Origin of the sequence: Rhodanobacter sp. T12-5 (assembly GCF_008329435.1) — a bacterium.
Lineage (GTDB): Bacteria > Pseudomonadota > Gammaproteobacteria > Xanthomonadales > Rhodanobacteraceae > Rhodanobacter.
Genome location: NZ_NPKN01000009.1, coordinates 1 through 112,699, shown reverse-complemented (window position 1 = coordinate 112,699; position 112,699 = coordinate 1). Strand labels below are relative to the sequence as shown.

Annotated in this window: 109 protein-coding genes and 1 tRNA gene (1 of these 110 cut by a window edge); 50 read left to right on the top strand and 60 right to left on the bottom strand. The window is 64.1% G+C overall.

Annotated elements, in window-relative coordinates; all coding sequences use genetic code 11:
* Window positions 1-60, top strand: the end of a protein-coding gene (locus CIW53_RS16300; protein WP_149365776.1) for a TonB-dependent receptor. Its footprint begins 2,007 nt before the window's first position; 60 of the gene's 2,067 nt are visible here — the last part of the coding sequence; its start codon lies beyond the left edge, outside the window; its stop codon occupies window positions 58-60.
* 59 nt (window positions 61-119) lie between these two features.
* On the opposite strand, the gene CIW53_RS17735 is transcribed toward CIW53_RS16300, so the two are convergent.
* The 5 genes from CIW53_RS17735 to CIW53_RS16280 form a co-directional block, all read right to left on the bottom strand.
* Window positions 120-263, bottom strand: a complete 144-nt coding sequence (locus tag CIW53_RS17735; RefSeq protein WP_172969707.1) for a hypothetical protein — start codon at window positions 261-263, stop codon at window positions 120-122.
* 50 nt (window positions 264-313) lie between these two features.
* Complete coding sequence (locus CIW53_RS16295; RefSeq protein ID WP_149365775.1) at window positions 314-1,681, bottom strand: amidohydrolase family protein; 1,368 nt, start codon at window positions 1,679-1,681, stop codon at window positions 314-316.
* The gene (locus tag CIW53_RS16290; protein WP_149365774.1) at window positions 1,678-3,117 is read right to left on the bottom strand and encodes an amidohydrolase; all 1,440 of its coding nucleotides are present in this window, start codon (window positions 3,115-3,117) and stop codon (window positions 1,678-1,680) included. The genes CIW53_RS16295 and CIW53_RS16290 overlap by 4 nt, the downstream gene beginning before the upstream one ends.
* Before the next feature lie 267 nt (window positions 3,118-3,384).
* Entirely contained in the window at window positions 3,385-3,681 is a 297-nt protein-coding gene (locus tag CIW53_RS16285) for a BrnA antitoxin family protein (protein ID WP_242451950.1), read from the bottom strand.
* The gene (locus CIW53_RS16280) at window positions 3,665-3,955 is read right to left on the bottom strand and encodes a BrnT family toxin (RefSeq protein WP_197736684.1); all 291 of its coding nucleotides are present in this window, start codon (window positions 3,953-3,955) and stop codon (window positions 3,665-3,667) included. The genes CIW53_RS16285 and CIW53_RS16280 overlap by 17 nt, the downstream gene beginning before the upstream one ends.
* 510 nt (window positions 3,956-4,465) lie before the next feature.
* Between CIW53_RS16280 and CIW53_RS17730 the strand changes: the two genes are divergently transcribed.
* Both CIW53_RS17730 and CIW53_RS17725 read left to right on the top strand, forming a co-directional pair.
* Entirely contained in the window at window positions 4,466-4,726 is a 261-nt protein-coding gene (locus CIW53_RS17730) for a hypothetical protein (RefSeq protein WP_172969706.1), read from the top strand.
* Window positions 4,723-4,899 carry a hypothetical protein gene (locus CIW53_RS17725; RefSeq protein ID WP_172969705.1) on the top strand — a complete coding sequence of 59 codons (177 nt, stop codon included), beginning with the start codon at window positions 4,723-4,725 and terminating at the stop codon, window positions 4,897-4,899. Before CIW53_RS17730 ends, CIW53_RS17725 begins: the two co-directional genes overlap by 4 nt.
* 3 nt (window positions 4,900-4,902) lie before the next feature.
* On the opposite strand, the gene CIW53_RS16275 is transcribed toward CIW53_RS17725, so the two are convergent.
* Window positions 4,903-5,559, bottom strand: coding sequence for a hypothetical protein (locus tag CIW53_RS16275; protein WP_149365772.1), 657 nt, complete (start codon window positions 5,557-5,559; stop codon window positions 4,903-4,905).
* Window positions 5,556-5,852 carry a superinfection immunity protein gene (locus CIW53_RS16270; protein ID WP_149365771.1) on the bottom strand — a complete coding sequence of 99 codons (297 nt, stop codon included), beginning with the start codon at window positions 5,850-5,852 and terminating at the stop codon, window positions 5,556-5,558. Before CIW53_RS16270 ends, CIW53_RS16275 begins: the two co-directional genes overlap by 4 nt.
* Before the next feature lie 219 nt (window positions 5,853-6,071).
* Here CIW53_RS16270 and CIW53_RS16265 point away from each other — a divergent pair, with 219 nt between their 5' ends.
* Together CIW53_RS16265 and CIW53_RS16260 are read left to right on the top strand one after the other, a co-directional pair.
* On the top strand, window positions 6,072-6,311 hold the full coding sequence (locus CIW53_RS16265) for a hypothetical protein (protein WP_149365770.1): 240 nt from the start codon (window positions 6,072-6,074) through the stop codon (window positions 6,309-6,311).
* A complete protein-coding gene (locus tag CIW53_RS16260) occupies window positions 6,308-6,499 on the top strand; it encodes a DUF3606 domain-containing protein (RefSeq protein WP_172969704.1) in 192 nt (63 codons plus the stop codon). Before CIW53_RS16265 ends, CIW53_RS16260 begins: the two co-directional genes overlap by 4 nt.
* 253 nt (window positions 6,500-6,752) lie before the next feature.
* Here the strand turns inward: CIW53_RS16260 and CIW53_RS16255 are convergent.
* From CIW53_RS16255 to ald, 9 genes are all read right to left on the bottom strand, one after another.
* A tRNA-Ser gene (locus CIW53_RS16255) sits at window positions 6,753-6,842 on the bottom strand.
* Window positions 6,843-6,881: 39 nt separating this feature from the next.
* Complete coding sequence (locus CIW53_RS16250) at window positions 6,882-7,265, bottom strand: LrgA (protein WP_149365768.1); 384 nt, start codon at window positions 7,263-7,265, stop codon at window positions 6,882-6,884.
* Entirely contained in the window at window positions 7,262-8,542 is a 1,281-nt protein-coding gene (serS, locus tag CIW53_RS16245) for a serine--tRNA ligase (protein WP_149365767.1), read from the bottom strand. The genes CIW53_RS16250 and serS overlap by 4 nt, the downstream gene beginning before the upstream one ends.
* A 107-nt stretch (window positions 8,543-8,649) precedes the next feature.
* Complete coding sequence (locus CIW53_RS16240) at window positions 8,650-9,228, bottom strand: hypothetical protein (RefSeq protein ID WP_149365766.1); 579 nt, start codon at window positions 9,226-9,228, stop codon at window positions 8,650-8,652.
* Window positions 9,229-9,353: 125 nt separating this feature from the next.
* A complete protein-coding gene (locus CIW53_RS16235) occupies window positions 9,354-10,691 on the bottom strand; it encodes a replication-associated recombination protein A (protein ID WP_172969712.1) in 1,338 nt (445 codons plus the stop codon).
* Between the two features lie 205 nt (window positions 10,692-10,896).
* Window positions 10,897-11,595 (bottom strand): YoaK family protein, encoded by a 699-nt coding sequence (locus tag CIW53_RS16230; RefSeq protein WP_149365765.1) that lies wholly within the window; start codon window positions 11,593-11,595, stop codon window positions 10,897-10,899.
* A gap of 7 nt (window positions 11,596-11,602) precedes the next feature.
* Window positions 11,603-12,268 (bottom strand): outer membrane lipoprotein chaperone LolA, encoded by a 666-nt coding sequence (gene lolA / locus CIW53_RS16225; RefSeq protein ID WP_149365764.1) that lies wholly within the window; start codon window positions 12,266-12,268, stop codon window positions 11,603-11,605.
* 143 nt (window positions 12,269-12,411) lie between these two features.
* A complete protein-coding gene (locus CIW53_RS16220) occupies window positions 12,412-14,685 on the bottom strand; it encodes a DNA translocase FtsK (RefSeq protein ID WP_242451956.1) in 2,274 nt (757 codons plus the stop codon).
* 84 nt (window positions 14,686-14,769) lie between these two features.
* Window positions 14,770-15,834 carry an alanine dehydrogenase gene (ald, locus tag CIW53_RS16215; RefSeq protein ID WP_149365763.1) on the bottom strand — a complete coding sequence of 355 codons (1,065 nt, stop codon included), beginning with the start codon at window positions 15,832-15,834 and terminating at the stop codon, window positions 14,770-14,772.
* A 219-nt stretch (window positions 15,835-16,053) separates the two neighbouring features.
* On the opposite strand from ald, the gene trxB reads away from it, so the two are divergent.
* From trxB to aat, 3 genes are all read left to right on the top strand, one after another.
* Entirely contained in the window at window positions 16,054-17,016 is a 963-nt protein-coding gene (gene trxB, locus CIW53_RS16210; protein WP_149365762.1) for a thioredoxin-disulfide reductase, read from the top strand.
* A 113-nt stretch (window positions 17,017-17,129) separates the two neighbouring features.
* Window positions 17,130-18,302: a peptidogalycan biosysnthesis protein gene (locus CIW53_RS16200; RefSeq protein ID WP_149365760.1), complete on the top strand. Its 1,173-nt coding sequence runs from the start codon at window positions 17,130-17,132 to the stop codon at window positions 18,300-18,302.
* On the top strand, window positions 18,299-19,027 hold the full coding sequence (gene aat / locus CIW53_RS16195; protein ID WP_149365759.1) for a leucyl/phenylalanyl-tRNA--protein transferase: 729 nt from the start codon (window positions 18,299-18,301) through the stop codon (window positions 19,025-19,027). Before CIW53_RS16200 ends, aat begins: the two co-directional genes overlap by 4 nt.
* Here the strand turns inward: aat and CIW53_RS16190 are convergent.
* Window positions 19,006-19,854 carry an HD domain-containing phosphohydrolase gene (locus CIW53_RS16190; RefSeq protein ID WP_242451949.1) on the bottom strand — a complete coding sequence of 283 codons (849 nt, stop codon included), beginning with the start codon at window positions 19,852-19,854 and terminating at the stop codon, window positions 19,006-19,008. The two genes, aat and CIW53_RS16190, sit on opposite strands and share 22 nt — an antisense overlap.
* Window positions 19,855-19,958: 104 nt before the next feature.
* A complete protein-coding gene (ispG, locus tag CIW53_RS16185) occupies window positions 19,959-21,218 on the bottom strand; it encodes a flavodoxin-dependent (E)-4-hydroxy-3-methylbut-2-enyl-diphosphate synthase (protein ID WP_149365757.1) in 1,260 nt (419 codons plus the stop codon).
* 352 nt (window positions 21,219-21,570) lie between these two features.
* Between ispG and ccoN the strand changes: the two genes are divergently transcribed.
* Genes ccoN through ccoS form a run of 7 tightly spaced genes read left to right on the top strand, consistent with a single transcriptional unit; the run spans window position 21,571 to window position 27,501 of the window.
* On the top strand, window positions 21,571-23,037 hold the full coding sequence (ccoN, locus tag CIW53_RS16180) for a cytochrome-c oxidase, cbb3-type subunit I (RefSeq protein ID WP_149365855.1): 1,467 nt from the start codon (window positions 21,571-21,573) through the stop codon (window positions 23,035-23,037).
* A gap of 9 nt (window positions 23,038-23,046) precedes the next feature.
* The gene (gene ccoO / locus CIW53_RS16175; RefSeq protein WP_149365756.1) at window positions 23,047-23,706 is read left to right on the top strand and encodes a cytochrome-c oxidase, cbb3-type subunit II; all 660 of its coding nucleotides are present in this window, start codon (window positions 23,047-23,049) and stop codon (window positions 23,704-23,706) included.
* On the top strand, window positions 23,703-23,894 hold the full coding sequence (locus CIW53_RS16170; RefSeq protein WP_242451948.1) for a cbb3-type cytochrome c oxidase subunit 3: 192 nt from the start codon (window positions 23,703-23,705) through the stop codon (window positions 23,892-23,894). The genes ccoO and CIW53_RS16170 overlap by 4 nt, the downstream gene beginning before the upstream one ends.
* A complete protein-coding gene (gene ccoP, locus CIW53_RS16165; protein ID WP_149365755.1) occupies window positions 23,891-24,799 on the top strand; it encodes a cytochrome-c oxidase, cbb3-type subunit III in 909 nt (302 codons plus the stop codon). Before CIW53_RS16170 ends, ccoP begins: the two co-directional genes overlap by 4 nt.
* Window positions 24,783-25,013 (top strand): hypothetical protein, encoded by a 231-nt coding sequence (locus CIW53_RS16160; protein ID WP_149365754.1) that lies wholly within the window; start codon window positions 24,783-24,785, stop codon window positions 25,011-25,013. Before ccoP ends, CIW53_RS16160 begins: the two co-directional genes overlap by 17 nt.
* On the top strand, window positions 25,010-27,262 hold the full coding sequence (locus tag CIW53_RS16155) for a heavy metal translocating P-type ATPase (RefSeq protein WP_149365753.1): 2,253 nt from the start codon (window positions 25,010-25,012) through the stop codon (window positions 27,260-27,262). The genes CIW53_RS16160 and CIW53_RS16155 overlap by 4 nt, the downstream gene beginning before the upstream one ends.
* On the top strand, window positions 27,259-27,501 hold the full coding sequence (ccoS, locus tag CIW53_RS16150; RefSeq protein ID WP_149365752.1) for a cbb3-type cytochrome oxidase assembly protein CcoS: 243 nt from the start codon (window positions 27,259-27,261) through the stop codon (window positions 27,499-27,501). The genes CIW53_RS16155 and ccoS overlap by 4 nt, the downstream gene beginning before the upstream one ends.
* A gap of 120 nt (window positions 27,502-27,621) precedes the next feature.
* On the opposite strand, the gene CIW53_RS16145 is transcribed toward ccoS, so the two are convergent.
* Together CIW53_RS16145 and CIW53_RS16140 are read right to left on the bottom strand one after the other, a co-directional pair.
* Complete coding sequence (locus CIW53_RS16145) at window positions 27,622-29,565, bottom strand: acetyl-CoA hydrolase/transferase C-terminal domain-containing protein (RefSeq protein WP_242451947.1); 1,944 nt, start codon at window positions 29,563-29,565, stop codon at window positions 27,622-27,624.
* A gap of 151 nt (window positions 29,566-29,716) precedes the next feature.
* Window positions 29,717-30,196, bottom strand: coding sequence for an Lrp/AsnC family transcriptional regulator (locus CIW53_RS16140; RefSeq protein WP_149365853.1), 480 nt, complete (start codon window positions 30,194-30,196; stop codon window positions 29,717-29,719).
* Window positions 30,197-30,317: 121 nt separating this feature from the next.
* Between CIW53_RS16140 and CIW53_RS16135 the strand changes: the two genes are divergently transcribed.
* From CIW53_RS16135 to CIW53_RS16125, 3 genes are read left to right on the top strand one after another with little or no spacing between them, the layout of a single operon-like run.
* Window positions 30,318-31,271, top strand: a complete 954-nt coding sequence (locus tag CIW53_RS16135; protein WP_149365750.1) for a pyridoxal-phosphate dependent enzyme — start codon at window positions 30,318-30,320, stop codon at window positions 31,269-31,271.
* A gap of 31 nt (window positions 31,272-31,302) precedes the next feature.
* Window positions 31,303-31,932: a glutathione S-transferase family protein gene (locus CIW53_RS16130; protein WP_149365749.1), complete on the top strand. Its 630-nt coding sequence runs from the start codon at window positions 31,303-31,305 to the stop codon at window positions 31,930-31,932.
* A 35-nt stretch (window positions 31,933-31,967) separates the two neighbouring features.
* Window positions 31,968-32,171, top strand: a complete 204-nt coding sequence (locus CIW53_RS16125; RefSeq protein ID WP_149365748.1) for a hypothetical protein — start codon at window positions 31,968-31,970, stop codon at window positions 32,169-32,171.
* Between the two features lie 166 nt (window positions 32,172-32,337).
* Here the strand turns inward: CIW53_RS16125 and CIW53_RS16120 are convergent, their stop codons facing one another.
* The 10 genes from CIW53_RS16120 to CIW53_RS16080 all read right to left on the bottom strand — a co-directional run bounded on the left by CIW53_RS16120 (window position 32,338) and on the right by CIW53_RS16080 (window position 43,674).
* The gene (locus tag CIW53_RS16120; RefSeq protein ID WP_149365747.1) at window positions 32,338-32,610 is read right to left on the bottom strand and encodes a hypothetical protein; all 273 of its coding nucleotides are present in this window, start codon (window positions 32,608-32,610) and stop codon (window positions 32,338-32,340) included.
* A gap of 149 nt (window positions 32,611-32,759) precedes the next feature.
* Complete coding sequence (locus CIW53_RS16115; RefSeq protein WP_149365746.1) at window positions 32,760-35,870, bottom strand: DEAD/DEAH box helicase family protein; 3,111 nt, start codon at window positions 35,868-35,870, stop codon at window positions 32,760-32,762.
* Window positions 35,867-37,039, bottom strand: coding sequence for a Fic family protein (locus CIW53_RS16110; RefSeq protein WP_149365745.1), 1,173 nt, complete (start codon window positions 37,037-37,039; stop codon window positions 35,867-35,869). Before CIW53_RS16110 ends, CIW53_RS16115 begins: the two co-directional genes overlap by 4 nt.
* A 246-nt stretch (window positions 37,040-37,285) precedes the next feature.
* Window positions 37,286-38,173 (bottom strand): GIY-YIG nuclease family protein, encoded by an 888-nt coding sequence (locus CIW53_RS16105; protein ID WP_149365744.1) that lies wholly within the window; start codon window positions 38,171-38,173, stop codon window positions 37,286-37,288.
* Between the two features lie 62 nt (window positions 38,174-38,235).
* Window positions 38,236-38,691 (bottom strand): hypothetical protein, encoded by a 456-nt coding sequence (locus CIW53_RS16100; protein WP_149365743.1) that lies wholly within the window; start codon window positions 38,689-38,691, stop codon window positions 38,236-38,238.
* Complete coding sequence (locus CIW53_RS16095) at window positions 38,688-40,028, bottom strand: restriction endonuclease subunit S (RefSeq protein ID WP_172969703.1); 1,341 nt, start codon at window positions 40,026-40,028, stop codon at window positions 38,688-38,690. The genes CIW53_RS16100 and CIW53_RS16095 overlap by 4 nt, the downstream gene beginning before the upstream one ends.
* Entirely contained in the window at window positions 40,025-40,927 is a 903-nt protein-coding gene (locus CIW53_RS16090; protein WP_149365741.1) for an Abi family protein, read from the bottom strand. The genes CIW53_RS16095 and CIW53_RS16090 overlap by 4 nt, the downstream gene beginning before the upstream one ends.
* The gene (locus CIW53_RS17720) at window positions 40,924-41,064 is read right to left on the bottom strand and encodes a hypothetical protein (protein ID WP_172969702.1); all 141 of its coding nucleotides are present in this window, start codon (window positions 41,062-41,064) and stop codon (window positions 40,924-40,926) included. The genes CIW53_RS16090 and CIW53_RS17720 overlap by 4 nt, the downstream gene beginning before the upstream one ends.
* On the bottom strand, window positions 41,061-42,902 hold the full coding sequence (locus CIW53_RS16085) for a class I SAM-dependent DNA methyltransferase (protein ID WP_149365740.1): 1,842 nt from the start codon (window positions 42,900-42,902) through the stop codon (window positions 41,061-41,063). Before CIW53_RS16085 ends, CIW53_RS17720 begins: the two co-directional genes overlap by 4 nt.
* A 148-nt stretch (window positions 42,903-43,050) precedes the next feature.
* A complete protein-coding gene (locus CIW53_RS16080; protein ID WP_149365739.1) occupies window positions 43,051-43,674 on the bottom strand; it encodes an HD domain-containing protein in 624 nt (207 codons plus the stop codon).
* Between the two features lie 283 nt (window positions 43,675-43,957).
* Between CIW53_RS16080 and CIW53_RS16075 the strand changes: the two genes are divergently transcribed.
* On the top strand, window positions 43,958-44,587 hold the full coding sequence (locus CIW53_RS16075; RefSeq protein WP_149365738.1) for a helix-turn-helix domain-containing protein: 630 nt from the start codon (window positions 43,958-43,960) through the stop codon (window positions 44,585-44,587).
* Window positions 44,526-44,978, top strand: a complete 453-nt coding sequence (locus CIW53_RS16070; RefSeq protein ID WP_149365737.1) for a DNA-binding protein — start codon at window positions 44,526-44,528, stop codon at window positions 44,976-44,978. The genes CIW53_RS16075 and CIW53_RS16070 overlap by 62 nt, the downstream gene beginning before the upstream one ends.
* A 50-nt stretch (window positions 44,979-45,028) precedes the next feature.
* Here CIW53_RS16070 and CIW53_RS16065 read toward each other — a convergent pair whose 3' ends face one another.
* The 7 genes from CIW53_RS16065 to miaA all read right to left on the bottom strand — a co-directional run bounded on the left by CIW53_RS16065 (window position 45,029) and on the right by miaA (window position 51,621).
* Window positions 45,029-46,321, bottom strand: coding sequence for an adenylosuccinate synthase (locus CIW53_RS16065; protein ID WP_149365736.1), 1,293 nt, complete (start codon window positions 46,319-46,321; stop codon window positions 45,029-45,031).
* A gap of 62 nt (window positions 46,322-46,383) precedes the next feature.
* Window positions 46,384-46,566, bottom strand: coding sequence for a DUF2065 domain-containing protein (locus CIW53_RS16060; RefSeq protein ID WP_149365735.1), 183 nt, complete (start codon window positions 46,564-46,566; stop codon window positions 46,384-46,386).
* A gap of 160 nt (window positions 46,567-46,726) precedes the next feature.
* Window positions 46,727-47,593 (bottom strand): protease modulator HflC, encoded by an 867-nt coding sequence (gene hflC / locus CIW53_RS16055; RefSeq protein ID WP_149365852.1) that lies wholly within the window; start codon window positions 47,591-47,593, stop codon window positions 46,727-46,729.
* Window positions 47,593-48,672 carry an FtsH protease activity modulator HflK gene (hflK, locus tag CIW53_RS16050; protein ID WP_149365734.1) on the bottom strand — a complete coding sequence of 360 codons (1,080 nt, stop codon included), beginning with the start codon at window positions 48,670-48,672 and terminating at the stop codon, window positions 47,593-47,595. The genes hflC and hflK overlap by 1 nt, the downstream gene beginning before the upstream one ends.
* 168 nt (window positions 48,673-48,840) lie before the next feature.
* Window positions 48,841-50,142 carry a ribosome rescue GTPase HflX gene (gene hflX / locus CIW53_RS16045; RefSeq protein ID WP_149365733.1) on the bottom strand — a complete coding sequence of 434 codons (1,302 nt, stop codon included), beginning with the start codon at window positions 50,140-50,142 and terminating at the stop codon, window positions 48,841-48,843.
* A 59-nt stretch (window positions 50,143-50,201) separates the two neighbouring features.
* Window positions 50,202-50,498 (bottom strand): RNA chaperone Hfq, encoded by a 297-nt coding sequence (gene hfq, locus CIW53_RS16040; RefSeq protein WP_149365732.1) that lies wholly within the window; start codon window positions 50,496-50,498, stop codon window positions 50,202-50,204.
* 157 nt (window positions 50,499-50,655) lie between these two features.
* Window positions 50,656-51,621, bottom strand: a complete 966-nt coding sequence (gene miaA / locus CIW53_RS16035; protein ID WP_149365731.1) for a tRNA (adenosine(37)-N6)-dimethylallyltransferase MiaA — start codon at window positions 51,619-51,621, stop codon at window positions 50,656-50,658.
* Between the two features lie 108 nt (window positions 51,622-51,729).
* Here miaA and tdh point away from each other — a divergent pair, with 108 nt between their 5' ends.
* Together tdh and CIW53_RS16025 are read left to right on the top strand one after the other, a co-directional pair.
* Window positions 51,730-52,764, top strand: coding sequence for an L-threonine 3-dehydrogenase (gene tdh, locus CIW53_RS16030; RefSeq protein WP_172969701.1), 1,035 nt, complete (start codon window positions 51,730-51,732; stop codon window positions 52,762-52,764).
* Between the two features lie 289 nt (window positions 52,765-53,053).
* A complete protein-coding gene (locus CIW53_RS16025) occupies window positions 53,054-53,455 on the top strand; it encodes a response regulator (RefSeq protein WP_172969700.1) in 402 nt (133 codons plus the stop codon).
* A 128-nt stretch (window positions 53,456-53,583) separates the two neighbouring features.
* On the opposite strand, the gene CIW53_RS16020 is transcribed toward CIW53_RS16025, so the two are convergent.
* The 3 genes from CIW53_RS16020 to CIW53_RS16010 are packed head-to-tail and all read right to left on the bottom strand — an operon-like array spanning window position 53,584 to window position 54,499.
* Window positions 53,584-53,847, bottom strand: coding sequence for a DUF5985 family protein (locus CIW53_RS16020; RefSeq protein WP_149365729.1), 264 nt, complete (start codon window positions 53,845-53,847; stop codon window positions 53,584-53,586).
* A gap of 3 nt (window positions 53,848-53,850) precedes the next feature.
* Window positions 53,851-54,126, bottom strand: coding sequence for a DUF5985 family protein (locus CIW53_RS16015; RefSeq protein ID WP_197736682.1), 276 nt, complete (start codon window positions 54,124-54,126; stop codon window positions 53,851-53,853).
* Window position 54,127: 1 nt separating this feature from the next.
* Window positions 54,128-54,499 (bottom strand): hypothetical protein, encoded by a 372-nt coding sequence (locus tag CIW53_RS16010; RefSeq protein ID WP_149365728.1) that lies wholly within the window; start codon window positions 54,497-54,499, stop codon window positions 54,128-54,130.
* 548 nt (window positions 54,500-55,047) lie between these two features.
* Here CIW53_RS16010 and CIW53_RS16005 point away from each other — a divergent pair.
* The 3 genes from CIW53_RS16005 (at window position 55,048) to kbl (ending at window position 63,297) form a co-directional block, all read left to right on the top strand.
* Window positions 55,048-59,886, top strand: coding sequence for a HAMP domain-containing protein (locus CIW53_RS16005; RefSeq protein ID WP_149365727.1), 4,839 nt, complete (start codon window positions 55,048-55,050; stop codon window positions 59,884-59,886).
* A gap of 2 nt (window positions 59,887-59,888) precedes the next feature.
* Window positions 59,889-61,991 (top strand): response regulator, encoded by a 2,103-nt coding sequence (locus CIW53_RS16000; protein ID WP_172969699.1) that lies wholly within the window; start codon window positions 59,889-59,891, stop codon window positions 61,989-61,991.
* Between the two features lie 106 nt (window positions 61,992-62,097).
* Window positions 62,098-63,297: a glycine C-acetyltransferase gene (gene kbl, locus CIW53_RS15995; protein ID WP_149365725.1), complete on the top strand. Its 1,200-nt coding sequence runs from the start codon at window positions 62,098-62,100 to the stop codon at window positions 63,295-63,297.
* A gap of 44 nt (window positions 63,298-63,341) precedes the next feature.
* On the opposite strand, the gene CIW53_RS15990 is transcribed toward kbl, so the two are convergent.
* From CIW53_RS15990 to CIW53_RS15980, 3 genes are all read right to left on the bottom strand, one after another.
* Window positions 63,342-64,112, bottom strand: coding sequence for a pseudouridine synthase (locus CIW53_RS15990; protein ID WP_149365724.1), 771 nt, complete (start codon window positions 64,110-64,112; stop codon window positions 63,342-63,344).
* Between the two features lie 134 nt (window positions 64,113-64,246).
* A complete protein-coding gene (locus tag CIW53_RS15985; RefSeq protein WP_149365723.1) occupies window positions 64,247-65,395 on the bottom strand; it encodes an OmpA family protein in 1,149 nt (382 codons plus the stop codon).
* 306 nt (window positions 65,396-65,701) lie between these two features.
* Complete coding sequence (locus tag CIW53_RS15980; RefSeq protein ID WP_149365722.1) at window positions 65,702-67,153, bottom strand: bifunctional 2-methylcitrate dehydratase/aconitate hydratase; 1,452 nt, start codon at window positions 67,151-67,153, stop codon at window positions 65,702-65,704.
* A 277-nt stretch (window positions 67,154-67,430) separates the two neighbouring features.
* On the opposite strand from CIW53_RS15980, the gene CIW53_RS15975 reads away from it, so the two are divergent.
* The 3 genes from CIW53_RS15975 to CIW53_RS15965 all read left to right on the top strand — a co-directional run bounded on the left by CIW53_RS15975 (window position 67,431) and on the right by CIW53_RS15965 (window position 68,980).
* A complete protein-coding gene (locus tag CIW53_RS15975; RefSeq protein WP_149365721.1) occupies window positions 67,431-68,111 on the top strand; it encodes a TerC family protein in 681 nt (226 codons plus the stop codon).
* A 63-nt stretch (window positions 68,112-68,174) separates the two neighbouring features.
* Complete coding sequence (locus tag CIW53_RS15970) at window positions 68,175-68,771, top strand: DUF2975 domain-containing protein (protein WP_149365720.1); 597 nt, start codon at window positions 68,175-68,177, stop codon at window positions 68,769-68,771.
* A complete protein-coding gene (locus CIW53_RS15965; RefSeq protein ID WP_149365719.1) occupies window positions 68,771-68,980 on the top strand; it encodes a helix-turn-helix transcriptional regulator in 210 nt (69 codons plus the stop codon). The genes CIW53_RS15970 and CIW53_RS15965 overlap by 1 nt, the downstream gene beginning before the upstream one ends.
* Window positions 68,981-69,136: 156 nt before the next feature.
* On the opposite strand, the gene prpC is transcribed toward CIW53_RS15965, so the two are convergent.
* On the bottom strand, window positions 69,137-70,282 hold the full coding sequence (prpC, locus tag CIW53_RS15960) for a 2-methylcitrate synthase (protein WP_149365718.1): 1,146 nt from the start codon (window positions 70,280-70,282) through the stop codon (window positions 69,137-69,139).
* 73 nt (window positions 70,283-70,355) lie between these two features.
* Window positions 70,356-71,240: a methylisocitrate lyase gene (gene prpB / locus CIW53_RS15955; protein WP_149365717.1), complete on the bottom strand. Its 885-nt coding sequence runs from the start codon at window positions 71,238-71,240 to the stop codon at window positions 70,356-70,358.
* A gap of 152 nt (window positions 71,241-71,392) precedes the next feature.
* On the opposite strand from prpB, the gene CIW53_RS15950 reads away from it, so the two are divergent.
* From CIW53_RS15950 to ahpF, 3 genes are all read left to right on the top strand, one after another.
* Window positions 71,393-72,709 (top strand): dicarboxylate/amino acid:cation symporter, encoded by a 1,317-nt coding sequence (locus tag CIW53_RS15950; protein WP_149365716.1) that lies wholly within the window; start codon window positions 71,393-71,395, stop codon window positions 72,707-72,709.
* Window positions 72,710-72,874: 165 nt separating this feature from the next.
* A complete protein-coding gene (gene ahpC, locus CIW53_RS15945; RefSeq protein ID WP_149365715.1) occupies window positions 72,875-73,438 on the top strand; it encodes an alkyl hydroperoxide reductase subunit C in 564 nt (187 codons plus the stop codon).
* A gap of 133 nt (window positions 73,439-73,571) precedes the next feature.
* On the top strand, window positions 73,572-75,167 hold the full coding sequence (gene ahpF / locus CIW53_RS15940) for an alkyl hydroperoxide reductase subunit F (protein WP_149365714.1): 1,596 nt from the start codon (window positions 73,572-73,574) through the stop codon (window positions 75,165-75,167).
* A gap of 123 nt (window positions 75,168-75,290) precedes the next feature.
* Here ahpF and CIW53_RS15935 read toward each other — a convergent pair whose 3' ends face one another.
* Together CIW53_RS15935 and CIW53_RS15930 are read right to left on the bottom strand one after the other, a co-directional pair.
* Window positions 75,291-76,277 carry a malate dehydrogenase gene (locus CIW53_RS15935; protein WP_149365713.1) on the bottom strand — a complete coding sequence of 329 codons (987 nt, stop codon included), beginning with the start codon at window positions 76,275-76,277 and terminating at the stop codon, window positions 75,291-75,293.
* Window positions 76,278-76,388: 111 nt separating this feature from the next.
* Entirely contained in the window at window positions 76,389-77,588 is a 1,200-nt protein-coding gene (locus CIW53_RS15930) for a pyridoxal phosphate-dependent aminotransferase (RefSeq protein ID WP_149365712.1), read from the bottom strand.
* Between the two features lie 168 nt (window positions 77,589-77,756).
* Here CIW53_RS15930 and CIW53_RS15925 point away from each other — a divergent pair, with 168 nt between their 5' ends.
* Complete coding sequence (locus CIW53_RS15925) at window positions 77,757-78,011, top strand: GlsB/YeaQ/YmgE family stress response membrane protein (RefSeq protein WP_149365711.1); 255 nt, start codon at window positions 77,757-77,759, stop codon at window positions 78,009-78,011.
* A gap of 152 nt (window positions 78,012-78,163) precedes the next feature.
* On the opposite strand, the gene CIW53_RS15920 is transcribed toward CIW53_RS15925, so the two are convergent.
* Both CIW53_RS15920 and CIW53_RS15915 read right to left on the bottom strand, forming a co-directional pair.
* Window positions 78,164-78,673: a peptidylprolyl isomerase gene (locus CIW53_RS15920; RefSeq protein ID WP_149365710.1), complete on the bottom strand. Its 510-nt coding sequence runs from the start codon at window positions 78,671-78,673 to the stop codon at window positions 78,164-78,166.
* Window positions 78,674-78,878: 205 nt separating this feature from the next.
* Window positions 78,879-80,672 carry a 3-hydroxybutyrate oligomer hydrolase family protein gene (locus CIW53_RS15915; RefSeq protein ID WP_149365849.1) on the bottom strand — a complete coding sequence of 598 codons (1,794 nt, stop codon included), beginning with the start codon at window positions 80,670-80,672 and terminating at the stop codon, window positions 78,879-78,881.
* Between the two features lie 126 nt (window positions 80,673-80,798).
* On the opposite strand from CIW53_RS15915, the gene CIW53_RS15910 reads away from it, so the two are divergent.
* Window positions 80,799-80,984: a hypothetical protein gene (locus tag CIW53_RS15910; protein ID WP_149365709.1), complete on the top strand. Its 186-nt coding sequence runs from the start codon at window positions 80,799-80,801 to the stop codon at window positions 80,982-80,984.
* A 269-nt stretch (window positions 80,985-81,253) separates the two neighbouring features.
* Entirely contained in the window at window positions 81,254-83,080 is a 1,827-nt protein-coding gene (gene typA, locus CIW53_RS15905) for a translational GTPase TypA (RefSeq protein WP_149365708.1), read from the top strand.
* 259 nt (window positions 83,081-83,339) lie between these two features.
* Here the strand turns inward: typA and CIW53_RS17715 are convergent, their stop codons facing one another.
* From CIW53_RS17715 to CIW53_RS15890, 4 genes are all read right to left on the bottom strand, one after another.
* The gene (locus CIW53_RS17715; RefSeq protein WP_172969698.1) at window positions 83,340-83,480 is read right to left on the bottom strand and encodes a hypothetical protein; all 141 of its coding nucleotides are present in this window, start codon (window positions 83,478-83,480) and stop codon (window positions 83,340-83,342) included.
* A gap of 395 nt (window positions 83,481-83,875) precedes the next feature.
* Window positions 83,876-84,847, bottom strand: a complete 972-nt coding sequence (locus CIW53_RS15900) for a hypothetical protein (RefSeq protein WP_149365707.1) — start codon at window positions 84,845-84,847, stop codon at window positions 83,876-83,878.
* On the bottom strand, window positions 84,844-85,635 hold the full coding sequence (locus CIW53_RS15895) for a DUF3944 domain-containing protein (RefSeq protein ID WP_149365706.1): 792 nt from the start codon (window positions 85,633-85,635) through the stop codon (window positions 84,844-84,846). Before CIW53_RS15895 ends, CIW53_RS15900 begins: the two co-directional genes overlap by 4 nt.
* A 69-nt stretch (window positions 85,636-85,704) precedes the next feature.
* A complete protein-coding gene (locus tag CIW53_RS15890) occupies window positions 85,705-86,574 on the bottom strand; it encodes a WYL domain-containing protein (protein ID WP_242451945.1) in 870 nt (289 codons plus the stop codon).
* Between the two features lie 257 nt (window positions 86,575-86,831).
* On the opposite strand from CIW53_RS15890, the gene CIW53_RS15885 reads away from it, so the two are divergent.
* On the top strand, window positions 86,832-87,059 hold the full coding sequence (locus tag CIW53_RS15885) for a hypothetical protein (RefSeq protein ID WP_149365704.1): 228 nt from the start codon (window positions 86,832-86,834) through the stop codon (window positions 87,057-87,059).
* 7 nt (window positions 87,060-87,066) lie between these two features.
* Here the strand turns inward: CIW53_RS15885 and CIW53_RS15880 are convergent, their stop codons facing one another.
* The gene (locus tag CIW53_RS15880) at window positions 87,067-88,005 is read right to left on the bottom strand and encodes a LysR family transcriptional regulator (RefSeq protein ID WP_149365703.1); all 939 of its coding nucleotides are present in this window, start codon (window positions 88,003-88,005) and stop codon (window positions 87,067-87,069) included.
* 260 nt (window positions 88,006-88,265) lie between these two features.
* Between CIW53_RS15880 and acnA the strand changes: the two genes are divergently transcribed.
* Window positions 88,266-91,007: an aconitate hydratase AcnA gene (gene acnA, locus CIW53_RS15875; RefSeq protein WP_149365702.1), complete on the top strand. Its 2,742-nt coding sequence runs from the start codon at window positions 88,266-88,268 to the stop codon at window positions 91,005-91,007.
* A gap of 98 nt (window positions 91,008-91,105) precedes the next feature.
* Here acnA and CIW53_RS15870 read toward each other — a convergent pair whose 3' ends face one another.
* On the bottom strand, window positions 91,106-91,534 hold the full coding sequence (locus CIW53_RS15870; RefSeq protein WP_242451944.1) for a hypothetical protein: 429 nt from the start codon (window positions 91,532-91,534) through the stop codon (window positions 91,106-91,108).
* Between the two features lie 159 nt (window positions 91,535-91,693).
* On the opposite strand from CIW53_RS15870, the gene CIW53_RS15865 reads away from it, so the two are divergent.
* Window positions 91,694-93,373 carry an AMP-binding protein gene (locus CIW53_RS15865; protein ID WP_149365700.1) on the top strand — a complete coding sequence of 560 codons (1,680 nt, stop codon included), beginning with the start codon at window positions 91,694-91,696 and terminating at the stop codon, window positions 93,371-93,373.
* Between the two features lie 68 nt (window positions 93,374-93,441).
* On the opposite strand, the gene CIW53_RS15860 is transcribed toward CIW53_RS15865, so the two are convergent.
* Window positions 93,442-93,804: a PilZ domain-containing protein gene (locus tag CIW53_RS15860; protein ID WP_149365699.1), complete on the bottom strand. Its 363-nt coding sequence runs from the start codon at window positions 93,802-93,804 to the stop codon at window positions 93,442-93,444.
* Window positions 93,805-94,777: 973 nt separating this feature from the next.
* Here CIW53_RS15860 and CIW53_RS15855 point away from each other — a divergent pair.
* The 4 genes from CIW53_RS15855 to arsC are packed head-to-tail and all read left to right on the top strand — an operon-like array spanning window position 94,778 to window position 98,506.
* Entirely contained in the window at window positions 94,778-95,629 is an 852-nt protein-coding gene (locus tag CIW53_RS15855) for a ScpA family protein (RefSeq protein ID WP_242451954.1), read from the top strand.
* 36 nt (window positions 95,630-95,665) lie between these two features.
* Window positions 95,666-96,529 carry an SMC-Scp complex subunit ScpB gene (gene scpB / locus CIW53_RS15850; protein WP_149365697.1) on the top strand — a complete coding sequence of 288 codons (864 nt, stop codon included), beginning with the start codon at window positions 95,666-95,668 and terminating at the stop codon, window positions 96,527-96,529.
* The gene (locus CIW53_RS15845; RefSeq protein ID WP_149365696.1) at window positions 96,526-98,124 is read left to right on the top strand and encodes a pseudouridine synthase; all 1,599 of its coding nucleotides are present in this window, start codon (window positions 96,526-96,528) and stop codon (window positions 98,122-98,124) included. Before scpB ends, CIW53_RS15845 begins: the two co-directional genes overlap by 4 nt.
* Window positions 98,125-98,161: 37 nt before the next feature.
* On the top strand, window positions 98,162-98,506 hold the full coding sequence (gene arsC / locus CIW53_RS15840) for an arsenate reductase (glutaredoxin) (RefSeq protein WP_149365695.1): 345 nt from the start codon (window positions 98,162-98,164) through the stop codon (window positions 98,504-98,506).
* A gap of 101 nt (window positions 98,507-98,607) precedes the next feature.
* Here the strand turns inward: arsC and CIW53_RS15835 are convergent, their stop codons facing one another.
* The 3 genes from CIW53_RS15835 to CIW53_RS15825 all read right to left on the bottom strand — a co-directional run bounded on the left by CIW53_RS15835 (window position 98,608) and on the right by CIW53_RS15825 (window position 101,589).
* Window positions 98,608-99,408, bottom strand: a complete 801-nt coding sequence (locus CIW53_RS15835) for an amidohydrolase (protein ID WP_149365694.1) — start codon at window positions 99,406-99,408, stop codon at window positions 98,608-98,610.
* 2 nt (window positions 99,409-99,410) lie between these two features.
* Window positions 99,411-100,550, bottom strand: a complete 1,140-nt coding sequence (locus tag CIW53_RS15830; RefSeq protein WP_149365693.1) for a pyridoxal phosphate-dependent aminotransferase — start codon at window positions 100,548-100,550, stop codon at window positions 99,411-99,413.
* A 64-nt stretch (window positions 100,551-100,614) separates the two neighbouring features.
* Window positions 100,615-101,589, bottom strand: a complete 975-nt coding sequence (locus tag CIW53_RS15825) for a LysR substrate-binding domain-containing protein (RefSeq protein WP_149365692.1) — start codon at window positions 101,587-101,589, stop codon at window positions 100,615-100,617.
* 113 nt (window positions 101,590-101,702) lie between these two features.
* On the opposite strand from CIW53_RS15825, the gene CIW53_RS15820 reads away from it, so the two are divergent.
* The 7 genes from CIW53_RS15820 (at window position 101,703) to CIW53_RS15790 (ending at window position 107,764) form a co-directional block, all read left to right on the top strand.
* Window positions 101,703-102,287 carry an FMN-dependent NADH-azoreductase gene (locus CIW53_RS15820; RefSeq protein ID WP_149365691.1) on the top strand — a complete coding sequence of 195 codons (585 nt, stop codon included), beginning with the start codon at window positions 101,703-101,705 and terminating at the stop codon, window positions 102,285-102,287.
* A 135-nt stretch (window positions 102,288-102,422) separates the two neighbouring features.
* Entirely contained in the window at window positions 102,423-104,090 is a 1,668-nt protein-coding gene (locus tag CIW53_RS15815; RefSeq protein WP_149365690.1) for an amidohydrolase, read from the top strand.
* A 386-nt stretch (window positions 104,091-104,476) separates the two neighbouring features.
* Window positions 104,477-104,815 (top strand): hypothetical protein, encoded by a 339-nt coding sequence (locus CIW53_RS15810; RefSeq protein ID WP_149365689.1) that lies wholly within the window; start codon window positions 104,477-104,479, stop codon window positions 104,813-104,815.
* A gap of 3 nt (window positions 104,816-104,818) precedes the next feature.
* A complete protein-coding gene (locus tag CIW53_RS15805; protein WP_149365688.1) occupies window positions 104,819-105,193 on the top strand; it encodes a GntR family transcriptional regulator in 375 nt (124 codons plus the stop codon).
* A complete protein-coding gene (locus CIW53_RS15800) occupies window positions 105,190-106,047 on the top strand; it encodes an ABC transporter ATP-binding protein (protein WP_149365687.1) in 858 nt (285 codons plus the stop codon). Before CIW53_RS15805 ends, CIW53_RS15800 begins: the two co-directional genes overlap by 4 nt.
* A complete protein-coding gene (locus CIW53_RS15795; protein WP_149365686.1) occupies window positions 106,044-107,024 on the top strand; it encodes an ABC-2 transporter permease in 981 nt (326 codons plus the stop codon). Before CIW53_RS15800 ends, CIW53_RS15795 begins: the two co-directional genes overlap by 4 nt.
* A gap of 29 nt (window positions 107,025-107,053) precedes the next feature.
* Window positions 107,054-107,764, top strand: a complete 711-nt coding sequence (locus CIW53_RS15790) for a hypothetical protein (protein WP_149365685.1) — start codon at window positions 107,054-107,056, stop codon at window positions 107,762-107,764.
* A 367-nt stretch (window positions 107,765-108,131) separates the two neighbouring features.
* Here the strand turns inward: CIW53_RS15790 and CIW53_RS15785 are convergent, their stop codons facing one another.
* Window positions 108,132-109,520: a class II fumarate hydratase gene (locus CIW53_RS15785; RefSeq protein WP_149365684.1), complete on the bottom strand. Its 1,389-nt coding sequence runs from the start codon at window positions 109,518-109,520 to the stop codon at window positions 108,132-108,134.
* A gap of 254 nt (window positions 109,521-109,774) precedes the next feature.
* On the opposite strand from CIW53_RS15785, the gene purB reads away from it, so the two are divergent.
* Both purB and CIW53_RS15775 read left to right on the top strand, forming a co-directional pair.
* Complete coding sequence (gene purB, locus CIW53_RS15780; protein ID WP_149365683.1) at window positions 109,775-111,142, top strand: adenylosuccinate lyase; 1,368 nt, start codon at window positions 109,775-109,777, stop codon at window positions 111,140-111,142.
* Window positions 111,143-111,847: 705 nt separating this feature from the next.
* Window positions 111,848-112,093 carry a hypothetical protein gene (locus CIW53_RS15775; RefSeq protein WP_149365682.1) on the top strand — a complete coding sequence of 82 codons (246 nt, stop codon included), beginning with the start codon at window positions 111,848-111,850 and terminating at the stop codon, window positions 112,091-112,093.
* Window positions 112,094-112,699: the final 606 nt, after the last annotated feature.

Here is a 112,699-nt window from a genome sequence, read left to right as displayed (position 1 = left end):
TATTTCGAACCCGGCCCGGGCCGCGCACTCTACATCGGTTGCCGCCTGACCTTTCGCTGATCGTTATCTCGGCAGCAACAGGTGTTGCCGGCTCAACAGGTCGGCCAGCGAAAGTGCGATCACACGAAGAAGATCAGCACCGGCAGCGCCTTGACCGCGGCGATGCCGGCCACCTCGCTGAAGGCACCCAGCGGAATCAGTGCACTGCCGGCGCTCAAACCCGGCAGTACAAGCCCGTCGACGACCATGGGGCGAGACGGCATCTACGACGTCGGGCGCCGTCGCCGCTGGCGACGGCGCCCGCGGCACATCCTTACTGCGCCTTCGGCAAGATGTAACCCGGCGGCACGGCCTGCTTCTCCTGCATCGCCTGCATGTAGCGGTCGCGCAGCATGGTCTGGCGGCTGACCATGGGGATCTTGCGACCGGCAATGAAGACCTGGTCGGCGAAGCTGGACAGTTCCAGCGGGTCGGCGCTCCAGATCACCACGTCGGCCAGCTTGCCCTGCTCCAGCGTGCCCACGTCCTTGTCCATGCCGTAGATCCGTGCCGGGTTGAGCATCAGCGCCTTCAGCGCATCGAGCCACGGCAGGCCGTTGGCGACGGCGTTGCCGGCGGCCTGGGTGACGTTGCGGGCGTTGTGGGTGTCACCGGTGGCGAAGGCGATCGTCACGCCGGCTTTCTGCAGGCGCGCAGCGTTTTCCAGCGTCGAGCCCAGCGTCTCGAAGTGAGCCGGCAGGTCTTCCAGCGGATTGAGCAGCACTGGCACGTGGGCGGCGGCCAGCTTGTCGGCGACCATCCAGGCCTCGGCACCGCCGGAGACGATCAGGCGCAGGTTGAAGTCGGCAGCCAGCCGCAGCGCGGCCTCGATGTCGCTGGCGCGCTCGACGTGGACCACCAACGGCTCCTTGCCCAACAACACCGGACCCAGCGCCTCCAGGTCCAGCCGCGTCAGCGCGTATTTGCGGCGCTGGTTGCTGGCGTAGGCGCGGGTGTTGTCGGCGTAGTCTTTGGCATCCTGCAGCGCCTCGCGCAAGGCCAGCAGCGCGGACGCGCGCGAGCCGCCGGCCTGCTCCGCGCCGGTTTCGCCCAGCGCGGCAAACATCGCCGCGGGATCGCGGTGGATGAAGCCCTCGGTGGAACCCAGGTCGATGATGGCGCCGCGGCCGGCGATGATGTGCTTGTCGCCGTCGGTGGGCGACACCATGGCGCGGGTGACGCCGGCGATGCGGTTGACCGGAATCAATACCGAGCGCGGGTTGATCGCGTCGGCCACGTCGAAGGCAGCGCTGAAGCGCGAGTCGCCGGCCGAGGCATCGCGGGTTTCCTTGACCGCGCCCACTTCGACGATGCCGAACTGGCTTTCCGGATCGAAGATGCCGGGCGTGACGATCTTGCCGCTGGCGTCGATGCGCTCGGCGCCCGCGGGAATGTCGACGTTGGCGCCGACCGCGGCGATCCGGCCGTCCTTGAGCAGCACCGTGCCGTGCTCGATCTTGCCGGCGGCGCCCAGTGTGTACACGGTGCCGCCGGTGATGGCGTAGACCTTGCCGTCGCCGGCAACATGGTTGTCCGCACTCGCCGCGGAACGGGTGGCGCCGGCATCGGCGCGGTCCGCCGAACGATCGGCGGGGCTGCAGGCGACGCAAAGCATCGCGAGGATCATGACCAGGTATTTCATCGGGCGCCCTCCCCTGCATCGACATCCGCAGCATGCGGGTCGACGAAACTGCCGAGCATGAAGTCGGAGGTCGATTGCCGCTCCGGATCGGCGCGGTCGAACACCACGGCACCGTCGAGGAACACCTTCTCGGTACGCGCATAGACGCTGAGCGGGTCGGCGCTCCAGATCACCACGTCGGCATCCTTGCCCGGTTCCAGCGAGCCGATGCGATTGTCCAGGCCGAGCGCCTTGGCGGGATTGAGCGTCATCCACATCACCGCGTGCGCCTCGCTGATGTCGAGCCCGGCGCGCCGGCCCGCCGCCAGCGCCTTGCCCACCTCCTGGTTGAGGCGCTGGATGCCGTTCTCGTCGTCCGAATGGATCATCGCGCAGGCACCGCCGGCGTCGGTCATCGCGATGTTGGCGCGGATACCGTCCCACGCTTCCATCTTGAAGCCCCACCAGTCGGCCCACATCGCCGCACAGGTGTCGGTTTTCGCCAGCAGATGCGGAATCTTGTAGGCCTCGACGGCGTGATGGAACGCCGCGATCTTGAAGCCGAACTCGTGCGCGACGTCGAGCAAGGCGGCCATCTCGTCGGCGCGGTAGCAATGCATCTGCACGCGGATCCTGCCGTCGAGCACTTCGGCCAGGGTTTCCTTGCCCAGGTCGCGCTTGGGCGGCGGGCCGGCCTCGGCGGCCCCCTTGGCCTTGACCTTGGCTTCCCACGCCTTCCACTCGCGGTCGTAGGCCTGGGCATCGGCGAATGCCTGCCGGTAGCCGGCGACATCGCCCATCAACGTCGATGGAAACTGGTGGCGGCTGCCGTACACCCGCATCGGGTTCTCGCCGCAAGCCATCTTCAGTCCGTACGGCGCATCCGGAAACTTCATCGCCTGCACGGTGGTGGCCGGCACGTTCTTCAGCACCACACCGCGACCGCCGATCAGGTTGCCGGAACCGGGCAGGATCTCCAGCGTGGTCACGCCGCCGGCGCGCGCGGTGTTGAAACCCGGATCCTGCGGCCAGACCGAATTTTCCGCCATCACCTGCGGCGTGGTCGGATTGGTCATCTCGTTGCCGTTCGCGGTGGCTTCCACCGCCGGCGACGGATAGACGCCCAAATGCGAATGCACGTCGATGAGGCCGGGCGTGACATATTTGCCCTTCGCGTCGATGACCACGGCGCCGGCAGGTGCCTCGACCTGCTTGCCGACCGCCGCGATCTTGCCGTCGCGCAGCAACACCGAGCCATCGTCGATGCGTTCGCCGGTGCCGGTGTAGATCGTCGCGTGCTGGATCAGCGTGGTCTGCGCAGGCAGCGCCTGGTAGGTGGACGGAAAGGCGTCCGGCGGGAATTCGGCCGGCGGCGGGGCCGCAGCGTTCGCGACAGCCCCTGCAGACACCACCAGCAAAACCGCGAGCGTCACCGCGCGCAAGTGTGACGATTTCATCTTCGCTCCCAAGTTGGCCCCATACATGCCTGCCCTGGCTGCGATCTACGGCGTGTCCGTTGCCGCGACCGGCAAACCGTACATGGAAGCGTCGGCAAAGTCTTGCTTGCGGAAACGAGGGCTGTGTGCAGATCGAGCGTGGCGAGGTCGACAGAATGTGCCGGCGCCCTGGCTGTATCCAATAGTCGTCACGCAGGCCATCGCGCCTTACGAGTTGGAGAGAGGCGAACCAAAATTGTCCCTGACACCTTTTTTGGTGCGGTTGATTCAGCGCTGGCCTGGTGTGTGGGCCGCCACGAAACTGCGCAGCACATCGTTGATCCGCGTCTGGTAGCCCTTGCCGCCACCCTTGAAGTAATCGAGCACATCCTGGTCGATCCGCAAGGTCACCTGCGCCTTCGGCTCGCTTCGCTCCGGACGATGCCTTGCCCAGAACTCGGCCGACATCGCGGCAATGTCGCTGTAGTCGATGCCGCCGTCCGGCTTGTCTGCCACCGCCTGCAGGCGCTTGCGCTGCGCAGCGGTCAACGGCGTGGGATGTTTCGGATCAAGCTTCATTTTCATGGTAGTACGCTCGTTCGCCGGCATTGGCCTTGCGGGCCGAGATGATGCGGATGATGTCTCCACCAGCACCGCGCAAAGTGTAGGCAACGACCAGCAAGACCGGCCCTGCCCAGCCCAACGTCAACCATCGGACCTCACCGTAGTCCTCGCGGTCATCGACCATGTCGACACGTCCGCCATCCAGAAACACATGGGCCGCATCTTCAAAGGCGACGCCATGCTTGCGCAAATTTGAAGCCGCCTTGGCGTCGTCCCACTCGAAGTCCATATCCATGGATTCCAGATTCCGTAGCTACGAACTGTAGTTACATGGAGTGCGACTGTCAAAGTGGCATTCGCACACCGGCTACCCATTGCCTGGATGGTTCGGTCACTGCCGTGTTGTCGGCGGCCCAGGAATCCTGCCCATCGCGCCGCCGCGAAAAAGCGCAAGTGACTCTGAAGACTCATGTCGCCGCCGCCCGTTTAGCCTCTGATGCTGCCATTCGGATCAAGGATTCCGGGAAAAGTCACTGCGACTTAACTTCCCCCGTTCCGCTTTTGGGGGCGGCCGAACGCAGAACAGAGAAATTCACGGACGCGGAAGCCGAGCAAGTAGATCGGGCAGCTAAGCGTCTGGCGGCAGCCTTTGGTTACGGCACGTCGTGGCAGTCTGCGCCGCTTCAGATACCGGAAGCGGACGGCTTGCGCATGAAGTCGGCGACCCTGCCTGTTGCGCATCGTGGACAAGTCACCGAACAAGCGGCACGAACCATCGGCGGTTGTCGGCATGTAAGGCGGCAGCATGCCTGGGCGATCCACGGCGGCATCCATAACTGCCGACCTGATAAGTATTGCCGACAAATCCGAGAAGTTGGGATGCGCAGACGGTCTATCTGTGGCACGTCAGACCCTTATGGACGTGGCGAAGTTGAACGGTCTTGTTGTGGAGAAATCCGAAGTTTTCATCCGCTCTCCGGAAGAGAGGGCTGCGCGTCTTGCTGAGCTGAAGCTAGAACGCGAGCGGATCGCGGCAGTGATCGTTGTCAGGAGGAGGCCATCATGAACCTCAAGAACCGAGTGCGCACGCTGGAGCGCGAGATCTCGCCACCGGAGGTGCTGCGTGTGGTGTACGTCGCGGATGGCGTCGACAAGGCCGCTGAGCACGATCGCCAGCGCCAACAGGAACACTATCGCGGACCGCTGGCTGTCCTGGATGAGACTGACCGACAACCATGAAGCTTAGGCACCGCTTTTTTCCTCGAATTCCTTCCTGCACCAATCCATGAATATCCGTACGTTAGCTGCGGCGACGGTCGCAGTCCTATGTCCTATGAAATCCGAAGCAGCCTCGAACCTCACGCTGTCGGGATTTGGATCGCTGTCGGCAGCAAAGTACATGTCGGTGGCTGCACGCGTGCTACCCATCACCAATTCAGCAGCGCCTATGCCTACCGCTAGGCGTTCTCCAATATACGCAGGCAAATATGTTGCGTCGTCGACATTGAAGAAGCGAACAGATTCAGCGATCTGATTGCACGCTGCATTCAAAGCAGCGGCGCTGTCCGTGACTGCAGTAGATGCCGAGCCGGGAAGAATCGCTGAGAATACGGCGCCCTGTTTAGTCACCAAATCCAACGCAATCATCAATCCACTGCACGGTGTGAAGAGGTGCGATGCGACAATTCGCGCACGCGCGGCAACCCGCCTATCGCGACGACGTCCCTCTCGGGTGGAAATGCCGACCGCAACCACTGCTGCGGACGCGCTACCGATTGCGCCGGCTGCTGTCCAGAATACCGAGCCATTGATGGCACACACAGCTGGCCAGTGCGCGATCAGTAAGACCACCACCGCGGCGGTAATGACTCCGGCGAAGAACGCAACAGTCGTTTTCATGTTGTTGGCGTGACTTCTGAACCGCAGTGCTTGCACTTGATCGCGGCAGGCCGGATCTCTTCATCGCAATATGGGCAGGTGTAGACCTTCGCGCCAGCAGCCACTTTACGGTTCTCGCCCGAACAAGCCCATACCAACGCTACGACCCGGCCGACCAGACTCCAGCCAAGAAGCAGATCGAGTATGAAGATGGCGGTTGTGTTCGGGTTCCCTCGATTGCTCGCAACGAACGCCGGGAGGAAATAGAAAAACAGCCCGACAACAAGCATCAGAAGTAACAAAGCAACGTCCATGAATTCCCCCTATTTGCTCGCATGTCCCCTGACATGCGAAGGCAATATAACAATCATCCACTGACATGGCATCGGCATTCGCCTACACGCTTGCTCACCTTGCGCTGGCTCACACCCCAGTGCCATGCCGGCAATCTAGATCCTGCCCCGCGAGTCAGGCCAGACTGCCCTCTATCAGCGCTGACCGATGACCGGGGCGACTTCCTTTGGGTGCCGCGCATGATCGTCTATACCGTGAAGCAGAATGAAAGCGGGCTATGGTGCATTCGCACTATGAGCGCCACGATCGCGGATGGCCTGCAGCTCGGCGCTGCTATCAGGCAGGCGCGGGACGCCGATCGAACAGGGCATATGGAGTCCGGCCTTGTCACGAGGGTGGAAATGCACAGCGCTGACGTGATCGTGCCGCTGGCCCATTACCAGGCGGCACAAGACACGTGGACGGGCGCCATAGCGTGAGTGCGAGCGAGCGGATCAATATCCGCGACAGTCTGAGCCGTGCGCACTGGTGCGGCTGCTTCAGCTGCAGCGATCAGGATCTGATCGAGGCGGTGCGCGCGACTCGAAGCACCGAGGTCGGCGTGGTCGAGATCTACCTCGCCACCAGATGCGCGCTGGAATCGTTCGAGCCGGCGAGAGCGTCATAGGCAGGCTGTGAGCAGCCTTCCGTTCCGGGTACAGCGCAAAGACGGCGAATGAACAAGGCGCCTGACTGTTGACTAATGCTGACATTCGCGCAGCAGTCAACAGGGGACAGGCGTCTCTAAAATAGACGGCAATAGATAGCCGAGCTGTCGCACAGTGCGAACACCTGCCATTGCGGACCCGCAGGGAACTTACAAGGGAACAAAATACATCGCCCACAAAAAGGCCCTATATTCAGGGACTTAGTTGCGTATCTGGCGGAGAGAGTGGGATTCGAACCCACGGTAGGCTTACACCTACGGCAGTTTTCAAGACTGCTGCCTTAAACCGCTCGGCCATCTCTCCAGACTTGTTCGCGATCCTTCTGCGAGGGACGCAATCCTATCAGGAACGTGGCGACAAGGAACCGTTGCCGCTCTTCTTCGACAACGCCACCAGACACCCCACCAGGATCGCCACCGGGATCAGCGCGCCCAGCAGCGGCAGCAACAATACCGGTTGGCGAACGACCATCGGCACGAGTTGCGTGGCGCTGGCGAAGGCGATGATCCACAGGCGCCAGCGGCGGTGGTGGCGGGCGAACCAGAAGCTGCCGATGACGAGCAGCAGCGCGATGATGGAAAGCACCAGGTCGATCTTCGGCATTTGCCACACGCCGTCGAAGCCCAGTCGCGTGCCGATCACCGAAGCCAGCACCGTGAGCAGGAAGTAGCTGGTGTAGAACTCGACCTTGTCCCAGGTGCCGCGGGCGGCTGCCGACGTGTTCATGCGATGCGGTCCAGTCCGGCCATGTACGGGCGCAGCACTTCGGGCACGTTGATCGAGCCGTCGGCGTTCTGGTTGTTTTCCATCACCGCGATCAGGGTGCGGCCGATGGCGAGGCCGGAGCCGTTCAAGGTGTGCACGAGTTCGGGCTTGCCGGTGTCGGGGTTGCGCACGCGGGCCTGCAGGCGGCGGGCCTGGAAGTCTTCGCAGTTGGAGCAGCTGGAGATTTCGCGGTAGGTCTGCTGGCTGGGCAGCCACACTTCGAGGTCGTAGGTCTTGACGGCGGTGAAGCCCATGTCGCCGCCGCACAGCAGCACCTTGCGGTATGGCAGGCCGAGCTTCTTCAGCACGTTTTCGGCGTGGCCGACCATTTCCTCCAGTTGCGCATGCGAGTCGCCGGCGCGGGCGATCTGTACCATCTCGACTTTCTCGAACTGATGCTGGCGGATCATGCCGCGGGTGTCGCGGCCGTAGCTGCCGGCCTCGGCGCGGAAGCACAGCGAGTGCGCGGTCATGCGCAGCGGCAGCGCGTCGGTGTCCTGGATGGTGTCGCGCACCAGGTTGGTCAACGTCACTTCGGCGGTGGGGATCAGGTAGCGTTTCGATTCGCCGACTTCGGTGGCGAACAGGTCGTCTTCGAATTTCGGCAGCTGGCCGGTGCCCTGCACGCTGTCGGCGTTGACGATCACCGGCAGGTTGCATTCGAGGTAACCATGCTCGCCGGTGTGCAGGTCGAGCATGAACTGGCCGATCGCACGATGCAGGTGCGCGAGCTGGCCGCGCAGCACGGTGAAGCGTGCGCCGGACAGCTTGGCGCCGGCGTCGCCGTCGAGCCAGCCGTGGCGTTCGCCGAGTTCGACGTGGTCTTTCACCGCGAAATCGAAGCTGCGCGGATTGCCCCAGCGGCTCACCTCGACGTTGTCGTTTTCATCCTTGCCGAGCGGCACCGACTCGTGCGGGATGTTCGGGATGCCCAGTGCGATGTCGGCGAGCTTCGCCTGCACGTCCGCGAGCGCCTGCTCGTTGGCCTTGAGCTTGTCGCCCAGGCCCGCGACCTCGGCCATCAGCGCAGCGACGTCCTCGCCCTTTGCCTTGGCCTGGCCGATCGACTTCGAGCGCGTGTTGCGCAGGTTCTGCAGTTCCTGCGTTTCCATCGCCAACTGCTTGCGCGTGCTCTCCAGCGCTTCGACGGTGGACACGTCCAGATCGAAGTTGCGGGTCTTCTTGAGTCGCGCGGCGGTTTCGGCGAGGTGCGAACGCAGCAGTGCGGGATCCAGCATGATCGAGGTCCAGATGAAGGCTTGAACCGCGAATTATCGCTGCCGGGTGGCAATTGCCGCAATGAATACCGGGTGGCGTTACATCGCCACCCGGCTTGCCGACACGCTCAGCTGGCCAGCTTGCGCTCGCTGCGGCCCAGCCACCAGGCCATCGCGGCACCGGCGATCAGCCAGCCGATGAGCTGTTCGGCCAGCGCGGCGAGCGTGAAATCGAGCGGGAAACGGTACCAGTTCCAGTACGGCAGGGTGGTGCCGAGCCAGGCGAATACGGCCGCTGCCGCCGCCACGGCGAGGCGGCGCCGAAAACCGAGGCCTGCCAGCCCCATCACGAACGCCAGCGCCAAACCGCCCAACGTATCCGATGCCCATTGCCGCCCGATCTGCGGCCCCATCCGGGTCATGTCGGTGCCTTGCGGCTGGTAGACCACGAAGGCATACGGCGAGCGTACGGCCTTGATCGAATAGGTCCGTACCTCGGCCGCGTCGCCCATTTTCTTCGGATCCAGCGCGGGCAACAGGTATACGCCGGGCTCCCCGCCCAGGCCTTGCTGCAGGCCGCTGAGCGCGATGTTTTCGTTGGTTGGCAGGCGCAGGCCAACCTCGCCCAGGCCCAGCGCCATGTGCGCCACCACGCCCCACACGAACATCAGGATGCCGCCGATAAGACCCGCCACGAGTACGCGCATGCTTCACCCTCCCCGGTTGATGGGATGAAATCTAGGCTCGGGATCGCAGCGGCGGCAAGGGAGCGCGCAGCACGGCGGGACTGCGGTCATTGGCATCGCGGAAAACATCGCCCGCGAGCGGGCTCCTACGGCTTGCGCGCCTTTTCGCGGGCGGCACGCAGCGCCAGCAGCTTCTCGCGCAGTTGCAGTTCCAGTCCGCGCTCGACCGGCTCGTAGAACACGCTGCCGGCCAGTTCGTCGGGCAGGCATTGCTGATCGAGGGCGATGCCGCCTTCGGCGTCGTGGTCGTACTGGTAGCCCTTGCCGTAGCCGAGGCCTTTCATGAGCTTGGTCGGCGCGTTGCGCAGGTGCATCGGCACTTCCAGCGTGCCGCCTTCGCGGATCGCGGCACGGGCCTTGTTGTAGGCCATGTAGGCGGCGTTGCTCTTCGGCGCGATCGCCAGCCAGATCGCCAGCTGTGCCAGGCCCAGTTCGCCTTCGGGGCTGCCGAGGCGTTCGTAGGTGTCCCACGCGTCCAGCGCCATCCGCCAGGCGCGCGGCTCGGCCAGGCCGACATCCTCCACCGCCATGCGGGTCATGCGCCGGGCCAGGTACAGCGGATCGACGCCGCCGTCGAGCATGCGGCAAAGCCAATACACCGCCGCGTCGGGGTCGGACGAGCGTACCGACTTGTGCAACGCCGAGATCTGGTCGTAGAACTGCTCGCCCTGCTTGTCGAACCGGCGGGTACGGTCGGCCAGAACCTGAGTCAATGTCGCTTCGTCGATACGCTTGTCTTCAGCGAGTTCGGCGGCGATTTCCAGCAGGGTCAACGCGCGGCGCACGTCGCCGTCGGCTGCCTGGGCGATCGAGTCCAGCGATTCATCGGAGACCTGCAGCTGCAGCTCGCCCAGGCCGCGTTCGCTGTCGATCAGCGCGCGCTTCAGTGCGGCGATGATGTCGGCGGTGGAGACCGGCTCCAGCACGTGCACGCGGCAGCGCGACAGCAGTGCGGAGTTCAGCTCGAACGACGGGTTCTCGGTAGTGGCGCCGATGAAGATGATCACGCCGCGCTCGATGTGCGGCAGGAACGCATCCTGCTGGGTCTTGTTGAAGCGGTGCACCTCGTCGACGAACAGTACGGTGCGTCGCCCTTGCGCGAAGTTCACCTCGGCCTCGGCCAGTGCCTTGCGCACGTCCGGCAGGCCGGAGAGTACGGCGGAAATGGCGCGGAAATCGGCGTCGGCATAACGTGCCACCAGAAGCGCCAAGGTGGTCTTGCCGCAGCCAGGCGGGCCCCACAGCACCATCGAGTGGATCTTGCCGGCTTCCAGCGCGCGGCGCAGCGCCTTGTCCGGCCCGACCAGGCGCTGCTGGCCGACGATCTCGTCGAGGCTGCGCGGGCGCATGCGCTCGGCCAGAGGCTTGAGCGCGTCGGGTTCGGCGAACAGGCCGGGGGTGGATGGTGAGGCGGGACGAGGCATCCGGGCATGATAAGCCATGCCTGCCGGTGCATTGGTCATGGCGCGATGCCGGTGGGGTGCTGCACTGTGCTGCGCGCCGGGACAGCGTCGCGGCTGAAGCCGCTCCCACAAGAGCGGGTCGGCACGTTTCGACTGCTGTGCTTCAATTTTCCCGCGCGCAAGAGAGTGACAAAAGCGCAGGCGGGCCGACGGGATTTACCCTCACTCAGCCTGCGTCGACATCCCCTGTAGCCCCCCATCCCGCCTTGTACTGGCAATACAGCCCGTAGCCCACGCCGCACAACCCGGTAAGCACGGCCGGAATCAGCAGGGTGCGTTCGCCCAGCACGCCGAACAGCAGAGCGCCGACGGCGCTGCCGAGGGTGAAGGTCGTCACCACCAGCACGCATACGCGGATGCGCAGGGTATCCACCTCGAGCCCGCGCAGCCGCTGGCCGATGTAGATGCCCAGGTCGGTGAACATGCCGGAGACATGGGTGGTGCGGAACACCATGCCGCTGTAAGTGCTGGCCATGCCGTTCTGCAACCCCGCGCCCATCGCTGCCAGGTACAGGCCGACCGGACTGCCGGCGTCGAGCAGCGGTACCGCGGCGAACAGCAGCAACGATTCCAGTATCAGTGCCAGTCCGTAGCGGCGTCCGAGTTTCAGCGTGCTCTGCTGCACGATCATGCCGCTGAGAATCGCACCGATCAGGAAGGCGCCGATCGAGAGCCCCCAGTGCCACGCCTCGCCGCCGTCGCCGGTGCCGAATGCCACGCCGAGCAGGCTGGTGGATCCGGTCAGGTTGGTGATCGACTGGTGGCGGAAGCCCATGTAGCCGGCCGCGTTGACGATGCCGGCGATGAAGGCGAGCACGCCGCCGCCGATCCACGCCCACCGCGGCAGCTGACGCAGTACAGGCATGACCGGATCAGTCCTTGAGTGGCTGGGTGGTGATCACCGGCGCGTCGCCGATCACGTCGGCGCCCTTCGGCGGCACGAAATTGAAAGTGTCCGGCGGAATCGGTGCGTTGCGCTGCCAGTCGGAGAAACGGATGTCGGTGGTGGAACCGAGCTGGTCGCGAAACGTCATCCGTGCCAGGCCGTTCGCGTCGAAGCCGAGGTCCGCGTAATCGAACTGCGGATCCTTTGCCGTAGAGGTGAGCCTCAACCAGACCAGGCCATCCCGCTCACCCCGTTCGGCAACCTTGAAGTTCTTGTCCAGTTGCTTGACGTCAGTCAGCACGGTGAGCGGGCTATGCGCCTCCTCGCTGCTCTGGATGCGCACGGTGACCTGTTCGAGTTCCGGGTCGTACATCCATACCCGGCTGCCGTCGGCCACGATGACCTGCTTGTACGGCGTCAGCGTGTCCCAGCGAAACTGTCGCGGCGACTGCATCGCCAGCGTGCCGGAACTGTTCTTGCCGGCCTTGCCGTTGATGTCGACCAGCGACTGCGTGAAATGCCCGGTCAGCGAATGCAGGCCGGTGGCGAACGCATCCAGCCGTGCACGCGCCGGACCGGTGGCAGCCTGCGCCACGGCACTCAGCGAGAACATCAGCACAACGGCGGACATGGCGAGCATGAAGCGTTTCATCGGATTCCCTGGAAACGTGGCGATGCGGTGAATTGTGAAGCGTGCAGGCTTAACCGAATGGTAGGAGCGACTTCAGTAGCGATGCTCTTCGGTGACAAGGCCAGGAGCATCGCGACTGAAGTCGCTCCCGCAAGGGCTGGCGCTCAATTCTTCGGTGGCGGCGGCGCCAGCACTTCGCGGTTGCCGTTGTGCTGCGGGGCGCTGACCACGCCGTCCTGCTCCATCTGCTCGACCAGCCGTGCGGCGCGGTTGTAGCCGATGCGCAGGTGCCGCTGCACGCCGGAAATCGAGGCGCGCCGGGTCTGCGTGACGATCGCCACCGCCTTGTCGTACAGCTGGGTGTCGGCGTCGCCGCCCTCTTCGCCTTCCTGCGGCAGGCCCGAATCGTTGATGAACTTGCCGTCGCTGGTGGCCTGCACTTCCTCCAGCACGCCTTCGATGTATTGCGGCGCACCTTGCGATTTCAGCCAGGCGACCACGTGGTGCACCTCGTGGTCGTCGACGAAGGCGCCGTGCACGCGTTCCGGCGTGGCGGTGCCCGGCGGCAGGTACAGCATGTCGCCGTGGCCGAGCAGGGTCTCGGCGCCCGACTGGTCGAGAATCGTGCGCGAGTCGATCTTGCTGGAGACCTGGAACGCGATGCGGGTGGGGATGTTGGCCTTGATCAGGCCGGTGATCACGTCCACCGACGGGCGCTGGGTGGCCAGGATCAGGTGCACGCCGGCGGCGCGCGCCTTCTGCGCCAGGCGGGCGATCAGCTCCTCCACCTTCTTGCCGACGATCATCATCATGTCGGCGAATTCGTCGATGATCACCACGATGTACGGCAGCGGCTCCAGCGGCTCGGCGGCGAGGTTCGGCATATCCGGGTTCGGCCGGAACAGCGGGTCCAGCATCGGCTGGCCGGCATTCTCGGCGTCCTTCACCTTCTTGTTGAAGCCGGCCAGATTGCGCACGCCGACGGCGGCCATCAGCTTGTAGCGGCGCTCCATCTCGGCCACGCACCAGCGCAGCGCGTTGGCGGCCTCCTTCATGTCGGTGACCACCGGCGCCAGCAGGTGCGGGATGCCCTCGTACACCGAGAGCTCCAGCATCTTCGGGTCGATCATGATCATCCGCACGTCTTTCGGGCTGGCCTTGTACAAGAGGCTCAGCACCATCGCGTTGACCGCCACGGATTTGCCCGAACCGGTGGTGCCGGCCACCAGCAGATGCGGCATCTTGCCCAGGTCGACCACCACCGGCTTGCCGCCGATGTCCTTGCCCAGCGCCAGCGCCAGCGGCGATTTCAGCTGGTCGTACTTGTCCGAACGCAGGATCTCGGAGAGATACACGATCTGCTTGTGGGTATTGGGGATCTCCAGCCCGATCACGTTCTTGCCGGGGATCACGTCGACCACGCGCACGCTGACCACCGACAGGCCACGCGCGATGTCCTTGTCCAGGCTGGATACCTGGGAGCCGCGGATGCCCGGCGCCGGCTCCATCTCGAAGCGGGTGATCACCGGGCCCGGATAGGCGCCGACCACCTTCACGTCGATCTTGAAATCCTTCAGCTTGAACTCGACCTGGCGCGAGAGCACCTCGAGGGTTTCCTCGGAATAGCCCGGCCCCTGCGGCGGAGCCTCGTCCAACAGCGACAGCGGCGGCAGTTCGCCCGGAGCGGCAGCGCCGGTGAACAGCGGAATCTGGGTTTCCAGCTTGGCCCGCTCGCTCTTGGTCACCGGCGCGGGGGCGGCCTCGATGCGCACCGGTTCGCGCTTGGCCTGCCGCACCGCATCGGCCTTCTTGACCACCTCACGCTCGGTGCGTGCCTGCCGCGCGGCCAATGCCTGGGGTGCCCGGCGCAGCTTGCCGCGGAGCCAGTCGACCAGCTTGAGCACGCCCTGCCCGGTCCAGTCTGCCAGCTTGAACCACGACAGGCCCGTGGCCAGCGTCACCGCGATCAGAAACAGCGCCAGCAGCAGCAGCGGCGCGCCCTTGTCGCCGAACGCGCTGAGCAAGGCGTCGCCGACCCACACGCCGATGATGCCACCCACGCCCTGCGGCAAGACCGGCTCGTCGTGGAAATTGAGGTAGAGCAGTGCCGGCCCGGTAATGAAGAAGAACACGAAGCCGATCAGCCGCAGCGCCGGCTCCCACGGGTGCACCACCCGTTCGTCGCCGCGCTGGCGCAGCACCTGCACGCCCAGCAACAGCAGCAGCAGCGGGAAGCAGTAGGCGACCAGGCCGAAGATCCAGCGCAGCAGGTCGGCGACGTAGGCGCCGACGGTGCCGCCGAAATTGTGCGCATGCTCCAGCTGGCCGGCGTTCGTCCAGCTGGGATCATGCGGGTTGTAGCTGAACAGGCACACCAGCAGATACAGCGCCAGCGGCAGCAGCAGCAGGGCGCCGGCTTCACGCAGCCGGCGCTTCAGCTCCTCGCTGAGGCCTTCCCTCGGTTGTTGTCTTGCATTTGCGCTGCGCGCCACCTTGGGTGCCCCCTTTTTGACTGCCAAGGGTCAGAGCATACCTTGCAGAGCGGGATGCACCAGCTTGCCGCCGTCGACGTTGATGCCGACCTTCAGCGGTTCGAACTCGCGCCACTCGTTGCCGGCGGCCAGGCGCTGCACGTACGGCAGGATCGCGGCGGAGATCGCCAGCGACGAGGTCTGCGGCACCGCGCCGGGCATGTTGGTCACGCAGAAGTGGGTGACGCCATGCACGTCGTAGGTCGGTTCCTTCCAGGTGGTGGGCTTCGAGGTCTCGAAGCAGCCGCCCTGGTCGATCGCGATATCCACCAGCACGCTGCCCGGCTCCATGGTCTTCACCATCGCCTCGGTGACCACGCGCGGCGCCTTGGCGCTGGGTACCAGCACCGCACCCACCACGATGTCGGCATCGCGTACTTCCTCGGCCACCGAGGACTCGTAGGCGTACAGCGCGGTGACGTTCGGACCCATCGTCATCATCTCGGCCAGGCGGTCCTGGCGCTTGTCGAACACCACCACGTTGGCGCCGGCGGCAGCTGCCAGCGCAGCAGCCGCACCACCGGCAGCGCCGGCGCCCAGCACCACCACCTTGCCGCGCGGGGTGGAAGCCATGCCGCCGAGCAGCTTGCCCTTGCCGCCCTGCGGGCGATGCAGCAGCGTGGTGCCGATCTGGGTGGCGATGCGGCCGGCGATCACCGACATCGGCAGCAACAGCGGCAGCGCGCCGTTCTCTTCCACCGACTCGAACGCCACGCCGGTCAGGCCGATGTCGAGCAGGCTCTTCGTCAGTTCGGGTTCGGCCGCCAGATGCAGGTAGCAGAACAGCAGGTGGTGCTTCTTCAGCAGCGCCAGGTCGCCGGCGACCGGCTCCTTCACCTTGACGATCAACTCACCGGCCTCGTACAGCGCGGCGGCGTCGGGCACGATCTTGATGCCCTCCTTGATGTAGGCCTCGTCGGCAAAGCCGCTCTTCAGGCCGGCGCCGGACTGGATGAACACTTCGTGGCCACGGCGCACCAGATCGGCGGCAGCGGCGGGAACGAGGGCAACACGACCTTCGAGGGTCTTGGTTTCGGAGGGGATACCGATACGCATGGAAAAAGAATCCTGTGGGAGCACGTTGTGGATCCATCGCGCTGACGCTGCGGTGGTGTCGGTGAATCTGTCGCCTACCTTGAATCGGCCGTGGGTATTCCCCATCCTTGCGGGGTCACGCAACCCGCCTCGCTCGCTGGCCTCGCTTGAGGAAACCGTGCCGGGGGCTGCAGCGAATGAAGTGTCAGGCCATCGGTAAACCCAAGGATTATACCAACCATGAGCACCACCAAACACAGTCGCCTGCTGATCCTCGGCTCCGGCCCCGCCGGCTACACCGCCGCGGTGTATGCGGCCCGCGCCAACCTCAAGCCGACCATGATCACCGGCCTGCAGCAGGGTGGCCAGCTGATGACCACCACCGATGTCGACAACTGGCCGGGCGACGTCGAAGGCCTGCAGGGTCCGGCGCTGATGCAGCGCATGGCCGAGCATGCCGAGCGCTTCCACACCGAGATGATCTTCGACCACATCCACACGGTGGACCTGAAGCAGCGCCCGTTCCGGCTCAAGGGCGACTCCGGCGAATACACCGCCGACGCGCTGATCGTCACCACCGGCGCCACCGCCAAATACCTCGGCATCGCCAGCGAGGAGAAGTACAAGGGCAAGGGCGTCTCGGCCTGCGCCACCTGCGATGGCTTCTTCTTCCGCGACCAGGACGTGGTGGTGATCGGCGGCGGCAACACCGCGGTCGAGGAGGCGCTGTACCTGGCCAACATCGGCCGCAAGGTCTACCTGGTGCACCGCCGCGACAAGCTGCGCGCCGAAAAGATCATGCAGGACAAGCTCTTCGAGAAGGCCGCCGCCGGCAAGATCGAGCTGGTCTGGAACCACACCATCGACGAAGTGCTGGGCGACGACACCGGCGTCACCGGCGTGCGCGTGAAGGACGTCAACTCCGGCGTCACCCGCGACATCGAGGCCACCGGCTTCTTCGTGGCGATCGGCCACACGCCGAACACCGGCATCTTCGAAGGTCAGCTCGACATGCACGACGGCTACATCAAGATCCACAGCGGCCAGCACGGCATGGCCACGATGACCTCGGTGCCCGGCGTGTTCGCCGCCGGCGACGTGGCCGATCATGTTTATCGTCAGGCCGTCACGTCGGCCGGCTTCGGCTGCATGGCCGCGCTGGACGCCGAACGCTGGCTCGATCAGCAGACCCCGGCCGGCTGATGTTGTAGGAGCCCGCTCGCGGGCGATGCTTTTTGCTCTGAATCTCCCTATTCAGCATCAGAACAATAGCATCGCCCGCGAGCGGGCTCCTACACAGCCAGGCCACGCCCGCCATGCACATCCGCTTCCACGCCGCGATCGCCGAACTGCCTGCCGCGGAATGGGACGCCCTGCGCGCTGACGCCAACCCGTTCGTCTCGCACGCGTTCCTGCACGCGCTGGAGCAAAGCGGCTGCATCCGGCCCGACTGGGGCTGGCAGGCTCATCACCTGGGCCTGTACCAGGACGGCCGCCTGCTCGCCGCCGCACCGCTGTACCTGAAGGGCAACTCGCACGGCGAGTTCGTGTTCGACTGGAGCTGGGCCAGCGCGTGGGAGCGTGCCGGCGGCGATTACTATCCGAAACTTCTCAACGCCGTCCCCTACTCGCCCGTGCCCGGCCCGCGCCTGCTCGCCGGCAATGACGAACGCACGCTGCTCCTGCAGCGCGCGCTGGTCGAAGCCATGCAAGGCGAAGCGGAACGAATGGGACTGTCCTCGGTGCATGCCAATTTCCTGCAGGCCGCCGAGCTGGCCGCGTTCGACGGCAGCGATCACGCCTGGCTGGCCCGCTCTGACGTGCAGTTCCACTGGCACAACCACGGCTATCGCCACTTCCCGGATTTCCTCGCCGCGCTCAACCACAAGAAGCGCAAGAACATCTTGCGCGAACGCCGACAGGTCGCGGCCAGCGGCCTGGCCATCGAGTGGCGTGGCGGCGACACGCTCGATCGCGACGAATGGCGGCAACTGCATGCGCTGTACGAAACCACGTTCGACATGAAGGGCAACCACGCGGCGCTGACTGCGGCGTTTTTCCTGCGACTCGGCGAGCTCGGTCGGACCGCACAGGTCGCGCTGGCGCGCCAAGGTGAAACCATCGTGGCGATGGCGCTGTTCGTGCAAGGCAGCGACGTGTTGTACGGCCGCTACTGGGGCGCTTCGGTGGATGTGCCGGGCTTGCATTTCGAGTTGTGCTACTACCGCGGCATCGAGCATGCGATCGCGCACAAGCTCGCGCGTTTCGAACCCGGCGCGCAGGGCGAACACAAGCTGGCACGCGGCTTCCTGCCGGTGCGCACCCATTCGCGGCATTACCTCGCGAACCCCGATTTTCGTGCCGCCGTGGCAGCAGCACTGGCCGGCGAACGGCCGGCGGTCGATGCTTATGCCGCCGAACTGCAGAGCCACAGCCCTTATGCCGACCGCGGCCACCGCGACGCCGACACCGTCACCGACCAACGATGATTCGCCTCCCGCTACTGGATGCTGCCGCCTGGGATCGTTTCCCCGATCCGCGCAATGCGCTGACCGAGCCGAACGGCCTGCTGGCATTTGGCGGAGACTTGTCGCCTTCGCGGCTGCTCGCCGCCTACCGTCTCGGCATCTTTCCATGGTTCGGCGAAGGCGAGCCGATCCTGTGGTGGTCACCTGATCCGCGCTGCGTGTTCCGCACCGACACGGCACGGATCAACCGCAGCCTGCGCCGCCAGCTTGCCGGCAAGCATTGGCGCGTGACCGTCGACCACGCGTTCGACGCCGTCATCCGCGCCTGCGCTGCACCGCGCGATGTCGATTCGGGCACCTGGCTGGTGCCGGCGATGATCGAGGCGTACATCCATCTGCATCGGCAAGGTCACGCGCACAGCGTGGAAGTGTGGGATGACGAACGGCTGATCGGCGGCATCTACGGCGTCGCGGTCGGCCGGCTGTTCTGTGGCGAGTCGATGTTCAGCGCCGAAAGCGGCGGTTCGAAGGTCGCCCTGGTCGTCCTTGCCCAGTTGCTGCACGGCCTCGGCTTTCCGCTGATCGACACCCAGGTGGCGAACCCCCACACCTTGCAACTGGGCGCGACCGAAATACCGCGCGACCGATTTCTGCAGGAGGTCGGTCGACTCACCCGATTACCCGGGCGGATCGGCAACTGGGCCGAACTCACGCCGCAGCTGGTTCAACCTTGCGTGGGTAGCTGAGCGTATGCGGGTCCCGCGACCTGCGGCGTTTGGCCGATCGCCTTCAGCTCGTCGTAGTGTTGCAGGAACAGGTTCACCAGGTCCGGATCGAGCTGGCTGCCGGCGACGCTGCGCAGATAATCCAGCACGTCCGCTTCCGGCCACGCCGGCTTGTAGACACGCACCGTGATCAATGCATCCCAGACATCGACCACGCTGAATATGCGCGCGGCCAGGGGAATCTCCTCGCCCCGCAAGCCCTGCGGATAACCGGTACCGTCCCAGCGCTCGTGATGGCTGTAGGGGATATCACTCGCCTCGCGCAGAAAATCGACCTGCTGCAGGAGCTCGTTGCCGATGTCGGGATGCCGGCGCATGATCGCCATCTCCTCATCGTCGAGCTTGCCGGGCTTGATCAACACGGCATCCGGCAAGGCCAGTTTGCCGATGTCGTGCAACAGGGCACCGAACCCGAGGTTGCGCAAAGCCTTCCCGTTCACACCAGCCAGGCGGGCCAGCCCGACGGCCATGCGCATCACGCGGTCGGAATGGTCGCCGGTTTCCTTGTGCCGTATATCCATCGCCGACACCAGCACGCGCAGGGTCTGCGTGTGTCCGTGCAGGAGCATCTGGTTGGCGGCCTTCAACCGGCGCAGGTCGCGACCGATCATCCAGTACAGCAACGCGCCGGTGGCCAGCACGAACAGGCCACCCTTGACGCTCTGCAGGAAGGTGAGCTGGGCGACGTTTTGCACCAGCACGTCCAACGCACGGTCGGAAAACCATATCCAGAGTGCGGACAGTACGACATAGACGAGTACGGTTCGGAACTGGGGGTTGGTCCTCAAGACACGGCTCCGCTGATCCTGCTTTGCAGCGGCCATTCATCGCACGTTTCCGGCACCGTGTCGATCATGTGGAGGCCCCACTGCGCAAGTTTGTGACGCAGCTGTCAGCTGGCCCGCGCCGCGTACGTGCGCGCCACGTAATTGTCGAGGATATCCACGAATTCGTTGGCTATATTGTCGCCGCGCAGGGTCATCGCCTTCTCGCCATCGATGAACACCGGCGCTGCTGGCGCCTCGCCGTTGCCGGGCAGCGAAATGCCGATGTTGGCGTGCTTGGATTCGCCCGGGCCGTTGACGATGCAACCCATCACCGCCAGGGTGAGGTTCTCCACGCCGTCGTACTTCACCCGCCACAGCGGCATCTGTTCGCGCACGTGCTCCTGCACGGTCTTGGCCAGCTCCTGGAAGAACTCGCTGGTGGTGCGGCCACAACCGGGACATGCGGTGACCAGTGGTGTGAACGAGCGCAGCCCCATGGTCTGCAGCAGCTCCTGCGCCACGATCACCTCGCCGGTGCGGGACGCGCCGGGTTCTGGCGTGAGCGAGATGCGGATGGTGTCGCCGATGCCTTCCTGCAGCAGCACCGCCAGCGCGGCGCTGGACGCGGTGATGCCCTTGGAACCCATGCCGGCTTCGGTGAGGCCCAGGTGCAGCGCGTACTCGCAGCGCGTGGCGATGTCGCGGTACACCGCGATCAGTTCCTGCACGCCGGAGACCTTGCACGACAGGATGATGCGGTCGCGCGCCAGCCCGATCTTCTCGGCCAGCGCGGCCGAGTCCAGCGCCGAGCGGATCAACGCCTCGCGCGCCACGTGCGAAGCGTCCCACGGATCGGCGCGCTTCGCGTTTTCGTCCATCAGCGCGGTGACCATGCCCTGATCCAGCGAACCCCAGTTCGCACCGATGCGCACTGGCTTGTCGTAGCGCAGCGCCTTCTCGATGATCGACGCGAACTGGCTTTCGTGCTTCTTGCCGAAGCCGACGTTGCCGGGGTTGATGCGGTACTTCGCCAGCGCCTCGGCGCAGGCCGGCTCGCGTTCCAGCAACAGGTGGCCGTTGTAGTGGAAGTCGCCGATGATCGGCACGTCCACGCCCATCATCGCCAGCCGCTCGGCGATGCGCGGGACAGCGGCGGCGGCCGCTGGCGTGTTGACCGTGATACGCACCAGTTCGGAACCGGCGCGGGCCAGCTCGGCGATCTGTTTGGCGGTGCTGGCCGGGTCCTCGGTGTCGGTGTTGGTCATCGACTGGACCACGACCGGCGCACCGCCGCCGACCTTCACCTTGCCGATCTGGACTGACACGCTGGGGCGACGCAATGCCGGCTCGGCCGGGCGTGGTTTCTGTGTAGCAAGCTCACTCATGGAATCAACCGGAAGACAGGCCGCGATGGTTCGCGGCGATGGCGTCAAGGATACCTGATCGGAGCTGCCGTCCTGTGACAAATCGGCGCACACTGGCGGCTGAAAAGCGGGTCCGGCAAGTCCTCTCCCACGAGGCTTTCCGCAGCCGCCGACCGCATATCCGCAGGCGCTGCACCGCTGTCACCTCACCCGGCGATGCAGCGCACCCTTGCAGGCTGACTGGGGGACCGCCCTGGTCACGCGACAAACCCGCGTCGCGCACACCGGACGGATTGCCGCAGCGGCTTGATCGAGGTCATGGCAGGGCCGCATGCTTCACCGGAAAATTGCAGTAATGAGCCAGGGAATCCGCATGCCGAATACCGAACACTACAACGACAAGGTGGTGCGCCAGTTCCTGCTGGCTGCCGCGGTGTGGGGCATCGTAGGCATGTCGGTCGGCGTGTATGCCGCCGCCGAGCTGATGTGGCCGGCGCTGAACTTCGACATCCCCTGGCTGACGTTCAGCCGGATCCGCCCGGACCACACCTTCGGGGTGATCTTCGCGTTCGGCGGATCGGCCCTGATGGGCACCTGCTACTACATCGTGCAGCGCACCGGCCACGCCCGGCTGGCGCTGGGCCGGCTGGCCGGCTTCACGTTCTGGGGGTGGCAACTGGTGATCGTGCTGTCGATGATCACGATGCCGCTGGGCATCACCCAGAGCAAGGAATACGCCGAGCCGGAATGGTTCATCGACATTCTGATCGCGATCGTCTGGGTGAGTTTCGGCGTGGTCTTTTTCGCCAGCCTGGCGCGCCGCCGGATCAAGCACATCTACGTGGCGAACTGGTACTACGGCGCGTTCATCATCGCCGTGGGCCTGTTGCACATCGTCAACAACCTGGCGCTGCCGGTGTCGATGTGGAAGTCGTATCCGATCTACTCCGGCGTGGTCGATGCGATGGTGCAGTGGTGGTACGGCCACAACGCGGTGGCGTTCTTCCTCACCGCCGGCTTCCTCGGCATGATGTATTACTTCGTGCCGCGCCAGGCGCAGCAACCGCTGTGGAGCTACCGCTTCTCGATCGTCAATTTCTGGGCGCTGATCTCGGTCTACATGTGGGCCGGCGCGCACCACCTGATGTACACCGCCCTGCCCGACTGGGTGCAGTCGGTAGGCATGGCGTTCTCGCTGGTGCTGCTGATGCCGAGCCTGGGTTCGGCAGCGAACGGCCTGCTCACTTTCAATGGCTCGTGGTGGCGGCTGAAAACCGACCCCGCCGCGAAGTTCATGGTGATGTCGCTGGTGTTCTACGCCGCCGCCACTTTCGAAGGCTCGATGATGGCGGTGAAGACGGTGAACTCGCTGTCGCACTACACCGACTGGACCATCGCCCACGTGCATTCCGGTTCCCTGGGCTGGGTCGCGATGATCACCATCGGCTCGCTCTACGCGATGGCCCCACGCGCGCTGGGCCGCCCGGAGATGCATTCGCGCAAGGCGATGGAGCTGCACTTCTGGCTGCACATCATGGGCACGTTGCTGTACGTGGGCTCGATGTGGACCGCCGGTGTCACCGAAGGCCTGATGTGGCGCGCCACCAATCCTGACGGTGCACTTACCTACGGCTTCCTGGACAGCCTGATCGCGATCAGGCCGATGTACCTGATCCGCTGGAGCGGCGGCGTGCTGATCCTGTCCGGCATGTGGGTGATGGCGTGGAACCTCTGGTACACCGCCGCCGATGCGCGGGCACGGCTGATCAAGCCGATCCCGGTGCCGATCCCCGAGCCGGTGCCGCACCAGGTACCCGCCCCGCTGCCCGCGGCCGGTTGAGGAGGACCCATGGCTTACAAACATTTCGAAGCGATCGAGAAACATGCCGGCCTGCTCGGCATCCTGATCGCGATCATGGTGTCGCTGGGCGGCCTGGCCGAGATCACGCCGCTGTTCATGGAGGCGCATTCGGTGAAGGCACCGCCAGGCGTGCATCCATACGACCCGCTGCGGCTGATCGGCAAGGACGTCTATGTGGCCAACGGCTGCTACCTGTGCCACTCCCAGATGATCCGCGCGTTGCGTTTCGAGACCGAGCGCTACGGCCACTTCTCCACCGCGGCCGAGTCGGTCTACGACCGTCCGTTCCAGTGGGGCTCCAAGCGCACCGGACCGGATCTGGCGCGGGTCGGCGGCAAGTATTCGGACGACTGGCAACGCATGCACCTGATGAATCCGCGCAGCGTGGTGCCGCAATCGAACATGCCCGGCTATCCGTGGCTGGCGAACAACAAGATCGATGCCGCCGACGTGCAGGCGCGCATGCGCACCTTGCGCCGACTCGGCGATCCGTACAGCGATGCCGACATCGCCGCGGCACCCGCCGCGGTCGAGGGAAAGACCGAAATGGATGCGTTGATCGCCTACCTGCAGGGGCTTGGCATCAAGAACGAACCCGCGACGGCCAAGGCAGCCGCTGCCCCGGCCAGCGACGGAGCGGCGCCATGATCGCCCTGATGATGGTCAGTCCGATCTGGGGCCATGTCGTCGGCGTATTCACCGTGTTGACCATGGCGAGCTTCATCGGCATCTGGATCTGGGCCTGGCGCAAGCATCACAAGTCCAGCTTCGATCGCCTGGCGCGTTTGCCGCTGGAAGACGATGTCGATGCCATCGCGAAGGAGGACCGCCCATGAGCAGCGGCTGGTCGTTGTGGGTGATGTTTCTGGTGGTGCTGAACATGGGCATCACGTTCTTCCTGTTCCTGTGGGGTCCGCGCGCGAAAATCCCGACCCTGCCCGACGGCACCAGCGGCCACGTATGGGCGCATGGCGTGCTGCGCGAAGGCGTGCGGCGGCTGCCGCGCTGGTGGATACTGTTCTCGGCCAGCATGTTCGTCTCCGCGTTTGCCTACCTGTATCTGTTCCCCGGTTTCGGCAACCACAAGGGCGCGCTCGGCTGGACCGCGCATGGCGAACTGGCACGCAACGTGGCCGCCAACGAAGCGAAGCTCGCCCCGCTGATGGAGCGCTTCAAGCTGTATCCGGTCGAACAGCTCGCCAACGATCCGGACGCGCTGCAGATGGGCAAGGTGCTGTTCGAGGACAACTGCGCCGCCTGCCATCAGCGCAGCGCCACCGGCAACATCGCCTTGGGTTCACCCAACCTTACCGATGCCGACTGGCTCTACGGCGGCAGCGGCGACGACATCACCCACTCGATCCATGACGGTCGCGCGGGCGTGATGCCGCCATGGGCCAGCCTCGGCGAGGACAACGTGAAGAACCTGGCGCAGTACGTGCTGAGCCTGTCCGGCGCCCCGCACGATGCGGCGAAGGCGGCCGCGGCCAAACCACTGTTCGCCACCTGCGCCGCCTGCCACGGTACCGAGGGCAAGGGCAATCCCGCGCTGGGCGCGCCCAACCTCACCGATCACGTGTGGCTGCACGGTGGCAGCGTGGCCAACATCGAGAAGACCACCCACGACGGTCGCCAGGGCCACATGCCGGCGTGGAGTCCGCGCTTGAGCGACGACCAGATCCACGTGGTCGCCGCCTACGTCTATCACCTGTCGCACGACGCCGATGCCGGCCACCGCTGACCCCGCTGCGCGCCGCCATGCGGCGTGGTACCGCCAGCCGGTGCTGTGGCTGGGGATCGCCATCTTCGTGGCCTCGCTGGCCGGTTGTGTGTGGATGATCGTGCTCGGCATGCATCACGGCGACACGCCGCTGGAAACCTCGCCCACCGTTTTCGGCGTGCCGGTCAGCGCGCACAGCAGTCCGCGGCCGCCGCCCTCCGGTCCCACACGGTGAACGCGCACGCGGCGTGGGCTCAGCCGCAACTCGCCGCGCAGGTGCTGCAGCCGCGCCGCGATGGCTGCAGCGAAATCGCGCTGCGCGTCGACGCGCTGGACGACGCCCGCCAAGTGCTGTGGCTCGAGCAGCGCATCCGCGCCCTGCCCGGCGTCCGCCGGGTCGCCATCGACCGCCCGGCCCAGCGCGTGCGGGTGGTGTGGGATACCCGGCTCACCTCGCTGCCGACGTTGCTCGACAACTTCGTCGTCGCTGGCTGTCCGGCGCAGCCGCTGCAGCATGACCGCATCGACGACCCTCGTTCGAACGAACAGCACGACGCGCTGAAACGCCTGCTGGTCGCAGGCATGTGCGCGATGCAGGTGATGACATACGCGTTCGTGATCTACATCGGCGTGGTCGATTTCGTCGACTTCAGCACGCGCGACCTGTTCCGCTGGTTCGGCCTGATCACCAGCGCGCCGGTGGTGTTCTATTCCGCGCAGCCTTTCTTCGCCGGTGCCGTGCGCGAGCTGCGCCAACGCCGCCTCGGCCTCAACCTGCCGGTGGCGCTGGCGGTGGCCCTGATCTTTCTCGCCAGCGCGATCAACACGCTGCGCGGCAGCGGCGAAATCTACTTCGATTCGGTGAGCATGTTCGTGTTCCTGCTGCTCGGCGGACGCTACCTGGAACTGCGCTCGCGCCATCGCAGCGGCGCGTTGGGCGATGCGGCGATCGACGCCACACCGCTGCTGGCGCAGCGCCGACGCGCCGACGGCACGCTGGAAACCGTCGCCGCGATCGCCCTGCTGCCCGGCGACCTGGTGCACATCGCCGAAGGCCTCGCCGTACCCGCCGACGGCATGCTGGAAAGCGCCGGCGTGCAGGTCGACGAGGCCTTGCTGTCGGGCGAATCGCGCCCGCTGCAGCGCAGGCGCGGCGAACGACTGCTCGCCGGCAGCATGCTGCTGTCCGGGCCGGCCGAGATGCGCGTGGAGCACAGTGGTGCAGCCACCACGGCGGCGCGCCTGGGCGCGCTGGCCGCCCATGCGCGCCAGGCACGCAGCGCGTTCGGCGGCAGCGATCGCCAGGTCGGCCGCTTCGTCGCCCGCGTGCTGGCGCTGACTGCACTCACCGCGCTGGGCTGGCTGCTGGTCGATCCCTCGCGCGCGTTCGAGGCCGCGGTGGCGGTACTGGTCGTCGCCTGCCCGTGCGCATTCGCGCTGACCCGGCCCGCCACGCTGACCCGCGCGCTCGGCGTGCTGGCCGGTCGTGGCGTACTGGTCACCGACGGCAGCGCGCTCGCCACGCTGGCGCGCGTCGACTACGTGCTGTTCGACAAGACCGGCACGCTGACCGAGCCGCAACTCGATCGCCGCGCGATCCAGCCGCTGCGCGGCGACAGCGCGGAACACGCACTGCAACTGGCCGCCGCACTGGCCCATGAAAGTTCGCATCCACTGGCCCGCGCGTTGGCTGCCGCCGCGCGCGAGTCATCGCTGCCATGGCGAGCACGGTCGGTGCAGGTCAGCACCGGCAGCGGCCTCAGTGGCGAGGTCGATGGCCGCACGTTGTATCTCGGTCGCCCCGATTTCGCGCTGGCCGCGAGCGGCCAGCCGGCACCGGCGGCGGCAACCAACGCATTGCTGCTGGCCGATGCACGAGGTGCGATCGCGGCCTTCCATCTCGACGAACAACCGCGCCCCGACGCGCGTCGCGTGCTCGACGCATGGCGCGCCGACGGCGTGGCGACCGCGCTCGCCAGCGGCGACAGCGCGGACCGCGTCGCCGCGATGGCCGGACGTCTCGGCATCGACGACTGGCACGCGCGCCAGTCGCCCGCCGAAAAGCTCGAACGACTGCAGGCAGCGCGACGCGACGGCCATGTCACCCTGGCGGTCGGCGACGGCAGCAACGACGCGCCGGTACTGGCCGGCGCCGATGTCTCCGCGGCACTGGCCAGTGGTACCGAACTGGCCCTGGCGCACGCCGACCTGCTGTTGCTGGATGGCCGTCTGGACGGCTTGACCGATGCCCGCGTGATCGCCGGGCAAATGCAGCAGGTGATGACGCAAAGCCGCCGCTGGGCCTTGCTGTACAACCTGTGCGCCGTCCCGTTCGCCGCCATCGGGCTGGTGCCGCCGTGGCTGGCCGCCATCGGCATGTCGTTGAGTTCGCTGCTGGTGATCCTGAATGCGTTGCGCGTCGGCCGCGCCGCGCCGGCTGCCCGACCGGATCCGGCACGCCGACCGCGCGAGCTGCACGCATGAACATCCTGCTGGTGCTGATCCCGGTCACCTTGCTGATCGTGCTGGTCGCGGTGGCGCTGTTTTTCTGGGCGGTCAACCACCAGCAGTTCGACGACCTCGACAGCCCCGCGACGCTGCCGCTGCTGGACGACCCGGTCGAGACGCAATCCGCGCCCGCAACCGCGCAGGAAGACCCGACGCCCCGGACACTCCCAGCCGACGCTGCCGGCCCGGCGCGCAACCCCAACCGATCACCTTGAGCGCAGAAGGCAGGCGCGGCTTCGGCCCCGCGCCTGCGCCGCCACGCCCAGCCCGAACGGCGCGCGGAAGACCCTTTCACCCCAATCGATCACCCCGCGTCGATCACCCCGGGACGACACCTAGAGTTTGCGGCGCAACGCTGCCTGCAGCAGGCGTCGCTGCAGGCGATCGGCCAGCGTCGCGGCGTCGGTCAGCTCCATCCGCGCAAGCGCTTCCCCCTCGCCGGCCGCCGGCTCGCCGGGTCGAACGAGCGCACCCAGCAAGCGCAGCTTGCCGCGCCAGGAAACGGCGTTCGCCTTCAGCCAGTCCAGCGCCGGCAGCAGGCGCTGCTCGACGTCGGTGAAGTCGCTGCCGAACGGAAATTTCGGCAGCAGGCCTTTTTGGCGGAACGGGGCCAAGGTTTCGCGCAGGTAGCGTGGCCGGTGCCGACGCCAGGCCGCGGGTATCGTGAAATCCGCCGCCAGTTTGCCGTGTGCCTTCGCCTCGGCACACAGCGCATCGAGAAAGCGCGCATCACTGACGGAAAGCATCGCCTCGATGCATTCGCTGTCGCTCTTGCCGCGCAGGTCGGCGACACCGTATTCGGTGACGACGATGTCGCGCAGGTGACGCGGGATCGTGGTCTGGCCATAGTTCCAGCGGATATTGCTCTCGATGCCGCCGCGACTGACCCGGGTCGAACGCAACAGCAGTGCCGAACGGCCATCGGGCAGTTCGTGCGCCATCGCCACGAAGTTGTACTGCCCACCGACGCCGCTGACCACGGCGCCATCTTCCAACGTGTCGGAGACAGCGGCGCCGAGCAGGGTCGCCATCATGCAGGTATTGAAGAAACGCGCGCCGCGCCGCTGCAACATGGCCAGCGCCTGGTGATCGCCATACAGCTGGTTGACGTTGGACACCGCGCACATGTCGATCGCATCCGGGTCCGCGGCCTCGGTCGCGCCGAGCCATTCGTACAGTTCACGCGAGCCGAGGAAGAAGGCGCCGCGCAGGTAATGTCCGCCCGGCACGTCATCGGCCAGGCGACCGGCTGCGGATGCGCGTTCCAGCGCCAGGTTGTCCCAGCTGCGTCGCTTCAGGATGCCGGCACGCTGCAGGTGCATGAAGCCATCCATCACCATTTCGCTGGCGCCGTACAATCCCGCTTCGAAGGGCGCCAGACCACCCAGCCAGCCGGCCAGTGCGTGCGTCGCCCCGGCAGGGTCCAGCGCCACCAGCGCGCGTCGCCACAGGGTGTTGTCCTGCTGGCGCAGCAGCAGCGCCTTGACCAGTGCGTCGGACAAGGCGCCGATGCCGATCTGCAGGCAACCGCCGTCCTTGACCAGCGCGCTGGCGTGCAGTCCCAGCGCGTATTCGGCCACGTCGACCGGCAGCCGCGGCAAGGCGAACAGCGGCGGCAGGACTTCCGGACGCAATTCCACATCGAAATAGTCTTCGGCCACCTCGGCATCGCCGCCCAAGTAAGGCAGATCCGGATGCACCACCGCCACGCAGATCGGTCGCTGCCGGTTCGCGAGCTGCACCTGGCGCAGGAAATCCAGGGTCAGATCCGGATTGCACGACAGGCTGTAATGCACGCCGTCCGGCCCTTCGCGCCGTGCCACGAGCTGCACCAGCAGATTGATGTCCTGCACCACCAGGTCACGGGCGACGTGGGTGTAGTTCTGGCTGATGTAGCTTCGTTGCGCGCTGCGCGAATGCAGCAGCGCACCGGATTGCAGATAGAACTCGTGCACCTCGACATTCGACGGCAGTGCGTCGCGCGCCTGGTCCAGCGCATATTGCGGATCGACCTGATCGGCACCGAAATGACGTTCGAGGAACGGCCCCAGGAAACGCTGCTCCAACCCCGGTGCCGGCTGTGGGCGAGTCAGCGACAACGCCGTGTAAAGGCGCAGCGAACGACTGGTGTCGGCAGCGGTCAACCGGTACAGCGCGTTGAGCAATCCATGCGGCTTGCCCAGACCCAGCGGCGCGGCGATGCGCAAGTCCGCCCCCAGCTCGTCGACGAGGTCACGCGCACAGGCATCGGTGTCGGTATAGCGGGGTTCGATCGGCATGCGCAGGATCATGCCAGAAGCTTGCCAACGTCAGCGTATCGAGAGCCGCCATCACATTGCAGGCTTGAAGAGCCTGCAACAGAGCTTGGTCGCGCTCTCCGACCGGACCTGTTGCGACGCGCAGCGGCACCTGGTGTAGCGACCGGCGCCCTCAGCTATGCGACGCGTCCACCGGCACGGCCAGGCTGCGCTTGAGCGTGTCCAGCGCCACGCGCGTGCGGAAACGTTTCACGTTGGCGTTGGCAGTTACCAGCCGCTGCATCAGCGCGTCGTAATCACCGACATCACGCGCCGTCACCACCAGCACGTAGTCGCCATCGCCGGTCACATACCAGGCCTGCTGGATCGCCGGCTCGGCGGCGATCCACTGCCGCAGGCTGGCCAGCAACTCGGGCCGCTCGCGCTCGACCTCGAGGTCGGCGATCACGGTGAGCCGCTGGTCCACGCTGCGCGGATCGATCAGCGCCACTTCCGCCACGATCACGCCGTCCTCGCGCAACCGCGCCATGCGCCGCTGCACGGCCGATGCCGACAAGCCGATGTCCGTGCCGATCATCTCGGCGGAGCGTCGCGCGTCGCGCTGCACGATCGCGAGGATGCGGCGGTCGAATTTGTCGAGTTCGGCGGGCATCGGGCGCAAAGACTCTCGTGGACGGGGAAAAAACCTGTTTTGCCGGCGAACAACGCCACTTCGCCGCGCCGCGGAAACCTAGCATAGGTCGTCGCCTTCCACGCATTGCGAGACCTCGTCCATGCCCACGCTGACCCGCCTCGACCGGATCCTCGCCGCATCGCGCCACATCGATCCGGTGTTCCTGGATTCGCCGGCGCTCACCAACAACGCCCTTGACGCGGCGCTGCGCTGCCAGCTGATCGCCAAGGACGAAACCGCCAACCCGATCGGCTCGTTCAAAGGCCGCGGCACCGAGTTGTTCGCCGCGCTGGCGCTGCACCCGGGTGAATCCGTGGTCTGCGCGTCCGCCGGCAATTTCGGCCAGGGCCTGGCCCGCGCGGCGATCCGGCGCGGGCATGCCTGCACGGTGTTCGCCGCGGAAAACGCCAATCCGGTGAAGGTGGAAGCCATGCGAAAGCTGGGCGCCGAAGTGCGGCTGTCCGGCAGCGATTTCGACGCGGCCAAGGATGCCGCGCGCCGCCATGCCGCCGCCAGCGGTCTGCGTTTCGTCGAGGACGGCCTCGAAGCCGAGCTCGCCGAAGGCGCCGGCACCCTCGCCCTGGAGCTTGCCGGCTCGACCGAGATCGACGCCATCGTGGTGCAGGTGGGCAACGGAGCGCTGCTGGCCGGCGTGGGCACCGCGATCCGGCAAGTCGCACCGCACGCGGAGATCATTGCGGTGGTGGCCGCCCGCGCACCGGCGATGAAGCTGTCGATCGACGCCGGCCAAGTCATCGAGACTGCGCACGCCGACACCATCGCCGACGGCATCGCGGTGCGCGCGCCGATCGCCGCCACGCTGGCGCATCTGCGCGCGTGCTGCGACGACGTGGTCGCCGTATCCGACGCGCGGATCTTCGAGGCGATGCGCCTCGTTCACCACCACCTCGGTGTCGCGGTGGAGCCCTCCGGCGCGGTCGGGGTGGCGGCCATCCTCGACGACCCGGACCGTTTTGCCGGCCGTCGCGTGGCGACGGTCCTCTGCGGCGGCAACCTGTCGCCGGCCATGCGCGAGCGCCTGCTGGCGGCTTGAGCACATTCTTCTCCTTGGAACTCGCACACAGATGAAACTTCTCTACCAGACGCACTCGCCCTATGCGCGCAAGGTACTCGTCGCCGCCCACGAACTCGGCCTGCAACACCGCATCGAGGTGATCCACCACGACACCAGCCCCACCCGCCGCAACGACGAAGTGTTCGCGCTCAATCCGCTCGGCAAGGTGCCGGTGCTGATCGTCGACGACGGCCCGGCGCTGTTCGACTCCAACGTGATCTGCGAATACCTCGACGGCCTGCACGCGGGCGCAAAGCTGATCCCGCACGAGCACGGCGCGCGCTTCCGTGCCTTGCGCCGGCAGGCGCTGGCCCAGGGCATGGCCGACGCCGGCATCGCCGCGCGCTGGGAAGCCGAGCGGCGACCCGTGCCATCGCGCTGGTTACCGATGCTGCAAGGCCAGCTGGACAAGATCGCCGCCGCCTGTGACTTCCTTGAAGACGAGATCGGCGACGCACCGGGCGCGGAAGCCCTCCCCGACGTGGGCGACATCGCCCTGGCCACCGCGCTCAGCTGGATCGCGTTCCGCGACGTCTACCCCTTCGCCGACGGCCGCCCGCGCCTGTCCGCCTGGTACGCGCGCTTCAGCCAGCGTCCGTCGATGCAGGCCACCACGCTGGCCGGCAACACCGTCGACTGAACTCCCTCTCCCTTTCCCCATCGACCGGACAACCCATGAGCTCCCTCTGGACCGACCTGCTGTTCCTGCACGGCCACATCGCCGACCACCAGCTTGCCCGCCGCCTGCTTTCCCCTGCACCGCCATCCGAGCCGAACCCGCCCACCACCCGACCCGCCGCAACCCCGATGCGCTTACTGCAACGACTTTCCCGCCGCCTTTGTCTCGGCATCGGCGATGGGGTGTGGCGCACGCAATGAAGTGATGCCGCCGGCGCCAGGAGCGGCAGGTGGCACGATCATGGGCGGGTCACAGACGAAACGCGATCCACCGTGAGCGTTGCTGATCGACCGCCCACAAAAAAGGCCCCGATGCCGGGGCCCTTTCTGTCGCGCTGGCAATGCCTTCACCGGCATCGCGTCTCCGCTATGCCTCGGCCTCCGGCTCGGGCTTCATCTTCTCCAGCACCTCTTCCAGATCGGTGATCGCATTCTCCAGTGCTTCGTGCAGCTGCCCCTGCCGATCCATCAGATCCCCGATCTTGTCGGCCAGCTTCAGCTTCGACAACTCACCGTCGAACAACAGCCACGCCGCCGTCAGCGCTTCGACGTTGTTCTTCGAGTAGTGCCGCATCTCCTTGAGCTGCGCCACCGTATCGCCGACATGATCGGCAGGTGTCTTCGCGTGTTCGTCGGACATGGAGGGTGCCTCCCGGCGAGATGAGTATTCGCTCGAACCGTAACGTCGAAGACGCGAAGCCTAGGTCAACGGTCGGCAGGAAGCTCAATAGTCCTCGCCTGACCCGTTTGCCATCACCAGGGTCCTGCCGATAGATCACACGCAAACACTCAAGGTGATCTCGCGTCCCGTTGCGCTCTTGTCCGCAGTGCCTCATAGAGCTGCGCCGGACCCAGCAAGATGTCTTTCAACCCATCGCGTATGCGATCCGAACCGAGTGCCTGGGTGCTCATGGTGGTGTGCGCTTCGAGCGCGTCCATGATCGCGTGCATGAGTGCATCTTTCAGGTCGGGTGAGTTGGCGAACTGTTCCTTGCTGTTGCTGCTCGCTTGCTGCACCAGGGTTTCGTTTTCCAGCAGCTTGCCCTTGAGCACGCCGTTGACGTAGACCAGCTGGTCGTCTTCGGTGAGCTGGCCCTCGAACAGCCCGTTGACCTTCTGGATGATCTCGGCCAGATAGGCCTGCTGCTTTTCCTGCACCGAACCGCTGCCGACCGCATCCATCGGCGGCAGCTTGTAGCTGCCGTCACCGTTGAGGTTGAGCGGCTGGCGTCCGGCGTTGCGCAAGGTGTGGTGCGTGAGAACCACCTTGGACAGATCCACCGTGTCGCGCTCGCGGCCGAATTCCAGCAACGGGATCAGTCGCTTGTAGAAGATGAAGCGCTTCTCGATATCGGTGTTGCCATAGTCGAACACCTGCGACAGGAAGGCATACAGGCGCACGTACGCGCCCATGTCGTTCTTGAACAGCACCAGCGCATCGAGCACATCCTTGTTCGACTCGGCTGCCTTGTCGTCGCCGGCGGCCAGAGCAGCGACCCGTGCCTGTTGCGCAGCCTTGTAGCGCTTGAGCAGCCGGTCGGCGACGGGCGCGATGGCGCTGCTGAGCTGAGCCTGCGTGCCGTGCGGATCGGTTTCCACTTTCGCGACACGCTCCACTTCGAAGTCGTCGTAGTGACCGCTGGCATCGAGCTTGGCACGCAGGTCGAAGACCAGGTGCGGGTCGGTGGTCGCTTCCAGTGCGGCGGTGTCGTAGTAGGTCTTGAAGGCCTTGAGGATCTCGGCCGCGTCGTTGACGAAGTCGAGGATGTAGGTGGTGTCCTTGCCCGGATGGGCGCGATTGAGCCGCGACAACGTCTGCACCGCCTGGATGCCGCCCAGCATCTTGTCCACGTACATGCCGCACAGCAGCGGCTGGTCGAAGCCGGTCTGGAACTTGTTGGCGACCAGCAGCAGGTGATAGTCGGCCCGGGCGAAGGCTTCGCGGATGTCACGCCCCTTGAGGCCGGGGTTGAGGTCGGCGCTGGTCTCGGTGACCGCCTGCGGATAGCTGTCCGGATCATTCACCTCGCCGGAGAACGCCACCAGCACGCCCAACGGATAGTTCTGCCTGGCGATGTAGGCACGGATCGCCTTCTGCCAGCGCACCGCCTCCTTGCGGCTGCCGACCACCACCATCGCCTTGGCCTGGCCATCCAGCAGCGGCTGCACGTTCTCGCGGTAGTGCTCCACCACGATCTGCACCTTGGAGGCGATGTTGTAGGGATGCAGGCGAACCCACTGCATGATCCCCTTCATCGCCGCGCTGCGTTCGACCTGCGCCTCGTCGTACTCCTTGCCGTCATGGGCCAGCCTGAAGGCGAGCTTGTACGGCGTGTAGTTCTTCAGCACGTCGAGGATGAAGCCTTCCTCGATCGCCTGGCGCATCGAATACACGTGGAATGGCTGCGGCAGGCCATCCGCACCGGGGCGGCCGAACAGCTCCAGCGTCTTCTGCTTGGGCGTGGCGGTGAACGCCACATAGGTGAGGCCCTTGCTACCACCGGCACGCGCCGCCATGCCGGCGGCCAGCATCACCTCGGTGTCGATCTCGCCACCGTCCTGCAGCTCGGCCCACTCTTCCGCGCTCAACAGCTGCTTGAGCTTGGCCGCCGCTTCGCCGGTCTGCGAGCTGTGCGCCTCGTCGGCGATCACCGCGAAGCACTTGCCTTCGGTGGCGGCCAGCTCCTGCACCGCCTGCAGCGCGAACGGAAACGTCTGGATGGTGCAGACGATGATCTTCTTGCCGTCCTTCAGCGCCTGGCCCAGCTGCGCGCTCTTGCTGCCGTGCTCGCTGGTGATGGTTTCCACCACGCCGGTGGTGCGTTCGAAATCGAAGATCGCCTCCTGCAGCTGCGCGTCCAGCACGTTGCGGTCGGACACCACCAGCACGCTGTCGAATATCTTCTTGTGCTGCGCATCGTGCAGGTCGGCCAGAAAGTGCGCGCTCCACGCGATCGAGTTGGTCTTGCCCGAGCCGGCCGAATGCTGGATCAGGTAGCGCTGCCCTGCCCCCTCGGCCAGCACGTCGGCCACCAGCTTCCGTGTGGCGTCGAGCTGGTGGTAGCGCGGAAAGATCACGCCGGTGAGCTGCTTCTTGTCGTCGCGCTTGCCGATCAGGTAGCGGCCGAGGATCTCCAGCCAGCTGTCGCGCGCCCATACCTCTTCCCACAAGTACGCCGTGGCAAAGCCGTCCGGGTTCGGCGCGTTGCCGGCCGCGCCGTGATTGCCACGGTTGAACGGCAGGAAACGCGTGGCCGGCCCGGCCAGCCGCGTGGTCATCATCACCTCGGCCTGGCTCACCGCGAAATGCACCAGCGCGCCGCCGGGGAAACCCAGCAGCGGTTCGAGCTGCCCGCCCCTGGGCTGCGGATGACGGTCGAAGCGGTACTGATCCACCGCATCGTTGACGCTCTGGGTGAAGTCGGATTTCAGCTCGGCCGTGGCCACCGCGATGCCGTTGACGAACAGCACCAGATCCAGCGCATCCTGCGCGTTGTTCGGCGAATGCCGCACCTGCCGCACCACGCGCAACCGGTTCGCCGCGTAGTGCCGCAGGATCACGGGATTGATCGCCAGCGCCGGCTTGAACTGCACCAGCGACAGCGGCTCCTTCAGCCCCAGCATCTCCACGCCCCGGCGCAGCACCTCCAGCGTGCCGCGCTCGTTGAGGTTCTTGCGCACGCGCTCGGCGATGCGCTCAGCCGCCGCCGGGCCGTGCGTCCTGGTGAGGCGCTGCCAGCTGTCCGGCTGGGTCGCTTCGATCCAGGCCAGCAGGTCGGGCAGATACAGGCCGTGGGTGCGGTCGAAATGCTCGCCGTCGCCGTCGGCGTGGAGCCAGCCGTGGGCAGCGAGGTGATCGCAGATCGCCTGCTCGAAATGGACTTCCCTGTGCAGGTTCATGCCTGGCTTTCCCTTGGGTCAGATACATCGTCGGTGAACAGGCGCACATACGGCTCGTAACGGAACCGCCGATTGCGCGCATAGCCAGTCATTTCCAGCAGTATCCCCAGCTCGACCAGTCGCGCGACCATGGTGTTGGCCGCGGGATACGTCGTACCAGTCATCTTGCGCACGTCGGCGACGGTAACGATCGGCCGATCGAACAGGCTTTCAAGCACCTTGTGACCATTGCCGGCGGCGCGTCCCAGACCCTCGGTGATCGCCTGCCGGTGGCGCTCCCGCAGCAGCTGGATGCGCCGCGCGGTCTCGGCCGCCTCACCGGCCACCTCGACCACGCCGCGCAGGAAAAAAGCCAGCCAGTCTTCCCATGCGCCGCGCTCACGCACCGCCTGGAGATGGTCGTAATACGCCTGACGATGCTGGCGGAAATAGTGCGACAGGTACAACACGGGCTTGTGCAGCACACCGCATTCGGTCAGCAGGAACGTGATCAGCAAGCGCCCGACGCGACCGTTGCCGTCGAGAAACGGGTGAATCGTCTCGAACTGCACATGCGCCAGGGCAATCTTCACCAGCGGCGGCAACTCATCCTGGCGATGCAGGAACAGCTCCAGCTCACCCAGCAGGCGAGGCACCTCGTCCTGGGGCGGGGGCACGTAGTTCGCCGTTGCCAGCGTGCAGCCAGCGGGCCCGATCCAGTTCTGGCTGCGCCGCAGTTCGCCGGGTTGCAGCTTGTCGCCGCGCACACCTTGCATCAGCTCGGCATGGATTTCCCGAATGAGTCGCACCGACACCGGCAACTCGCCCAGCCGCGCCAGCCCGTGTTTCATCGCGCGCACATAGTTGACCACCTCGTCCACATCGCGCGGCATGGCCTCGTCGAAAATGTCGGCCTCCGCCGCCAGCAAGTCCTGCAGCGAGCTTTGCGTGCCCTCGATCTGACTCGAAAGCACCGCCTCCTTGCGCACGTACATGAAGACGAACAGATCCGGATTGGGCAGGGTCAGCACCGAACCGTCCAGTCGCCCCAGCGCCCGATCGGCCCGCGACAACAGCCCCGCCAGCTCGCCCGTCATCGCCAGCGGTGGATCGGGCGGCAGCCCTTCGGGCATGAAGGCGCGATAGCCGGTCGGCTGACGGATGTAGCGACCGGCGCGGTGGGCATCCATGGGTCTGTTCAACGTCGCGCTCCCTTTAACATGGCGCCGCTCCCGCCCCATGTTTAAGCCAGCGTTGAATATAGAGGCTGGATCGTGGCTTGTTCAAGCCAGCATTCAACAAAGTTGGCGGCCCTTGGCTGGCTGGGGCGGTGGTTTCCGGTGGCGCAACCGATCGGCGACGCCGCCAATTTCAGTTCCCGCACCAAGTGAAATCAGCGGCCAAGACAACGCTTAGTGATACCACCGAGATGTCGCTCATTCGCCGGCTATCTCCGGCTTGCCGGTTGATTGCCGCTCCGCCTCGTCCAGGGTCCGCCCCTTCGCATCCTTCCACTCGAACCAGCCGTTGGCAGCGCGACCCAACAGGCATACGGCGGCAAAGCTGGGTGACTTGCTCAGGTAGTCGCGTTCGAAACGCACGCGGTCGCCTTGAACGGACATCACGCCCTGCTCGATCAGGCGCTGCCGATGACGCGCATAGTTGTGCAAGTCGAACGAGGGGGCAGTCTTGAGGCGACCGGTCGAACCCCTGAGCACCACGAATCCCTCCTCGGTGTACAGCCCTCGGCCATCTGCCTCGGAGCCTCGGCAAAAGTAGAGCTTCTCGTTCTGCTGCGGCTTGCTGGTGGCACGCGTGAGCGACTCGAACAAAGGGTGCCCTAGCGTGGCGAGCAACACTCGAATGGTCTCGTGGATCTCACGACACTCCGCCTCCAATGGCGGCGGCGTATGCGGCCGCGATCCGGTGTTGCCATTCTCCAATACGTAGCGCTCGGCCTTGCCGGCCTGCTGGATCGACAGCCATTCCAGAAAACTCACGTGGGTGTTGGTGAGGCTGTTGGTCACCGATACCGCCACCAGCGCGCGATTCCAGAAATCCTTGGCCTTGTGGTGCTGCGCGAGGCGGTCGGCCAACGACCCGGTCTGGCCGATGTACGCCTGCGGCAGGTCGCTATCCTCGCTCTCGCCGATCAGGAAGTACAACCCGACTTGCTGGGCCGCCTCCAACGCCAGGAACTCGGCCAGCGCACTGCGCGGCACGTCGAACACGCGGATGATGCGCGTGGTGATAGCCGCTTCGCGTATCCCTTGCGGGTCACCGGAGGGAAGGAAAATCTGGATGGTTTGCGGGAACGTCGCCATGAATCTCTACCCCCTATCGAACATCGTGTTCTACGTGCGCAGATACTGTCTTGGATAGCGGCTCACCCCAGACCGGTCAGCTTGCTGAAAAAATTGACCAGCAAGCCTTGTCCCATTTCGAGTGCTTTGCGCCCTGCCGCATGCAGCCGGCCCGGTGGCTCACGCAACTGCGGCAGGTACACGTCGCAGCCAGTCTTGAAGTGGAAGTGCCGAGCCATGTACCACAACTCGCCGGCGATGGCTGCCTCGTCGTAGCCTGCGCCATGCAGTCTTACGTAACGCTCCAGGGCCACGCTGGCGAGCATGTCGCCGCGCGTTTGCTGTTCGCGGGTGGGATCGCCTTGCCAGCGCACGCGCACCCAACCCAGTTGATCATCGTCGTCGGAATCGTCGATGGGAAGAATCAGCGTGCCGTCGATCAACGAGCGGGCACACCACAGGCCCTCGTGGCGCTGGCCGTCGTAGAGCGGCATCAGGCTGGCGATGAAGCGGACTACCGCCTCGCTCTTGCCGCTCATGCGGCCTGCCTCACGTCGATCTTGCCGGTGACGGCGGCGGCGATGAGGGCGCTGCGGCGTTCTTTGAGGAGGGCTATTGCACGTTCGGCCGTCCATGCCAAATCGTCCAGCTTGGCACGTTCGCAGACCAGGAAGTCAACAATTGTCAGTTGCTCCTCGACTGGTGGCAATGACATCCAAAAATCTTTGATGCTTGCCTGCGGAAGATTGTTTGCCAGCCCTTCGGCGCCTCCAATGGCCTGTTCTATCTGTTGCCGAAGGGGCGTGGAGCCCATCGCAACCGCAAAGAACCTCGGATCCACGTCAGCTGATAGACGAATACGAAAAATCTTGTCGGAAAGCATCAGGTGAGATGGTGGATTCATCACGCAAGCCACAGAACCAATCAACTTCGGCGAACCACTGGCCCGTGACATGAGGACATCACCCGATTTGAGCTCCAGTTCCTCTCTCGGCACAAGTGAAAGCGGCAGCGTCTTGTTTTCTTGGGCATCAAACTCACCACCGTTCACACATCCTGCCTTGAGCACGCCCCATTCGCCAGGATCCGTAGGTCTTGCTTCGCACTCCGGGCTCCATCCTTGCTCGAACCTATCGATGAGGCGCCGAAGGGCCAAAACTTTCCAATGCGCAGGCACTTCTCCCAACCACGGCACGCCAGAGTCTTTCATCGGGGCGCTGGGGTTGAGGCCGCGGTTGACGGCGTGAGAAATCGTGGCCTGGCGCTTTTCGGCCAGCAGGGTCAGCAGCTTTTCCTGTTCGGCAATCAGCGCATCGATCTTGCCGGTCTCGCGATCGAGGAAGGCGACGATGGCGGATTGCTCATCCACTTGCGGCCTCACCGCCCTGAACGCGCCCAGCTCATCGGCTGACAATTCCAGAAACGTTGTTCCCTTACCTCGAAGATTCAGTTGCTCCGTAGAAGCAAGAAGCATGTATGCATAAAAGGTCGACTTGCTCGCGCCTGTTGAGACCAAAGATTTGCAGCCCTGGTTCGTGCACAGCTCAACGTCTGCGATGGCAAGCGAGCCGATAGGGGCGCGGGTCGAAAGCACAAGACTTCCAGTCGGCACCAGCGTAGTAGCGCATGATGCAAGTCCTTCGCTTGTGATCTTTCTGGCGGAATCAGTAATTTTCAGGGAATCCAACTTGCTAAGATCGGCCGGACTGACCCAGACAATATCGCCATCCCAGAATTCGCTGTTGTCGGACTTTGGCGTCGAACCACCGACAATTTGAAAAAGCCGCTTTAGCGGCGTGATCTCCCAATGCGCGGGCACCTCGCCCAACCACGCCACCCCACTGTCCTTGTACTCCGCATACCTCGGCAGACTCATGCGCCTTTCTCCTGCCACAGCTCGAACTTCTGCCAACCTTGTGGCACGCCCATGCGCGCCCACAAGTCGGGCCGTGAGGCGAGCAGGTCGGCAACGCGCGCGGACCAGAGTGAATCCGGACTGGTCCGGCGCATCACATACGCCAGCAACACGAGAGTGTTGTAGACACGGCGATTTTGCGATGGGTCCGGCTGCAGTTGCGCCACCAGTCCCGCTGGTCTGGCGGGAAAATCGAGCTGGTTGATCAGCAGCGGCCTGTCCCATAGCCGCCCGTGATGGGCACAGACGTTGCGTACATAATTGATGTGCCGCACGAAGGAACAGAACGGCGTTTCATGCAGGTCGTAGGCATCGGCGATCCGCTGGCGATGCGGATGCCGGCGAATGCTGCTGAGCCACTTGGACAGGTCGCCAAGCATCATGGATTCGCACAGCGCCCAGATCGGTGGCTCCTCGTTCCGATCCAGATAGCGCAACAGATACGGTTCCTTGCGCTCGGCGTAGAGCCGCTCGACACCGGCCAGCAAACGTTCGTGATTGTCGGTAAAGAGGCTGGCATCCCGATAGGCCGAAGGACCGGCGAGATGCGCGAGCACATAGGCCCAATGGGTGCGCAACGAAACCTCGAATCGTTCGATGGCATCCATGACCTCGACCCGCAGGCGTCGATCGAAGTCGTACAGCGCGAGTACCGCCTCGAAGGTCGTGCCGGCGGCAAACTGGTCAGGACCGGATTCGAAAACGAACCAGTAGCCGCGAAGGCGGTAATAGTTCAGATGCAACAGGGCATGGGCGGCCTGCGCCCCATCGGCAATGAGCATGCCGCGATCACGCAGCCGATCGATCTGCTGCTCGACGTTCAGGGCCCGCTTCGTGGTCGGAATGCGCGGTGCAGTCACGCGGCCATCCCGAAAAAAAAGAACCCGCCAAAATGCGCGTGCAGACCGAAGTCCGTAGAGGCGAGGCGGGTATGATTGGGATCAATTGTAGCGTCGGCATCGCCATTCAACAAGCCGGCAACCGGGTGACCGTTCATGCGCCCAGCTCCGCGATCATCGTCAGAATCCGGTCCGTGGTCTGCTTCAACTCCGCATCAATCACCTCCAGCGCACGCGGCGGCTCGAACACGTAGAAATGGCGGTTGAACGGGATCTCGTAGCCGACCTTGTTCTTGGCCTCGTCGATCCAGGCGTCGGGCGCGTGCGGCAGCACTTCGCGCTTGAAGTACGCCTTGATGTCCTCGCCCAGCGGGACGTTCTCGGTGTCGCGCAGTGAGCTGTCCGGCTGTGGTTTGCCCTTGAGCTTGCCTTTCTGGCCCAGCACCAGCTTGCCCTGCTCGTCGCGCAACGGACGCTCGACGGTGATCGTGGTGTAGCCGAAGTCCTGGTTTTTGAAGATGCGCGATATCGGCGCGACCTTCACCTTGCCACCGGCGGGCGGCTCGGGGGCGAATTCGGCGGCGGCGATCACCTGGCGGCTGACCTCCTTGCCGGCAGCGTCGAACACGGTGGCCAGTTCGGCTTCGGCGAACTCGCCAAATAGTTTGGTGATGGTGGCGATGTGGTCGTCACTCATCTCCTTGCGCTTGCTGCCGAGGCTCTTGCGCATCTTCTGCCAGAAGCTGCCGGCGTCGATCAGTTGCACGTAGCCCTTGCGATCGGCGGGTTTCTTGTTGGAAATGATCCACACGTAGGTGGCGATGCCGGTGTTGTAGAACATGTCGGTGGGCAGGCCGATGATGGCTTCCACCAGGTCGTTCTCCAGCACGTAGCGGCGGATTTCGCTCTCGCCGCTGCCGGCGCCACCGGTGAACAGCGGCGAGCCGTTGAGCACGATGCCGAAGCGGCTGCCGCCGTCGGTGGCCGGGCGCATCTTGGCCAGCAGGTGCATCAGGAACAGCATGGAGCCGTCGGACACGCGCGGCAGGCCGGGACCGAAGCGGCCGTCGAAGCCTTTCTCTTCGTGCTCCTTGCGCACGGCCTTCTCGACCTTCTTCCACTCCACGCCGAACGGCGGATTGGACAGCATGTAGTCGAATTTCTGGCCGCCGTGGCCGTCCTCGCTGAGCGTGTTGCCGGCGACGATGTTGGCCACGTCCTGGCCGCGGATCAGCATGTCGGCCTTGCAGATGGCGTAGGACTCGTCGTTCAACTCCTGCCCGTACAGGGTGAGCCGCGCGGCCGGGTTGTGCTGCAGCAGGTGCTCGGCGGCGACCGACAGCATGCCGCCCGTCCCGGCCGTTGGATCGTAGATGGTGCGCACCACGGCGTGGCCGGGTTCGAGCACGTCGTCGTCCTCGATGAAGATCAGGTTGACCATCAGCCGGATGACTTCGCGCGGGGTGAAGTGTTCGCCGGCGGTCTCGTTGGAGAGCTCGGCGAACTTGCGGATCAGCTCCTCGAACACCAGGCCCATCTGCGCGTTGTCCACCTCGTCGGGATGGAGATTGATGTTGGCGAACTTCTCGGTGACCAGGTACAGCAGGTTGGCCTTGGCCAGCCGCTCGACCTGCGCGTGGAAATCGAAGCGCTCGAAGATGTCGCGAACCGCAGGCGAAAAGCTCTGCACGTAGGTGTAGAGGTTCTGCCGGATATGGTCCTGGTCGCCCAGCAGCGTGGGCAGGTCGAGCGGCGAGGTGTTGTAGAACTTGGCATTGCCGACCAGACGCAGCAGAAATGGCTCGGGATTGATGCCCGCGTCGGTCTTTTTCTTGTATTCGGCCAGCACCTTGGCCTTGGTCGGTGCCAGCACGCCGTCCAGGCGGCGCAGCACGGTGAACGGCAGGATCACGCGGCCGTATTCGGACTGTTTGTAGTCACCGCGCAGCAGGTCGGCGACGGACCAGATAAGCGCGGAAAGCGAAGCTTGATTCATGCGAGTGTGAAAACCTGAGGATGGGTGTCGATCCATGGCGCAGCACGGGCAGGCGTGTTGAAAGTGCGATCGCCTGCACGGAGCCTGCCGAGTATCGGCAATCCCGCAGCGCATGGCGAGCCCGCCATGCTGCTGGATGCGGCGAGGGCTACGCCAATGCCGTACGCGACCCGGCACCCGCCAGCACATGCATCATGTCCACCACGGCATCGAGGGTTCTGGCGACGGGCAAGACGCGCTCGGAAAATATTTCGACCAGCGCCTGGTAGTAGCCGAGCGTGCCATCGCGTCCGCCGGTAAAACGATCGAACACGCGCGTGCCCACGTCGGGGTTTTCCAGATCCTGCACGATGGCCCGCGCGTTGTGCAGCTTGTCGCAGGCGGAGACCAGCAAGGTCTGCTCGGATGCCGCCCGCAGGTGCGCGAGGTAGGCGAGCTTGCGTTCGATCCAGTCGCGGCGTCTGGCCTCGGCGTCGGTGTGGCTGGCCTTGCCTTCGGCGGTGCCGTCGGTGCAGTCCTTGACGATGTCGGCGACGGCGTCGCCGAACTGGGTGCGAATCACCGCTTCGTGCGAGGCGCCGCAGTCTTCCAGCGTGTCGTGCAGCAGGCCGGCGATGGCCTGGTCCTCGCTGCCGCCGAACTCGATCACCAGGCTGGCCACGCCGAGCAGGTGGTAGATGTACGGAATGTGGGAGCCCTTGCGGAACTGCGCGGCGTGGGCGATGCGGGCGTAGTCGACGGCGCGGCTGAAGCGGTCGGTAAGTGCGGTCATATTGTCCCCCGTGGGTGTTTCACCGTGCCCATGATGTCGGTGACACGTCGCAGGGGCCGAGATCACCGGTGTGCATGAGCAGCCGTCTCCCTGTTCCTTCGAGGATCGTGATATCTGGGTTGCCGCGGACGATGGCAGGGATTTCGCCGACACTTTGCCCGACATTTTCCCCGACACCAGGTCAATTGCTCTGCCGGTGAGTGAGCCGGCCACAGGCGAGGGCTGATCGTGCTCTCTTGCTTGTCGTTCTCAAATTGAGTACAAATGTTCTCGAATTGAGAACATGAAACCACTTATCCATCACCTGCTAGGCGAAACCCGAACGGCCATCCTGGCCGCTCTGTTGCTGCACCCCGACAAACCCAGACACGTGCGTGAACTGGTACGCGCCACGGGTGCGTCGCCCGGTACGCTACACCGCGAGTTGAACACGCTGGTCGATTACGGTGTGCTACAGCGCGAGCAGATCGGGCGCCAGGTGTTCTATCGTGCGGACGTGACCTGCTCGGTACTCGGCGAGTTGACCGGCCTGATGCGCAAGACCGCCGGCATGATCGATATCCTGCGCGATGCCCTGCTGCCGCTGGCAGACAAGGCTATCGGCGCCTTCGTCTATGGCTCGATGGCATCCGGCGATACCCACGTGCACAGCGACGTGGACGTGATGGTTGTCGGTACGCTCAGCTTTGCCGATGCGGTGCTGGCACTGCAACCAGCACAGGAGGCCTTGCGGCGAGAGGTGAACCCGACGGTGTTGAGTCTTGAGGAGTTTCGGCAACGCCGGAAGCAGCCGGACAGCTTTGTCGCGCGGGTATGGAAGGAACCGAAACTTTGGCTGATAGGAGAACCCGATGAGCTTGGAAAACCTGGTCAAGACACACCAGATCAAACCGCACGCCACGCATCCGGATGAAGTACAGCGATTGCTGGTTGCCGCCACCCGCAATCTTGCCGATGCGCGCGTCGAAGGCATCAGCGATGAGACGCGCTTCGATGCGGCTTACAAGGCCATCATGCAGTGCGCCCTGGTCGGCCTGATGGCCAATGGCTACCGTCCGTCCACCAGTGTGCCGGGTCATCATCAGACCGTGATCCAGACGTTGTCGCTGACCCTCGGGATACCGCGCGAAAGCTGGATCGTGATGGATGCGCTGCGCAAGAAACGCAACGTCAATGATTATTCCGGCGACCTGATCGAACCGGAATCGGTGCGTGAATGCATTGCGCAGGCGGATGCGCTGTTGAAGCACGCCGGCCAGTGGCTATCGGCGAATCAGCCTGAGCTTCTGATTGACGCCAAATGAAAGAAGCCCCGCAATGCGGGGCTTCCTTTATCAGCGATGGCAAACGGCCATCAGGCGAACGGATCATCCAGCACGATCGTGTCGTCGCGATCCGCACCGGTGGCGACCAGCGCGAGGCGGCAGCCGGAGAGTTCTTCCACCGCGCGCAGGTACGCACGCGCTGCGGGCGGCAGCTTGTTCCAGTCGCGGATGCCGGCGGTGGATTCGCTCCAGCCGGGGAATTCCAGGTAGACCGGCTTGCACTCGTCCCAGCCGTCGGCGTCCAGCGGGGCCAGCTCGCGGCGCTTGCCGCGGTATTCGTAGGCGATGCAGACCTTGATGGTTTCCAGGCCGTCGAGCACGTCGAGCTTGGTGATGGCCAGGCCGTTGATGCCGTTGATCTGGGTGGCGCGCTTGAGCGCGACCAGGTCGATCCAGCCGCAGCGGCGCGGGCGGCCGGTGCTGGCGCCGAACTCGTTGCCGACCTTGCGCAGGCGCTCGCCCATCTCGTCGTTCAACTCGGTCGGGAACGGGCCGCTGCCGACGCGCGTCGCATAGGCCTTGCAGATGCCCAGCACGTAGTCGATGTCGCGCGCGCCCACGCCGGTGCCGGCGAGCGCGCCGCCGATGGTGGTGTTGCTGGAGGTGACGTAGGGATAGGTGCCGTGGTCGATGTCGAGCAGCGCGCCCTGCGCGCCCTCGTACAGGATGTTGCCGCCCTCGGCGCGCACGTCGTGCAGGATGGTGGCGACGTCGTCGACCAGCGGGCGGATGTACTCGCCCCAGGCCAGCGCGTCCTTCAGCACGGTGTCGTAGTCGACCGGCTCGACCTTCAACCACTGGGTGAGGATGAAGTTGTGGTAGTCGACGGCGGTCTTGATCAGCGCCGGCAGTTCGTGCGGGTACATCAGGTCGGCCACGCGCACGCTGCGGCGGGCGACCTTGTCCTCGTACGCCGGACCGATGCCACGGCCGGTGGTGCCGATGGCCTTGCCGCCGGCCGCGATCTCGCGCGCCTTATCGACGGCGATGTGGTACGGCATGATCAGCGGCGTGGCCGGGCTGATCTTGAGGCGCGAGCGCACTTCGACGCCGTTGGCCTCCAGCTCGGCGATCTCGTTGATCAGCGCCTCGGGCGACAGCACCACGCCGTTGCCGATCAGGCACAGCGCGTCGTCACGCAGGATGCCGGAGGGGATCAGGTGCAGGACGGTCTTCTTGCCCTTGATCACCAGCGTGTGGCCGGCGTTGTGGCCGCCCTGGAAGCGCGCCACCGCGCTGACGCGCTCGGTCAACAGGTCGACGATCTTGCCTTTGCCCTCGTCGCCCCACTGTGCGCCAAGGATGACTACTGACTTGCCCATGCTGCTTTACTCCGGATCTTCTCGCTCAGGTTTGTGGTGTCCCGACCACGGGACCACGCGTATCAATGGAAAAACTGCAACAGCACCCATCCGACGACCATCGCACCGGCACCGAACAGCCGCAAGGTGCGTGGCGGCAGTTTCAGCGCTTCGCGCACCATCGCCTGCCAGCCTTTGGGTGCCGCGAACAGCAGCAGCCCCTCGATCACCAGCATCAGGCACAACGCGGCAGTCAGCTGGTGCATCGAGGCACGACTCCGTGGCTCGTGAAAAAACACTTCATGTGGTTTTTTTCAATCGCGAGTCCGGCACAGGTCCGGACTCCCTCACGCGAATCGGGCACTTGCGTGCCTGATTCGCGCCCGGCCATCCATGGCCGGCTGAGAGGCTGTGTGTCACAGTCTCTCAGTGCTTGGAAGCGGGCTGGTCGAAGTAGCGCAGGAATTCGTCGTCGGGTTTCATGATCAGTACGCCCTTGCCGTCCGTAAACGAGGTGCGATACGCGGCGAGGCTGCGGTAGAACGCGAAGAATTCCGGGTCCTGGTTGTAGGCCTGCGCATAGATCGCCGCCGCTTCCGCATCGCCCTCGCCCTTCACCTTGGCCGCGTCGCGATTGGCATCGGCTTTCAGCACCTGCGCCTGGCGATCGGCGTCGGCCTGGATCTTCGCGGCCGACTCCTGGCCGGTGTAGCGCAGTTCGTTGGCCAGCTGCAGGCGCTCGGCACGCATGCGCTTGTATACCGATTCGCTGACTTCGTTGGGCAGGTCGATGCGCTTGATGCGCACGTCGACCACGGCGATGCCGAGGTTCTTGCGCGCCGAGGCGTCGGTCTGTGCGCGCACGCGCTCGGTGATGTCCTTGCGACCGCCGGAGATCAGGTCGGGCAAGGTGCGCGCGTTGAATTCGAAGCGCAACGCATCCTTGACGATCGGGGTGAGCCGCTGCGCGGCCTGCAGCTGGTCGCCGCCGGTTGCCCGGTAATACGCGGCGTTGTCGGCGACGCGCCACTTCACGTAGAAGTCGACGTTGACGCTCTTTTTCTCGGAAGTGAAGTAACGCTCCGGTGGTGCGTCCAGCGACAGGATGCGCTTGTCGAAATGGATCACCTGCTGGATCACCGGCAGCTTGAAGTGCAGCCCCGGCTGATAGTCGGTGTGCACGATGCGGCCGAACTGCAACAGCAATGCGCTGTGCCCTTCGCTGACCACGAACATGCTGTTGAGGCCCAGCAGGACCACCACGACCGCGGCGATGATGGAGCTGATCTTCATCATGGCTGGCTCCCCTTGTCGGCGTTGCTGCCGCTGGTCGGTGCCGTTGCCGGCACGATCGCGCCGACCGTGGCCGAACCGGTGGACGGCGCTGCGGCCGCGCCTTCCAGCGTCGGCAGGTTGATGATGTTGCGACCGTCGGACCCGTCGATCACCTTGGGGTTGTCGGCCATCACCTGCTCCATGGTTTCCAGCCACAGGCGCTTGCGGGTCACGTCCGGGGCTGCCTTGTACTGCTTCAGGATCAGGTCGAAACCGGCGGTATCGCCTTGCGCACGGGCGATTCGCGCCGCCTTGTAGCCGGAGGCTTCGGCGGCGATGCGTGCGGCGGCACCACGGGCCACCGGCACCACCTTGCTGGCATACGCCAGGGCGCCGTTCTCGATGCTCTGCTTGTCCTCGCGGGCGTTGTTGACGTCATCGAAGGCGTCTTTCACCTCGTCCGGCGGGGCCACATTCTGGAAGCTGACCTCGGTCACGCGCAGCCCGGAGTCGTAGCCGTCCAGGGTCTTCTGCAACGCGACCTGGGCCTCGCTGACCAGGCTGGCACCGGCGGCGGACAGGACCTGGTCCATGTCGCTGCTGCCGATCACCGAACGCACGGCCGCTTCGGCGGCGGCACCGATGGTGCCGTCCGGGTCGTTCAGCGAGAACAGGTATTTGCGCGAATCGTCCACCTGGTACTGCACGGTGAAGTCGATCGTGATGATGTTCTCGTCCTTGGTCAGCATCGCCACCTTGTCGGTGACCGAGCGGATCCGCGTGGCCTCGACCTTGGTGACCGACTCGATCGGCTGCGGCAGCTTCAGGTGGAAGCCCGGCGCCAACGTTCGCGAGTACTCGCCGAAGCGCAGCACCACGCCGGCCTGGCGTGCGCCGATGATGGTGTAGCTGCTGAAAAGCAGGCCGACCACGATCAGCACCAAAACGGCGGTGAGGATGCTGCCGGGACCCTGGCCCATCTTGCCCAGGCGGTTCTTCGCGTTGTTGAGCAGGTCTTCCACCGGCGACTTGCCGGATGGACGCTTCCTGTTCCACGGATCGTTCTGCCCGTTCTTGCCGGGTTCATTCCATGCCACGAGTCAGTCTCCTTGAAGCCGTCGGGAGGCCGGCAACCACGGCCGGAACACACGTCGAACCGGGTTACACATGAGATTCAGCCGAAGCTGTCGATGAGTTGCGCAAACCCTTCGGAAGGGCCGCACAAACACTGGATATTCTAGCAGAGCCGGACGGAGTCGAGGGTGTCACTCCGCCACGGCCAGCAGCTCGCGCAGCAACAGGGTTTCGGCCTCGTTGCCGCCGCTGAGCGGGGCGATCACGCTGCGTGGCGCGTCGATGTGCAACTGCCAGCCATGCTCGTCCACGGTTTCGTTGCTGATCGCGCCCGCCGCTTTCAGGCGGGCATGCAGCCGGCCGGCCGTCAACGGCAGTTGCAGTGCGGACTGCACCCGCTCGCCGCCGAGCAGTTCGCCCAACGCCTGGCGCAGCAGGTCGAGGCCGACACCGGTGGCTGCGGACAGCCACACCCGCACCGGCTTGCCGGCGGCGTCGCGGTCGATCCGCGGCTCGGCACCGGCCAGGTCGATCTTGTTCATCACGTGCAGCTGCGGCACCTCGCCGGAGTCGATCTCCTCCAGCACGTTGTCGACCACGCGGTGCAGGTGATCGCGCTCCTCGTCGGCGGCGTCGCTGACGTGCAGCAGCAGGTCGGCGTCGCGCGCCTCGGCCAGGGTGGCGCGGAACGCGGCGACCAGATCGTGCGGCAGCTCGCGGATGAAGCCGACGGTGTCGGCCAGCACGGCCGGGCCGCAGCTGAGGTCCTCCAGCTTGCGCACGGTGGGGTCGAGCGTGGCGAACAACAGGTTCGCGGCGTAGACGTCGCCGGTGGTGAGCGCATTGAACAGGGTCGACTTGCCGGCATTGGTGTAGCCGACCAGGGCCACGCGCGGCACGGTGTTGCGCAGCCGGGAGCGACGCTGCTGTCCGCGCTGGGTCTGCACCTTTTCCAGCCGCTTGGTGAGCATCTTGACCCGCTCGCCGAGCAGGCGGCGGTCGGTTTCCAGCTGGGTTTCGCCGGGGCCGCGGTTGCCGATGGCACCGCCTCGCTGGGCGTCCAGATGGGTCCAGCCGCGCACCAGCCGCGTCGCCAGATGTTTCAACTGGGCCAGCTCCACTTCCAGCTTGCCTTCGTGCGAACGCGCGCGTTGGGCGAAGATGTCCAGGATCAGGCCGGCACGGTCGACCACACGGATGCCCAGGTGCTTCTCGAGGTTGCGCTCCTGCACCGGAGTCAGCAGGTGGTCGACCAGCACCAGGTCGGCGTCCAGCGCACGCGCCGCCTCGGCGACCTCGTCGGCCTTGCCGGTGCCGATGTAGTAGCGCGGATTGGGATCCTCGACCCGGGCCGGGATCACCCCCAGCACCTCGGCGCCGGCGGACTTCACCAGTTCGGCGAATTCCTCGGCGCGACGCGCCGTATCGCCTTCGCCGCGGGAATGCGGCAGGACCAGGACGGCGCGATCGCCTTTCTTTTGTCGGTCAAACACGAGTGGGAGTGATCTCTTTCAGGCACGAACCCACTTCATGCGGGCTGGAAGCCCGTCAATCAAGCTGCCGCTTCGGCGGAACCCGCCGGCGCGTCGGAATGACTGTCGTGCCCCTCGTGACCTTCATGGCCGTCGTGGCCATTGCCGATGCGCACGTTGCGGCTCGGCACCACGGTGGAGATGGCGTGCTTGTAGACCATCTGGCTCACCTGGTTGCGCAGCAACACCACGAACTGGTCGAACGACTCGACCGTCCCCTGCAGCTTGATGCCGTTGACCAGATAGATGGCCACTGGCACGCGTTCGCGCCGCAACGCATTCAAAAACGGATCCTGCAACGATTGCCCTTTGGACATTTCTTGTTCTCCCCTTGCCACGGACAGGTCCGGGAAAAAACGCCGATGGCGCCCCGGCCCAACATGTCTGGATGGTAACTGCTTTCAAGTGCTTGATGAAAGGAGATTTTTGCGTTGGCCAAGTGGACTGGATCACGCTGGCGGCAACAACCGGCCGTCAGCGTGCATCCAACCGGTCGGCCGTACCCAGAAACAACTGCATGGCGTCGATGATTCGCGCGCCCAGGCCGGGGCGATCAGGCTCGAACAGGCGCGCTGCGTGGTCGCTGCGCAGCCAGGTGATCTGCCGTTTGGCCAGCTGGCGGGTGGCGAAGATGGCGCGGTCGCGAAATTCGGCGAGGCTGGCATGGCCGTCCAGGTGCTCCCACGCCTGCCGATAGCCAACCGCACGAATGGCCGGCAGCTCGGGGTGCAGGTCGCCGCGTGCACGCAGCTGGCGCACCTCGTCGAGAAAACCTGCCGCCAGCATCGCGTCGATACGCTGCGCGATGCGCTCGTGCAACACGCCGCGATCCGCCGGCAGCAAGGCCAGCTTGAGTACGCGCCACGGAAAGGGCTCGCCGCTGCCGCCGCGCTGCAGTGCGGACAGCGGCCGGCCAGTCAGCTCGATCACTTCCAGCGCACGCTGCAAACGCTGCACGTCGTTGCGGTCGATGCGCGCGGCGGCAACCGGATCCAGCACGGCCAGCCGTGCATGCATGGCTGGCCAGCCGATCTGCGCGGCCAGCGCGGCAAGTCGCGCACGGGTCGCCGGGTCGGCTTCCGGCAAATCGGACAAGCCTTGCTGCAGCGCGCGGAAATACAGCCCGGTGCCACCGACCAGCAGCGGCACCCTGCCCCGCGAGCTGATCTGCCGCATCAGCGGCAACGCATCGGCGCGAAAATCCGCCGCCGAATACGGCTGCGCCGGATCACGGATGTCGACCAGTGCATGCGGATAGCGCACCAGTGTCGCCGCATCCGGCTTGGCCGTGCCGATGTCCATGCCGCGATAGACCAGCGCCGAATCGACGCTGACCAGCTCCAGCGGGAAACGCTCGCTCAACTCGCAGGCCAGCGCGGTCTTGCCCGAGGCGGTGGGGCCCATCAGGAAGATGGCGAGCGGGCGGGTGTCGATCGGCATCGGCAGAGTGTAAAGGGTGCGTCGCGTGGCGACCCGCCGGGACTCGCGTCGATGGATCTATAATTGGCGCTTCCCCGCCCGCTGCGCGGGCCAACTGACGGACTCCCCATGTCGCAGACGATGAAAGCCCTGGTCAAGCGCAAGCCCGAAGCGGGCATCTGGATGGAAGAAGTACCACTGCCGGTGGTCGGTCCCAACGAGGTGCTGATCAAGATCGAGAAGACCGCGATCTGCGGCACCGACCTGCACATCTACAAGTGGGACGAGTGGAGCCAGCGCACGATCAAGCCGGGCCTGACCATCGGCCATGAATTCGTCGGCCGCATCGTCGAGATCGGCCCGGGCGTGACCGGCTACAAGATCGGCGACCGCGTCTCGGCCGAAGGCCACATCGTCTGCGGCCATTGCCGCAATTGCCGCGCCGGTCGCCAGCACCTGTGCCCGAACACGATCGGCATCGGCGTGAACCGCAACGGCGCGTTCGCCGAATACATGACCATGCCGGCCTCGAACCTGTGGCCGATACCGGACCAGATCCCGTCCGAACTGGCCGCGTTCTTCGACCCGTACGGCAACGCAACGCACTGCGCACTGGAGTTCGACCTGATCGGTGAGGACGTGCTGATCACCGGCGCGGGCCCGATCGGCATCATCGCCGCCGGCATCGCCAAGCACGTCGGTGCCCGCAACGTGGTGGTTACCGACGTCAACGACTACCGGCTGAAGCTGGCCGCCGACATGGGCGCGACCCGCGTGGTGAACGTGACCAACCAGTCGCTGCGCGACGTGGTCAAGGACCTGCACATCGAGGGTTTCGACGTGGGCCTGGAAATGAGCGGCAACCCGCGCGCTTTCAACGACATGCTCGAGTGCATGTATCACGGCGGCAAAGTCGCCATGCTCGGCATCATGCCGCGCGGCGCCGGCATCGACTGGGACAAGGTGATCTTCAAGGGTCTCACCCTGCAGGGCATTTACGGCCGCAAGATGTACGAGACCTGGTACAAGATGACCCAGATGGTGCTGACCGGCTTCCCGCTGCAGAAGGTGCTGACCCACCAGATCGCGATCGACGATTTCCAGAAGGGTTTCGACCTGATGGATGCCGGCACCTGCGGCAAGGTCGTTTGCTCCTGGACCTGAGCGCAAGGCCAGCCGGTCTGCCCTGTCACCCATGCCGTCCGCCGCCCGTTCCAGGTCGGCGGCGGCAGCATCAAATCCGGTCGCGACAGGCGACTCCGACAAAGCCAGGGTTCCAGTGGTGGTGGGCCGCTCGAAACGGTGCCTCCGTCGAGGCGGCTCTTCGGCCACCGGACCGATGATTGGTCTATTTTGCAGAGCCGATCTATAGTCATGCGGGTTGCTCCCCTGGCGGACGCGGGCGCCATCGGCCATGGCTTGCCAGTTGCACCCACCGGAACGAAACCCTTCGATGAATTCCTCCAACACCCCGGAGTCGAAAATGCGCACCTTGCCTTCCCTGCGCATCCTGCTGTGCGAGGACGAGCAGCTGATACGCATGCTGCTGGCCGATACGCTTTCGCACAAAGGGCATCACGTTCTTGAAGCATCGTCCACGAAGGCAGCGCTGCAACACGACCTGGACAGCGTCGACGTGTTGATCACCGACATCGGTTTGCCCGATGGCTCGGGGGTCGACCTGGCGCACGCGGTGCGAATTCGCCGTCCGAACCTGCCGGTGATTTACGCCACCGGACGCGCGGATCACGGGCTGACGCTGGACGCGCATTCGGCAGCCGTGATCAAGCCCTACGGGGCCGAGAAGCTTTTCGAGGCGATCGAGCGAGTGACGAGCCTCGCCCCGTCCGCGTAAAAGCCCCCGCTCGCAACCGGACTTTCACCCGACCAGAGCCGTCCGCTGGAAGGCATGCTCGCACGTCGCGCGCGCGGCCGCAGATGTCGCGGAAGGAAGTCCGCGGGGCCATCCGCTTCGTCGCCAGATCAGCGTGTCGGCCTATTCTTGCGCCACACGGCCAGGATGATGAGGGTGAATGCCGCGAGACGCACGAGATACGCAGCGCTGCTGTCTTCGACGTAGATGTTGGCCGAAGCGACGACGATTTGACCGACGCTGAGCAAGGCGAAGGCCACCGCGAAGGAAAGAAAAAGCACGTCAGCGGTGCGTTTCCAGAATCTCAGGAAAAACATGGCCACGAGCATGTAGCCAAGAGTGACGGCGCCTGAAAGAAAGTAGATCGTCGCCATCGGCTAGTCCCCTTCCCCGTTCCAGATGAAGCCGAACAGCAAGGTCAAAACCGCGGCGAGTGAAACCAGTCCACGGAGAACGGCCAGGTCAAGCCTGGGGAAGACCACCAGATCCAGCACCAGCACAAGGTTGTTCAGCGCGAGCATCGAGAAGCACAACGTGCTCCAGAATAGCAACCCGTTCCGGCTACGACGAAAGCTGCGCCCCAGCATGATGGCGCACAGGCTGGCCGCCAGGAAGCACAGCAGATAGACCGCTGGAGCAAAATAATGGATCACTCTAGCCCTTCTTGAACTTGAAAGCGTCGGCGAACTTGAGCAGGTGGTTCGCCTGCGACCGAATGATCATACGACGAACGGCATCGGGCGAATGTGCGTAGAGCGATCGCGCCGATTTCACCAGCGAGCGAACCTCCGCCGAGGGTGGCGCGTAGCGAAAATACCCCTCCTGTTCCGGCACCAGCAGGCCGGCCGCGTTGAGGTTGTCGACCGCCTGATTCACTACCAATTCGCTCGCGCGCAGTGCAGCGACCATTTCATGACTCGACCAGCAACGCTCGGCGTCATCCGCCAGCAGGAACAGCAGTTCCAGCGACCAGATCGATCGGAATGTCGAGCACAAAAAATCCGATACATTCTTTTCGACCAGCATTACCGAGGGTGCCCCTGATGCGTGAGCGTTCGCGCAGTGCTTTTCGCGCCGGATTGGCAGGCGAACGAGCGACGGCGCGAGGCCTGGATATGGTAGGTCCTGAGTCGCCGGATGCCAAGGCGCCACCGAGGTCGCAAGATCAGCGGGCAGCGGCGGTGCTTCGGCGGCATGTCGGCACCCAGCGCGCACCAAATCCGTTGAACCACGCGGACGCTCCACGCGCAAATTTTCACGCGGCCTTCACGAACCTGCTGGTTGCTTGGCCGTCCAAATGGGAGGCGTTGAGCCCGCGTCATCGGTAAGTCATGATGGACGATGGTTAGTGCCCGTCTGAGCGGTCGGCGACATGCGGCACTCAGCCGCCGACAGGTACGAGGGATGTCACCGGCCTGCCCGAAAGGTGGATGTCCGCGCTCAAGCCAAAAGCTCTGCAGTCGAATTTGTTGAATCAAACTTGGCCCAAAGGCAGACAGCATTGCTGTCGTCTCGAGTTTGGCGCCATCCATTTTGCTGGGCATCGCGCCTCAGCATCCCTTGCGAGTACCCCGATGTCGACAACGGAACCTGCAGTCAGCAACGACACCACTCCCGAGTTCCTCGATCGGCGCGAGCTCATCGCCGCATTCCGGCGATTGCGCCGCGGTGACTTCCATGTCCGGTTGCCTGACGATCTCACCGGGCAGGACGCCGAACTGGCGCGGCTGTTCAATGAGGTGGTCGGTCTCAATGAGCAGATGACGCAGGAATTTCGGCGTCTCTCGATGGTGGTCGGCAAGGAAGGCAAGATCACCCAGCGCGGGCACGTCAGCAATGCCACCGGCGGCTGGGAGAATGCCATCCACGCGGTGAACGATCTGATCGACGACATGATGCAGCCTACCGCCGAAGTGGCCCGCGTGATCGGCGCGGTGGCCAAGGGTGATCTGTCGCAGTCGATGACGGTGGAGATCGATGGCCGCCCGCTTCGCGGTGAGTTCCTGCGTATCGGCAAGGTGGTAAACACCATGGTCGAACAGCTCGCCTCGTTCGCTTCGGAGGTGATCCGCGTGGCGCGAGAGGTCGGTACCGAAGGCAAGCTCGGCGGCCAGGCCACGGTGAAAGGCGTGGCAGGCACCTGGAAGGGCCTTACCGACAACGTCAACGCGATGGCCACCAACCTCACCGGACAGGTTCGCAACATCGCCGAGGTGACCACCGCGGTGGCATCGGGCGACCTGTCCAAGAAGATCACCGTCGAGGTCAAGGGCGAAATGCTCGAGCTGAAGAACACCATCAACGTGATGGTGGATCAGCTCAACTCGTTCGCCTCGGAAGTGACTCGCGTGGCGCGCGAGGTCGGCACCGAGGGCAAGCTCGGCAGTCATGCGCAGGTACCTGGCTTGGCCGGTTCGTGGGCCGATCTCACCGACAACGTCAACGCGATGGCCGGCAACCTCACCGTGCAGTTGCGTGACGTGTCGAAGGTGGCCACCGCCATCGCCACCGGCGACCTGACGCAGAAGATCACGGTCGACGTAAAGGGGGAAATCCTCCAGATCAAGGACGTGATCAACACCATGGTGGACCAGTTGAACGGCTTCGCCTCCGAGGTAACCCGCGTGGCACGCGAAGTGGGTACCGAAGGCAAGCTCGGTGGCCAGGCGCTGGTGCCTGGCGTGGCCGGCACCTGGAAGGACCTCACCGACAACGTCAATCTGATGGCCGACAACCTCACCGGCCAGGTGCGCAATATCGCCGAAGTCACCACCGCGGTTGCCTCCGGCAACCTGTCGAAAAAGATCACGGTGGACGTCAAGGGCGAGATCCTCGAGTTGAAAGACACCATCAACACGATGGTCGATCAGTTGAACGGCTTCGCCTCCGAAGTGACCCGCGTCGCACGCGAAGTGGGTACCGAAGGCAAGCTCGGCGGCCAGGCCCAGGTGCCGGGCGTGGCCGGCACCTGGGCCGACCTGACCGACAACGTGAACCTGATGGCGGCCAACCTCACCGGCCAGGTGCGCAACATCGCCGAGGTGACCACCGCGGTGGCGCGCGGCGACCTGTCCAAGAAGATCACCGTCGACGTCAAGGGCGAAATGCTCGAGCTGAAAGACACCATCAACACGATGGTCGATCAGCTCAATTCATTCGCCTCGGAAGTGACGCGCGTGGCGCGCGAAGTCGGCACCGAAGGCAAGCTCGGCGGCCAGGCCCAGGTGCGCGGCGTGGCCGGCACCTGGAAGGATCTCACCGACAACGTCAACCTGATGGCCGACAACCTCACCGGCCAGGTGCGCAACATCGCCGACGTGACCACGGCAGTGGCGCGGGGCGATTTGTCCAAGAAGATCACGGTGGACGTCAAGGGCGAGATCCTGGCGCTGAAAGACACCATCAACGTGATGGTGGATCAGCTCAACTCGTTCGCCTCGGAGGTGACGCGCGTGGCGCGCGAAGTCGGCACCGAAGGCAAGCTCGGCGGCCAGGCGCAGGTACCCGGCGTGGGCGGCACCTGGAAGGATCTCACCGACAACGTCAACCTGATGGCGACCAACCTGACCAACCAGGTACGCGGCATCGCCGACGTGGTAACCGCGGTGGCGCAAGGCAACCTCAAGCGCAAGCTGGCGGTGGATGCCAAGGGCGAAATCGCGGCGCTGGCCGACACTTTCAACGGCATGATCGAGACACTCGCCACCTTTGCCGACCAGGTCACCAACATGGCGCGTGAGGTCGGCATCGAGGGAAAGCTTGGCGGCCAGGCGCGCGTGCCCGGAGCCGCGGGCCTGTGGCGCGACCTCACCGACAACGTGAACCAACTTGCCGCCAATCTCACCAACCAGGTGCGCTCGATCGCCAATGTGGCCACCGCGGTAACCAAGGGCGACCTTTCCCGCTCGATCGCGGTGGAGGCGTCAGGCGAAATGGCCTCGCTGAAGGACAACATCAACGAGATGATCCGCAACCTCAAGGACCAGACCTTGAAGAACGCGGAACAAGATTGGCTGAAAACCAACCTCGCCCGCTTCTCGCGCATGCTGCAGGGCGAGCGTGACCTGGCCACCGTGTCCAACCTGATCATGTCCGAGCTGGCGCCGCTGGTGAACGCGCAGTACGGCGTGTTCTACGTTGCACGCCGCGAGAACGACGAGACCGTGCTCGACCTCGTCGCCAGCTACGGCGCCGAGAACAAGGACGCGCTCAAGCCGATGTTCAAGCTGCGCGAAGGACTGATCGGCCAATGCGCAGCCGACAAGCGCGCCATGCTGCTGTCCAACGTACCCGGTGAGTTCATCCGGATCGGCTCGGGTCTTGGCCACGCCGCACCGGCCAGTGTCAGCGTGCTGCCGGCATTGTTCGAGGACGACGTAAAGGCGGTGATCGAGCTGGCCTCGTTCAACAGCTTCAACGAAACCCACCAGAGCTTCCTCGATCAGCTGATGGAATCGGTCGGCATCGTGCTCAACACGATCGCCGCGACCATGCGCACCGAAGGCCTGCTCAAGCAGTCGCAGTTGCTGACGCAGGAACTCCAGGCGCGCCAGACCGAGCTCACCACCAAGCAGGAAGAGCTGCACGTCACCAACGAAGAGCTGAAGGAAAAAGCCCAGCTGCTGGAAAATGAAAAGAAACAGGTGGAAGCTAAGAACTTCGAGATCGACCTGGCCCGCCGCGCTGTCGAGGAGAAAGCCGAACAGCTGGCGCTCACCTCAAAGTACAAGTCCGAGTTCCTGGCCAACATGAGCCACGAACTGCGCACTCCGCTGAACTCGTTGTTGATACTGTCCCGCCTTCTGGCCGACAACCCGCACGGCAACCTCAACGAAAAACAGACCGAGTTCGCGCGCACCATCCATTCGGCCGGCTCCGATCTGCTCAGCCTGATCAACGACATCCTCGACTTGTCGAAAATCGAGTCGGGCACGGTGTCGATCGAAATCGCCGACATGCCGCTCATCAGCCTCAAGCAGCATATGGAACGCACCTTCCGCCAGCTGGCTGCCGACAAGAACCTGCAGTTCAGCGTGGAGTTCGACAGCGCACTGCCTGACTCCATCCAGACCGACGAAAAACGCCTGCAACAGGTCGTGTTGAACCTGCTTTCCAATGCCTTCAAGTTCACGACCAACGGCAGCGTGACGCTGGCGGTGAACCGGGTGGCCAGCGGCTGGAGTGCCCATCACCCGATATTGCGCGATGCGCAACATGCGATCGCCATAGCCGTGACGGACACGGGTATCGGCATCGCGAAAGACAAGCAGAAGCTGATCTTCGAAGCGTTCCAGCAGGCCGACGGCACCACCAGCCGCAAGTACGGCGGCACGGGCCTGGGATTGTCGATCAGCCGCGAGATCGCACGTCTCCTCGGCGGGGAACTGCAGGTGCGTTCCACCTTCGGCGAGGGCTCCACGTTCACCCTGTTCGTGCCATTGGAGGCGACAGGGTCGGTGGCGTTGCCCGATGGTGCCAGCAGCGCACGCTACGACAACAGCGGTGCAACGGTACCCAACGTCCTGGTCAGCCGCATGGAAGTGATCGACGATCGCGAAGCGCTGGGCGATTCGCCCTTTGTGCTGATTGTCGAGGACGATCCTGCGTTCGCCGCCATACTGCTGGATATCGCCAGGGAAACCGGTCTCAAGGGCGTGGTATCTACCGCAGGCGCCGGTACTCTGGCGTTGACGCGCAAGCTGCAACCGCATGCGATCACGCTGGATCTTGGCCTGTCCGACATCGACGGATTGGTGCTGCTGGATTTGCTCAAGCATGATCCGCAAACGATGCACATACCGGTTCAGGTGATCTCTGGCGCAGAAAAACTCCGCTCGGCGCTCTCACTGGGAGCGCTCGGCGTCACCGAAAAACCCGCGACTTCGGAGCAGCTTGCCAGTGTGTTCGCCGAGCTGGCACGCCATGTACGCGAAGCGTTCACCAACCGATCGCAGATCATTGCCCGGGTGCCCGACGATCCCGCCGCAGCGCTGCGCGCGGCTCCTGAGCTGGCGGGCGCAAAAATCCTCATCATCGATGACGATATCCGCAATATCTATTCGTTGACCGGTGTACTGGAGAGCTACGGCGTGGAGGTGCTGCATGCCGAAACCGGCCGCGACGGTATCGCCCTGCTGGAGTTGAATCCGGACATCGATGTGGCGTTGATCGACATCATGATGCCGGAGATGGACGGCTACGAGACGATGCGACGAATCCGCGCACAACCCGCCACCGCAGGGGTGCCGTTGATTGCCGTGACCGCCAAGGCGATGAAGGGCGACCGCCAGAAATGCCTGGATGCAGGCGCTTCGGATTACATCGCCAAGCCGGTCGACATCGAGTTGCTGCTGGCCCTCCTGCGCGTCGGGTTGGCTCGGTCGACCGACCGCACGCCGATCGGGGAAGCTTGATCATGTATTCCGGAACGCGCTCAAGCAGCAGCCGCGCCGCGCGCGACGATCGCATGGCGCCGCCCGGTGCAGCCGAACGGGCGCGCATTCTGGTCGTCGACGACGACGAGCGCAACCTGCTGGCCATCCAGACAGTACTGGATGACATTGGCGACGTGGTACTGGCCAAGACCGGCGAGGATGCACTACGCCAACTGCTCATGGGAGAGTTCGCGGTTATTCTTCTGGACGTCTATATGCCGGGAATGGATGGCTACGAAACCGCACGCATCATTCGCGGTCGCGAGCAGACCAGGCGCATTCCGATCATCTTTCTTTCGGCGATCAACAAGGAACACGAACACCTGATGCGCGGGTATTCGATGGGCGCCGTCGATTACGTGTTCAAGCCGGTCGAACCGATCGTGTTGCGATCCAAGGCTGCGGTATTCGTCGACCTGTTCCAGATGACGCGCGAAATCCGGCGCAAGGCACAGCAGGAGCAGCAGTTGCTCGACGCCAACCTGCATACCAACGCCGAGCTGTTGCGCGCGGAGCAGGAATTGCGTCGTTCCGAGCAGCGCCAGGCGATCATCATCGAATCGCTGCCGATCCTTCTCTACCTCGAAGATCCACAAGCCTCGCCGCGCGTCCCCAAGTTCATCACCGGCAATTTTCGATTGCTCACGGGATTCGATTTCAAGGAAATTCTCGGCACGCCCACCTTGTGGCGCGACCGCCTGCACCCGGATGATCGCGAGCGGGCGATCGCCGCTTTCGAGAGCGGGCGCGAGGGTCGCGGTTACTCGGTGGAATATCGCTGGCTATGTGCCGACGGTACCTACAAGCATTTTCTCGACCAGGCGGTGCTGCTGCGCGACGGTGCGAGCGGCGCGATGGAATACGCCGGCACCCTCCTCGACGTCACCGAGCGCAAGGATCTCGAATCACAGCTTCTGCACGTACGCAAGATGGACGCCATCGGCCAGCTCAGCGGTGGCATCGCGCACGACTTCAACAATCTGCTTGCCGCCGTCCTCAGTGGACTGGAGTTGCTGCAGCGGCGCGCACGGCTCGCACCGGAGCATCGCCCGATCCTCGACATGACCCGGCACGCGGCACAGCAGGGTAGCGAGGTGGTCTCGCGCCTGCTGGCGTTCGCACGCAAGCAGAACCTGGAGCCGACGTGCATCGATCTGCACGCGCTTTCCAGTGCGGTCAACCAGCTCCTGGCGCACACGCTGGGTGGCCTGGTGATGCTGGAGTGGGAACTGCCTGCCGACCTGTGGCAGCCCTATGCCGACGAAGCGCAGTTGGAACTGGCCCTGATGAATCTCGCCATCAACGCCCGTGACGCCATGCCCGAGGGCGGCACCATCCGCATAAGCGGCCGCAATGTGACTGTCGATGGTGAGAACGAAGCTGGCATGACGTCAGGGCATTACGTGGCGATATCGGTCGCCGATACGGGCAGCGGGATTCCGGCCGAACTGCTGGAGCGTGTGGCCGAACCGTTCTTCACCACCAAGGCGGTGGGCAAAGGCACCGGCCTCGGGCTCAGCATGGTTTATGGTTTTGCGCAGCAGTCCGGTGGCACCTTGCGCATCGAAAGCGAGCTGGGCCGCGGTACCTGCATGACGATCTGGCTGCCGCGCGCATCGGCGACGAGTGCCCTCGCCGCTGGTGAGATTCACGCGGATGCAGCCGAGGAGACCTCCCCACCGGCCAGACATATTCTGCTGGTCGACGATCACGAAGGCGTGCGCGCGGCGACCGCCGCGCTTCTTTCCGACATGGGCCACCACGACACCACGGCAACCGACGGTGCCGAGGTGGCCGAGTTGCAGCAGCAGGGCCTCGCCACGATCGACCTGGTCGTGAGCGACTACGCGATGCCGCTGGTTTCGGGGGTCGAGATCATCCGACGGCTGCGCGCCGACAAGCCGCAGTTGCCTGCCGTGATCATCACCGGCTATGCCGAGACCGATGTACTCACTGGAGCGCCGGAGGGAGTAATCATCCTCACCAAGCCGTTCACGTCGGCAAGCTTGCAGGAAGCCATCGGCGTGGCCGAGCGCTGGTTCGGGAATTCGAACCGTCCGGAGCAAATGCTCGGGGCATCCTGACCCAGTCGGAGCGCACGCGTGGATTTGCCCCTGCATTGATCGTCACGGCGCGCGACGACCGGCTGGCGTCCTCTACAATGAGGTTTTCCCCACCGTCGGAACCCACATGAGCTACTCAGCCAAGGCGCGCTATGCGAGCGAACTCGACGCCATCCGCGAACAGGGCCTGTTCAAGGCCGAACGCATCATCGTCTCGCCGCAGTCGGCCGAGATCGAGCTGGAAGGCGGCCGCAAGGTACTGAACTTCTGCGCCAACAACTACCTCGGCCTGGCCGATCACCCCGAGGTGATCCAGGCCGCCAAGGACGCGCTGGATACGCACGGCTTCGGCATGGCCAGCGTGCGTTTCATCTGCGGCACGCAGGACCTGCACAAGCAGCTGGAAGCGAAGATCGCCGCGTTCTTCGGCACCGAGGACACCGTCCTCTACGCCGCCTGCTTCGACGCCAACGGCGGCCTGTTCGAACCGCTGCTGGGCGAGGAAGACGCGGTGATTTCCGATGCGCTGAACCACGCCTCGATCATCGACGGCATCCGCCTGTGCAAGGCCCGGCGCTTTCGCTACGCGAACAGCGACATGGCCGATCTGGAGAAGCAGTTGCAAGCCGCCGACGCAGCCGGTGCGCGCACCAAGCTGATCAGCACGGACGGCTCGTTCTCGATGGACGGCTTCATCGCGAAGCTCGACGAAATCACCGCCCTGGCGGCGAAGTACGATGCCATGGTGCATATCGACGAATGCCATTGCACCGGCTTCCTCGGCGACACCGGCCGCGGCGCCGCCGAGGTCAATGGCGTGATGGACAAGATCGACATCTTCACCGGTACCCTGGGCAAGGCACTCGGCGGCGCGCTCGGCGGTTTCACCACCGGCCGCAAGGAGGTTATCGAGTTGCTGCGCCAGCGCTCGCGCCCTTACCTGTTCTCCAACTCGCTGCCGCCGCACGTGGTCGCCGCCGCGATCAAGGTATTCGACATGCTGGCCAGCGCCGGCGACCTGCGCGACAGGCTCAAGGAAAACACGCGCTACTTCCGCGAGCAGATGACCGCCGCCGGCTTCGACATCAAGCCTGGCGTGCACCCGATCGTGCCGGTGATGATCTACGACGCACCGAAGGCGCAGGCGATGGCCACCGCCCTGCTGGAAGAAGGCATCTACGTCACCGGCTTCTTCTACCCGGTGGTGCCACAGGGCCAGGCGCGCATCCGCACGCAGATGAGCGCGGCGCACACGCGCGAACACCTGGATCGTGCGATCGCCGCGTTCACCAAGGTCGGCAAGCAACTTGGCGTCATCGGCAACTGACTGCCATTCCCGGAGTGCGATTGGCGCGCTCCGGGAAACGCCGATCACTGCTTTCGGGTATCCACGGCACGGATCTCGTCGGCGCTCAGTCGTCGCCACTGTCCTTTCGGCAGATCACCCAACGCCAGCGATCCGATGGCCACGCGGATCAGGCGCAACACGTCGAAACCGAGCGCGGCCAGCAATCGGCGGATGTGACGATTGCGGCCTTCATCCAGCACTACTTCCAGCCACGCATTTTTCTCGCCCGCACGCAGCAGGGCAACCCGCCTCGCCTTCAGCACATCGCCGCCATCGGCGATGCCGGCCTTCATCGCCGCAAGTACGGCAGCATCCGGCTGGCCGGCCACCTGCACGTGATAGGTCTTTTCCAGATGGCTCACCGGATCGGTAATGGCCGCCGCCCAGCCCGTGTCATTGCTCAACAGCAGCAGTCCTTCGCTGGCCTTGTCCAGACGGCCCACCGGTCCCAGCCACGGCAGGCCGGCGGCAGCCAGCGCCGTATAGACCGTCTCACGTCCCTGCTCGTCGGCGGCGCTGACAATCAATCCGCGCGGCTTGTTGAAAGCGACATGGACATGTTCGGCGGCTTTCACCGGCTGGCCGTCAACGGCAATCTGCTGTCGATCCATCAGCACTGGTCGATACGGATCACGCACCACGCAACCATCCAGGCTGACCCGGCCGGCGCGAACCCATTGCTCGGCCTGGCTGCGCGAACATGTCCCGAGTTTGGACAAAACCCGCGCCAGCCCATGTCTTGGCGACGAAACCGCTGCGGCATGGGGGGTTGCGGAGCGAGGGGTGCGGGGCATCCCGATAGCGTATAGGCGATTGTCGAGTCACGACAAGGACAAACCATGTCCCGGAAGCTTTGGCCGGGGTTTTTCAGGAGCAAAAAAAACCCGGCCGAAGCCGGGTTTTTCATTACTGCATTACTGCGGCTCGATTACTGCTGAACCTGCAGTTCCGTACGACGGTTCTGCGCACGACCGGAGTCGGTTGCATTGTCGCCAATCGGATTGCTTTCACCATGACCGATCGGGCCTTCCAGGCGGCTGGCGTCGATACCGTGGCTGGTCAGGTAGTCATACACGATTTTCGCGCGACGCTCGGACAGGCTCTGGTTGTATTCGTCGGTACCCTTCGAGTCGGTGTAACCGGCAACCGTCACATGCACCTGCGGATAACGCTGCAGGGTATCGACGGCCTGGTTCAGCACCGCGATCGAATCGGCACTCGGCTCGGCCAGCGACTTCGAGATGTCGGTCTCGCCCTTCTTCGGGCGATCGAACTTGAAGTTCACGCCGCGCAGGTCGATGACAACCTTCTGTGCGCAACCATCCGGACCGACGATGGTGCCGGCCGTGGTACCCGGGCACTTGTCGTCGCAATCGTTGACGCTGTCGCCATCGCTGTCGAGGGTGGAGCAATCCGGCGGCGGCGGGGTCGCCGCGACCGGGGCCGGAGCTGCTGCTGCCGGAGCGCCGAAGCGCGAGACCACGCTGAAGCCAAGGAACCAGTCGCCGTAACCGCTCTTGTTCGACTGGGTCTTGTTGTCATGGTCGTAACGGTAACCGGCCTCGAGACGAATGTCCGAGCTGTCGGAAACCGTCTTGGACACGCCGCCACCCAGTTCAGCCGCCGGCGACCAACCGCTTTCGTTGGCCGTCTGGTGGTGGCTGCCCATCAGGCCAGCCAGCAGGTACGGACGCCATGCGTTCCAGTCTCCGGCGTAGAAACGTGCGGCAACGCCGATCGTGTTGTTCGCCCAACCTTCACCACTGCGGCCGCCGCCAGCTGCGGCGCCAGCATCGCGATTACGCTTGGTGCGATCGATAAACGCATCGACCGACATGTTCGGCGTGAAGAAACGACCAAAACCGAGGCCATAATAAAACTGGCGGCTATTGGTATTGCGGTCGCCATCGTTGTAATAGCCGCCAATGGTCGGAGCGATATACCAGCGACCGTCATAGGTCGAGGTGGCCGTGGCCGTGGTGGCAGCATCGGCGGGGGCGGAAATGTCCTGCGCATGAACGGCACCTACGCCGCCCAGGGCCAGCGCTATCAGAAAATACAAGCCCTTACGTTTCATCAGGTGTCTCCTCATTAATTAGGTTTTCGCGTCCGTTCGACCCCAACTGGAAGTCGCGCGTCAGAACTGAACTACGTCATTCAGAGCTTTGTGGTAGCCCCTGCTTGGCGTCTCTGCGACAAGCGGGGAAGAGTGTAGCAAAATCGTTAAGTCGTGCGGAGGTTAACACTTGGACAACCAATACCTGGTGAGACTTCGTTCAGGAAAGATCTATCCATCCAAATGCCCTGTTCATCTTAATTGGCTGACGGCCATTCGGTGAAAATACGCTCGCACGCCAGCCTTAATCATCCACTCACATTGTCTTTACAATGTGAAGAGACCAAGAAAGTCTTGCAGCGGCATGGCATCGAACCGCGCCGGATCCTTCACTGCGTCCATGACGGCCTTCACGCGATGGGCCGGCAGATGGCCGCGCATGGCCGCCTCGAACTTGGTCAACAACACCGGGATGCCTTCGGCCCGGCGCTTGCGGTGGCCAATCGGGTAGTCGATCGAAACCTTCTGTGTGCTGCTGCCATCCGTGAAGAACACCTGCAACGAGTTGCCGATGTAGCGCTTGGCAGGGTCGAAATAGTCACGTGTGAACTGCGGATTCTCGCTGACCACCATTTTGTCGCGCAGTGCGTCGATACGCGGATCGGCTGCCACGTCGTCGTTGTAGTCACTGGCCCCCAGACGGCCGAAGATCAGCGGCACGGCCACCATGTACTGGATGCAGTGGTCGCGATCGGCATAGTTCGCCAGCGGGCCGGTCTTGTCGATGATGCGGCTGCCGGCCTCCTGCGTCTCGATGACGATTTTCTCGATCTGGTCGAGCTTGGCGGCAACCTCGCCGTGCAGCTGCATGGCGCATTCCACGGCGGTCTGTGCGTGGAATTCAGCCGGGTAGCTGATCTTGAACAGCACGTTCTCCATGACGTAGCTGCCGAACGGGCGCTCGAATTCGAACGGCTTGCCGTTGAAGGCGACATCGTAGAAACCCCAGGTTTTCGCGCTCAGCGCCGACGGATAGCCGACAACGCCGCGATACACCGCGTTGATCGCGTGGGTCACCGCCCGACGGCAGGCATCGCCGGCGGCCCAGCTCTTGCGCGGGCCGGTGTTCGGGGCGTGGCGATAGGTGCGCAGCGCGCCGTTGTCGATCCAGCTGTGCGAAACGGCGGTGGTGATCTGTTCCTTGTTGCCGCCGAGCATCGCCGTGGCGACCGCGGTCGACGCCAGCCGCACCAGGATCACGTGATCCTGACCGACACGGTTGAAACTGTTCAGCAGCGCGTAGCAACCCTGGATTTCATGCGCCTTGATCGCGTAACCGAGGACGTCGCGCACGGTCAGCGACTGGCCGCCTTCGCGTTCGGCTTTGCGGCTGAGGTAGTCGCCCACCGCCAGGATGCTGCCGAGGTTGTCCGAAGGATGGCCCCACTCCGCCGCCAGCCAGGTGTCGTTGAAATCGAGCCAGCGGATCTGCGTGCCGATCGCGAACGCCGCCTGCACCGGATCCAGCTCATGGCTGGTACCCGGTACGCGCGCGCCGCCCGGCAACGTGGCACCGGGAACCAGCGGGCCGAGGTGCTTCACGCATTCCGGAAACTTCATCGCCAGCATCGCGGTACCCAGCGAGTCGAGCAGCATGTAGCGCGCGGTGTCGTAGGCCTCCTTCGAATCGATCTGGTAGTCGACAACGTAATCGGCGATGTCGGTCAGCGGCTGGTCGGAATCGGGACGGACGGCGGAACGGATGTCGTGCGCACTCATGAGGGATCTCGCGGCAGGGAAAACCGCCATTTTAGCTGACTGACACGGTCGGCGTTGCTTGACCGCGCGTACGCCGCCCCCGACAATCCAACAAACACATCCCAAAGGGGAGTAGTTCCCGAAGCAGGTTCCTCTGCCTCGGTGCAGTGATCGTCAACACGAGCGAAGCCTCGCTCCGGTCACTGCGGCAGTTCATCCTGCGGACGAGACTTTTGTGGTGGACACGGGCCGCGCGCGTCCGTCTCCACCGCATTGTCCGACGCGCATGGAACCCCCCATGGAATTCACCGGTACCGAATTTTTCTCTGGCCTGCTGGCCATCATCCTGCTCGACCTCGTGCTGGCTGGCGACAACGCCATTGTCATTGCCATGGCTGCCAGTCGGTTGCCGAAAGCGCTGCAGAGGAAGGCGGTTTTCTGGGGTACATTCGGCGCGGTCGCCGTCCGTTTCGCACTCACCGCCGTTGTCGTCTATCTGCTCAAGTTGCCGGGACTGATGCTGGCCGGCGGACTGCTGTTGCTGCCGATCGCGTGGAAACTTCTGCGTCATGGCGATGACGACGATCCCAACATCAGCGCCGCCGACTCGTTCTGGCAGGCGTTGCGCACGATCATCGTCGCGGATGCCTTGATGGGCCTGGACAATGTGCTGGCGATCGCCGGTGCATCGAAGGGCCACCTGGGCCTGGTCATCATCGGCCTGCTGGTGAGCGTGCCGCTGGTGGTCTGGGGGTCGACCCTGATCCTGAAGCTGATCAGTCGCTTCCCCATCATCATGTACATCGGCGCCGGTGCCATCGCGTTCACCGCCGGACGGATGATCGGACACGATCATCTCGTGCGCGCCTGGTTCGACGCGCACGCCTGGGTACGTTATGCGTTGGACGCCGCGCTGGTGCTCGGCATTTGCGGTGGTGGCTGGTGGGCAGCGAACAACAGGAAAGTCCGACCTCGATAGCTTCCCTTGCGCAATGAATTATTATTGTTTTAAGATAATTTATCGTTGCCAAGAGGAAAAACCATGCCGGTTGTTGCCCGCATCAAACAGGTCGGTGCCGTGTTCGGCAAACCCCGCGGTTCCGAGGCCGGAACCCACCCTACCCGCATCCAGCGACGCGCTCGTGACTTGATGTCATTCGCCAGCGTATTTGCGTTTTGTACCGTGGCCTGGTGGTTGCTGATGGCGCTTTTGCTCTGGCAGGCCAGGGGTTCCGGGTCAAGCGATCCGGCCTTGGCGCAACACCTGCTCGAACACTGGCATCTGTTGCCGAAAACCTCGTACAACGTTTCTATGCTGGCGTTCGCATGGGTACTGGGTTTCGCCGTGGCCATGGCACCGATCATCTGTCTGCGCAAACTGGGCAAGTCGCTGTATACGCAAGCCCCGCTCAGCTTTGCCGTGGCCCGACGCTTCACCTGGCTGGGCCATGCGCTGGTCGCCAATATCGTCGGCGGCTTTACGATCGGATGGGTTGCCGCCAGCCAGATCGCGCAGTATCAGCTCAGTTTCAGCCTCGGCTTCCTGGGTACGCTCACCGCAGCCATCCTCGCCTACGTCGTCGCCGAGATGGTGCGCGAAGGCGCCCGTGCGGCAGAGGAAAATCGGGCATTCGTTTGATGCCGATCATCATCGAACTCGACATCATGCTGGCCCGGCGCAAGATGAAATCCAAGGATCTGGCGACGGCGATCGGCATCACCGAGGCCAATTTGTCCCTGCTCAAACAGGGCAAGGTCAAGGGCGTGCGCTTTGGCACGCTGGAGGCCATTTGCAAGACGCTCGATTGCCAACCCGGCGACCTGCTGCATTATGTCGATGCCGAATAGGCAGCAATGGTTCGACATTCCGCGAGTGGCTGCGGACCAGCTTCAGCTGCAATGCGCCGGGGCCGAATCAGCCTGAATCGCAAATATCGCGACTGAAGTTGCCCATGCAAAGGGGAGCCAGGCGGCTCCCCTTTTGCCTCTCTTGCGGACCAGCTTTCAGCGCTTGTCGATCGGCACGTAGGCTTGGTCCTCGGGTCCGGTGTAGTTCGCGCTGGGACGGATGATCTTGCCGTCCTCGCGCTGCTCGATCACGTGTGCGCTCCAGCCGGAGGTGCGCGAGATCACGAACAGCGGCGTGAACATGGCGGTGGGGACGCCCATCATGTGATACGCGCTGGCCGAGAACCAGTCCAGGTTGGGGAACATCTTCTTGGTCTCGCCCATCACCTTCTCGATCCGCTCGGAAACATCGAACAGGGTCGGGTTGCCGCCGTCGGTGCACAGTTTGCGCGAGATCTCCTTGATGATCTCGTTGCGCGGGTCGGACACGGTATAGACCGGGTGGCCGAAGCCGATGATGATTTCCTTGCGCTCGACGCGGGCACGGATGTCGGCTTCCGCGTCGTTGGCGCTGCGGTAGCGCGCAATGATCTCCATCGCCACTTCGTTGGCGCCGCCGTGCTTCGGGCCGCGAAGCGCGCCGATCGCGCCGGTGATCGCCGAGTACATGTCCGAACCGGTGCCGGCGATGACGCGGGCGGCGAAGGTCGAGGCATTGAACTCGTGCTCGGCATACAGCACCAACGACTTGTCCAGCGCCTGCGCGTGCAGGTCGCTGGGCTTCTTGCCGTGCAGCAGGTGCAGGAAATGCGCGGCGATCGAGTCGTCGTCGGTCTCGGTCTCGATGCGCTTGCCGTTGTGGCTGAAGTGGTACCAGTACAGCAGCATCGAGCCGAAACTCGCCATCAGCCGGTCGGCGATGTCGCGCGCGCCGGTGACGTTGTGGTCGTCCTTCTCCGGCAGAACGGTGCCCAGCACCGAGCAGCCGGTGCGCAACACGTCCATCGGATGGGTGGCGGCGGGCAGCAGTTCCATCGCCGCCTTGACCGGCGCCGGCAGGCCACGCAGGCGCTTCAGCCGCGAGCGGTAGTTGTTCAGTTCGGTCCAGGTCGGCAGCACGCCATGCACGAGCAAGTAAGCCACTTCCTCGAAGCAGCCCTTGGCGGCCAGATCGTGGATGTCGTAGCCGCGGTAATGCAGGTCGTTGCCGCTGCGGCCGACCGTGCACAGCGCGGTGTTGCCCGCGGCCACGCCGGACAGGGCGACGGATTTCTTGGCCTTGGGAAGGGCTTGCTCGCTCATCGGAAATCTCCAGGGTGCAGGTTTGTTCTTTTCGGCGGAACCCGTCGACGGGTTCCGCACGCAAGGTGGACGGTCAGCTTTGCTTCGAAAACAGCGTGTCGAGCTTGTCCTCGTAGGCGTGATAACCGAGGAAGTCGTACAGCTCCTCGCGCGTCTGCAAGGTGTCGATGATGTTCTTCTGCGTGCCTTCGCGGCGCACGGTCTCGTAGAAATTGAGCGCGGCCTTGTTCATCGCGCGATAGGCGCCGCAGCAGTACAGCGCGATGTCCACGCCGGCTTCGCGCAATTCGTCGGTGGTGAAGAATGGGGTGGAACCGAACTCGGTGAGGTTGGCGAGGATCGGCACCTTCACCGCGGCCTTGAACTTGCGGTAGTCGTCCAGCGTCCTCATCGCCTCGGGGAAGATCATGTCGGCGCCGGCCTCGACATAGGCGCAGGCGCGCTCGATCGCCGAGTCGATGCCCTCCACGGCGGCCGCATCGGTGCGCGCCATGATCACGAAGCCCGGATCGGTACGCGCATCCACCGCCGCCTTGACGCGGTCGACCATCTCGTCCTTCGGCACCACTTCCTTGCCGGGGCGATGCCCGCAGCGCTTCTGGCCGACCTGGTCCTCCATGTGCACCGCCGCCACGCCCACACGCTCGAACGAACGGATGGTGCGGGCGATGTTGAACGCCCCGCCCCAGCCGGTATCGATGTCGACCAGCAGCGGCAGGCCGGTGGCGTCGACGATGCGGCGCGCGTCGGTAAGTACGTCCTCCATCGTGCTGATGCCCAGGTCCGGCATGCCCAGCGAGTTGGCGGCCACGCCGCCGCCGGACAGGTACAGCGCCTTGTAGCCGACGCGCTTGGCCATCAAACCGGCGTAGGCAGTGATCGCGCCCATGACCTGCAACGGCTGCTCGACCGTCAGGGCGCCCCGAAAGCGTGCGCCGGGGGATGCTGGCTGTGTCATGTCGCCTCCATCAAAAACGTTCATTTTAGCCCACCGCAGCTCCTGCCGGGATTGGACCTTCCGGCCCCCCGCAACGCCCGTTTGTGCCAACCTGGCAGCCGGTCGCAATTTCTTGCGTGACGAATCCGCTGTTGCCCCGTACATTCGCTCGGATGAGCACCTCGGCTCCTCTCGCGAAACGCATCCTCTGGGGCCTGGTAATCGGCGTGGTCGCCGCCGTGGCCACGCTGGGCATCGGCCAGTGGCATCCGCCCACGCTGGCACTGATGCAGAAAATCTCCGCCGCGGTGTTCGATCCGTTCGGGCAGATCTTCCTGCGCATGCTGTTCTTCGTGGTGATCCCGCTGGTGTTCAGCTCGCTGGCATCCGGCGTGGCCCAGCTTGGCCGGCTGGACCGGCTCGGCCCGCTGGCCGGGCGCACCTTCGCGTTGTTCTTCCTCAACATGGTCATCGCCGTGGCGATCGGCCTGGCGATGATGAACACGGTGCAGCCGGGCCACCATCTGGACGAGCAGGCGCGTACCCAGCTGATGCAGGAATACGGCAGCAGCGCGCAGCAGTCGATCGACCGGAAGGCCACCCAGCCCGCGATGAGTTTCCACACGCTGGTGGAGATGTTCATGCCGCGCAACCTGGTCGGCGCGGTGGCCGGCTCCAGCCGCGATGCGCTGGGTGACGTGCTGCCACTGATCCTGTTCGCAATCCTGACCGGTGCGGCCGCCACCCAATTGCGCGAGAAGGAGCGCAAGCGGGTGCAGATGGCACTGGACACGATCACCGACCTGATGACGAAGATCGTCGGCTTCGCGTTGCAACTGGCCCCCTTCGCGGTGCCGGCGATGATCTACAGCGTGATCGTCAAGGTCGGCGTGGATGTGCTGCTGGCGCTGTCGGTGTTCGTGGTCGGCTGCACGGTGGCGCTGGCGTTGCACCTGTTCGGCACCATGTCGTTGTGGCTGCGCTTTCTGGCCGGCCGCTCGCCGCTGCCCTATTTCCGGCAGATCCGGCCGCTGCTGATCACCGCGTTCTCGACCAGCTCCAGCAACGCCTGCCTGCCCGCCTCGCTGGCGGTGGCGCGCGACGAGTTGAAGCTCGCGCCCAGCACGGCCGGCTTCGTGCTGCCGCTGGGCGCGACCATGAACATGAGCGGCACGGCCCTGTTCGAGGGCTGCGTGGTGCTGTTCGTGGCCCAGGCGTTCGGCGTGGAGCTGAGTTTGGGCCACCAGGCGATCCTGATGCTGCTCTCGGTATTGAGCGCGGTGGCCGTCGCCGGCATCCCCGGCGGTTCGCTGCCGATGATCGCTGGCCTGCTGGCGACCTTCGGCATTCCGCCCGAGGGCATCGGCATCGTCATCGGCGTCGATCGCATCCTGGACATGATGCGCACCGCAGTGAACGTGGGCAGCGACATCGTCACCGCCACGGTGGTCGACCACCAGTTGCGCGGCCGCTTCGCGACATCGCCATAACGCAGGCACTCCGAAACTGTCGAACTTCAGCTACCGGGTCAGCCGGACCACGACCGATCATTGATAGGCACGTGCAATCGAAGCCATGCCGACAATCAATTAGATTAATGGGGTCATGGCTCGTAACATTCCTTCAAACCCTTCAACCACCACGGGAACCAGAAGATGTCTCTGATCAACACAGAAGTGAAACCGTTCAAGGCCCAGGCCCTCAAGGCCGGCAAGTTCATCGAAGTCAGCGATGCCGATCTGAAGGGCAAGTGGTCGGTGGTGTTCTTCTATCCAGCCGACTTCACGTTCGTCTGCCCGACCGAGCTCGAGGACCTGGCCGACAACTACGCCGAATTCCAGAAGCTAGGCGTCGAGATCTACTCGGTCTCCACCGACACCCACTTCGCTCACAAGGCCTGGCACGACACCTCCGACGCGGTGAAGAAGATCAACTACACCATGGTCGGCGACCCGACCCACGCGCTTTCGCGCAACTTCGACGTGCTGATCGAAGCCGACGGCATTGCCGATCGCGGCACCTTCGTGATCGATCCAGCGGGCAAGATCCAGATCGTCGAGATCACGGCCGGCGGCATCGGCCGCGACGCCAAGGAATTGCTGCGCAAGGTGAAGGCCGCGCAGTACGTCGCCACCCACCCGGGTGAAGTCTGCCCGGCCAAGTGGAAGGAAGGCGAGAAGACCCTGGCGCCGTCGCTGGACCTGGTCGGCAAGATCTGATTCATCCCCGCGCGAAAGCGCCACGGGCCCGGAGTTCTTCCGGGTCCGGTCTACCGAAATGCAGTGGAAAGCGACGCCCGGGTCCGCCCGGGTGCTCGCCACGCTCACCCCGAACAAACCCACGGAGTCCGTCATGTTGGATGCCAATCTCAATGCCCAGTTGAAGGCCTATCTGGAAAAGGTCACGCAGCCGATCGAGATCGTTGCGTCCCTCGACGACAGCGCCAAGTCCGCCGAACTGAACGAACTGCTCGAGGAAATCGCCTCGCTGTCCGATCGGATCAGCCTGGTCCGCCGCGACGACAACGAACGCAAGCCCTCGTTTGCGATCAACCGCGTCGGCACCGACGTCGGCGTGCGCTTCGCCGGCATTCCGATGGGCCATGAATTCACCTCGCTTGTGCTCGCCCTGCTGCAGGTCGGCGGACATCCGTCCAAGGCCGCGGCCGACGTGATCGAGCAGGTGCGCAACCTCGATGGCGACTACAGGTTCGAGACCTATTTTTCCCTGTCCTGCCAGAATTGCCCCGACGTGGTGCAGGCGCTGAACCTGATGAGCGTGCTGAATCCGAAGATCCAGCACGTCGCCATCGACGGCGCGCTGTACCAGGCCGAAGTCGACGCACGCCAGATCATGTCGGTACCCACCGTCTACCTCAACGGCGAAGTGTTCGACCAGGGCCGCATGAGCCTGGAGCAGATCCTGGCCAAGATCGACACCGGCTCCAGCGCGCGCGAAGCGGAGAAGATCAAGGCGAAGGACGCCTTCGACGTGCTCGTCGTCGGTGGCGGTCCGGCCGGCGCGGCCGCGGCGATCTATGCCGCCCGCAAGGGCATCCGTACCGGCGTGGCGGCCGAGCGTTTTGGCGGCCAGGTATTGGACACCATGGCGATCGAGAATTTCATCTCGGTCGACTACACCGAAGGCCCGAAGATGGGGGCGGCGCTGGAGCAGCACGTCAAGAACTACGACGTAGACATCATGAACCTGCAGCGCGCCGAGAAGCTGGTGCCTGCTACCGAACCCGGCGACCTGATCGAGGTGCAACTGGCCAATGGCGCCACGCTGAAGTCGAAGACGGTGATCCTCTCCACCGGCGCCCGCTGGCGCCAGATGGGCGTGCCCGGCGAAGACGAATACCGCAACAAGGGCGTGGCCTATTGCCCGCACTGCGATGGCCCGCTGTTCAAGGGCAAGCGCGTGGCGGTGATCGGCGGCGGCAACTCCGGCGTCGAGGCGGCGATCGACCTGGCCGGCATCGTCAGCCACGTCACCCTGATCGAGTTCGACGGCAAGCTGCGCGCGGACGACGTCCTGCAGCGCAAGCTGCACAGTCTGCCCAATGTCGACATCATCGTCAGCGCACTGAGCACCGAAGTGCTCGGCGACGGCCAGAAAGTCACTGCGCTGGTCTACAAGGATCGCACCAGCGAGGAGATGCACACCATCGAACTGGAAGGCATCTTCGTGCAGATCGGCCTGCTGCCGAATACCGAATGGCTGAAAGGCACGCTGGAGCTGTCGCCGCGCGGCGAAATCGTCATCGACGACCGCGGCCAGACCTCCCTGCCCGGCGTGTTCGCCGCTGGCGACGCGACCACCGTGCCGTACAAGCAGATCGTGATCGCGATGGGCGCCGGTTCGACCGCTGCGTTGAGCGCGTTCGATCATCTGATCCGCAGCCCGGCAGTGCCTGCAAAAATGGAACAGGAAGCTGTTGCCGCCTGAACCTGAGGATGCGGTATTGCAGCCCTTCGACTTCGCTGCGCCAGGGATGTCCACCCGCACCACAAAACAAAAAGGGCGGCCCTTCGGCCGCCCTCTCTTTTGAATCATCCCTGAGTGCAGCGCTTACTTTTTCGCGAACAAATGCTCGACGCCGGCGCGCTCTTCGCGCAGTTCCTTGTCGGTGGCGTCCATGCGGGCGCGCGAGAAGTCGTCGATCGCCAGGCCCTGCACGATCTCGTACTTGCCGTTCTTCACGGTGACTGGATAGCCGTAGATCACGCCCGGCGCGATGCCGTAGGAGCCGTCGGACGGGATACCCATCGAGACCCAGTCGCCCTCGGCGGTGCCCTGCGCCCAGTAGCGCATGTGGTCGATCGCGGCCGACGCGGCCGACGCCGCAGAGGAAGCACCGCGTGCCTTGATGATCGCCGCGCCGCGCTGCTGCACGGTCGGGATGAAGTCGTTTTCGTACCAGGCCTGGTCGATCAGCGACATCGCTGCCTTGCCGTTGACGGTGGCGTGATGGATGTCCGGGTACTGGGTCGAGCTGTGGTTGCCCCAGATCGTCATCTTCCTGATGTCGGTGGTGTGGCTGCCGGTCTTTTCGGCCAGCTGGCTCAGCGCGCGGTTGTGGTCGAGGCGGACCATCGCGGTGAAGCACTTCGGATCCAGGTCCGGGGCATTCTGCTGGGCAATCAGTGCATTGGTGTTGGCCGGGTTGCCGACCACCAGCACCTTGACGTCGCGCTTGGCGTGATCGTTCAACGCCTTGCCCTGCGGGCCGAAGATCGCGCCGTTCGCTTCCAGCAGATCCTTGCGCTCCATGCCCGGGCCGCGCGGACGCGCGCCGACCAGCAAGGCGTAATCCACATCCTTGAATGCGACATTGGCGTCGTCAGTGGCGACCACGCCGGCGAGGGTCGGGAATGCGCAGTCATTCAGCTCCATCACCACGCCCTGCAGCGACGGCAGCGCCGGGGTGATTTCCAGCAGGTGCAGGATCACCGGCTGGTCCGGACCCAGCATGTCGCCAGCGGCAATGCGGAACAGCAAGGCATAACCGATCTGGCCGGCGGCGCCGGTAACGGCAACTCGAACGGGGGCTTTCATGGACTGTGACTCCTTCTTTGGATGTTCATTTTATGCAGGAGCGCACCTTGTGCGCGAAGGTTTTCCAACCAGAAACATCGCGCACAAGGTGCGCTCCTGCAGATGATGTATTCAGCTCAGCTCGGCAAAGAACTCGGCGATACGCGCCAATCCCGGTGCCAGTTGTGCCGTCGGGCAGGTATAGGAAATGCGCAGCGCGCGCGGCTCGCCGAAGGCCGAGCCCGGCACGCAGGCCACGCCCTTGGCCTCCAGCAGTGCGGCGCAGAACTCGACGTCGTTGTTGATCCTCGTGCCGTTGTGGCTCTTGCCGAAGGCCACCGAAATATCCGGGAACGCGTAGAACGCACCCTGCGGCCGCGGGCAGACCACGCCGGGAATCGCGCTCAGCGCGGCGAACACCGTATCGCGCTTGCCGGCAAACTCGGCACATTTGGCCTTGGGAACGTCCTGCGGGCCGCCGAGCGCCGCTACCGCCGCCGCCGTGATCACTTCCGGCAGGCTGGTGATGTGGTTGGAGTTGAGCGTGGTGATCGCCCTGGCCACCACCTCCGGACCGGCGAGCAGGCCGACGCGCCAGCCTGGCATGCCATACGTCTTGGACACGGAGTCGACGAAAATCACCCGCTCTCGCAGCTCGGGCTTCGCGAACACGAAGTTGTGGTAGCCGAGGCCGTCGAACACCATCGAGTTGTAAATGTCGTCGGTGATCACCCAGGTATCGGGATGCCTGACCAGCACCTGCGCCAGTGCGGCGATCTCCTCGCCGGTGTAGACCATGCCGGTCGGATTGGACGGGTTGTTGAACAGGAACACCTTGGGCTTGCGCGCCAGCGCAGCATCGAGCTGGGCCGGGGTGAGCTTGTAGTTCTGCTCCGGCCCGCAATGCATCACGTTGATCTTCGCGCCCACGATATCGGCGATGTCGCGGTAGCTGGTCCAGTACGGCGCGGCGAAGCAGATCTCGTCGCCCTCGTCGAGCAACGCCTCGGCCAGGTTGTACAGCACCTGCTTGGCGCCGATGCCGATGGACAGGTTCATCCGGGTGTAACCGCTGAAGCCGAGCGCCTCGATGTGCTTCAGGAACGCGTCCAGCAGCGCTTCGGCGCCACGGTTGCTGCCGTACTGGCCGGAATCGTGCGACAGCGACTCGCGCGCCGCGGCATATACATGCTCGCCGGGAAGAAAGTTCGGTACGCCGATCGAGAAACTGATGATGTCGCGGCCGGCAGCCTTGAGCTGTTTCGCCTTTTCGGCAATGACCATGATCGCGCTGGGTTTGGCGCGGCCGACACGCTGGGCGAGCTGGGGCATGGGTATCTCACGTCAAGGAGGAAGAAGCAAAGGCGGCGATTTTATCACGCGGCAAGGCGGCCCGCGGTCAAAAGCCGCCGGAACCCCCTGCCCATACCGGCACGAACGCGCCATGATGCCCGCGTCCGCACGACGGACACCGTGACCTCACGACCGAAGGAGATCCGCATGCATTGGCTTTGGGTATTCGTGATTGGGTTGATTGTCGGCCTGGTGGCCAAGCTGCTCATGCCGGGCAAGGACCCGGGTGGCTTCATCATCACTGCCATCATCGGCATCGCCGGTTCGTTCCTGGCGACATGGGCCGGCCAGAACGTGTTTGGCTGGTATCAGGAGGGGCAATCGGCCGGCTTCATCGCTTCGGTGATCGGCGCGATCGTGCTGCTGCTCATCTACCACCTGCTGAGGCGCAAGGCGGCCTGATCACCGTCCCGGCGGAATGATCGCTCCGCCGGGACCTCGATGTCCTTCAGCCGAGCCATTTGCTGGCCAGGCCTTCGAGCATGCCCGGATCGAAACCGCCGCGCTACGCCGGCTGCAAACCGGCGGTTTCCTGCAGATCCGGAACTGAAGACTCAGCCGCGTTCGTCGAGCACCGCATTCCACTCTTTCACGCGATCGGATTGTGCCGCCAGCAGCGCGTCGACATCGCCATCCACCGTGACTTTCTCGATCGTGTCGCCCTGCTGGATCGCATTGACCACGGCCATGTCGGCCGCATCGATCACTTCACCGAACACGCTGTGCTTGTCGTCCAGCCACGGCGTCGCGCCGTGCGTGATGAAGAACTGGCTGCCGTTCGTGCGCGGACCGGCATTCGCCATCGACAGCACGCCAGGCTTGTTGTGGCGCAGCGACGGGTTGAACTCGTCCTCGAACTTGTAACCCGGACCGCCGCGGCCGCTGCCCTCCGGGCAACCGCCCTGGATCATGAAGTCGGCAATCACGCGGTGGAACGACAGGCCGTCGTAGTAGCCACGCTTCGCCAGGTTCACGAAGCTGGCGACGGTGACCGGCGCCTTGTCTTCGTGCAGACGCAGGCGGATCGGGCCGCGATTGGTGGTGAAGGTGACGTTGATGGTCATCGCAAATCCTTGGGTTCAAGAGCTGTGTCGCGCCATGACACCGGCGCGCGGGTGATCAAGAATAACCCAGCGACCGTCGCCAGCGCAGACCCTGCGCATTCCCTTGCCTTGTGGGAGCAGCCGCGACGCTTTCGATGTGGGATCGATGCCGGCGGCAGGAGCGTCGCGGCTGAAGCCGCTCCCACAAGTGCTGTCTGCAAGAATTTCAGGGCAGCCCGAGCTTGCCGCGCTCCAGTGGCGCGGCACCGCGTGGCTGCGCCGCTGGCGTCGGCATGTCGACCGGCCACACGGCGCCCTCGTACAGGTGCGCCCACAACCGATCCAGCGCCGCGTAGCCGTACGGCAACAGCGGCACGTGCAGGTCGCCGAAACCGGGCAAGGCCAGGAAGGCATCGAAGTGCTGCGCGTGCGGCACTTTCCAGTAGATCGGCTGGCGTCCTTCCTCGCGCAGCCATGCCACGTACGGCTCCGAGCTGAACGCTGTCGGCAACAGTCCATCACCGGCGCCGTGGACCACCCACAGCGGCAGGTCCTTGCGCGGCAGGCGAACCGCCGTGGCGGCCACCGAAGCCTGCAGCGCCTGGGCCTCGTGACCGTCGCCGGTCCACAGCGCGCGCAGGCATTCGCTGCCGACCAGGGTCGGGTCGGTCGACACATTCATGCCGCCGAACAAGCCGATGCCGGCTCCCGGTGGAATGCCGGAACCCTCAGCCCACCATGTCGCCCGCGTGACCGGATCGGCCACGCCCGGCAGGCCGCCGATGCCGATCGCGGCATAGTGGAAGCCACATGGCGTGTCGATCGCCCCACGTCGCAGGTAAGACGCCGCATAGCCGGCGGTGGTCACCCGCCACAAATCGAACGCGGTGGTGCTGGCGGCCGAGCGGATGGCTTCGTCGGTCCAGCCCCGCGCCTGCAAATACTCCCGCGCCTGCGCGGATTGTCCGGCCAGCGTGCTGCCGTTGATCTTGCCTTGCGCGCGCAGTCTGGCGCAGCGGATCGGCCACGCCGGCAGTGCCGCGCCACGCGGTCCGCGCGCCAGCGGTACCGCGGCGAAGTCTTCCGCGCTCAATGCGCACGGCAACCAGATCGCCGCTTCGGTGGCGTAGTCGTACATCGCACGGCCGTGGTCCTTCACATGCACGTTCGGTTCCAGCGCCACCACGCCAGCGAAAAACCCCTCCTTGTCCAGGCCCGCTGCCTGCAACACCGCGCCGCCACCGTTGGAGAGTCCGGTGGCAATGATCTTCGTGTTCTGCGGGGTGAACGGCGCCTCGGCAGGGTAAGCGCGATCGAGCGTGGCCAGGCCGAACTGCGCCGCCTGGAGCACATGCCGGCCCCAGTCCGCTTCCGGGTTGTCACCCGAATGCATGTGCTTGATCGCGATGCCGGCAGTAACCGGCGCCGATGGCGGCTGGAACTCCAGCTCCGCCTCGCCACGCTTCGCACGACGGCCATCCAGCGCCACGCCGCTGTCGTCGGCGTAATCGAAATAGCCAGCGCCAGCACCCTTGTCGGTATACGCGACCGCGCAGCCGTGCGGCAGGCCCCACGCACCGGCCAGCGCAATCGCCCCGTAGACGCCGCGGGAACCGGACGAGGCCGTCACCACCAGGCAGCGTTTCTGCCGGTCGAAGTTATCCGGCACCTGCAGCAGCACGCGATGCGGCGAGCGGGCGCCGGGAATCCGCGCGAACGCCTGATACTCGCATCCTGGCAGGTCGGGCACGCCGCCATAGACCGTGCCGTAACCACCCAGCGGGCCAAGATCGGCGATGCCTTTCCAACTGGCCTGGATCGCCCGGCGACGCAATTCCCTCGCCGTCGGCTGCAACGGATCGGCGAATGCCGATGGCATGCCGGTCAGACCGGCCAGGCCCAGTCCCGCACTCAGCAGGTCGTCGTGGCCGCGGTGTTCGGTCATCCGCACTTCGCCGTAATCCACCTCACGCATGACAGACTCCTTCCTCGCAGCCTCGCTGGCGCAAGCCGACAGCATGACCGATAGCAGTGCGGACAAAAACAGCGCGAGCGAAACGCCGGCGGATTTCTTCATTCGCTCACACAACAAGCATCTGGCCGCCCGCCCTCAGATCTCGCCATCCTCGAAGACGATCTCCGCGGCATGCTGACGATCAAACAGGGCAAGTCCGACAACGGCGTGGAAACGATCCGCCGCGCGGCCCGCAACTACCAAGCGCTGGCGTTCGATTTCGGCCCACCCGTACCGATCAAGCCTCCGCATGAATTGCTGGGCGAACAACTGGCCGAAGCGAAAAGGTTTGTGGCCGCGCATTCCGTGAGTGCCTGACGAGGCCGAAGCACTGCTCCCGTCATCTCACTCGCAGGCTGACGGAGACATGCTGGCAGGTCGCTGATGGCAAAATACAGCGTACCGCTTCGGCGTTTTGTCCAAGGCGCCGGAAGGCACCTGCCGGTCGATGAAACGGACGGCGGCGATGCGGCCTATATGAACGAGTCGTCGAAATGACGGGCAAGTTGTCACGCAAGTCCGTATAATCGGTCAATTCGTCCTTCAAAAACCTGCGTGACGGCCCCAGCGCCGCCCGAGTCGATCCTATGTCCATCGAAAACCTGCGCAATATCGCCATCGTCGCCCACGTCGATCACGGCAAGACAACCCTCGTCGACTGCTTGCTCAAGCAGTCCGGCACGCTGGCCGAGCGAACGGTGCTGGCCGAACGCGTGATGGATTCCAACGACCAGGAAAAGGAGCGTGGCATCACGATCCTGGCCAAGAACACCGCGATCACCTGGAAAGGCAACCGCATCAACATCGTCGACACGCCGGGACATGCGGACTTCGGCGGCGAGGTCGAGCGCGTGCTGTCGATGGTCGACTCGGTGCTGATCCTGGTCGACGCGATGGACGGCCCGATGCCGCAGACCCGCTTCGTGACGCAGAAGGCGTTCGCGATGGGCTTCAAGCCGATCGTCGTGATCAACAAGGTCGACCGTCCGGGCTCCCGTCCGGAATGGGTGGTCGAGCAGGTGTGGGATCTGTTTGATCGTCTCGGCGCCACGCCGGAGCAGATGGACTTCCCGATCGTGTACGCCTCGGCCCTGAACGGCTATGCCGGCCTCAACGACGACGTGCGCGAAGGTGACATGACCCCGCTGTACGAAGCGATCATGCAGCACGTGAGCAAGCCGGACGTGGATCCGGATGGCCCGTTCCAGATGCGCATCAGCCAGCTCGACTACAACAACTTCGTCGGCGTGATCGGCATCGGCCGTATCCAGCGCGGCGTCTTGCGGAAGGGCATGCCGGTTTCCGTGATCGATCGCCATGGCAAGAAGCGCCAGGGCAAGGTGATGCAGGTACTGGGCTTCCTCGGCCTGGAGCGGATCGAGCAGGACAGCGCCGAGGCCGGCGACATCGTCGCGATCTCGGGTATCGCCGACCTGACCATCTCCGACACCGTCTGCGCGCTGGATACGCCGGAGGCGTTGCCCGCACTGACCGTGGACGAGCCGACCATCTCGATGACCTTCCAGGTCAACAACTCGCCGTTCGCCGGCAACAAGGATCTGTCCGGTGGCAAGTTCCTGACCAGTCGCCAGCTGCGTGAGCGACTGGATCGCGAGCAGGTGCACAACGTGGCGCTGAAGGTCGAGGAAGGTTCCGACGCCGACAAGTTCCTGGTCTCCGGCCGTGGCGAGCTGCATCTGTCGGTGCTGATCGAGAACATGCGTCGTGAAGGCTACGAGCTGGCCGTGTCGCGCCCGGAAGTGATCATCAAGGAGATCGACGGCCAGAAGATGGAGCCGATCGAGCAGCTGGTGGTCGACGTCGAGGAAGTCCACCAGGGTGCGGTGATGGAGAGGCTCGGCGTGCGCAAGGGCCAGCTGAAGAACATGGAGTCCGATGGCAAGGGCCGCGTGCGCCTGGATTACGAGATCCCGGCGCGTGGCCTGATCGGCTTCCAGAACCAGTTCAAGACCCTGACCCAGGGTTCGGGCCTGCTGTTCCACGTGTTCGACCATTACGGCCCGAAGGAAGAAGGCCAGATCGCCAAGCGCCTCAACGGCGTGATGATCGCCAACGCCGGCGGCACCACTCCCGCGTATTCGCTGGGGCCGCTGCAGGATCGCGGCAAGCTGTTCGCGGCCGAGGGTGACAACGTGTATGAAGGCCAGCTGGTCGGCATCCACGCCAAGGACAACGACCTCACCGTCAACGTGATCAAGCCCAAGCCGCTGACCAACATGCGCGCCTCGGGCAAGGACGATGCGATCCAGCTGACCCCGGCGATCAAGTTCACGCTGGAACAGGCGCTGGACTTCATCGACGACGACGAGCTGGTCGAGGTCACTCCGAAGGAGATCCGCCTGCGCAAGAAGCACCTCACCGAGAACGATCGCAAGCGCGCTTCGCGCGGTTGAGTCCTCGCTTCAGGTGATTGAACAGAAGGCCGCCGCGAGGCGGCCTTCTGCGTACTGATGGGCGATTACGTAACGCCCGACGCTTCCGTTCGCGCGAAGCGTGGCTTGGCCAGCAAGCGAAGTTGAGGCGCGGAATTTCATCCGCAACAACAAACTACGAGCACCCCTTGCGCTACAGCATCGTCACGTTGCCCCGGGCAAGTCATCCCAAGCTTTGCAAGAGGCCACACCACACGGAAAACGTCGACCTGGATGCCTTTCAGGAACGAACGGCGTGCAATGAGCCGCCGCTGGTGCTGGTAGCAGCCGCCTCCTTCTCGTCCGACCTGGCCTCAAGGTACGTCGCAAGACCGAACAAGGCGAACCCGTAGACGACAGCGGCACCGATGATCTTGAACATGACCCCACTCCTCTGGTTAGTGCCATCTGCACCTTTGAGCCAAAGGCGCACGCGGCGTGCAAATGCAGGCCCTCCCACCGAACCGATGGATCGCCATGGAGGAATGCTAGAGAAGCGGTTTGACAGGTGGTGTCAGTGGCGGGCACCCTGCTCTCCATCCTGCTGGATCGGCTCTATGCACTCTGCGCAACCAGTTGATCCATGATGGAGCGACGTGGGGCGGCGCGGCCAACCGGCCGCAGGTGAAGGACGGTGCCGCCATCCTTGGCGTGCTCTGCTGCCGATCGTTGTGGGATTGATGACGCAGGGCGAAGCAGAGGACTTTGACTTATTGTCTTTCCAGTTGTTGGATCGCTGCACGGCCCTTCGTCATAACCATCTCCGCCCCTTAGCATTCAGTTGTCCCGTGACTGCCCGTCTGAACCAGTCGTGCCGGATTCCACAATTTCCGGATCAGCTGATGCACTTGCCGTTTCCCATGCAAAAGCGGTGTCGCGATCACCAAGCAGAAGGTCGTGCACAGGTGAATTGAACAACGCGTTCAGCGCCCCCCTGTGCGCTACAAGCACATCGGGAAAACCGCCCTTACCCAACGCCAGTTGCCGGTATTGCTCGTCACATGATTTTCGAAATTCGGCCAAAGCTTTGCGAAATTCCAAAGCTGCTCCGCGGCAACATTCTTTTGCCAAGGCAGGTTTGCCTGCCGCCAGGCACAATTCACGCTCTACTGCCAGCGCTGACGGCATAAGGTCCAACACTTCGATCATGAACTGAAGCGCAAGATCGTACTGCGCACTTGTTGCCTTTTCCGGGGAAGAAATAAGCCGCGTTAGACGCTGAATATAAACAAGCATTTGATGCCGCGCTTTATTTAATTTGTTAATCCGAAATTCGGCCGGCATAACAATTTCGCTCTGCGGTGCGCGCGACTGTAGCAACTCACTCGCGGCCATAATTGCGCCAGTGTAGTTACTTACATCCTTAAGGTACTCCCGCTGATCCTGCTGCCCGACGATCTGAGCAACCTCCTTAACCGAACACTCCACCTTGTCGATCTTGCCCGCGAGATAAGCCGTAGCCACTACGACAGCCACCACCACAACGGCAGTTCCAATCGCCGTCGCCGACACTGCGGCGACTTTTGCCCCATTCACCGCTTGACCGACCCGTAGCAATTGCTCAGCAGAAGCAAGCTCCTCTGGGTTAACCGGAATTAAGGGAAGATCCTGAACCTTACCGCCTGTAGCCCAATAAACACTGCCGTTAGACGACGACAGGATCATTTTGCCGGTTCGCAATCCTTCCTGAACCTTCGCGGAAACCTTCGACCAATCGACCGTTAGCAAGGAATTCAAGATCGCACTCATACTCCGCGCCCCTCATTCATGGGCGACAAAAGAACCACTCGTCGGATCCGAATTACCTCAAGCACAGCAGGCAATGTGACTCGAAATGCTGGGCTAGTAACCAACGTCATTGTCGATGCAACGGCAGCAACCGTTCCTACCACAGGTAAAACGAGTCCGCTCAAGCGCGATGCAACCACTTCCAAAACGATAGGCAGAGTCAGACCCGTCAAAAATGGAAAAGCTGCAGACGCAATAGCTGGAGCGACAAGCGAGGCCAAATAGGAAGTTTTTGCATCGGTGGTAATGCGCTTGATCAATTCATCATATTTCAAATCCTGTTGCAGGCTCGCATCAAGACCTACACCGCGTGCAACCTCTTCCATAATTTTCGCCAAATCTTCTGCGCGAAACTTATCTTTCTGGCTCAGGATCAAACCCACAAGCAACTGATCCTCCAGCCCTTTGATGTCATCGCCCGGCTTGAACTGCAACTTCAATCGTTCGCAGATATCCGCAACTATCTCTCGATAGGTAACACCCGTATAGCCCTTGGTCAAGCTTCGTACTGCGTTGATGACGGAATCGCCGCCATAGGCTTGCAGCTCTGCGGCAATGGATTTCCAAGCCAACCGGAGGTCGCCTTTCTGGATTGCCTCTTTGTAGAACGGGTCTCCAAGAAGCTCCTGGGCATGACGTTTTTCACCATCCGACGTGTCATGAGTCAGGACACGGGCCAACTTCTCCAAATCCTTATGGCCAGACAATGCCAATACGGACAAATCCGTATCTTCACGAAACTTGAGCATCACAATTCTCCTTATTCTGGTTCAAAATGGAGGCGAACGCCAATTCAATTCTTCGCCAAATTATCAACACTACGACATGTATTTTTTCAAGCCTTCGCAGTTCGCATCCCTCAACCACCCCGGTTCCAAAATCCGCACATGCGGAATCCAGTACCTCACCAGCGGCAGAATCTGGTTCTCGTCGCTGACTCGACTGCTGACGATTAGTCCGCCATTCTCCAGCTCCTTGTCGATGACCTGCTGCGGCAGCAACTTGCGTCGCTGGAAGTAGTAGGCAACCTGCGGTGCAACGGACAGCAGCACTTCCGTTTTCTCCTCGCTGAACCAGACGTCATCGTCATCCTCGATTTTTCGTTGGATATCGGCACGAGGCTCTAAGCTGTCGCCACCGACCACCAACTGGCTGATGCGGCTCAGCGAGAAGGACTTGAGCCGCCCTTCGTCCGTGGCGGTGAGATACCAGATGCCCTTGTTGTTGACGAGCCGATAGGGCTCCAGCGTGCGCCGCTTGTCCGCATAGGTCAGGGTGCAGCGCTTGCCGTCGCGGATGGCGTTGTCGAGTTGCTGGAACTGCGCATCGTGCGGCTTGAGCTTCTCGTAGTGGTGGCCCCTGACGAGAAAGCTGCTCTGGCTGAGGGTGTCCAGCAGGGCCATGAGGAAGCGGGTGCCGCTCTGCGGGAACAGTTCGTCCACGCCCACGAGCTTGGCGAAGGTCTCCAGATCCTTGGGCCGCAGCTTGCCCTGGTACTCGGGAACGATCCGGTACTTTCCATCCGACGAGCGCTCGACAATGCCTGCGAAGCGATTCAGGTCGCGGTAGATCGTGCGCTCATGGACGCCGAACTCGTCCGCCAGTTCCTGCGGGTTGAAGGACTCGCCCTGATTGAGCTTCAACAGGATGCTGGCCAACCGGGAGGCCACCGTTTCGTGATCGGGCATGCTCATTCCAATCCCACTTGGGCTGCGTGTGGGATCGAGCTTGACGCGACGGATTGACAGGGTATGTCACGACGGCATGCGGCCTTGCCCGTCCATGCCGGTGTTACCGAAGTCGCCGTACGTGTCCAAGGCCGGCCTGCAACACCGAAGCGCAAGGCACAAACCGGGCTGCCGGCTCGGATGCCGTCGCTAGCCAAGCCAGATTCTTCCCCTGTCACCACCGCCCCCTGTTGTCGTGTCCAGCGCTTGCACTACGCATGAGCAGAAGCACGATGCTGTGCGAAGTCCAGTCGCCATTTACTTCTTCTTTTCAATCTAGCACTGCTTGCTTGATCGGTGGCAACGCAATTTCATGCACGCCTCCGGCAAAGGCCGGTGCGATCCAGTTGCCCCGGGCGATCAAGTTCACGCTGGAACAGGCACTGGACTTCATCGACGACGGTCTGGTCGAGAAGAAGTTGAAAGAGTCTGGCAAGGACCTCTGAATACGATTCAGACGGCCTTGGCACCACGCACCCGCAAACCCGGCCGCTGCCGTGCCAGCTTGCGCAGCAAGTCGGCGAACGCCTGCAGGTCGTCGTGCCACGGAGAGGCGTCGCGCCAGTACAGCTCGATCTCGCGGCCACTCGCCTGCCCCTTGAGTTTCGCCAGCACGATGTTCGGCATCGAGGCGAGCCGGTCGTGCGCCAGCGCCGGCACCAGCGCGTAGCCGCCGCGCAGGCTGACCAGCGCGGCGAGGCTTTCCAGGCTGACGTCCTGCACGTGGCCGTGCTCGTTGCCTTCGCAGCGCAGACCATCGGCATGGCTCTCGGCCATCAGCGTGGCCTCGGCCGGATCGAGCTGGTCCAGCGCGATATCGGATTGGCCGGCCAGCGGATGGTCGGCACGCAGCATCAGTTCCCACGGTTCGAAGAACAGCGGACGCGAGGCGATCCCGCTGACTGACACGGCCGGCGGTGCCAGCACCGCGTCGAGTTCGCCTTCGCTCAACCGGCGCAACAGGCCACGTGGCTTGCCTTCGGAGATGCCCAGCCGGGCACCTGGAAAATGCTGCGGGAATGGCGCGATCAGATGCGGCAGCAGATATGGCCCCAGCGAGGCCGGCACACCCAGGCGCAACTCGCCGCCGAAAGCGACTTCACCGGCCCGCGCGACCTGCTGCAAATGTTCGGCGGCAGCCAGCACGGCATCGATCTGCTGCAGCAGCCGCTGACCGCCGGCGGTCGGCACGATCTTCCGCCCGCCGCGCTCGAACAACGGCGCACCCAGCGACTGCTCCACCTTCTGCACCTGGTGCGACAGCCCGGACGGGCTGATGTGCATGGCCCGCGCCGCACTGTTGAAACTGCCGTGGCGATGCACCGCCTGTACCAGGGCGAGATCGCGCAGCGAGACGGCGGCCAGGCCCATCGAAATCATCGAATGCTGCATGTCATCAAAGGCGTTTGCTTGCGGTGATCATCGAGGCCATCCTGTGCGGCGAAGTTCGGCCGGGCCGTTTGCGCAGTGTACCCGCGGTGCAAACCGAAACGCGCCCACGAACCTGCAACCCCCTCGCGACGCCGATCCGGTTCGCGGCCATGCGGGGTTTGCGCGATAATTGCGTTTTTACCCGGCTGGCGATCCCACGCGCCACCCGGCGTCACCGTTCGGTTATCCCAGCCGCAGGATTCAGCCAGGAGCACGTCCCCATGAAAGACACCTTTTCCGTACGCGACACCCTCGAGGTCAACGGCAAGCAGTACGCCTTTGCCAGCCTGACCAAGCTGGGCCAGCGCTTCGACCTGAAGCGGCTGCCGTACTCGATGAAGATCCTGCTGGAAAACCTGCTGCGCCACGAAGACGGCATCGACGTCACCGCAAAGGAAATCGAAGCGGTCGCCACATGGGATTCAAAGAAGGAACCGGAAACCGAAATCTCGTTCATGCCGGCGCGCGTGCTGCTGCAGGATTTCACCGGCGTGCCGTGCGTGGTCGATCTGGCCGCGATGCGCGACGCGATGAAGGCATTGGGCGGCGATCCCACCCTGATCAACCCGCTGTCGCCGGCCGAGCTGGTCATCGACCATTCGGTGCAGGTGGACGTGTTCGGCAGCGAAGACGCACTGGAAAAGAACGTCGCGATCGAATTCGAGCGCAACCAGGCGCGCTACAGCTTCCTGCGCTGGGGCCAGAAAGCGCTGGCCGACTTCAAGGTCGTGCCGCCGCGCACCGGCATCGTGCACCAGGTGAACCTGGAACACCTGGCCCGCGTGGTGATGGCCAATGAAGTCGACGGCCAGCAATGGGCGTACCCGGACACCGTGTTCGGCACCGACTCGCACACCACCATGATCAACGGCCTGGGCGTGCTGGGCTGGGGCGTCGGCGGCATCGAGGCCGAAGCCGCGATGCTGGGCCAGCCCTCCTCCATGCTGATCCCGCAGGTGGTCGGCTTCAAGTTGTCCGGCCGTCTGCCGGAAGGTGCCACCGCGACGGACCTGGTGCTGACCGTGACGCAGATGCTGCGCAAGCAGGGTGTGGTCGGCAAGTTCGTCGAGTTCTTTGGCCCGGGCCTGCAGCACCTGGCGCTGGCCGATCGCGCCACCATCGGCAACATGGCACCGGAATACGGCGCCACCTGCGGCATTTTCCCGGTCGACGCGGAATCGCTGAGATACCTGCGCCTGTCCGGTCGCAGCGACGAGCAGGTCGCACTGGTCGAAGCGTATGCCAAGGCCCAGGGCCTGTGGCACGACGAGAACAGTCCGCACGCCGAATTCACCGCCACGCTGGAACTGGACCTGGCCGACATCAAGCCGTCGATGGCCGGCCCGAAGCGTCCGCAGGATCGCGTGCTGCTGACTGACGTCAAGGCGAACTACAACGAGAATCTTGGCGTCACCACCGCCAAGCGCAACGGTGCCGAAGCCCGCTTCGCGAATGAGGGCGGCGACACTGCCGTCGGCCACGACCAGAGCGAGAACGCGCCGGGCCAGCATGTGTCGATGAATGGTCAGGAGTTTCACGTCAACGATGGCTCGGTGGTCATCGCCGCGATCACCTCATGCACCAACACCTCCAACCCGGCAGTGATGCTGGCGGCCGGCCTGGTCGCGAAGAAAGCCGCCGCCAAGGGCCTGAAGTCCAAGCCGTGGGTGAAGACCTCGCTGGCCCCGGGCTCCAAGGTGGTCACCGACTATCTGGAAAAGACCGGTCTGCTGACCGAGCTGGAAAAGACCGGCTTCTATCTGGTCGGCTACGGCTGCACCACCTGCATCGGCAACTCCGGCCCGCTGCCGCAGGAAATCAGCAAGGCGATCAGCGACGGCGACCTCACCGTCGGCGCGGTGATTTCCGGCAACCGCAACTTCGAAGGCCGCGTGCACGCCGAAGTGAAGATGAACTACCTGGCTTCGCCGCCGTTGGTGGTGGCGTATGCCCTCGCCGGCTCGCTCGACGTGAATCTTTCCACCGATCCGCTGGGCCAGGGCGCGGATGGCAAGGACGTGTTCCTCAGGGACGTCTGGCCGACCAACCAGGAAATCAGCGACCTGATGGCGAGCGCGGTCACCTCGGAAATGTTCAAGAAGAACTACGCCGACGTGTTCAAGGGCGACGAGCGCTGGAACGCCATCGCCTCGCCGGACGGTGCCCTGTACGCGTGGGACGAAGCCTCCACCTATATCAAGAACCCGCCCTATTTCGATGGCATGACGATGGAACTGACTCCGGTCGAGGACATCCACGCCGCGCGTTGCCTTGGACTGTTCGGCGACTCGATCACCACCGACCACATCTCGCCGGCCGGTTCGATCAAGAAGGATTCGCCGGCCGGTCGTTTCCTGATCTCGCGCGGCGTGCAGCCGATCGACTTCAACTCCTACGGCTCGCGCCGCGGCAACGACGACGTGATGGTGCGCGGCACCTTCGCCAACATCCGCATCAAGAACCAGATGCTGGACGGCGTCGAGGGCGGCTTCACCCGCCACATCCCCAGCGGCGAACAGCTGGCGATCTACGATGCGGCGATGAAGTACAAGGCGACCAACACACCACTGGTCGTCATCGCCGGCAAGGAATACGGCACCGGCTCCTCGCGCGACTGGGCCGCCAAGGGCACCTTGCTGCTGGGCGTGAAGGCCGTGATCACCGAAAGCTTCGAGCGCATTCACCGCTCCAACCTGGTCGGCATGGGTGTGCTGCCGCTGCAGTTCAAGGATGGCGATAATGCCAAATCGCTGGGCCTGACCGGCAACGAGAGTTTCGACATCACCGGTTTGGACGATGGCAATTCGAAGGAAGCCACCGTGACGGCGACGGCTGCCGACGGTAGCCGCAAGCAGTTCTCCGTGCACGTGATGTTGCTGACTCCGAAAGAACGCGCGTTCTTCCGTCACGGCGGCATCCTGCAATACGTGTTGCGTCAGCTGGCTGGCAAAAAGGCCGCCTGAGTTCCAGCGCGATCCCGTGCTGAACGAAAAAGCCGCCCCGGAGTTCCGGGGCGGCTTTTTTTGCGCGCGAGAAAATACAGGCGCTCGCTGGCGGACGCCTACATCGCATGCTTCCAGCTCGCTGTATAGCAACGCCACTTGCCATCTTCGTTGCGCCACGCCGATTCGACCCGGTAGACACCCAACTGGTCGGGCAACAGCTTGCTGCCGCTGGTCAGCGTCACGGTAAACGTGGCCAGCATCCGCGCGCCGCGATGCTCGATCGAGACCGGGCCCATCGTCACCCCGATGTGCTCGCCGCGCAGTGCGAGCAATCGGACCATGCCGGTCAATCGACGCCGGTCAAGTTCACCGGCATTGCCGTCGAAGTCCTCGCTGAGCGAGGCACCCACGTCGCTTGCGGCCCCGCTTTCGGCTGCCTGTTCGATTGCCGCGATCGCCTCGCGAATCTGCACTTCGTCAGGCGTGCGCCGGCACGCCGGCAAGCTCGCCGCCAACAAGGCCGAAGCGAACAGCAGGCACGTCATTTTCCTCCATCGGATCATCGGCGGGACCGGTCGAATGCGGCTTGCCGCTGTACGCGGGCGTATGCTCCAATGAACCGGCGCATGGCACATGATGGCAGCCGCAGCCATCCTCAGGCCACCATCGTTTCGTGGTCAACGACAGAACAGGGAAACCCAAGCATGAGCAATGAACGTCCATGGCTGGAGAACTATCCGGCCGGCGTGCCGGAGCAGATCGACGTCAACGAATATGCTTCGGTTCCCGCGGTCCTGGAAGAAGCCTTTACGCGCTTCAGCGATCGCCCGGCGTTTTCGAATTTTGGTCGCCAGCTCAGCTATGCGCAGATCGACACGATGAGCCGTCAGTTCGCCGGCTACCTCACCGGCGAGCTCAAGCTCGGCAAGGGTGATCGCATCGCGATCATGATGCCGAACGTGCTGCAGTATCCAATCGCCTTGTTCGGTGCATTGCGCGCGGGCCTGATCGTGGTCAACACGAACCCGATGTACACCGCGCGCGAACTCAAGCATCAGCTGGAGGACGCCGGCGCCAAGGCCATCGTGGTGCTGGACAACTTCGCTGCGACGCTGCAGCAGGTCGTCTCGGAAACCGATGTGCAACACATCGTCACCACCGGCATTGGCGACCTGCTGGGTCCGAAGGGCGTGCTGATCAACTTCGTGCTCAAGCACGTCAAGAAGATGGTGCCGGCATTCAGCCTGCCGAAAGCGGTGCGTTTCCGCGATGCATTGGCGCGTGGCACGCCGCATCCGCTGCAGCCGGTAGCACTGGGCCACGAAGATATCGCCTTCCTGCAGTACACCGGCGGCACCACCGGGGTGGCCAAGGGGGCGATGCTCACCCACGGCAACATGATCGCGAACATGCTTCAGGCCGGAGCGTGGGTCGGCACGAACGTCAAGCCGGGTGAAGAAGTGATCATCACGGCGCTGCCGCTGTATCACATCTTTTCGCTATGCGCGAACGGCCTGGTATTCACCCGCCTGGGGGGCCTGAACTGGCTGATCACCAATCCGCGCGACATGCCAGGCTTCGTCAAGGAGCTGGGCAAGTCGGGCTTCACCGCGCTGACCGGCGTCAACACGCTGTTCAACGGGCTGCTCAACACTCCGGGCTTTTCCGAGCTGGATTTTTCCAGGTTGCACCTGACCCTCGGCGGCGGCATGGCCGTGCAGCGCGCCGTCGCCGAGCGGTGGAAAAAAACCACCGGTTGCACCCTGGCCGAGGCCTACGGCCTCACCGAAACCTCGCCGGCGGTATGCATCAATCCGCTCGACCTGAAGGAATACAACGGTTCGATCGGGCTGCCGGTGCCGTCCACCGACGTGGCGATCTGGTCGGAGGAAGGCCAGCCGCTGCCGGTCGGTGACGTCGGCGAACTGATGGTGCGAGGTCCGCAGGTCATGAAGGGCTACTGGCAGCGCAAGGACGAGACCACCAACGTGCTCGGTGCCGATGGCTGGCTGCACACCGGCGACATCGCGAAGATGGACGCCAATGGATATTTCTACATCGTCGACCGCAAGAAGGACATGATCCTGGTATCCGGCTTCAACGTGTATCCGAACGAGGTCGAGGATGCCGTGATGGCGCATCCCGGCGTGCTTGAGGTCGCCGCGGTGGGCGTGCCGGATGAGCATTCCGGCGAGGTGGTGAAACTGTTCGTGGTGCGCAAGGACCCGACCCTCACCGAAGAGGCGCTCAGGCAGTTCTGCCGCGAGAATCTCACCGGTTACAAGCGACCGAAACTCATCGAATTCCGCGACGGTCTGCCCAAGAGCAACGTAGGCAAGATCCTGCGCAGGGAGCTGCGCGACGAGAAAAAAGCCACCGCCTGACTGTCCGTCCGGAACAGAAGAACGCCCGCATGATGCAGGCGTTCTTTCGTGCGGATACCCTGGTTCCCTCAGCTGTCTTTCCAGTACTCCAGGATATCGGCGTAGCCACCCAGCAGGTTCCACAACGGCACCTGCTTGCCCTCCGGTATGCGGCTATAGGAAAAGCCGATGTGGTGATCGGAAATGCGTGCGACCGTGGCCTCCAGGTGGATATGCAAGTCATGCCCGAAGATCATGTCGAGCACCCAGCTCTGCCCCATCTCCCCCGACCAGCCCAGCGGACGCCGCAGCATCGCGCCGGTTGCCGAAATGTCGACCAGTTCGGTTGGATGCGACTCGCCGCGCCGACTCATCAGCACGGTTGTCTCGATCTGCATGCGGGCGGGCCGAAGCTGTTCGCTGTCGAGTTGTTCTTCTTTGTCGATCGTCATCGTACCCACCCATCTGCACTGGCGCATGTCGCAGGCAATGCGCCTGATTCCATCATCTCCGGGATCGACTTCGCCATGTTCGTCATTGACGCATCACGGCGTTCGTATCCGTATGACTGTTTCAAATAATCCACCCCGGGCGCCGACGCAATGCGCCTTGTGCAGCCACCCATGCAATGCGTGTGCCAGTCGCGCCACCGCCCCTCCGGACCGCCCCTGGCAACGGCGAGACCCATCCATCAGACGCCACGGCTGCGCAGCCTGCTGCATCTGCCCGACAAAAAAGCAGCCATTCCCCTGAGTGGGTTATCGCGCCGGGACGGACGCATTGGGTCACATGCCGCCATTCGTCGACGACATGTTGAATCCGGCCGCGAGACACGCGACCTATTGTGCCCTGTTGCGACCCCGGATGATAAAACCGAAGAAAGGGGGGCACGCGTTCAGCATGGGGCCGCGGTTCGCTGGACTTGTCGCGGGGTAGCCGTTACTCTTTGACAACGTATGGCTTGCCTCGGAAAGCGTTCGCCGGTCACCATCGGCAAACGAAGGGTGCCATCCGATGCTCTCAAACCGACCAGCGACAGCCAGTGGCATGGTTTCTTTGCCCGCCTGGACTTGAGCCGTTGCCGTGGCTGACAACCCGGACCCGACGACCCGCTGGCCGCTTGCGACCCGCCTGACCGAAACCACCGAGCGTGCTTTCATCATGCCCGTCGCGACGATGGCACTTGCCTGCTTCGGTTGAAGATGTGGAAAACGCACTACCTGGAACGCCGCTCCACTGTCGCGTTCCGAGCACGGACATTCCACTTTTGTGCCGATGCGTGAATGGTCCGACCTTGTTGAAACGCACTGCCAGCCGCTGAAGGCGGCCCCATGACATGCATTGATGAGCACTGAGCCAGTCGAGCCGCAGAGCCCGGTCACCGCACCGCAGGATGCCTTCGCGTCGGTACCGCAACAGCAGGAAATGCCGCTGGCCATCGTGCACGGCCAGCCGATGCTGCAGATGCCGCAGGATCTGTACATCCCGCCGGACGCGCTCGAGATCATCCTGGAGTCGTTCGAGGGCCCGCTGGACCTGCTGCTGTACCTGATCCGCCGGCAGAACCTGGACATCCTGGATATCCCGGTCGCCGAGATCACCCGGCAGTACATGACCTACATCGAGCTGATGCGGGACGTGATGCGGCTGGAACTGGCCGCCGAATACCTGCTGATGGCCGCGATCCTGGCCGAGATCAAGTCGCGGCTGCTGCTGCCGCGACCGCCGATCGAGGAAGGGCTGGAAGAGGATCCCCGTGCCGAGCTGGTGCGGCGTCTGCAGGAGTACGAGCGGTTCAAGCGGGCGGCCGAGGATATCGAGGCCATGCCGAGGCAGGAACGCGACAGCGTGGTGGTGCATGCCGAGGTGGGCGAGCGCAACGTGATCAGGTTGCCGCCGCCGCTGGAGCTGAGCGAGATGTTGCTGGCGCTGAAGGACGTGATGCACCGGGCCGAACTGTTCGGGCATCACGCGATCAAGCGCGAGACGCTCAGCGTGCGCCAGCGCATGGGCGAACTGCTGAGCCGGCTCGACGACAGCAGCTTCCACCGCTTCGAGAGCTTGTTCGACCCCGCCGAAGGACGCCTCGGCGTGGTGGTGACCTTCCTGGCGATGCTGGAGCTGGCCAAGGAAATGCTGGTCGAGATCGTGCAGGAGGAACCGTTGGCACCGATCTACGTGAAGGCAAAAGTGAACGCGTCCGAACACGCCGTCGAGGAGATCGCGGACGACCCGCAGGCAGGCGAATCGGCACTGATCGAATCGTCCGGCGAATGAACGACAACCACTGAATCGGCATCCGACCCAAAGGTTATGCAGATCGAGCAACTCAAACCCATCATCGAGGCCGCCCTGCTGGCCTCCACCCAGCCGATGACCATTCATCAGCTGGGCGACCTGTTCAACGAGGCCGACGACGTCGGGCACGAGCAGATTGCCAGGGCGCTCGAAGCGCTGGCTGGCGACTGCGACGGCCGCGGCGTCGAGCTGAAGGAGGTTGCCTCCGGCTTCCGCTATCAGGTCCGCCAGGACGTGCATGCATGGATCTCCCGGATGTGGACCGAGCGGCCCAGCCGTTATTCGCGTGCATTGCTCGAAACACTGGCGCTGATCGCCTATCGCCAGCCGATCACCCGCCCCGAGATCGAGCAGATCCGCGGCGTGGTGGTGTCCTCCAACATCATCAAGACGATGGAAGAGCGAGAATGGATCCGCGTGGTCGGTTACCGCGACGTGCCCGGCAAGCCGGCACTGTTCGGCACCACCCGTGCCTTCCTCGACTACTTCAACCTGAAGTCGCTGGACCAGCTGCCGCCGCTGTCGGAAATCCGCGACATGGAAGACCCGCAGATGCGCTTCGAGCCGGAACCCCTGCCCGCCCGCATCGTGCGCGATCTGCCTATCGACCCTGATGCGGACGCAGCGGCCCAGCTGGAATCCGAAGCCGACAACAACGAAATCGATACCGAACACCCGGCATCCGCGGACGCCGCAGATGCCGACGACACCACGGCCGACGCCGATGCGCCGACCGCTTCATCCGAGTCCGACGAACCCGGCTCCGACACGAGCCCATCCGCCGATCACCCGACTGCCACTGCCGATGAGGCAGCGAACCCCGCCGCGGACGTCGAACCCGACGCCGCCGAGCAAGATCCCGAGGAGTACCGCGCATGACTGCGCCGCAAAAATCCGTTTTATCCCTGAAGCGCGAACCGCGCATCGACAGCGATGCGCCCGCACTGGAAGAACGCCTGCACAAAGTGCTGGCCAACGCCGGGCTCGGCTCGCGCCGCATGCTTGAGCAGCGCATCCAGGCCGGCGAAGTCGAACTCAATGGTGCGCCCGCCGAAATCGGCATGAGCGTCAAGGCCGGCGACCGCGTGGTCATGGACAGCAAGCAGTTCGTCGTCGCCACCGACAGTCGCGACGACACCGAGGTGCTGATCTACCACAAACCCGAAGGCGAGCTGACCACCCGGGACGACCCCGAAGGCCGTCCCACCGTGTTCGAACAGCTGCCGCGCCTGAAGGGTGCGCGCTGGGTCGCCGTGGGCCGGCTGGACATCAACACCACCGGCCTGCTGCTGCTGACCACCGACGGCGAGCTCGCCAACGGCCTGATGCACCCCAAGAGCGGCCTCGAGCGCGAATACCTGTGCCGCGTGCACGGCGAAGTGCCCGACGAAATCATCGAACGGCTGAAGGCTGGCGTGGAGCTGGAAGACGGCCCCGCCCGCTTCGACGAAATCGCCGTGATCAGCCGCGGCGGCAGCCACAGCTGGTTCCGCGTGGTGATCCGCGAAGGCCGCAACCGCGAAGTGCGCCGCCTGTGGGATTCGCAGGGCTTCCTGGTCAGCCGCTTGAAGCGCATCCGCTACGGCAAGATCGAACTCCCGCGCAACCTGCGCCGTGGCGAATGCGAAGCGCTCGACGCCGAAAGCGTCAAGCAGTTGCGTCAGACCACCGGCCTCGGCGCGCCGCAGCCGGTGCTGACCTTGAGCCCGGTGCTGCACCAGCGCCGCGCCAACCGCAACGTCACCGAATACCGTCCCGAACGCGGTGCCAGCAGCGCCTGGACCGGCGGCCAGGACGAAGCACGCGAACTGCGCGCCTACGACCGCATCCGCGAAGAACCGACCCGCGGCCGCAAGCCGCCGCGTCGCGACGGCCGGGAAGTCAACGGCAACGTCGCCCGCCCCGAGCGGGCCGCAGGCGGCAGTCGCGGCGGCAAGAGCCGGCGCGTGGCACCGGGCCAGGAACTGCCTTCGGTGCGCACCTGGTTCGCCGGCGAAAGCCGCGACGGCAGTGGTCGCCCTGGCGCGCCGCGCAGCAACGCCGGCGGCGGTGCCGCAGGCAATCGTCGTCCGGCCGGAGGCAAACCGTTCGGTGCCCGCACGGGTGGTGAAGGTCGTGCTGCCGGCGGCAATCCGTACAGTGGCTTCGGTGGCGAATCACGCGGTACTGCCGGCGGCACCGGCAACCGTGCGCATGGCGCTCGTCCTGCGCATGGCGGCCGTCCGCAAGGCCAGGGTCAGGGTCAGGGCCAAGGCAACCGTGCACAGGGCAATCCCGCACACGGCAACGCCCGGCCGCAGGGCACGGGCGGTGCGCGACCGCAAGGTCAGGGTGGCAATCGCCCGCAGGGTAGCGGTCGACCGCAGGGTCAGGGCGGCAACCGTTCGCAAGGCGGTGCACGTCCGCAGGGTCACGGTGGCCCGGCCGGTGGACGTCCGCCGGGTCGCGGCGGCAATCGTTCGGGCAATCGCTGAGCCTCGGCTCGGCGTGACGAATCGAGGCAACTGACCGATGGTGCGCATCTATCACAACAACCGATGCTCCAAATCGCGCGCCACGTTGGCGTTGCTGGAGGAGCATGGCGGCAAGGTCGAGGTGATCGACTACCTCGACAACCCGCCGAGCGCGGACGAACTGGCCGTGCTGCTAAAGCAATTGGGCATGACGCCACGCGAGTTGTTGCGCACCGGCGAAACGGAATACCGGTCACTCGGACTGGACGATCCCGCACTCGACGATGCGGCGTTGATCGCCGCGATGGTGGCGCACCCGAAACTGATCGAGCGACCGATCGTGGTCGCCAACGGCAAGGCAGCGCTCGGCCGGCCATCGGAAGCGGTGCTGGCGATACTCTAGCCCCGAACTCGTAGGAGCCCGCTCGCGGGCGATGCTCTTTCTGTGAAACCCCGGATCAGGGGCATCGCCCGCGAGCGGGCTCCTGCACGCCGTCGTTGGGATCAGCCCGCATCAAGCGAGAACGCGTCGGCATCCATCCACGCCGGGAAACGTTCGCGATGCGCCAGCAGCGGCGCGGGATCGAGCGTGATCGTCACCACCTGTTCCTGTGCGCCCAGTTCCACCAGCGGCTCGCCGACCGGATCGATTATCGCGCTGTCGCCGGCATACGGAATCTCGTTGCCGTCCACGCCTACCCGATTCACGCCGACCACGTAACCAAGGTTCTCGATCGCCCGCGCGCGCAACAGCGTGCGCCACGGCTGCCTGCGCGGTGCCGGCCAGTTGGCGACGAACAGCGCCAGGTCGTAGTCCATGCCCCCCGTCGCAGACTCGAGCCGGCGGTTGCGCAGCCACACCGGGAAGCGCAGGTCGTAGCAGACCTGCGGCAGGATGCGCCAGCCCTTGAGCTCCACGATCAGGCGCCGGTCGCCGCCGCCGTAGCGGGTGTGCTCGCCGGCCATGCGGAACAGGTGGCGCTTGTCGTACTGCTCGAAGCTGCCGTCCGGCCGCATCCACAGCAGGCGGTTGTAGACGATGTCGTTCTCGCGGATCGCCAGGCTGCCGCAGATCACCGCGCCCACCTCGATCGCCAGCGCGCGCAACCAGGCCACGCCCTCGCCGTCCATCGTGTCGGCGCTGGCACGGGTGTCGTTGCTGAAGCCGGACAGGAACGTCTCGGGCAGCACGATCAGATCGCTGCCTTTCGCCTGTCGCACCAGTGCGCCGTAGTAGTCGCGATTGGCCGGCGCGTCGTGCCAGCGGGTCGCGCCCTGCACCAGCGAAACCTTTATGGCTTGCATGATCACAGCCGACATAGCCGCTCCGCCGCCGCATCCATGGTGGCGTCGCTCTTGGCGAAGCACAGTCGCAGCAATCGCGTACCCGGGGCACGTTCGTAGAACGGCGTCAGCGGAATCGCCGCCACGCCACCCTGCTCCACCAGCCACCGACTGAAAGCCAGGTCGTCCTCGTCGCGGATCGCCGAATAGTCGACCAACTGGAAATAACCGCCCGGCACGTCGAGCAGCTTGAAGCGCGATGGGGCCAGCAAGGCGCGGAAGCGATCGCGCTTGGCCTGGTAGAAGGCCGGCAACTCCAGGTAGTGCTCGGGGTTGCTGGCCATGAATTCGCCGAACGCCACCTGCGCCGGATGGAACGTGCAGAACGTGAGGTACTGGTGCACCTTGCGGAACTCGGCCGACAGCGCGGCCGGTGCCACCGCGTAACCGACTTTCCAGCCGGTGCAGTGATAGGTCTTGCCGAACGAGGAGATCACGATGCTGCGCTCGGCCAACTCGGGATGGCGCAATACGCTCTCGTGCCGGCCGTCGTACACGATGTGCTCGTACACCTCGTCCGACAACACCACGATGCCGGTATCGCGCACGATTGCCGCCAGTTCCTCCAGGTCGGCCGAGGACAACACCGCACCGGAAGGATTGTGCGGACTGTTGATCAGGATCATCCGCGTCTTCGGCGTTACCGCGTCGCGCACGCGCTGCCAGTCGATCGAGAACGCCGGCACGGTCAGCGGGATATGCACCGCGCGCGCACCCTGCAGCTCGATCGCCGGCTCGTAGCAGTCGTAGGCCGGATCGAACACGATCACTTCCTCGCCCGCGCGCACCGTCGCGGCGATCGCCGCGAAGATCGCTTCCGTGGCGCCGGAAGTGACCGTGATATCGGTGTCGACATCGAGCTTTCGACCGTACAGTTGTGCGACCTTCGACACGATCTGCTCGCGCAGGGCTGCCGTGCCGTGCATCGGCGCGTACTGGTTGCGGCCTTCGTTCATCGCACGCGTCAACGCATCACGCAGCCCCTGCGGTGGCTCGAAGTCTGGAAAGCCCTGGCCCAGGTTTACCGCCTTGTGCTGCAGCGCCAGCTGGCTCATCACGCTGAAGATGGTGGTGCCGACTTTCGGGAGCTTGGTTTCGATCATTGTCATTCGGCCGTATGGATGTCCATAAAGGGTCAAGCGTAGCGCATCGACGCGGTTGCGCGCATCAGGATTTCGGCAGCGCTTCCAGCGGACGCCGCTTGCATTGCTCGTGCTTCAGCAAGGTGGTGGCCGGCAGCCGTTCGGCCAGGAAATCGACCAGTGCCCGCACGCCGGGCAGCATCCCGCGCCGGCTGGGGTAGACGAAGTGCATGGTGCCTTCGGGCATGCTCCAGTCCGGCAGCACCACTTCAAGGTCGCCGGCGGTGATCGCCGGTGCGCAGACGAACTCCGGCAGCAACGCCACGCCCATGCCACGGCGGGCGGCTTCCAGCAACACGGCGAAGTCACCGGTGATCAGGCGCGCCTGCACTTCCACGTTGACCTGGGTGCCGTCCGCATCGATCAGTTCCCACGTCTGCGCACCTTCGTGCTCGCGCATCGACAAGGCAGGCAGCTTTGCCAGTTCATCTGGCAGGGTCGGTCGGCCATGGATCTTCAACAGCGTCGGACTGGCCACCAGCTTGGTGCGCGAATGGCCGAAGCCCCTGACCACCAGATTTGCATCGGTATCCAGCTTGTTGCGCACGCGAATCGCCAGATCGTAGCCCTCGCCGATCACGTCCACACGGCGGTCGCTGGACAACAGTCGCACCTGCATTTTCGGATATAGCGCCAGGAAGTCCGGCAGCAGATGCGCCAGCACCGTCTGTGCCAGCGACACGGGACAACTCAGGCGCACCACGCCGCGCGGCTCGGCACGCAATTCGTCCACCGCGTCCTGCGCCGCTTGCGCCTCTTCCAGCACGGCACGGCAATGCGCGTAGAAGCGCTCGCCGACCTCGGTCACCACGAATCGCCGCGTGGTCCGCTGCAGCAGGCGCACTCCGAGCCGCTCCTCCAGTTGCGCCACCCGCTTGCTCAAGCGCGACTTCGGCACGCCCAGCGCACGGCCGGCCGCGGAAAAACCGCCGTGCTCGACTACCGCAGCAAAAAAGTACAGGTCATTGAGGTCCTGCAACGCACCGCTCAATATCGTCATGATTGTTTCCGCCAAGGAACGATAAGTCCGCAAATACCCATCTTATCGCGAGATTGTTCCGAATATATCCTGATTTGCATCGCCGGCAAGCCGGCTCAACCAGGAATTCCACCATGAAACTCTTGCACATCGACTCCAGCGCGCTGGGTGGCTACTCGGTTTCACGCCAGTTGACCGCCGACATCGTAGCCGAGCTGAAACGCGCCACGCCCGACCTCGCGATCCGCTACCACGACCTGGCCGCGCAGCCGCTGCCGCACTGGAGTCCGGTCGCCGATGCCAGCGACCCCGCCGTCGCGCTGGGTACCGAGATGCTGGAGGAGTTCCTTGCCGCCGATGTGATCGTGATTGGCGCACCGATGTACAACTTCGCCATTTCCAGCTCGCTGAAGGCCTGGCTCGATCGCATCCTGGTCGCCGGCAAGACTTTCCGCTATACCGCCAACGGCCCCGAAGGCCTGGCCGGTGGCAAGCGAGTGATCATCGCCTCCAGCCGCGGCGGCTTTTACGGCAAGGACACCGCCGCCGCCGCGATGGACTTCCAGGAGCCCTATCTGCGTGCCGCACTCGGTTTCATCGGCATCAGCGACATCGAGTTCGTGCGCGCCGAAGGCATTGCCGTCGGCGATGAGCAAAAGGCGGCGGCGCTGGAATCGGCACGCCGCAGCATAGGAACACTGGTCGCCCAAGCCGCCTGATCCCGCCAGCCCGGCCGAATGCCCACCTCCCCGAGGTGGGCATTCAGGCCCCGCCGCCTGATCGTGGCCCCACGGTGGAAAAAATGCGCGAGGGCCGACACACTGCGGATTCGCCCCGTCACCCGGAATCCGCGCATGAATCGCTCGCTGCGTCTATCGTTGCTCGCCCTGCTGGCACTGGCGCCGGCCGTGCAGGCCGCCGACCTGCTGGTCGACAACGTCAACGGCTATACCCTGGACAGCCACGGCAAATTGCAGCATTTCCAGGCTTTGCTGGTGGACCAGGGCAAGGTGGTGGCTACGGGCGACAGCGCCGATCTGGCCAAACGTGCCGACGGCGCCAAGGTGCTCGACGGCCACGGCAAAACCATGCTGCCCGGCCTGATCGATGCCCACGGCCACATCATGGACCTGGGTTATGCACTGAACAGCGTCGACCTCACCGGCACCACATCGCTGGATGAAGCGCTGGCACGAATCAAGGCCTATGCCAAGGCGCATCCCGATGCGAAATGGATCGTCGGCAATGGCTGGAACCAGGTGATCTGGAAGCTCGGCCGCTTTCCCACCGCGAAGGAACTGGACAGCGTGGTCGCCGATCGTCCCGTATGGATGTCCCGCGTCGACGGCCACGCCGGCTGGGCCAACACCGCGGCGATCCGACTGTCCGGCGCTACCAAGGCTACCAAGGACACCCGTGAAGGCCGCATCGATCGCGACGCCGATGGCAATCCGGCTGGCGTGTTCATCGACGGCGCCATGGATATGGTGAACAGCAAGATGCCCGCGCCCACCCCGCAGGAAGCCGCTACCGCGCTGGATTCCGCGCTGGCCGAGCTGGCCAGCGTCGGCCTCACCGGCGTCGACGATCCCGGTATAAGCCTGTCTACCTACAAGCTCTACCGGCAATATGCCGACGCGCACAAGCTGACGACGCGCATCTACGCGCTGATCCACGGTACCGGCGATGATTTCGACGAAATCAGCAAGGATGGCCCGCTGATCGGCTACGGCAACGATTTCCTTACCGTGCGCGCGGTCAAGCTCTACGCCGACGGCGCGCTGGGCAGCCGCGGCGCGGCGATGCTCAAGCCCTACTCCGACGATCCGCACAACAGCGGCCTGCTGTTCCACAAGCCCGCGGACCTGACGGCGCAGATCAGCAAGGCGCTCGGCAAGGGCTATCAGGTCGGCATCCATGCCATCGGCGATGCCGCCAACCGCGAGGTACTGGACGCCTACGCCGCGGCGTACAAGATCCATCCGGAAGGCATCAAGCTGCGCAACCGCGTCGAACACGCGCAGATCGTTTCGCTGCAGGACATCCCCCGCTTCGTGCCGCTGCACCTGATCGCCTCGATGCAACCCACCCACGCCACCTCCGACATGAACATGGCCGAGGACCGCATCGGCCATCAGCGCATCGCCGGGGCATATGCGTGGCGGCGTTTCCTGAAACAGGGCACGGTCGTCGCGGGTGGCTCGGACTTTCCGGTGGAATCGCCCAACCCGTTCTTCGGCCTGTATTCCGCCGTGACCCGCGAAGATCACCAGGGCCAACCGCCCGGCGGCTGGTATCCCGACCAGGACATGACGCTGACAGAAGCACTCCGCGCGTTCACCCTCGACGCGGCCTACGCGGGACACTCGGAGAAAACCCTGGGCACGCTGGAGCCCGGCAAATGGGCCGACTTCATCCTGATCGATCACGATGTCATCAAGGATCCCGCCAGCAAGATCTGGAACACCAAGGTGCTGCAGACCTGGGTGGGCGGCAGGCAGGTGTACGCCGCCAGGGATTGATCGAACAACCGACATGGAACATGAGCCGGCTTGCAGCCGGCTTTTGTTTTCATGCGTGACGTGCAGTCGTTTCGATGAGGCGGCATCGCGGCGCGCCGCCCTTCGACTTCGCTTCGCTGCGCTCAGGGCGAACGGCAAAAGTACGCTTCTGTGCTTTCCGCTTTCCGCTTTCCGCTTTCCGCTTTCTGCTCTCTGCTTTCCCCGTTCCCCGTTCCCGTTCCCCGTTCATTCATCCTGAGCGCAGGGCCGCCCCCTCGGCATCAACCCTCGAATCGACATAGGCCATCAGTCATGTTGCGAATTTGCATCCCGGCTCTTGACGACTTCGAAGACGGTGTTATAGTTCACTACAACACCACTTAACGAGGTCACTAAGGAGGCCTGCCATGAAAACGCCAAACCTGATCGCCAGTGTCGCCGCCGCCCTGCTCACCGTCGCCAGCCTGGGTGCCGTGACTCACGTGGACAGCCGCAACACACCCGCCAGCGAAATCAATGGCCGCAAGGTCATCAACCTGGCCCCCATTCAAGTCCGTCCCAGCGCCGACGAACTGCGCAGCGTGGCACTGATGACCCGTGACGGGACGACCAGCCTCGCCATGGTTTCGGAGACGGACCGCTCCGGCGGCACCAGCGACGCAGCGCAGTTCAGCCTGCTCGGGTCGCAACTGGCCATGCCCTACTATTCGTTTGGCAACAAGTTCGGCCGCATCAGCAAGGAATAAAACATGACCATTACCTGGAACGACAGCGTCCCGATCTATCGCCAACTGCACCAGCGTGTGGTGGCGATGATCCTGGACGGCGCCTTGAACGAGGGCGACCCGCTGCCGTCGGTACGCCAGGTGGCCGCGGATTTTCAGATCAACCCGCTGACCGTCTCGAAGGCATACCAGGAACTGGTCGACGAACAACTGGTTGAGAAACGGAGGGGTCTGGGCATGTTTGTCATCGAGGGCGCTCGCGAAGCGCTGCTGAAATCCGAGCGCGAGCGGTTTCTGCGCGAAGAATGGCCGCTGCTGTTCGCGCGACTGCAGCGGCTGGGGCTGGACCTGAAAACACTGCTGCGCGAAGCCCAGTCCGACAAGGAGAAACAATCATGAGCGCGGTGATCACGGCCAGCGGCCTGAGCAAGCGGTACAAGTCGACGCTGGCGCTGGACAACGTCAACTTCCAGATCGAACCCGGCTGCATCGTGGGTCTGATCGGCCCCAACGGTGCCGGCAAGACCACCGCACTGAAGGCGATCCTCGGCCTCACCGATTTCACCGGCCAGCTGAACGTGCTGGGCTTCGACCCGCGCAAGCAGCGCGACAAGCTGATGGGCGAGGTCTGCTTCATCGCCGACGTGGCGGTGCTGCCTCGCTGGATCCGCGTGCGTGAGGTGGTCGACTTCGTCGCCAACGTGCATCCGCGTTTCGACCGCGCCAAGTGCGAAGCGTTTCTGGCCCGCACCAAACTGCAGCCCAACCAGCGTGTACGCCAGATGTCCAAGGGCATGATCGTGCAGTTGCACCTGGCACTGGTGATGGCGATCGACGCCAGGCTGCTGATCCTCGACGAGCCGACTCTGGGCCTGGATATCCTGTACCGGAAACAGTTCTACCAGAACCTGCTGGAAGACTACTTCGACGAGAACAAGACGATCATCGTCACCACGCATCAAGTGGAGGAAGTCGAGCACATCCTCACCGACCTGATGTTCATCCGCGACGGCAAGATCGTGCTGGATGCAGACATGGACGCAGTGGGCGACCGCTTCGTCGAGGTGATGGTGAATGCCGACAAGGCCGATGCCGCCCGCGCGCTGAAGCCGCTGGACGAGCGCCAGGTCTTCGGCAAGAGCATTTTTCTGTTTGACGGTGCGAACCGCGCGACGCTGGAGCAGCTGGGCGAAATCCGGCGACCTTCCGTCAGCGACCTGTTCGTCGCCACCATGAAGGGAACCTACGCATGAACACCCGGACCTCGAAAAACATGTACTGGCTTGTGAAGCGCGAATTATGGGAGCACCGGGGCGGCTTCTTCTGGGCGCCCGTCATCACTGGCGGCATTTTCCTGCTGCTGAACATCATGGGCATCATCACCGCCGAAGTCCTCGGTGCCAGCCATGGCATCCGTTTCGGCGCCAGCGGCGGCCTGCAACACGTGATTGCCGACATGGACGCCGGCGACCTGAGCAAGGTTGGATTCGCCCTGGATATCGCGATGTACTCGGCCATGGGCCTGCTCGCCGTGGTACTTGGTTTCGTGGTGTTCTTCTACTGCCTCGGCGCGCTCTACGATGACCGCCGCGACCGCAGCATCCTGTTCTGGAAATCACTGCCGGTTTCCGACGCCAGCACCGTGCTGTCGAAAGTGATCAGTGCCTCCGTGCTTGCACCGATCATCGCCGTGGTCGTCGGTATCGTCGTCGGCATGCTGCAGTTGCTGATCCTGGCCATCACCCTGTCTTTCCATGGCGTGAATGTGTGGCAGTTGCTGGTACTGGCTCATCCCTTCCGCGTCATGTTCAACCTGATCGGCTACATCCCGCTGTACGTATTGTGGGCACTGCCGTCGGTCGGCTGGCTGCTGCTGTGCTCGGCCTGGGCGCGCAACAAGCCCTTCCTGTGGGCAGTGGCGCTGCCGGTGGCAAGCGGCCTGGTGATCAGCTGGTTCGGCATCATGGGCTTGTTCGACCTGCCGACCACATGGTTCTGGAGGAACATCGTGCAGCGCGGCTTGTTCAGCACCTTCCCCGGCACTGGCAGCATGTTCGGTATGGACAACGCTCGCATCGCCCACATCGGCGGCAATCCGGACATGGACTTCCTGAATCTCGGCAACACCTACCAGCTTCTGGCATCGCCCGACCTGTGGATCGGCGTGCTGGTAGGACTGGGGCTATTGGCCGGTGCCATCTGGTTCCGCCGCTGGCGTGATGACAGCTGACATTCGAACGAATCGCAAGGAGAGAAACCATGAAAACCCACATGATAGCCATTGGCGTTCTTGCATCGGCTCTGGTGCTGCCGTTGGCTGCCTGCAACCAGTCCGGCCAGGGCGCTGCCCCATCGGATGCCACCAGCGACATGACCCAGGCGGCGAAGGACGTCCGCGAACAGACGTCTTCCTCCATGATCGGCGCGCAGGTTCGCAAGGGCATCGAACAGGCCAAGAAAGAGCTGGTCACCAAGGACATCAGCCTGGGCGATATCCACATCGGCAACGGGCCGCACCCGCACGACGGCTCGCTCCCCAAGGCGGTGATCACCCCCCAGGGCGCGCTGTTGATCGCCGGTAAACCGGTCGACGCCACGCCGGAGCAGCACGCCATGGTGGTGAATTACCGCGAGCAACTCATCGGCATCGCCGAGGCCGGCATGGACATCGGCGCGCAGGGCGCGGACATCGGCGTGAGCGCGGCGAAGCAGGCGATCCTGGGTGCGTTCACCGGCAAGAGCGGCAAGGAGATCGAGGCGAGCATCAAGCCGCAGACCGACCAGATCCAGGCTGCCGCCCTGCTCCTGTGCAAGCGCCTGCCGGACGTGCTGGTCTCGCAGCAAAAGCTCGCCGCCGCGTTACCCGCGTTCAAGCCCTATGCCACGATGTCCCAGCAGGACGTAGACGACTGCGGCAAGGACATGAAGGACAAGAACGGCAAGAAAGGCTTCGCCGTGTTCTCTGACTGAAAATCGATGCCCTGGTCAACGTCTTCTGCTTCACTACCCGCTCCACGAAGCCATCTCGACCTCGTCGTGCTTGCAAGAATGCTCATGCGCCCATTGTCAGCGTCCTGCCAGCACCGGCTTTCGTGACGTCACTGGCGCATGCGTCGCCAACCCATGCAACCCACTCCAGGATCCATCCACAGTTGTGGTCGCCGGTGACAACCTGGGCTCAGCGCACCGCATCCCGACCACGGCAGATTGGTCATCCAGATGCGCGTATACGATAACGCACGGGCCACACTGCCTGCCGCTGATCGACCGGACGACGTTCGCCCACGGAAGTGGCCCCACGATGCGGGCCACTTCTTCCCTCAGGCGGCAAGCGTGGCTATTTACCCTCGCCGTGGATGCCGCCGCGGGTCAGCGCCAGCGGGTCGAGCAGCTTCTTCAGTGCGTCCCGGGACAACCCGGTGGTCTCCAGCGCCACCTCCATGATCGGCCGATGCTGCTTGTACGCCTGCTTGGCGGTAGCCGCGCCCTTCTCGTAGCCGATCACCGGATTCAGCGCGGTGACCAGGATCGGATTCATCGCCAGCGCCTGCTCGACCCGTGCCTTGTTGACCTTGAAACCGGCGATGGATTTGTCGGCCAGCAGCACGCTGACGTTGCTCAATATCTCGATCGACTGCAGCAAGTTGTGCGCGATCAGCGGCAGCATCACGTTGAGCTGGAAGTTGCCGGACTGGCCGGCGATGGTGATCGAGGCATCGTTGCCGATCACCTGCGCGGCGACCATCGCCACCGCCTCGGGGATCACCGGATTGACCTTGCCAGGCATGATCGACGAACCCGGCTGCAGCGCCGGCAGTTCGATCTCGCCCAGGCCGGCCAGCGGGCCGGAATTCATCCAGCGCAAGTCATTGGCGATCTTCATCAACGCCACCGCCAGCGTCTTCAGCTGGCCGGACAACTCGACGGCAGCATCCTGCGCCGCCATGCCCTCAAAGTAATTTTCCGCCGACTCGAATCTCACCCCGGTCAGCTTCTTCAACTGCGCCGCCATCGCCGGGCCGAACTTCGGGTCGGCATTGATGCCCGTGCCAACTGCGGTACCGCCCTGCGGCAGCCGACGCATGCGCTTCAGCGCATCCTCGATGCGCTCGACGGCGGAACCAACCTGCGCCGACCAGCCCGACAACTCCTGTCCGAAGGTGATCGGCATCGCATCCATCAGATGGGTACGGCCGGTCTTCGGAGTGTTCTTCAATTCACGGGCGCGCTTGTCGATGACCTTCTTCAAATGCTTCAGCGCCGGCAGCAACTGCTCGCTCGCAGTGAGCGTGGCGCTGACGTGGATCGCGGTCGGGATCACATCGTTCGAGCTCTGCCCGTAGTTGACGTGATCGTTCGGATGCACCCTGGTACCGCCGGCCACCGCCAGATGTGCGATCACCTCGTTCGCATTCATGTTGGTGCTGGTGCCCGAACCGGTCTGGAAGATGTCGATCGGGAACTGCGCGTCGTACTGGCCATCCGCCACCGCCAGCGCCGCCTTGCGGATCGCCGCCGCCTGCCCTTTCTTCAGATGGCCCATCGCCAGATTGACCTCGGCCGCTGCGGCCTTGATCAGCCCCAGCGCGCGGATGAACGGGCGCGGCAGGTGCAAGCCGGAAATCGGGAAATTGTCGATCGCGCGCTGGGTCTGCGCGCCATACAGCGCGTCGGCCGGCACCTGCAGCTCGCCCATGCTGTCGTGTTCGATGCGGAAGTTGTTCATGGGGAAGTCCTTCGAGAATGAATGATCAGGGCATTGCTTGGCGTTGCTTGAACCGTTCGGGCTGAGCGTAGCGCTGAAGGCGCGAAGTCGAAGCCCCCTGGATATCCCGTTCGATTTCGCGCCCTCGGCGCCACGCTCAGAACCTGCCCCGGACTTGATCCGGGGGTGAACGAGTATGTCCGACCACTATAAGCCGCCCAGCAAGGACCCGCCGTCAATGTAAAATGGCGGTTTCCCCTCGCCGGAACCTGCCGATGTCCACCCACACCTTGACCGCCCTGTCCCCGCTGGACGGCCGCTACGCCGGCAAGGTCGAAGCATTGCGCCCGATCTTCAGCGAGTTCGGCCTGATGCATCGCCGCGTCCACGTCGAAATCGAGTGGCTGCTGGCACTCGCCGCCGAACCGAAGATCGCCGAGCTGCCGCCGTTCGGCACCGCACAGATCGCCACCCTGAAAGCCATCGCGGACAACTTCAGCGTGGCCGACGGCGAGCGCATCAAGGCGATCGAAGCGACCACCAATCACGACGTGAAAGCAGTCGAGTACTTCATCAAGGAAAAGATCGGCGCCGACGCCAGCCTGGCGCAAGCCAGGGAATTCGTGCACTTCGCCTGCACCAGCGAAGACATCAACAACCTGTCCTACGCGCTGATGCTGCGCGACGCACGCCAGCAGGTGCTGTTGCCGCAACTGGACACCGTGACCAGCACACTGCGGGAAATCGCACACGCCAACGCCGCACTGCCGCTGCTCTCGCGCACCCATGGCCAGACCGCCTCGCCCAGCACGCTGGGCAAGGAAATAGCCAACGTGGTGGCGCGCATCGAGCGCCAGCGCAACCAACTGGTGGCGGTGGAAATCTCCGGCAAGATCAATGGAGCGGTAGGCAACTACAACGCCCACGTCATCACCTACCCCGAGCTGGACTGGCAGGCCTTCTCGCAGCGCTTCGTGGAAAGCCTCGATCTGGATTACAACGCCTACACCACCCAGATCGAGCCGCACGACAACGTCGCCGAATACTGCGACGCCGTGCGCCGCGCCAACACCATCCTGATCGACCTGGCCCGCGACATCTGGGGCTACATCTCGCTGGGCTATTTCAAGCAGACGCTGAAAGCCGGCGAAGTCGGCTCCTCGACCATGCCGCACAAGGTCAACCCGATCGACTTCGAAAACGCCGAGGGCAATTTCGGCCTCGCCAACGCCCTGCTCGGCCACTTCGCCGAAAAACTGCCGATCAGCCGCTGGCAGCGCGACCTCACCGACTCCACCGTGCTGCGCGCCCTGGGCACCGCGTTCGGCCACACCCTCGTCGCGCTGGAGTCATTGAAGAAAGGCCTCGGCAAACTCAACGTCAACGCCGACCGCATCGCGGCCGACCTCGACACCAGCTGGGAAGTGCTGGCCGAAGCCGTGCAAACCGTGATGCGCCGCTACGGACTCCCGCAACCCTACGAACAGCTCAAGGCACTGACCCGCGGCCACGGCATCACCAGGGATTCGATGCGCGAATTCATCGCCACCCTCGACCTGCCCGCCGACGCGAAGCAACGCTTGCTCGACCTGACCCCCGGCAGCTACACCGGCCTGGCCGAAGCACTGGCAAAGGACATCTGAGCGCAGCCGCCTCACCGCATATACGCCACGTCACACGCTGCCGTCCCGGCAGCGAAGGCGCACCCATGCGCCGACCATACGGTTTATTTCTTCACTTTGGATGTCATAAGACATAGCGCCCCGATTTGCGAGATATGCCAAGGGCATCCCATCGCTCCGCATCCGCATCGATTGCCAGCAAACCCTTATCTCCTCAAAGAATTTCTCTCTTGACGAGCAGCAGTCGAAAGCTGAACATCCGTTGCATATGCCCCGATGTGGGGTCTAATAAGCGTTAGGCCTTCATGGAAACATTGGTCAACATTGTGTTCGTCCTTTCAATCCTTGTCCTCTTTCCCGCCGTTTTTGCGTCTATCTACTGCTCGTATGTGCTGAATCGGTACGTTCGGAACTCGCATCCAAAGATATGGGCCAAGTTCGCACCGCAATCCATGGCGTTCCCTTCAGTATCTTCGCCAAATGCACGCTTCGTGACACAACGGAAGTATCGCGACCTCAATGATGATCAGCTCAATGTCCTCGGTGATCGATGCCATCGCTTTCAATATTTCGCCGTTACGGTATTCTTCATAGCTATCTTTTCAGGCTTAGCGACCAGCTTTTTCGCATAGGCAACGGCTCGCAGGCCTAACCAATCGTCCAAGCGGACGCGCAAAAAGCCGCGCGCCGCTTAACTCCAGCGTTAGACCTCACTTGGAGAATTTCTTGAGTATTGGATTTTGGGTCAAGCGCTTTCTGACTGTCCTCGTGGGCGCCGCCACGATCATCTTTATCGCTCAGCTACTGAAAGGTCATAGCGTGGCCTATTCCGCACCGCAGGCTGCAATCTGGGGTACGGCGGCCGCGATCATCTTCACTGTCACAAGGTTCTTCCGAGCCAGGCGCGGCCAGCACTGCGCGATCTGCAAGGACACGCCGCAGATGGCGCACGACGATCGCGGTGAGGTCTAACCACTCGTTCAAGGCGGACGGCTTCGCCGCCGCTTAACTCCAGCGTTAGAGCTCTGGGAAGCTCGCACTATGGCTCTTCACAAGTTGCGCATGAAGCCGCTGTCTGTCATTTCTTTTTGCCTGCTCGGACTAATTCAGGGCTGCGCAGCAAGTTCCACTAAGCCGCCTCTGCCACTGCCGCTCCCGCCGCGGGCGCTCACGCCGCTGCCCATTCCGACAGATCCCGGTGGGCTACCGCCTATAGCGAGTCCTTTTCTTTTCATCGATGGCCTAAGCGTAAAAAAATTGGATGGAGCATTGCGCGCCTACTTTAAGCCAAAGAGTTGGTCAATTGAGGTTGGCGGTCACCCTAAACAGTGGTGGTTCACCATGAAGCGCCAAGGTGGCACTGTGACCGTCTACGCTTGCGATCAATTCGCAAGGCACAACTTTTGCCTCGACCTTGGCGGGGACACTCCTGCCGGGGCGCACATTGAAGCGGGTTCTACCCCGTTAACGCGGACACTTCTAAGAAGACCGATCATGGTCAAAAAGGAGTGTCATGTCCAAGCGAAGAAAGTTCAGCGACGAGTTCAAGCGGGAGGCCGTCGGCCTAACCCGTCAGCC

Bases quoted from the DNA above. Each gene is read 5' to 3' on its own strand.
- purB (WP_149365683.1), top strand. From the start codon at position 109,775: ATGTCCACCCACACCTTGACCGCCCTGTCCCCGCTGGACGGCCGCTAC.
- CIW53_RS16290 (WP_149365774.1), bottom strand. From the start codon at position 3,117: ATGAAATCGTCACACTTGCGCGCGGTGACGCTCGCGGTTTTGCTGGTG.
- CIW53_RS16140 (WP_149365853.1), bottom strand. From the start codon at position 30,196: ATGCCCGCCGAACTCGACAAATTCGACCGCCGCATCCTCGCGATCGTG.
- CIW53_RS15970 (WP_149365720.1), top strand. From the start codon at position 68,175: ATGCCGGTTGTTGCCCGCATCAAACAGGTCGGTGCCGTGTTCGGCAAA.
- CIW53_RS16070 (WP_149365737.1), top strand. From the start codon at position 44,526: ATGAGCTTGGAAAACCTGGTCAAGACACACCAGATCAAACCGCACGCC.
- hflC (WP_149365852.1), bottom strand. From the start codon at position 47,593: ATGAAGATCAGCTCCATCATCGCCGCGGTCGTGGTGGTCCTGCTGGGC.
- CIW53_RS15910 (WP_149365709.1), top strand. From the start codon at position 80,799: ATGCTGACGATCAAACAGGGCAAGTCCGACAACGGCGTGGAAACGATC.
- scpB (WP_149365697.1), top strand. From the start codon at position 95,666: ATGCAGATCGAGCAACTCAAACCCATCATCGAGGCCGCCCTGCTGGCC.
- kbl (WP_149365725.1), top strand. From the start codon at position 62,098: ATGAGCTACTCAGCCAAGGCGCGCTATGCGAGCGAACTCGACGCCATC.
- prpC (WP_149365718.1), bottom strand. From the start codon at position 70,282: ATGAGCGAGCAAGCCCTTCCCAAGGCCAAGAAATCCGTCGCCCTGTCC.
- CIW53_RS16275 (WP_149365772.1), bottom strand. From the start codon at position 5,559: ATGAAAACGACTGTTGCGTTCTTCGCCGGAGTCATTACCGCCGCGGTG.
- CIW53_RS15930 (WP_149365712.1), bottom strand. From the start codon at position 77,588: ATGCCCCAGCTCGCCCAGCGTGTCGGCCGCGCCAAACCCAGCGCGATC.
- CIW53_RS15790 (WP_149365685.1), top strand. From the start codon at position 107,054: ATGAAAACCCACATGATAGCCATTGGCGTTCTTGCATCGGCTCTGGTG.
- ccoN (WP_149365855.1), top strand. From the start codon at position 21,571: ATGCCGAATACCGAACACTACAACGACAAGGTGGTGCGCCAGTTCCTG.
- CIW53_RS17725 (WP_172969705.1), top strand. From the start codon at position 4,723: ATGAACCTCAAGAACCGAGTGCGCACGCTGGAGCGCGAGATCTCGCCA.
- CIW53_RS15810 (WP_149365689.1), top strand. From the start codon at position 104,477: ATGAAAACGCCAAACCTGATCGCCAGTGTCGCCGCCGCCCTGCTCACC.
- tdh (WP_172969701.1), top strand. From the start codon at position 51,730: ATGTCGCAGACGATGAAAGCCCTGGTCAAGCGCAAGCCCGAAGCGGGC.
- CIW53_RS16065 (WP_149365736.1), bottom strand. From the start codon at position 46,321: ATGGGCAAGTCAGTAGTCATCCTTGGCGCACAGTGGGGCGACGAGGGC.
- CIW53_RS16005 (WP_149365727.1), top strand. From the start codon at position 55,048: ATGTCGACAACGGAACCTGCAGTCAGCAACGACACCACTCCCGAGTTC.
- ccoO (WP_149365756.1), top strand. From the start codon at position 23,047: ATGGCTTACAAACATTTCGAAGCGATCGAGAAACATGCCGGCCTGCTC.
- CIW53_RS17730 (WP_172969706.1), top strand. From the start codon at position 4,466: ATGCCTGGGCGATCCACGGCGGCATCCATAACTGCCGACCTGATAAGT.
- acnA (WP_149365702.1), top strand. From the start codon at position 88,266: ATGAAAGACACCTTTTCCGTACGCGACACCCTCGAGGTCAACGGCAAG.
- CIW53_RS16130 (WP_149365749.1), top strand. From the start codon at position 31,303: ATGAAACTTCTCTACCAGACGCACTCGCCCTATGCGCGCAAGGTACTC.
- CIW53_RS15845 (WP_149365696.1), top strand. From the start codon at position 96,526: ATGACTGCGCCGCAAAAATCCGTTTTATCCCTGAAGCGCGAACCGCGC.
- CIW53_RS16020 (WP_149365729.1), bottom strand. From the start codon at position 53,847: ATGGCGACGATCTACTTTCTTTCAGGCGCCGTCACTCTTGGCTACATG.
- ahpF (WP_149365714.1), top strand. From the start codon at position 73,572: ATGTTGGATGCCAATCTCAATGCCCAGTTGAAGGCCTATCTGGAAAAG.
- CIW53_RS16075 (WP_149365738.1), top strand. From the start codon at position 43,958: ATGAAACCACTTATCCATCACCTGCTAGGCGAAACCCGAACGGCCATC.
- CIW53_RS16085 (WP_149365740.1), bottom strand. From the start codon at position 42,902: ATGAATCAAGCTTCGCTTTCCGCGCTTATCTGGTCCGTCGCCGACCTG.
- CIW53_RS15895 (WP_149365706.1), bottom strand. From the start codon at position 85,635: ATGCTCAAGTTTCGTGAAGATACGGATTTGTCCGTATTGGCATTGTCT.
- aat (WP_149365759.1), top strand. From the start codon at position 18,299: ATGATTCGCCTCCCGCTACTGGATGCTGCCGCCTGGGATCGTTTCCCC.
- CIW53_RS15830 (WP_149365693.1), bottom strand. From the start codon at position 100,550: ATGATCGAAACCAAGCTCCCGAAAGTCGGCACCACCATCTTCAGCGTG.
- CIW53_RS15975 (WP_149365721.1), top strand. From the start codon at position 67,431: ATGGAATTCACCGGTACCGAATTTTTCTCTGGCCTGCTGGCCATCATC.
- CIW53_RS15915 (WP_149365849.1), bottom strand. From the start codon at position 80,672: ATGCTGTCGGCTTGCGCCAGCGAGGCTGCGAGGAAGGAGTCTGTCATG.
- arsC (WP_149365695.1), top strand. From the start codon at position 98,162: ATGGTGCGCATCTATCACAACAACCGATGCTCCAAATCGCGCGCCACG.
- ahpC (WP_149365715.1), top strand. From the start codon at position 72,875: ATGTCTCTGATCAACACAGAAGTGAAACCGTTCAAGGCCCAGGCCCTC.
- CIW53_RS16010 (WP_149365728.1), bottom strand. From the start codon at position 54,499: ATGCTGGTCGAAAAGAATGTATCGGATTTTTTGTGCTCGACATTCCGA.
- CIW53_RS17735 (WP_172969707.1), bottom strand. From the start codon at position 263: ATGCCGTCTCGCCCCATGGTCGTCGACGGGCTTGTACTGCCGGGTTTG.
- CIW53_RS17715 (WP_172969698.1), bottom strand. From the start codon at position 83,480: ATGTTCAAGATCATCGGTGCCGCTGTCGTCTACGGGTTCGCCTTGTTC.
- CIW53_RS15815 (WP_149365690.1), top strand. From the start codon at position 102,423: ATGAATCGCTCGCTGCGTCTATCGTTGCTCGCCCTGCTGGCACTGGCG.
- CIW53_RS15920 (WP_149365710.1), bottom strand. From the start codon at position 78,673: ATGACCATCAACGTCACCTTCACCACCAATCGCGGCCCGATCCGCCTG.
- CIW53_RS16100 (WP_149365743.1), bottom strand. From the start codon at position 38,691: ATGAGCGGCAAGAGCGAGGCGGTAGTCCGCTTCATCGCCAGCCTGATG.
- lolA (WP_149365764.1), bottom strand. From the start codon at position 12,268: ATGAAACGCTTCATGCTCGCCATGTCCGCCGTTGTGCTGATGTTCTCG.
- CIW53_RS16095 (WP_172969703.1), bottom strand. From the start codon at position 40,028: ATGAGTCTGCCGAGGTATGCGGAGTACAAGGACAGTGGGGTGGCGTGG.
- CIW53_RS16235 (WP_172969712.1), bottom strand. From the start codon at position 10,691: ATGCCTCGTCCCGCCTCACCATCCACCCCCGGCCTGTTCGCCGAACCC.
- CIW53_RS15805 (WP_149365688.1), top strand. From the start codon at position 104,819: ATGACCATTACCTGGAACGACAGCGTCCCGATCTATCGCCAACTGCAC.
- CIW53_RS15900 (WP_149365707.1), bottom strand. From the start codon at position 84,847: ATGAGTGCGATCTTGAATTCCTTGCTAACGGTCGATTGGTCGAAGGTT.
- CIW53_RS16240 (WP_149365766.1), bottom strand. From the start codon at position 9,228: ATGCGCGTACTCGTGGCGGGTCTTATCGGCGGCATCCTGATGTTCGTG.
- CIW53_RS16120 (WP_149365747.1), bottom strand. From the start codon at position 32,610: ATGTCCGACGAACACGCGAAGACACCTGCCGATCATGTCGGCGATACG.
- CIW53_RS15925 (WP_149365711.1), top strand. From the start codon at position 77,757: ATGCATTGGCTTTGGGTATTCGTGATTGGGTTGATTGTCGGCCTGGTG.
- CIW53_RS15880 (WP_149365703.1), bottom strand. From the start codon at position 88,005: ATGCAGCATTCGATGATTTCGATGGGCCTGGCCGCCGTCTCGCTGCGC.
- CIW53_RS16200 (WP_149365760.1), top strand. From the start codon at position 17,130: ATGCACATCCGCTTCCACGCCGCGATCGCCGAACTGCCTGCCGCGGAA.
- CIW53_RS15965 (WP_149365719.1), top strand. From the start codon at position 68,771: ATGCCGATCATCATCGAACTCGACATCATGCTGGCCCGGCGCAAGATG.
- CIW53_RS15885 (WP_149365704.1), top strand. From the start codon at position 86,832: ATGAGCAGAAGCACGATGCTGTGCGAAGTCCAGTCGCCATTTACTTCT.
- CIW53_RS16285 (WP_242451950.1), bottom strand. From the start codon at position 3,681: ATGAAAATGAAGCTTGATCCGAAACATCCCACGCCGTTGACCGCTGCG.
- CIW53_RS15950 (WP_149365716.1), top strand. From the start codon at position 71,393: ATGAGCACCTCGGCTCCTCTCGCGAAACGCATCCTCTGGGGCCTGGTA.
- hfq (WP_149365732.1), bottom strand. From the start codon at position 50,498: ATGTCCAAAGGGCAATCGTTGCAGGATCCGTTTTTGAATGCGTTGCGG.
- ispG (WP_149365757.1), bottom strand. From the start codon at position 21,218: ATGAGTGAGCTTGCTACACAGAAACCACGCCCGGCCGAGCCGGCATTG.
- ccoP (WP_149365755.1), top strand. From the start codon at position 23,891: ATGAGCAGCGGCTGGTCGTTGTGGGTGATGTTTCTGGTGGTGCTGAAC.
- typA (WP_149365708.1), top strand. From the start codon at position 81,254: ATGTCCATCGAAAACCTGCGCAATATCGCCATCGTCGCCCACGTCGAT.
- miaA (WP_149365731.1), bottom strand. From the start codon at position 51,621: ATGCCGATCGACACCCGCCCGCTCGCCATCTTCCTGATGGGCCCCACC.
- CIW53_RS15985 (WP_149365723.1), bottom strand. From the start codon at position 65,395: ATGAAACGTAAGGGCTTGTATTTTCTGATAGCGCTGGCCCTGGGCGGC.
- CIW53_RS17720 (WP_172969702.1), bottom strand. From the start codon at position 41,064: ATGAACGGTCACCCGGTTGCCGGCTTGTTGAATGGCGATGCCGACGCT.
- CIW53_RS16000 (WP_172969699.1), top strand. From the start codon at position 59,889: ATGTATTCCGGAACGCGCTCAAGCAGCAGCCGCGCCGCGCGCGACGAT.
- CIW53_RS16125 (WP_149365748.1), top strand. From the start codon at position 31,968: ATGAGCTCCCTCTGGACCGACCTGCTGTTCCTGCACGGCCACATCGCC.
- prpB (WP_149365717.1), bottom strand. From the start codon at position 71,240: ATGACACAGCCAGCATCCCCCGGCGCACGCTTTCGGGGCGCCCTGACG.
- CIW53_RS16145 (WP_242451947.1), bottom strand. From the start codon at position 29,565: ATGCCGATCGAACCCCGCTATACCGACACCGATGCCTGTGCGCGTGAC.
- ald (WP_149365763.1), bottom strand. From the start codon at position 15,834: ATGCGTATCGGTATCCCCTCCGAAACCAAGACCCTCGAAGGTCGTGTT.
- CIW53_RS16230 (WP_149365765.1), bottom strand. From the start codon at position 11,595: ATGCCTGTACTGCGTCAGCTGCCGCGGTGGGCGTGGATCGGCGGCGGC.
- CIW53_RS15870 (WP_242451944.1), bottom strand. From the start codon at position 91,534: ATGACGTGCCTGCTGTTCGCTTCGGCCTTGTTGGCGGCGAGCTTGCCG.
- CIW53_RS16295 (WP_149365775.1), bottom strand. From the start codon at position 1,681: ATGAAATACCTGGTCATGATCCTCGCGATGCTTTGCGTCGCCTGCAGC.
- CIW53_RS15820 (WP_149365691.1), top strand. From the start codon at position 101,703: ATGAAACTCTTGCACATCGACTCCAGCGCGCTGGGTGGCTACTCGGTT.
- CIW53_RS15785 (WP_149365684.1), bottom strand. From the start codon at position 109,520: ATGAACAACTTCCGCATCGAACACGACAGCATGGGCGAGCTGCAGGTG.
- CIW53_RS15855 (WP_242451954.1), top strand. From the start codon at position 94,778: ATGCCGCTGGCCATCGTGCACGGCCAGCCGATGCTGCAGATGCCGCAG.
- CIW53_RS16160 (WP_149365754.1), top strand. From the start codon at position 24,783: ATGCCGGCCACCGCTGACCCCGCTGCGCGCCGCCATGCGGCGTGGTAC.
- CIW53_RS15825 (WP_149365692.1), bottom strand. From the start codon at position 101,589: ATGACGATATTGAGCGGTGCGTTGCAGGACCTCAATGACCTGTACTTT.
- CIW53_RS16025 (WP_172969700.1), top strand. From the start codon at position 53,054: ATGAATTCCTCCAACACCCCGGAGTCGAAAATGCGCACCTTGCCTTCC.
- CIW53_RS16060 (WP_149365735.1), bottom strand. From the start codon at position 46,566: ATGCACCAGCTGACTGCCGCGTTGTGCCTGATGCTGGTGATCGAGGGG.
- CIW53_RS16110 (WP_149365745.1), bottom strand. From the start codon at position 37,039: ATGGATGCCCACCGCGCCGGTCGCTACATCCGTCAGCCGACCGGCTAT.
- CIW53_RS16105 (WP_149365744.1), bottom strand. From the start codon at position 38,173: ATGGCGACGTTCCCGCAAACCATCCAGATTTTCCTTCCCTCCGGTGAC.
- CIW53_RS15835 (WP_149365694.1), bottom strand. From the start codon at position 99,408: ATGCAAGCCATAAAGGTTTCGCTGGTGCAGGGCGCGACCCGCTGGCAC.
- CIW53_RS15935 (WP_149365713.1), bottom strand. From the start codon at position 76,277: ATGAAAGCCCCCGTTCGAGTTGCCGTTACCGGCGCCGCCGGCCAGATC.
- CIW53_RS15865 (WP_149365700.1), top strand. From the start codon at position 91,694: ATGAGCAATGAACGTCCATGGCTGGAGAACTATCCGGCCGGCGTGCCG.
- CIW53_RS15980 (WP_149365722.1), bottom strand. From the start codon at position 67,153: ATGAGTGCGCACGACATCCGTTCCGCCGTCCGTCCCGATTCCGACCAG.
- CIW53_RS16265 (WP_149365770.1), top strand. From the start codon at position 6,072: ATGATCGTCTATACCGTGAAGCAGAATGAAAGCGGGCTATGGTGCATT.
- CIW53_RS15860 (WP_149365699.1), bottom strand. From the start codon at position 93,804: ATGACGATCGACAAAGAAGAACAACTCGACAGCGAACAGCTTCGGCCC.
- CIW53_RS15890 (WP_242451945.1), bottom strand. From the start codon at position 86,574: ATGCCCGATCACGAAACGGTGGCCTCCCGGTTGGCCAGCATCCTGTTG.
- CIW53_RS16080 (WP_149365739.1), bottom strand. From the start codon at position 43,674: ATGACCGCACTTACCGACCGCTTCAGCCGCGCCGTCGACTACGCCCGC.
- CIW53_RS16280 (WP_197736684.1), bottom strand. From the start codon at position 3,955: ATGGATATGGACTTCGAGTGGGACGACGCCAAGGCGGCTTCAAATTTG.
- CIW53_RS16135 (WP_149365750.1), top strand. From the start codon at position 30,318: ATGCCCACGCTGACCCGCCTCGACCGGATCCTCGCCGCATCGCGCCAC.
- CIW53_RS16250 (WP_149365768.1), bottom strand. From the start codon at position 7,265: ATGAACACGTCGGCAGCCGCCCGCGGCACCTGGGACAAGGTCGAGTTC.
- CIW53_RS15795 (WP_149365686.1), top strand. From the start codon at position 106,044: ATGAACACCCGGACCTCGAAAAACATGTACTGGCTTGTGAAGCGCGAA.
- CIW53_RS15990 (WP_149365724.1), bottom strand. From the start codon at position 64,112: ATGCCCCGCACCCCTCGCTCCGCAACCCCCCATGCCGCAGCGGTTTCG.
- ccoS (WP_149365752.1), top strand. From the start codon at position 27,259: ATGAACATCCTGCTGGTGCTGATCCCGGTCACCTTGCTGATCGTGCTG.
- CIW53_RS16170 (WP_242451948.1), top strand. From the start codon at position 23,703: ATGATCGCCCTGATGATGGTCAGTCCGATCTGGGGCCATGTCGTCGGC.
- CIW53_RS16115 (WP_149365746.1), bottom strand. From the start codon at position 35,870: ATGAACCTGCACAGGGAAGTCCATTTCGAGCAGGCGATCTGCGATCAC.
- CIW53_RS15800 (WP_149365687.1), top strand. From the start codon at position 105,190: ATGAGCGCGGTGATCACGGCCAGCGGCCTGAGCAAGCGGTACAAGTCG.
- trxB (WP_149365762.1), top strand. From the start codon at position 16,054: ATGAGCACCACCAAACACAGTCGCCTGCTGATCCTCGGCTCCGGCCCC.
- CIW53_RS16270 (WP_149365771.1), bottom strand. From the start codon at position 5,852: ATGGACGTTGCTTTGTTACTTCTGATGCTTGTTGTCGGGCTGTTTTTC.
- serS (WP_149365767.1), bottom strand. From the start codon at position 8,542: ATGCTGGATCCCGCACTGCTGCGTTCGCACCTCGCCGAAACCGCCGCG.